Here is a 115,343-nt window from a genome sequence, read left to right as displayed (position 1 = left end):
GGCGAAGGCGGCAGTCAAACTAATCCAACTGAAGGTGAAGGCGGTAGCCAAACTAACCCGACCGAAGGTGAGGGCGGTAGCCAAACTAACCCAACTGAAGGTGAGGGCGGTAGCCAAACTAACCCAACCGAAGGCGAAGGCGGCAGTCAAACTAACCCAACTGAAGGTGAGGGCGGTAGCCAAACTAACCCAACTGAAGGCGAAGGCGGCAGTCAAACTAACCCAACTGAAGGTGAGGGCGGTAGCCAAACTAACCCAACTGAAGGTGAGGGCGGTAGCCAAACTAACCCAACTGAAGGTGAGGGTGGTAGCCAAACTAACCCGACCGAAGGTGAGGGTGGTAGCCAAACTAACCCAACTGAAGGTGAGGGTGGTAGCCAAACTACCGATCGTATTTTCAAACACGATGAAACCGGCGTAACAGTTGAGGTAACTGAGGGTGCTGAGACAGCAATTCGTTTGACAGTAACTCCTAAGACAGAAGTTCCAGAAACATTGACAGACAAAGATGTTGATATCTATGATTTGGAATTGGTAGATGACCAAGATAGACATATTGATACTGAATTTACTGCTAAGGTTAAACTTCCAGTGAATCCAGATAAAGTTGTTTCACGTGTGCTCTTCCTTCCAGAGGGTCAACCTGTTGAAGAAATTGAATTTGACACTGAAACTATCGACAGCAGGCCTTATGTCACATTTACAGCGACACACTTCAGTGACTATGCTATTGTTTACAATAATGTAGTTGGTGATGTGGTTCCTGGTGGTTTCTATGAATGGTTCATCCAAAATGTTGGTGATCAAGATAGTGATGATGACATTGATGAGCTTGATGTTCAATCTTGGCTCAAGGGTGAAAAAGGTGAGCAAGGTGAGCGTGGTGAGACAGGTCCAGCAGGTCCAAAAGGTGATACAGGTGATCCTGGTCAAGATGGAGCTAAGGGTGACCAAGGTCTTGTAGGTCCTCGTGGTCCTCAAGGTCCAGCAGGTCCAAAAGGTGAAACCGGGGCGCAAGGTCCAGCGGGACCAAAAGGTGATACAGGTGAAACTGGAGCACAAGGCCCAGCGGGACCAAAAGGTGACAGAGGTGAAACTGGAGCACAAGGTCCAGCGGGACCAAAAGGCGACACAGGTGAAACTGGAGCACAAGGCCCAGCGGGACCAAAAGGCGATACAGGTGAAACTGGAGCACAAGGCCCAGCGGGACCAAAAGGTGACAGAGGTGAAACCGGAGCACAAGGCCCAGCGGGACCAAAAGGTGACAGAGGTGAAACCGGAGCACAAGGCCCAGCGGGACCAAAAGGCGACAGAGGCGAAACTGGAGCACAAGGCCCAGCGGGACCAAAAGGCGACAGAGGCGAAACCGGAGCACAAGGCCCAGCGGGACCAAAAGGCGACACAGGCGAAACCGGAGCACAAGGCCCAGCGGGACCAAAAGGCGACAGAGGCGAAACTGGAGCACAAGGCCCAGCGGGACCAAAAGGCGACACAGGTGAAACCGGAGCACAAGGCCCAGCGGGACCAAAAGGTGACACAGGTGAAACCGGAGCACAAGGCCCAGCGGGACCAAAAGGTGACAGAGGTGAAACCGGAGCACAAGGCCCAGCGGGACCAAAAGGCGACAGAGGCGAAACCGGAGCACAAGGTCCAGCGGGACCAAAAGGTGACAGAGGCGAAACCGGAGCCCAAGGCCCAGCGGGACCAAAAGGTGACAGAGGCGAAACCGGTCCACAAGGCCCAGTTGGTCCACGTGGCCCACAAGGTCCGAAAGGGAACAAGGGCGATCGTGGTTTGCAAGGACCGAAGGGCGATAAGGGTGATACTGGAGCCCAAGGACCAAAAGGTGACCGTGGTCCAGTAGGTCCTAAGGGTGAAACCACTGTTCTTTATCAGCCAGTTGTCCTCGTGGATCCATCCACAAATGTAAGCGTTACCCTTTCAGAAGGTGAAACAAACCGAGCAGTTGCGCTCCGTGTTGTTCATAAGGAGACTAACGCTACTACAACACCTGTCATTCTTTCAAATGTTGATTACGATCTCTTTGATATTGAATTGGTTGACGATACGGGTGCTATTGTTGAAAATACAATGCCAACGGTTGTTCGCTTGCCAATCGATCCAGGTAAGGAAGTAGTACGTGTAGTCTACTTACCAAACTCTGCTGCAGAAGAATCTCTTGCATTTAGAGAAGTAGCGAATGGTGAAGGCAAGGAAGTTGAATTTGTTGCAAATCACTTCAGTGAGTATGGTATTGTTTACAAGGAAGTGACGACTTCAGAAACTACCGAAGTAGAAACTTCCGGTACAGGAATTACCGATACTGCTAACACAAGCGTTGCTGAAACAGGAACTAATGATACTGCTAACACAAGTGCTGCTGAAACAGGAACTACTGACACTGCTAACGCAAGCATTTCCGAAGCAGATGCTACTGTTGAAGAAGCAGTGACTGAAGAAATCATTACTGCTAAAGGCGAAGGCGTGAAGGCTCCAGCTCTACCAGCTCTTGACTTGTCAGCAATCAAGGCTAGTCATGCTCCGGCAGTCGCAGCCGCAAGTGCTAAGAAAGAAACTCTCCCAAATACAGGTGTGAGCGACAGTCTTGCCTTAACTGCCCTCGGCTTGCTTGGTCTAGCAGTGGCTGGAAAACTGGCACAACGCAAAAAGTACTAAGAAGGATAAACTCCTAACTAAGTTTGGCCTTTCTATATAATCGAGTAGGTAGACACTTGTCTACCTACTTTTTTGGGCTCTTTGTCAACTATAGTGAGTAGAAGTCTGTTACAATATTTTTGTTTACTATTAGTACTAGGCATCAAGATTCAGGCGTAACTGGTGCTTGGCACTACTCGTCAACGAAGTAATAAAAGAAAAACTAAAAGACCCTAACATCTAGAGGGAGCGGGAGAGACATCCATGATGGCTCCGTCCACACTCACAGAATAATGAAAACGAACATAAAGTCCTCACTAGTTGTATAATCTTCGTGAGGCTTTTGTGGTTGACGAGTTAAAGATGTTATAGTCGAATGAATCGGTTTCCACGTTAAGGAACTGAGGCAATTTTGTCATGTTCTTATTCAAGGTGAATATATCATTATTTCTTTATATCAAGCGATAAAATATGTTGCAAACGCTTACTTTTTTTGTTAATATATTGTAAAAGACTATATTAAAATAAAGTGTGAAGGAGTGTAATTAAAACAAGGAAGATAGTCAAAAAAAGTTTTATTATATGGAATTTAGAAAAGGAGTTTATTAATGAATAGATTAAATCGTAAATACCAGTATTCTATCCGGAAGACTACTTTTGGTGTTGGTTCGGTAGTTGTAGGGGTTATGTTAGCGGGTATGTTACACGCTCCATCTGTCCTGGCGAATACAATTTCTGACCAGACGACTACAAACTTGGCTAATCAAAATTCAAACGAAGTGTCTGTTGAAGAGAATACAGGTGAACTTGCTACAGACAATGTATCTACTGATAATTTGACTGTTGAACGTGAGCCGGAATTTGCTGTTGCAGAGGGAAATGATAATGCACAGGTAGAGACGACCGAAGTGCGAGTGCCAGTAGATTTGACCTACAATGGTGCAAAATCAAATGAAACTGGTCATCCAGCATCGGCTGCTTATGATGACAACGAGAAAACCTATTGGACTTCTGATCCAGTTGCAGCTAATCATAATACAGCTGAAAACCCACAGCATCTGATTACAAAATTAGTGGAACCAGCCATGGTTTCCCGTATCGAGTACACACCAAGACAGGCTCCAGGTGCTAGTGATGTAACAGGAAATATTGATCAATTGAGTATTTTCCACAGTCTGAATGGTGTTGAATGGGAATTGGCAAATCCAACGAGTGTTGATAATAGTCGAGGAACGGTTAATTCAGATAAATCAGTATCATTTGTGAAAAATCAAATGACAAAAATGATCAATATTACACCAGTAAATGCTCAGTACTTCAAGTTAGTAGCAAGTAGGACTCAGCACTGGGAGGAAGCTAATCGTAATAAGATGGTTACTGCTGCGGACTTTATTCCACGTGGTACAAAACAAGTTCCGACGAATGAGCTTGTTGGCATTGCTTCTGCAACTGCAACTAGTTTTAATCCAAATGATGGAGGAGAGCGACCTGCTTCAGCCGCAATAGATGGGAATGCGAATACGTATTGGGTAAGTGCTTCGGATCAGAATAACAGTCTGGAGTCAAGCCGTCAACAGCTTACTGTCACATTGAATGAACCAGCAATTGTTAGTGTTGTAGAATATCTTCCGAGACAAAATGGTGGATCAGCAGTTGGAAATATTATTTCTGGATATATTGAATACCGTGAGTCAGATGACACAAATGAAGAGTGGAAACGTGTTCGACTTGTGGGTGAACCAGCTAATAATGTATTTACCCTAGGAACTTCCGTTCATAGAAAAGATATTCAGTTTGAAGAAGTAATCGCTAAACAATTGCGTTTGACAGCTCTTGAGACACATCATTGGCAAACAGAAAATCGTAACAAGATTGTGGCTGTTGGTGAATTTAAACCAATCGCCTATAAGATTCCAGATCTTGTAGAAGAAGATCGACCTTCGACAGAAACACCAGTTCCAGTACCACCTACTGGTGATAGACCAGCGCCGGATACTACAACTCCAACTAATCCAGTGGTACAACCGGATACCCCACCAACGACGCCAGTGGTGACACCTACGCCAGTGCCGGATACTACAACCCCGACACAACCGGAACAACCAGGAGAATCAAACCCTGTAGTTGAACCAGAAACACCAACGGTTGTTAGTACCGAGAATATTCGTGTAGAAAATCAAGAAATTTCTCTTCAAAATGACTATATCAGTCGTAAGATGGTTGTTAAGGATGGCAGACTACGTACGGTTTCTATCTCTAATAAATTGACAACAGAAGAGGATGATATCCAATTCTTAGAAGATTCCAAAGAATTTGTCATTCAGTTTAAGCCAACAGCAACCGACACAGAGCAGCCACCAACTCGTCCTGGTTATGTTGCAGAGGCTGAGGATCGTAATAGATGGACTGCAACTACAAATTCATCAGCTAATGCTGGAGTAGAAGGACCAGTTTCACTTGCTCTTGATGGCAACTTAACTACAAGATGGCATAGCAATTATAGTGGTGGTGGAGCGAACAGTATCGGTAGAACAAATCAGTTACCGGCTCATGTTGAGTTTAGTTTCCCAGAAGCTAAAAACATTCGTACCTTTATTTATGTTCCTCGTCAAGACGGTGCAGATAATGGTGTCATTAAGGATTATAAGTTATATATCAAACAAGGTGCTGATACTGAATATACTGAAATTATTTCAAGTACAATTTCTACTAATCCTAAACAGACTCAGTATATTGATCTTGGTTCGTTAAAAGAAAATGTAACCGCTATCAAGTTTGAGGCACGAAGTGCTCATAATAATCAGCCTTTTGCTGCTGCGGCAGAATTCGATGTTTCTAGTGATACAGCTGAAGTGATTCGAGCACGTCAAGCTGAGCGTGAGGCACAATATCTTCGAGATTTAGAAGCATTTCGTTCTCGCACTCAAATCTCTCTTGACAAATTGACATTAGCTGAGAATGGTATTCAAAAGGTTGTTACAGATGTAGATCAAACCGTTACATATACCTTCCAACCGTATACATACAAAAATGTACCAGTTACCATCAAGTATGTAATGAACTTGAGAAATGATGCCAAGTTTACGCAAAGTCATTTGCTGATTTCGGTGCCAGAAGAGCATCGTTCTAGCTTGGCTATTGATACCATTGATTTGCAAAGCTTTAAACTTCCTGCAAATCAGGCTTACGAAGAGTTCTCTAACCAAGCGCCTATTGCAGAAATGGCAAACTTTGATGGTTTCCATGCTGGACTTGGACAACCTGTTTATATGGGCAGTTTCTATACAGGTTCCGAATTCCCAATTGCTTGGAACTCAGTAGAAGCTACGACCAAGCAGTTATTCTCACGCTATTATTCTGGTAAAACTTTAGCAGAACTTAGCTTGGATGAAAATGGAAACTACCATACATGGAATACAGTTGTTGGTGTAGCACGTTCGAATGAATACAGTGTACTTCAACAAGATTTCTATGACTATATTGCTGAGATTGGTACTAAGACCTATTTCCGTAAACAGTACAACTCTTGGTATGACTTGATGAAGAATATTACAGCTGATAATATCAAGTCTAGCTTTAATGAAATTGACCGTGGTTTCACAAATGGTGGAATCTCACCGCTTGATTCCTTTGTAGTGGATGATGGTTGGCAAAATGTTAGCTCAGTTTGGGACTTCAATAATAAGTTCCCTAATAAGCTCTACGATTCAAGTAAACAGGTTCAACGCTTTGGATCTGACTTTGGTCTCTGGATGGGCCCTCGTGGTGGTTATGGAACTGAAGGGACTATGGCTAACCATCTAGTGTCAACGGGACAAGGTTCAAGAACTCCTGCTGGGGATGTCTACATTGGTGATAAGCGTTATGTTGATGCCTTGAAGGAATTGTTTGAAAACTATGGTCAAGAATTCGACATCAACTATTGGAAACTGGACGGTATGCTCCGTTATCCACAAAATACTACGGATACCAATGGTAACTATATCGGTGGCGGTTATAAGAATATGTATTCTATGACGGAGGCCCATGAGCGTTGGATTGATTTGTATGAAATTATTCGCGCCAATGCTCCAACCCGTGATGATGCATGGATTAACTTGACATCCTACATTCCACCATCACCATGGTTCTTGCAGTGGGTTAACTCTATCTGGATGCAAAATACTGCTGACGTAGATTATCAAGATGGGGTGAAACGCGCGCCAAATGATCAGTTAGACTTTGGTAATGATGCCAATGAGGCACTTTCATATCGTGATGATTCCTATGAAAAACTCATCCGCAATCGTAAATGGCAGATCCCATTCTCAAATATTTACAACCATGACCCAGTTTATGGTGCGACAGCCCATTCAAGCAAGAAGATGAGTCCGATGGGACCAGCACGTGGTCAAATCAATTTCTCTACTGAGGACTTCAGAACATATCTATACATGCTTGGTACTCGTGGTACAGGATTCTGGGAATTCTACTACAGCCCAAGTATGTTGGATGATGCTAAGTGGCAAGTCAACGGTGAGGCTGTGAAATGGATTGAGTCTAATTTTGAGACTCTCCGTAATTCAGTATTCCATGGTGGACAACCACGTGAAGGTGAAGTGTACGGATATTCTGCCTGGGATGCGGACAATGGTATCGTATCTATCCGCAACCCGATTGATAGAGAACAAACCTATGAATTGCAATTGAACCGTATCGTTGGTATGCGTGAAGGTACAGCTAATATGTATCGTACAACTGTACTTGGTGATAAACGCCATGATACAAGTGCAGTAACCAATTATGGTGACACAGTTCGGATTACATTAAGACCATATGAGTCTGTAGTCTTCCAATACTCCAAAGTGCAGGATACTCGTCCAGCGGAGTTGTTTGAAGCTAAGGCGGTTGCAGATAATCAGATTACACTTGAATTCGACGAACGTGTTGTGATTGATGGTGCTACTTTTGAAGTAGCTGGTCATACCATTGCTTCAACTGAGTTGAATGCAAATCTTCGTACAGTTACCTTGAATCTGTCTGATCGATTGACCGATCGCGAGAAAGTCGTAGTTCGTTATAGTAATGTAAAAGATAATGCTGGTACAGCAAATATCTCATCAGGTACAGCGAATCTCACAGCCTATAGTGGTGGTATCATTCATGACATCAGTCAGGTAAACCCAAGTCAAACACTTGTAAATGATGGTATTGAGGGTAGAGGAGTCTTCTCTGTAACTGCAAAAGTATCGCTTGATCGCTTGGATCAAACGATTGCTGAACAAGAAGGCCAATGGAAACTTTCTGTTGATGCTGATGGCCGTGCTGTCTTTGAGGTGAAAGGTGAAGTCGTTAAATCAGCACCATTTACGAACTTGAGTGAAGAAGACAACGGTCGTCCAGACAAGTTGATTGCTCCGAATGAAGAGGTAACTATCACAGCAGTCCGTGTGCCAAATGGTAGCTTGCGTATTTACATCAACGGCGAGTTGCACAATAGCCATTATAATCCAGATAAGATTAATGAGGTGTTGGAACGTTCAACACTTAGTCTGGCAGCTGATGGATTTGCTGGTACTGTTAGTCGCTTTATTCTTGAGAATGGAGCACGTGATTTCGAGACAGCCAATACACTCGCTAGAGAATTGTCTCCTGTTGAAGAACTCCGTCCAGCTGATATGAATGCCGAAGGAACAAGTGCACCGTCTTATGATCCAAATGATGGCGGTCCTCGTCCAGCAGGTTCAGCAACCGATGGCAATCCAAATACATACTGGGCAAGTAGCCAGTCAGCAGATAACAGAACGACACGTCAAACCTTGACGATTGAGATGGCTAATCCAGGTACAGTTGGTGAAGTTCGTTATGTACCTCGCTTACGCAATCTTCAAGCGACAGGAGATATTCGTAAGGCCTCCTTGGAGTATAGTTTGGACGGTCAAACTTGGTCTCCAGTTAGTCTTACTGAAGGCAATGGAGATGGTACAATCGGATTTATTCCAGGTAAACCATACCATTCTATCCTATTTACTCCTGTAGAAGCTAAATATTTCCGTCTGACGGCTCATGAAACACATCATTGGAATAATGATTTACGCAATAAAATTGTTGCCGTTGCGGAGTTAACTCCAGTCGTTCTCTTTGTTCCTGAAAAAGTTGAGAGATTGACTACTGCCTACTTGAGAAATGCAATTGAACAGGCTAAGGCTCTAGATAGCGCAGCTTATACAAGTGATAGCTATGCAAAAGTTCTTGAGCTGCTCCCAAGCTCAGAAGCTGGGTTAACAGCAACTACACAAGAAGCAATTGATAGTGCGAATACGGCTTTACGTACAGCACTGGCTCAATTAGTTCCAGTTGGGGAAGCTAGCTCTAGAACCTTGACAGATGCTGCAACCGGTGTTCGTTTAGAGTTACAGGCTAATGAACTAGATTCTATTATCGGTCTGCGTGTTACACATAAAGAAGGCACTGAAAATGTCCCAGTGGCTCTGGCAGATAAAGACTATGATTTGTTTGATATCGTTCTCGTTGATGAAGCTGGACATACGGTTGCCAATACCTTACCAGTTCGTGTAAGCCTACCTGTTGATGCCGGTAAGAAAGTAGAGAAAGTCTTGTACTTGCCAACTTTAAGTGATAAGGTAGAATTACCATTTACTGAATCTGTGAGAGTGGCTGCAGACGGCAGTCCTCGTAAGGTAGTAACCTTTACTGCTAATAACTTTAGTGACTATGCTATTGTTTATAGTGATACAGCAACGACAACAACATTTATTGACTGGTTTGCTACGGAGGTAGGTGACCTTGATGGAGATAATGATGTTGATAAGGCCGACGTTCAACTTTGGTTGAAAGGTGAAAAAGGTGATAAGGGCGAAAAAGGTGACACTGGAGCGACAGGTGCTAAAGGTGATACAGGTGCAACCGGCCCAGCTGGTGTAGCAGGTCCTAAAGGCGATACCGGTGCAACTGGCCCAGCCGGAGTAGCAGGTCCTAAAGGCGATACCGGTGCAACCGGCCCAGCCGGAGTAGCAGGTCCTAAAGGGGATACTGGTGCAACTGGCCCAGCCGGAGTAGCAGGTCCAAAAGGCGATACTGGTGCAACTGGCCCAGCCGGAGTAGCAGGTCCAAAAGGCGATACTGGTGCAACTGGCCCAGCCGGTGCAGCAGGTCCTAAAGGCGATACTGGTGCAACCGGTCCAGTAGGTCCACAAGGCCCACAAGGCGATACCGGTGCAACCGGCCCAGCCGGCCCACAAGGTCCTAAAGGCGATACCGGTGCAACTGGCCCAGCCGGAGTAGCAGGTCCAAAAGGCGATACTGGTGCAACTGGCCCAGTCGGCCCACAAGGTCCACAAGGCGAACCAGGCGCAACTGGCCCAGTAGGTCCACAAGGCCCACAAGGCGAACCAGGTGCAACCGGCCCAGCCGGCCCACAAGGCCCACAAGGCGAACCAGGTGCAACCGGCCCAGTAGGTCCACAAGGCCCACAAGGTGAACCAGGTGCAACCGAACCAGTAGGTCCACAAGGCCCACAAGGCGAAACAAGCACAACTGCAACTACTCCTTTTGAGGAAGAATTGATTACTGCTAAAGGTGAGAGCCTCTTGCAACCAGCTTTGCCAGAATTTGACGGTGGTATTGTACCGAATGTAGCACCGACCGCTGAAGTACTCCCACTAGGTGTTTTACCAGAGGAAGAAATCATCACAGCCAAAGGTGAAAGTGTCAAAGCACCAGCTTTGCCTAAGCTTGATTTATCAGCTATTAAAGCCAGCCATGCTCCAGCACTAGCACGGTCAGAAGCTAAAAAAGAAGAAAAAGCTAGCCTACCAAATACTGGAGTCGAAGCAGAACTTGCCTTGACTGCCTTGGGTATGATTGGTCTCTTAGCGACCAGTCGTTTGGTTAGCCGTAGACGCTATTAAAACTACATATGGCGTTAGTGCCAAAACTTAGGATTGGTACCCTAGGTTTAAGAGTCTGAGACGATTGTTCCAGACTCTTTTTCTGTGTTGGATTGTATATATTATTTTTTTATTTTATCCTTTGTGGATTTTACATTCTACAGTCTTATAAAGCCCTTTTTCTCTAGATAGTGCACTATAGCTGGAAAAATGAGTTGTTAAATGCTATAATATGACTAGGTTTTCCGAATAAATAGATAGAGACTATTCTCAATTCTATTTATCGGAGGAAAAATTGACAAAATTTCGCCACAGTATCAGCCCCATGGCTGACATCGCAGCTAAGAAGATTTTCAGTGACCATGAGATTACTATTGACTTTATCGATACCTTTCTGGGCTTTCGTCCCAAGTCTGTTCAGATTTTGAATGGAACGATTGCTGATTTGAAGAAAGAACGGGAGGGTTATTTTAGCACCACCGTGGACATTCTAGCCAGACTGGATGATGGCACTCAGGTCATCATTGAAATTCAGGTGGTTCACCAACACAGCTTTATCAAACGGCTCTGGACCTATGCATGTCAGCACCTGGTCAAGGATTTGCCCAATGTTCGTGACAAGGTCAAACGAACCCATGACATGTACGACAAGATTTCACCAGTATATTCCATCGCCTTGGTTGCCAGCCAATATTTTGATGACAAGCACCCCATTCATTCCTTTGTCTTGATAGCTGAGGAAAATGGACAGGTTTTGGAATTGCCCTTTGGTGAGCAAGGTGAATTGAAGAAGCCCTTTGAGATGGTTATTATTGAGTTGAACAAACTCAGAGAGGGAAATCTAGCAAAGAACCAACGATTGTGGATGGAATTTTTTGCCAATCAGGAATTTAGCCAGCAACAAACTGAAGCTATCAGCAGGGCTGAACACTTGCTGGATAGGGACACATGGACAGAGGAGGAACGGAAAATGATTGATCAACTAGCCTACAGTGCCGCCAATCATTTTGGCGAATTGGAGACATCATTCATACTAGGGAGAAGACGTGGACAGGAAGAAGGTCGATTAGAGGGTCGATTAGAAGGTCAGGCAGAGATTGCCCGGCAGATGTTAGCGAAGCATTTTTCGGATGAAGTGATAATGGAACTGACAGGATTTCGTCAGGAAGATCTTGATGGTTTGAAAGAGGATTTAGATTAGATGATATCACTTGTTTATCTATCTTATCTTGATAAATAATTTCTTTCTCTTATCATCATCTACCTTTTAAAGAGTATATATTTATGAACAAATCAAATTCTTATCAGATTCACCTCCCCTCCCTCATCCCTTTCGGTTTTATTCTCTCCGACAATTGTTACATCTACCGTGAGGTCTTCATGGAGGGGCAGTTTGAGGCGGTGGTGGAGGTTGATGAGGCTGGTCAGCTGTCGTCCTATGTCTGGGATTGTGAGATGGAGGAGGTCTATACTGCCCATCTGGTGACTGCGCCAGCTGGTGCTTTTATGGGGCAGGTGCGTGAGGCTTATCAGTCCATTTTGGATCGGGTAGAGGAAGCTTGCTGTGTCGCTCTGCCATTTTCCAAAGACCAAAGCAACCGCATAGCCCGGCTCATCAAGGTGCAGTGGGGCGACCTTCCTGACTATCCTTTTGCCAAGTTGCCGACCTATGGGGCCTTTCGCCACCCTGCCAATAACAAGTGGTACGCCCTGGTCAGTCAGATTCCGAGGGACAAGCTGGATGGGAGCGGTTCTCAAGAAGAGGTGGAGATTGTTAATCTCAAGGTTGACGGTCGGGAAATAGCAGAGCTGCTGAGTCAGTCGGGCATCTTCCCTGCCTACCATATGTCAAAGAAGACTTGGGTGTCGGTCTTGCTAGATGATACGGTGGAGGACCAGACGGTGTTTGCCCTCCTTGAGAAAAGTCGCTATCTGGTAGAACCAAAATCCTACAAGGCAGAGCAAGGACCAGATTACTGGGTTATTCCAGCCAATCTCAAGGTCTATGATATTGATACCGAGTTTGCGGAAAATAAGGTAGTCTATTGGCCGCAAAAATCAACCATTCAAGCTGGGGACATCGTAGCCATCTACGTGACTGCGCCGGTACAGGCCATTCGTTATATCTGTCGAGTCTTGGGGGCGAATTTAGAAAATCACGAGGAATCAGATATTCCGACAGAAAAGAAACTCATGCAGGTAGAGTTGCTTGCTCAACTAACTGATGATGTGTTGCCGAGAGCGCGCATGATGGACTTGGGAGTCAAGGCGGTGCGTGGTCCTAGACGCTTGACAGAGGGCGTGATAGACGTGCTATCAGCCGAAGTGAAAGGTCTCCATTAAATTATCAGAATATTTAATAAAAAGACTTTACAAGTGGGTAAAAAAGAGTATAATAAGGTGTATAAATTTACGAGGAGGTAAGGTATGAAGAAAAGCTTCATTCATCAGCAAGAGGAGATTTCTTTCGTCAAAAATACATTCACTCAGTATTTGAAAGACAAACTAGAAATCGTAGAAGTGCAAGGACCGATTTTGAGTCGTGTCGGGGATGGTATGCAGGATAATTTGTCCGGTGTGGAGAATGCAGTTACCGTTAATGTGAAGCTGATACCAGATGCTACTTATGAAGTGGTTCACTCACTTGCTAAGTGGAAGCGCCATACCTTGGCTCGATTCGGTTTTAATGAGGGAGAAGGGCTCTTTGTTCACATGAAGGCTCTTCGTCCTGACGAGGATTCCTTGGATCCCATTCACTCAGTATACGTGGATCAGTGGGATTGGGAAAAGGTCATCCCTGATGGTCGTCGCAACTTGGCTTATTTGAAAGAAACTGTGGAGCAGATTTACAAGGCTATCCGTCTGACAGAGTTGGCAGTGGAGGCTCGTTATGACATTGAGTCTGTTTTGCCTAAGAAAATCACCTTTATCCACACGGAGGATTTGGTCAAGAACTTCCCAGACTTGACACCAAAAGAGCGTGAGAACGTGGTTGCCAAAGAATACGGTGCGGTTTTCCTAATCGGTATTGGTGGAGAACTGGCAGATGGGAAACCACATGATGGACGTGCCCCAGACTATGATGACTGGACAAGCCCATCAGAAGCAGGCTATAAAGGTCTCAATGGGGACATCTTGGTTTGGAACGAAGCACTTGGTTCAGCCTTTGAGTTGTCCTCAATGGGGATTCGTGTGGATGAAGAAGCGCTGAAGCGCCAGGTTGCTATTACAGGTGACGAGGACCGTTTGGAATTTGATTGGCATCGTGCCCTTTTGAATGGTCTCTTCCCGCTGTCTATCGGTGGTGGTATCGGTCAATCCCGTTTGGCCATGTTCTTGCTTCGGAAGAAACATATCGGTGAAGTGCAGTCCAGCGTTTGGCCACAAGAAGTACGCGATAATTTTGAGAACATTTTATAAGAGATTGGCTTCAATCTCTTTTCTTCTGCTTTCAATCTGCTATCTGAAAACATTTACAATGTGATTATCTGTGATTTTTGTGCCAATCTATGATATACTTTTTTAGTTAAATTAAAAAATACAGAGGATATTATGACAAAACTTAGAGAAGACATCCGTAACGTAGCCATTATTGCCCACGTTGACCACGGAAAAACAACCCTCGTTGATGAATTATTGAAACAATCTCAAACCCTTGATGAACGTACGCAGTTGGATGAGCGTGCCATGGATTCAAATGATATCGAAAAAGAGCGCGGAATCACCATCCTGGCTAAAAACACTGCCGTAGCTTATAACGGTACACGTATCAACATCATGGATACACCAGGACACGCGGACTTCGGTGGTGAGGTTGAGCGTATCATGAAAATGGTTGACGGTGTTGTCCTTGTCGTAGATGCCTACGAAGGGACTATGCCACAGACTCGTTTCGTATTGAAAAAAGCCCTTGAGCAAAACTTGACACCAATCGTTGTTGTCAACAAAATCGACAAGCCTTCTGCCCGTCCAGAAGAAGTTGTGGATGAAGTGCTTGAACTCTTCATCGAACTCGGGGCAGATGATGACCAATTGGAATTCCCTGTGGTTTATGCGTCAGCTATCAACGGTACTTCATCTTTGTCTGACAATCCAGCAGACCAAGAAGAAACAATGGCACCAATCTTTGATACCATTATCGAGCATATTCCAGCGCCAGTCGATAACTCAGATGAGCCTTTGCAGTTCCAAGTATCCCTTTTGGATTACAACGACTTCGTAGGTCGTATTGGTATCGGTCGTGTCTTCCGTGGAACTGTTAAAGTTGGTGACCAAGTTACCCTTTCTAAGCTAGATGGCACAACCAAAAACTTCCGCGTTACAAAACTCTTTGGTTTCTTTGGACTTGAGCGTAAAGAAATCCAAGAAGCAAAAGCTGGTGATTTGATTGCCGTTTCTGGTATGGAAGACATCTTTGTTGGTGAAACTGTGACTCCGACAGATGCGGTTGAGCCACTTCCAGTTCTTCGTATCGATGAGCCAACTCTTCAAATGACTTTCTTGGTGAACAACTCACCGTTTGCAGGTCGTGAAGGCAAGTGGGTGACTTCTCGTAAGATTGAAGAACGTCTTTTGGCAGAATTGCAGACAGACGTTTCTCTCCGTGTAGAAGCTACAGACTCGCCAGACAAATGGACTGTTTCAGGTCGTGGTGAATTGCACTTGTCTATCTTGATTGAAACCATGCGTCGTGAAGGCTATGAGCTTCAAGTATCACGTCCAGAAGTTATCATCAAGGAAATCGACGGCGTGAAAATGGAGCCATTCGAGCGCGTGCAAATCGATACACCAGAAGAATACCAAGGTTCTGTTATCCAATCCCTATCTGAGCGTAAGGGCGATATGTTGGATATGATTTCAACTGGTAACGGTCAAACTCGTTTGGTATTCCTTGTACCAGCGCGTGGTTTGATTGGTTACTCAACAGAATTCCTTTCAATGACTCGTGGTTACGGTATCATGAACCATACTTTCGACCAATACTTGCCTGTTGTTCAAGGTGAAATCGGTGGTCGTCACCGTGGTGCCCTTGTTTCTATCGACCAAGGTAAGGCAACGACTTACTCTATCATGCGTATCGAAGAGCGTGGTACCATCTTTGTAAACCCAGGTACGGAAGTGTACGAAGGAATGATTATTGGTGAGAACTCACGTGAAAATGACTTGACAGTTAACATCACGACTGCAAAACAAATGACCAACGTCCGTTCTGCAACCAAAGACCAAACGTCTGTAATTAAGACACCACGTATCTTGACTCTTGAAGAATCCCTTGAATTCTTGAACGATGATGAATACATGGAAGTAACGCCAGAATCTATCCGTCTTCGTAAGCAAATCTTGAACAAGGCAGAGCGTGACAAGGCAGCTAAAAAGAAAAAATTAGCGACTGAGGAATAATTTCTAGGAGAAAAAGCATGTTTTACCTCATCTTAGCGATCATGTTAGTGCTATTTTATATTTTTGTGGCACCCAAAAATGTTAGAGGGACCATTAATATTATTTTGGCTGTATTTGTGCTAGTTCTTCTTTCGATTGCTTTGGTATTTGGATTTTTAAAAATCATGCAACTTTCAACAGAAGTCTGGGTTGGGATGGTAATAGTTCTTATTGGACTTTGGGCTTTGTGGGATATTCGCTATCTAGACCGTCCTTCTAAGAGGAAATAAATAAGATTTAAAGTTTAAGGCTGGGCGAATTGTCCAGTCTTTTATTCGTGCCTCGCCTAGGTTTAAGGGAAAAAAATAGCCTGAACTAGATGTTCAGACTATTCGAATTGTTTATTCCTTATCTATTTTCTTTTCTAATTTTTCAAGTTGTCTTGCGGCAAATTCACGACCACCTAGACCGAAGGCGAGGGCGAAAGCAACAGCAAGTGCACCGAGAATGATTGTAAAGGTTGATTGAACGATATGTTGTGCAAACTTCAATTGATCGAGAGCCATGAAGACTGCAAAGACGATCATCAAGTAGCGTACAATGGTAATCACAAGAGGGCTATCCGTAACTTTTTGTAGGAAGTTAGCGACAAGGTTGCTTGCGATAATGGCCAAGATAACAATAGCGATTGCACTAATCAATGAAGGGAGATAGCCAAGCAAGGCAGATCCAACTGCATTAAACACTTCAAGGTTCAAAACTTGGATTGCTTGTATAAAGAAGAATACAATGATGATCGCGCGAACGACTTGCGTAATGATAGCTGATAATTCAAAGTTCGCTTCTTCTTTGGTAAATAGGTATTTAGAATAAGCATTGATACCAGCAGTTTCAAGGAGATTTTCCAAGAGGTTTCCAATTAACTTAGCGACAAAGCTACCAACTGCAATCAAGACAAGAGCAACCAAAACATGTGGAAGGATACCGATGACTTGATTAAGAATCGTAACGATTGGTTGAGAAATACTTGTGATACCAAGTGTTTCCAAGGCTAAGGTCAAGATTGGAATGAAGATCAATACATAGACAACAGTTGATAGGACAGAAATGATTTGTTGGCTATCAAATGGCAATTTCACTTGCCCTGTAACTTTAGTATACCATGCATCAATGTCCAAACGTTCTAGGACACCAGTCAAAAGACCTTTGATAAATTTGCAGAAGAAAGTTCCAACAAAGAGAATCAATCCAGCTGCAATCATGTTTGGAATAAAGGCAAAGAATTTCTCAAACATGCTAGAAATTGGATCTACCGTGCTACTGATATTTAAACCAGACAAAATAGATGGAAGGAAGAAAAGAATAACAAGGAAGTAAACGAGTTGTCCAAGTGTTTTGATGAGTGACTGCCCGTTATCTTCGGGCTTGATGACACCCCACTCTTGTAACTTTTGAGAAAATTGGATTTTGCTTAACCCAGATAGAGTAAACTTTCGTAATAATCCAGCCAAAGAAAAGGCGATGACTACGAGAACAAGCATCCGAATGACTCCAGGCAAAGCTGAGAGCAATGGATAGAATAAGCTGTCGATTATATTTGTCATATAATACTCCTTATAATAAAATATTTTTCGCAACTAGTCTATCATTTTTATGTGTTATCAACAAATAAAATGAATTTTGAGGCTATTCCTAGTTTTTGCACTCCCTCTTGCTTGAAAAAGGTTACTGTAAAGGGTAAAATAAAGTGTTAGTATTGAATGCTGAAAGAGAATGGAATCGTAGAGTTGATTGTTCACTCGAGTATGTAGTTTCTAAAACCTGAAGGATAAGTATTATGAAAGTTATTGATCAATTTAAAAATAAAAAAGTATTAGTGCTGGGATTGGCCAAGTCGGGTGAATCAGCTGCACGCCTACTGGACAAATTGGGAGCTATTGTTACAGTTAATGATGGCAAACCCTTTGAAGAAAATCCAACGGCTCAATCTCTCTTAGAAGATGGAATCCGTGTCATTTGTGGGAGCCATCCTGTTGAATTACTAGATGAAGATTTTGCCTTTATGGTGAAAAATCCAGGAATCCGCTATGATAATCCTATGGTTGAAAAAGCTATCGGAAAAGGAATTCCAGTCTGGACTGAGGTTGAATTAGCCTATTTGATTTCAGAAGCTCCAATTGTTGGTATTACAGGATCAAATGGTAAGACAACCACGACAACCATGATCGCGGAAGTTTTGAATGCTGGACAACAGTCTGCTAAATTATGTGGTAATATTGGCTATCCAGCTTCATCAGTTGCTCAAACTGCAACTGTAGAAGATACCTTAGTCATGGAATTGTCATCTTTCCAATTGTTGGGAACAGATTCTTTCCGCCCGCATATCGCCGTTGTGACTAACCTCATTGCCAGCCATATTGATTATCATGGAACTTTTGAAGACTATGTAGCAGCAAAATGGATGATTCAGCGTCAGATGACAGCTGAGGATTTTGTGGTACTTAACTTCAACCAGAAAGAAGCTAAGGAATTGGCCGAACAGACCAAGGCAACGGTTGTTCCATTTTCAACACAGGAAGTGGTTGATGGAGCTTATTTGGCAGATGGAAAACTCTATTTCAAGGGTGAGTACATCATGGATGCTGACCAAATTGGTGTTCCAGGTTCACATAATGTTGAAAATGCCTTGGCAACAATTGTGGTTGCAAAATTGTTGGGAGTAGATAATCAAGCTATCCAAGAAAGCCTATCTGCCTTCGGTGGTGTCAAACACCGTTTGCAATATGTAGGTGAGATTAACGGCGTTTCCTTCTACAATGATAGTAAGTCTACCAATATCTTGGCGACTCAAAAAGCTCTTTCAGGCTTTGACAATAGCAAGGTCATTTTGATTGCAGGTGGCTTGGACCGTGGCAATGAATTTGATGAATTAGTCCCTGATTTGGTCGGACTAAAGAAAATGGTGATCCTTGGTCAATCAGCTCCCCGTGTTCAACGTGCAGCAGATAAGGCGGAGGTGGAAACAGTTTCAGCTTTAGATATTGCAGATGCAACAAGAAAGGCTTTTGAAATGGCAGAAGAAGGGGATATTGTTCTATTAAGTCCGGCCAATGCAAGCTGGGATATGTATGCCAATTTTGAAGTGCGTGGCGACGTCTTCTTACAGACCTTTGAGGAGTTGAAATAATCATGAAAAAAATTGTTTTTACAGGCGGAGGGACTGTTGGGCACGTGACGCTCAATCTTCTCTTGATTCCAAGATTTTTAGAAGAAGGTTGGGAAGTTCATTATATTGGTGATGGGAATGGGATTGAGCATGAACAAATTGTCAAATCAGGTCTAGATGTTCATTTCCATTCGATTGCGACCGGGAAGCTACGTCGTTATTTTTCATTCCAAAACATGCTTGATGTGTTTAAAGTTGGTTTTGGTGTTCTTCAATCCTTGGCCATTATTGCAAAAATCCGTCCGCAAGCTCTTTTTTCAAAAGGTGGATTTGTTTCAGTTCCACCAGTTATTGCATCCAAACTTCTAGGGGTACCTGTATTCATTCATGAGTCCGATTTGTCCATGGGTCTAGCCAATAAGATTGCCTATAAATTTGCGACAACCATGTATAGCACCTTTGAACAGCCAGCTGGTCTGACCAAGGTAAAACATGTTGGCGCGGTTACAAAAGTGGGGCAAGCAAATGATAAAGTTACACCAATCCAGTTGCCAGAAATTCTCAGCCACTTCGATAAAAATCTACCAACATTATTGTTTGTAGGTGGCTCAGGAGGAGCTAAGGTCTTCAATGATTTGATTAGTCAGAATAGCCTAGCTCTAACAGAGCTGTTCAATATTATCAACTTGACAGGGGATGCGAGTCTCAATCGATTAGAAAAAAATCTTTATCGTGTTGATTACGTAACAGAACTTTATCAACCCTTGATGAATGTTGCTGATGTTGTCATTACTCGTGGAGGTTCCAACACCTTGTTTGAGTTGATTGCTATGCAACAACTCCATTTGATTGTGCCTCTTGGACGCCAAGCAAGTCGTGGAGACCAGATTGAGAATGCTCTCTACGCAGAGAAAAAGGGATATTCTAAGCAGATTGATGAAAGTCAATTGACACTTGAGTCTTTATTAATTGAAGTAGATGATTTATTAAAAAATAGAGAGTTCTATATTCAAAATATGACTAATTCGAAGGAGATTCAATCTGTTGACAGCTTTTACCAGTTGCTTAAGGAGGATATAGGGGGCAAGTTGAATGATTGATAGGAATGAGCAAGATTCCAAGCTAGATAGAGAATCGGCTGATAGGAACCAAAAATTATCAGTAAAAAATACTAACAAGTTTTTTGAGTCATGGAGAAAGCGTCATCGAACTTTTTCTAGTCAAGAGGCTATGGTTCCTGAAGTAGAGAAAACGGTCTCACAAGAGAAAAGATTGTTTCAAGGTATAAGAGGATTTAAAAAATCAAGTCGGATAGATAAAGATATTTCTGTACTAGAACCTATTATTCCTAGAGATGTTTTCTTAAAAGCCTTGCCAATTTTGATTGTTAGTAGTTTTCTGCTATTCCTTTCGCTCTATTTTGTAAGTCCTTATAGTAAAATGAAACAGATTAAGGTTAATGGGAACCAACGTTTAACAGGGAAGCAAATTGAAGACTTGAGCTTAATCTCAGATAAGGATTATGCTTTGACAACTCTACTATACGCTGGTTCATATGCAAATAATATTGTAAATAGCAGTCCAACGATCAAGTCGGCTGAGATTACTTTTAATTTTCCCAATAAATTTTTAGTAAAAGTAGAAGAATTTTCAATTATTGGCTATGTTGAGGAAAATCAAAAATATTTTGCAGTCTTGGAAAGTGGAGAGATGGAAAGTCAGGAGATTGGTAGCGACGCACTCCCGCCTTCATTCCCGTTATTCAAATTGTCTGATAGGGAGTTGATAAAAAAATTGGCTGTTCAATTAGCAAAAGTCGATATTTCCGTTCGTCAAAAGGTATCTACGGTAGAACTGACTCCTAGCAAGGCAACAAGTGACTTATTAACCTTGAAAATGACAGATGAAAATACTGTGTTGGTTCCATTGAGTGAACTCGGGGAGAAGTTGCCCTATTATGAAAAAATAGCATTAGAAACGACAGTTCCTACAACGATAGATATGGAAGTAGGGGTTTATCGATATGCGACAGGAAATTGATTTTTCTGTAAAGAAATCTTAATAAAAATAACCATTAAAATATCCAATAATGGATAAAATATGGTATAATGAAAGATGACTAATTATACTAACTTTCAGAAGAAAAAATGATTAGCAATGTTGGAAGTAAGAGAGGACTGACAGAATGGCTAGAAACGGCTTTTTTACGGGATTAGATATAGGTACAAGCTCCGTTAAAGTCTTGGTTGCAGAATATATTGAAGGCGAAATGAACGTCATTGGCGTCAGCAATGTTAAAAGTGCTGGTGTAAAAGATGGAATTATTGTAAATATTGAAGTTGCCGCAGGTTCGATAAAGAAAGCGATTGAGCAGGCAGAAGAAAAATCCGGTATACGAATTGATAAAGTAAATGTTGGTTTGCCTGCAAATTTATTGCAGATTGAGCCAACTCAAGGAATGATTCCGGTGACTACAGATTCTCAAGAAATTACAGATTTGGATGTTGAGAATGTAGTAAAATCAGCTTTGACAAAAAGTATGACACCTGAACGTGAGGTAATCTCATTTATTCCAGAAGAGTTTACAGTGGATGGTTTCCAAGGTATTCGAGACCCTCGTGGAATGATGGGAATTCGTTTGGAGATGAGAGGTATGCTATATACAGGTCCTCGTACGATTCTTCACAATCTTCGTAAAACTGTAGAGCGTGCAGGAGTAGCGGTTGAAAATATCGTCATTGCTCCATTGGCATTGACACGTTCTGTTTTAAACGAAGGTGAGCGTGAATTTGGTGCAACAGTGATTGATCTTGGAGGAGGTCAAACAACCGTTGCAGTGATGCGCGGTCAAGAATTGCAATATACGAATATTTATCAAGAAGGAGGAGATTATGTAACTAAAGATATCTCTAAAGTCTTGACAACTTCAACAAGTATTGCAGAAAATCTTAAGTACAATTATGGTACTGCATACCCACAGGAAGCTAGCGATAAGGAGAAATTCAATGTTGAAGTTATTGGTGAAAATACACCAATTGAAGTATCTGAACGCTATCTTTCAGAGGTTATTGCAGCACGTCTGCGTCAGATCTTTGGGCGTGTTAAACAAGATTTAGAACGGACACGTGCTTTAGAATTACCAGGTGGTATCGTGCTTGTTGGTGGAGGGGCAGTTTTGCCAGGAATTACTGAATTGGCACAAGAGGTATTTGGAGTAGGTGTTAAACTTTTCGTACCAAATCAAATCGGTATTCGTAATCCAGCATTTGCAAGTGTAATCAGTTTGGTTGAATTTGTAGGTGAACTAGAGGACGTTGAACATATCGCTCAATATGCAGTTAATGGCGAGGTTCAATTGAGACACAAACCGGTAGAAGTTGTTCCGATTCGTCCACGAGTTTCACAGGTGATTCCAACAAGAGAGATCGTAACGGAACGCGAACCTGAGCCAGTGGAAGAAGAGACTCTTGTTTCAATTGAGGAAGAAGTCACATCTGAGAAAAAAGGGAACTTTACCGATCGTATTCGTGGTATATTCGGAAGCATGTTTGAGTAAGATAAATAAAGAAGGTGAATGAAACTATGGCATTAACATTTGACGCTGCAAAACTCGGTGCTGTCATTAAAGTAATTGGTGTCGGTGGTGGTGGCGGTAACGCTATTAACCGCATGATTGAAGAAGGTGTAGCTGGTGTTGAATTTATCGCGGCTAACACCGATGTTCAAGCTTTAAGCAATTCCAAAGCAGAAACAGTCATTCAATTGGGTCCTAAGTTGACTCGTGGTTTGGGTGCAGGAGGTCAACCTGAAGTTGGTCGAAAAGCTGCTGAAGAAAGTGAAGAGGTTTTGACGGAAGCACTGAACGGCGCAGATATGGTATTCATAACTGCAGGCATGGGTGGCGGATCTGGTACAGGAGCTGCTCCAGTCATTGCACGTATTGCAAAAAGCTTAGGTGCTTTGACAGTTGCAGTAGTGACACGTCCGTTTGGTTTTGAAGGAAATAAACGTGGCAACTTCGCAATTGAAGGTATTGAGGGGCTTCGTGAACAAGTAGATACTCTCTTGATTATTTCTAATAATAACCTACTTGAAATTGTTGATAAGAAGACACCATTATTGGAAGCCTTGAGTGAGGCAGATAATGTCCTTCGCCAAGGTGTCCAGGGAATTACAGATTTGATTACTCATCCAGGTTTGATTAACTTAGACTTTGCAGATGTGAAGACAGTTATGGAAAATAAAGGAAATGCCTTGATGGGTATTGGTATTGGTACTGGTGAAGACCGTGTGGTTGAGGCTGCTCGTAAAGCAATCTACTCACCATTACTTGAAACAACAATTGATGGAGCAGAAGATGTCATCGTCAATGTTACAGGTGGTTATGATATGACCTTGACAGAAGCAGAAGATGCATCAGAAATTGTAAATCAAGCTGCAGGTCAAGGTGTTAATATCTGGTTGGGAACTTCGATTGATGAAACAATGAAGGATGAAATCCGTGTAACAGTTGTGGCAACAGGAGTTCGTCAAGAAGGACTTCCGAAAAAGGAGAAACGTACTGAAGTAGCGACTCCACGTCCAGCACAAAGATTTGATCAACCAACACCACAAGCTTCAATTCCAACTCGTGCAATTTTACAAACAGAAACACCGAAAGTATCTGCTTTTGGTGAATGGGATTTACGCAGAGAAAACTTGATTCGTTCAAGTGATGCAGAAACTCACTCATCTGTTTCTGTTGAAAAATTTGCGATGGAACAGGATGAAGATGAATTAGATACACCACCATTCTTCCGCAATCGATAAAATGGATTTACAAAAGAATAGAGATACTGTTTTTTCAGCTGTAGAGTTGGCTACTCAAAAAGCCCAGCGTCCTAAAGAAACTGTAAATGTAATAGCTGTCACCAAATATGTTGACAGCTCTATTACTAATGACTTAATTAAGACAGGTATTACTCATATTGGTGAAAATCGTGTCGACAAATTTTTGGATAAGTTCCAAGCCTTGTCAGAGTATGAGCTCACATGGCATCTTATCGGTACGTTACAGAGACGTAAGGTCAAGGATGTCATAAACTATGTTGATTACTTTCATGCTCTAGATTCTATCAAGTTAGCTGCAGAAATCAATAAACGAGCAAATAGAACAATCAAGTGTTTCCTACAGTTAAATATTGCTGAAGAAGAAAGTAAGCACGGTTTTTCAGTTTCTGAAATTGACGATGTACTGCAGGAGTTGGTTCCGTTTGAGAAAATTGAGTTGGTTGGCATTATGACAATGGCTCCAATAGATTTAGACTCAGATGGTTTAATGGATTTATTTGGAAAAACACAGAAAATTTGTAAGGAATTAGCTGCTAGGAATCTTCCTAGAATGCCTTTTACAGAGCTTAGTATGGGAATGAGTGGGGACTTTGAAGAAGCAATTATTCAAGGGTCTACATTTGTTAGGATTGGTTCGGCTTTTTTTAAAAAATAGGAGAAACGGAAATGGCATTTAAAGATACAATAAAAAATCTGTTCAATTATTTTGAAGTTGAACAAACTGATGAAGTAGCAGAAGAAAATGAGGCATATGCGATGCCAAATGATCGTCCAGCCTTGAGAGTTACTCAACCAGCATTGTCAAACTCAAATGAAAAAGTTATCAGAACAGAGAGTAGACGAGAACAACGTCAGGAAGGTCGCCCAGAAATGCATATTCAACGTACTTTTGATAAACATGTAGATACACGTGTAGAACACAGTGAGTCTGATGTTTTGAAATCAACAATTGATATAAAATTCCCTAAGAAGTATGAAGATGCTCCAGAAATGGTCAATCTTTTGATTGATAATGCTAGCATCTTGATTGACTTCCAATATATGTCAGAGCAACAGGCTAGAAGATGTTTAGATTATCTGGATGGAGCTAGGTCTGTCTTATCAGGTAATTTAAAGAAAGTTTCTAGTACAATGTGGTTGTTGACTCCTGTTAATGTTACGGTCAATATTGAAGAATTGAGAAATGGGAACAACGGTGGACAGTCAGAATCAGGTTTTGATTTTGATATGAAACGGTAAAAAGTATGTATTTTTTACTCTTGATTCTGTTACGTGCATGCGAGATTTATTCCTATCTATTAATAGGTTATGCACTCCTGTCGTGGTTTCCTCAACTTCAAAGATCCAGTTTAGCTAGTCTCTTGAACTGGCTGGTTGCTCCCTTGGTTAATCTTGTTAGGAGATTACCTTTGCAATTTGCTGGAATTGACTGGTCCGTGACACTACTATTTATCATTTTGAATATTGGAAAGCATCTAATAGTGAACGTACTAATTAGATTTATGTAGCATCAATATGAAAAGATATTCAGGATTATTTCAACACTTTGCGCTTGAAGAGCGAGATTTCGTTGAAAAAATGATAGATCTCTGTGAACAAGTTGAAACGAGTTATTCCTACCGTTTAACTGCTTTTCTTCATCCGGGTCAGGAACAGATTGCAGAGCAAATTGCTAATTATTTTCAACTCCAGTTTTTCTCCAGCAAGGAGATTGTTCAGTCGGAATTTGCAAGAGTCATTATTGCTCCTGAGTACTATGAACTGGACATCAGAGATTTTCAAATAATAGCTTTAGAGGTGTCTTATCCAACAAAGTTTCATACCTTAACACATGCGCAAGTTTTGGGTAGTTTATTAAATCAAGTCGGAATTAGGCGAGAATATTTAGGTGATATTCTTTTTCAAGATGAAAACATTATTTTCTTTATCGATGAAAAATTAGGAGATATTTCGAAAACTAGTGTTTCGAAAATAGCAAAAGTTCCCGTTTCTCTCCAAGAACGAGACTGGACCAAGCTTTCCCTTAGTCGGCCTACGGATACCATTCCTATGGATGTCTTAGTCTCAAGTTACAGGCTTGATAAGATTGTAGCCGTAGCATTTAAGCTTTCTAGGGTAAATGCGGCAAAACTAATTTCGGCTGGTCAGGTAAAGGTTGACTATTCATCTGTTACAGAAACTAGTAAGCTACTTGATATTGGGCAATTAGTTAGTGTTAGGAAATATGGTAGAATCCGTTTGAGTGAATTTTTAGGTTTCTCTAAGCAAGGTAAATTAAAATTAAGATTAGATATTATTAAAACATAGGAGGAACAATGGCACTTACAGCATTAGAATTAAAAGATAAAACCTTTTCTACAAGATTTCGTGGTTATGACGGAGATGAGGTCGATGACTTCCTAGATATAGTGACCCGTGATTATGAAGAGTTGATTCGGAAAAATCATGAGCAAGAGGCGGAGTTGAAGAGCTTACGTGAACGCTTGCAGTATTTTGATGAAATGAAAGAATCGCTTTCCAAATCTGTTTTGCTAGCACAAGATACAGCTGAAAAAGTTAAGCAAACAGCTGAAGAACAGTCTGCTAACATTTTAAAACAAGCGGATTATGATGCGGCAGCTTTATTAAGTGAGGCTAAGGATAAGGCCAACGAAATTCTTCGTGATGCTACAGACAATGCTAAGAAGGTAGCAGTTGAAACAGAAGAATTAAAAAATAAGACTCGTATTTTCCATCAACGATTGAAATCTACTCTTGAAAGTCAATTATCATTAGTAAATTCGTCTGAGTGGGAAGAAATTCTACGTCCAACAGCAACCTATCTTCAAACGAGTGATGAAGCCTTCCGTGAAGTATTGGAAAAAGCACTTTCGGAGAATATTCATGTTGAAGAAGATAGTATGGACTATACTCGACAATTGACCTCTGAGGAAATTGCTGAGTTGACTCGCCAAGCGGCAGTTTATGAAGCAGAAAAGAATGCAGCAGGGTCTACAACAACGGAATAGTTATTTTATAGTGAAAACAAGGTCTATTATAATATTAACAGCGAGCAAGAGATGGTGGAAGCCTTGCAATCCCTTTTAATAGATGTATCCTTTCATGCAATTTTTCCTGAACGTTAAAGTAGGGAAAAACGTCTGTCCACGTTACGGATATAGAGGGATAGGGGGAAACTCTATCTAAACTAAGGTGGTACCACGAACTTTCGTCCTTACTGACGGGAGTTTTTTAATTTTTTTATGATACGATTAGAATTAGTAAATAATGAAAATTTTGACGAGGTGTTACAAGTTCAATTGGCTCCTCAAGATCAACGTCGAGTTGCTTCGGTCGAATATTCTTTGGCACAGGCATGGCTGTATAGAGAGGACGAACATCTTCTCCCTTATGCTGTCAAATCAGGACAGAAAGTCGTAGGTTTTGTATTGTTGTCAATACAAGAAGATAAGAGTTACTATGTCTGGCGCTTGTTAATTGATAAGGAGTATCAAAATCGCGGACATGGCAAAGAAGTGATTCGACAAATTCTGGTTCTGGCCAAAGAAGATTCTTCATGTCAAAAAGTTTCTGTGAATTATGTCATCGGCAATCATAAAATGCGGTACATTTTAAAAAAACTTGGCTTTCAATCCGTTGGTTTAGAAGGCCAAGAAATGAAAATGGAAATAAGTATAAAATAAAGGAGTTATGATGAAACTAAAAGAAACACTCAATTTAGGTAAGACAGCATTTCCTATGCGTGCAGGCTTACCAACACGTGAGCCAGAATGGCAAAAGGTCTGGGATGAAACAAACTTGTATGCTCGTCGCCAAGAACTCAACGCAGGCAAACCTGCCTTCCACCTCCACGATGGCCCTCCATACGCTAACGGAAATATCCACGTTGGACATGCTTTGAACAAGATTTCTAAAGATATTATCGTTCGTTCTAAGTCCATGTCTGGTTTCCGTGCTCCATTTGTACCAGGTTGGGATACGCATGGTCTTCCAATCGAGCAAGTCTTAGCAAAACAAGGTGTCAAACGTAAGGAAATGAACTTGGTTGAATACCTTGAAATGTGTCGTGATTATGCATTGAGTCAGGTGGACAAACAACGTGACGATTTCAAGCGTTTAGGAGTTTCTGCAGACTGGGAAAATCCATATATCACTTTGGCAAAAGACTACGAAGCAGCTCAAATCCGTGTCTTCGGTGCTATGGCAGACAAGGGCTATATTTACCGTGGTGCCAAGCCTGTCTACTGGTCATGGTCATCTGAATCTGCCCTTGCAGAAGCTGAAATCGAATACCATGACATTGACTCAACATCTCTTTACTATGCTAACAAGGTCAAAGATGGCAAGGGACTTTTGGATACAGATAGCTACATCGTTGTCTGGACAACCACTCCATTTACGGTAACGGCTTCTCGCGGTTTGACAATGGGAGCAGACATTGACTATGTCTTGGTTCAACCTGCTGGCTCTGACCGTAAGTATGTCTTGGCAGAAGCCTTGGTTGATAGCTTGGCAGCCAGATTCGGTTGGGAATCCTTTGAAGTGATTTCAAAACACAAGGGTGCTGCATTTGAATACATTGTGACCGAACATCCATGGGATGCTGAAGTTGATGAATTGGTTATCTTGGGTGACCATGTCACAACGGATTCTGGTACAGGTATCGTCCATACGGCTCCAGGTTTTGGTGAGGATGACTACAATGTCGGTGTCAAATATGACTTGGAGGTTGCGGTAACTGTCAATGAACGCGGTTTGATGAATGAAGCTGCGGGTCCTGATTTTGAAGGGCAATTCTATGACAAGGTTGTCCCAACGGTTAAGGAAAAATTAGGCGACTTGCTCCTTGCTAGTGAAGTGATTAATCACTCCTACCCATTTGACTGGAGAACCAAGAAACCAATCATCTGGCGTGCAGTGCCACAGTGGTTTGCCTCTGTTTCTAAATTCCGTCAGGAAATCTTGGACCAAATCGAAGCAACAACTTTCAATCCATCTTGGGGTAAAACACGTCTTTACAACATGATCCGTGACCGTGGTGACTGGGTCATCTCACGTCAGCGTGCTTGGGGTGTTCCACTTCCAATCTTCTATGCAGAAGATGGTACAGCCATCATGACCAAGGAAGTAACAGACCATGTAGCAGCTCTCTTTGAGGAACATGGTTCTATCATCTGGTGGAAATCAGAAGCAAAAGACCTCTTGCCTGCTGGTTTCACTCATCCAGGTTCACCAAATGGCGAATTTACCAAAGAAACAGACATCATGGACGTATGGTTTGACTCTGGTTCATCTTGGAATGGTGTCATGAATGCCCGTGAAAACCTTGCCTACCCAGCTGATCTCTACCTTGAAGGTTCAGACCAATACCGTGGTTGGTTTAACTCATCCTTGATTACCTCTGTTGCTGTAAATGGTCATGCGCCATATAAAGCTATCTTGTCACAAGGTTTTGTCCTTGATGGTAAGGGGATGAAGATGTCTAAATCTCTAGGGAATACAATCCTTCCAAGTGATGTTGAGAAACAGTTTGGTGCAGAAATCTTGCGTCTGTGGGTGACATCTGTGGATACTTCAAACGATGTGCGTGTGTCTATGGATATTCTTGGACAGGTTTCTGAAACCTACCGTAAAATCCGTAATACCCTTCGCTTCTTGATTGCCAACACTTCTGATTTCAATCCTGCAAGTGATGCGGTAGCTTACGAAGAGCTTCGTTCAGTTGACCAATATCTCTTGGTGAAATTCAATAAATTGGTAGCTCAAATCCGTGAAGCCTACGACAACTATGATTTCATGGCTATTTACAAATCTGTAGTAAACTTTGTAACCCTTGATTTGTCAGCCTTCTACCTCGATTTTGCCAAAGATGTCGTCTACATTGATGGTGCTAAATCACTTGCTCGTCGTCAGATGCAAACTGTCTTCTATGACATCTTGGTCAAAATTACAAAGCTCTTGACCCCAATCTTGCCACATACAGCAGAAGAAATCTGGTCATACTTGGAACACGAAGCAGAAGAGTTCGTACAATTGGCGGAAATGCCAGAGGTGGAAACCTTTGCTAATGAAGCGCAAGTCTTGGCTGACTGGGAAAACTTTATGGTCTTCCGTACAAAAGCTCAAAAAGCCTTGGAAGAAGCCCGTAATGCTAAAGTGATTGGTAAATCGCTAGAAGCACATCTGACTGCCTATGTCTCAGCTAAAACCAAGTCCTTCTTGGAGAGCTTGAATGCAGATCTTGCTCAGTTGCTCATCGTTTCAAACTTGACAGTAACCACGGAAGCAGCTCCTGAAAGTGCACTTGTGGTGGATGAAGTTGCCTTTGCAGTAGAACGTGCAGCAGGTGAAGTGTGTGATCGTTGTCGCCGTATTGATACCAGTGTAGTAAACCGCAGCTACGGTGCGACGATCTGTGACCACTGTGCAAGTGTCGTTGAGGAAAACTTTGCTGAAGCAGTAACTCAAGGTTTTGAAGCATAAGCATTCCATATTTGTTCATTAAAGTCTATCTAGCGATAGGCTTTTTTGAGTATGAAAAAAGAAGCCGATCGGCTTCTCAGACTTCAGTAATAATGGGGATAGACATTTCAATCAAACGTTCGGTGTGGATCGTTTGAATAGCAGCTTTGTCAATCGTCCGTTCATCAATCTTACGATGAAGGAAGAAATCACGGATTTTTTCGATTTCAGATTGTTGAACAGCTCGATATTTATTGCTAATTAAGAGTTCATAGTGACGGGGTGCCTGTGTGAAAATAACGTCGGTATTGCCAGCAGAATAGGTTTCTACTAGAAAGGCATCTGTATTAGCCAGTTGGCTCTGAACAAGATATGAATGACTATTCGTAGTGTTAATGATTTTCATTTGGAACCTCCTATGTCTCTTTGGCTACATTATAGCATGCATGTGGGTGTTTTGGCTAGTCATTGATTGAATTTTCTTGCAATTTCCACTGTTCAATTCCCCACTTGTGACTGCCTCGTTTGAGTTTTTCAATTGCTTCTTCGATTGGAAACCATGCGATATGATTGAAATCTTCTAAAGGTTGACCGACTTGATGATAACTAGTCACTTGATAAATATAGGCAGGGTTATGGAAATAGGTATCACGGTGGCTAGAGTAGAAGTATTCATCAGCTTGACCATAGTATTTACCTATTGTAGCAGTGAAGCCAAGTTCTTCCATTAGTTCTCGCTCCAATGCTATTAGATGATTTTCGCCTTTTTCTATTTCACCGCCAGGTAGGAACCAAGCACCATTTGGGGCCTGAACCAGAATAATATTCTTTTTGTTTTCATCAGGAATAACTGCATAGACCCCAAGGCGACTTTGGTAATCTACACCAGCCTTTTTCTCCCCAAAAATACTTATTTTATCCATATACATTCCTTTTCAAGTTGGATTTAGATGAGTATATTATATCATTTTTTTACTATTGTTTCTTATTCATAGACTTATAAATTGATATGATATTAAATAAAGCTAGTTTAAGCCCAACAGATTGAAGTTTTCTATAAGATATACTAATGAATTAGCTTCTTACGAAAATACTTGTGAAGTACAGTTCAAGCTGAGCTACACTAGTTTCTGGAAGAAATGTTGGGTAAAATAATAATGGTTTAATACTAACATATTGATATTTGAATCATTTTTGAAACGTGTTCATTTTCGCCTTTCCATAATCTACAGAATTGATTGGCTTTGCAAGTTAGATTGCCAACCTGCATCTTAGTTCCTTGTCTGAAAGCTATTTCAATCGATTATAGATTTTTTATCTTTGCTAGATGTTTGTGCTTTAATTTGAATGCTCCCCTTGCTAGTCATAACAGCGCGAAGGTCTTTTTCGCTTGGATGTTCCAAGTAAAAGTCTGTAATGGCATCTTCGATTTGATCTTGAATGGTTCTGCGTAGTGGACGAGCTCCCATTTTTGGATCGTAGCCCAAATCAACTAGTTTTTCTTTAACCTTATCTGTCACATGTAAGCTAATGCCGTTGTTAGACAAGCGTTTGTTGACATCATCAAGCATGAGGCTGACAATTTCAAGGAGATTTTCCTTGCTGAGTGGTTGGAATTCAATAATTCCATCGAAGCGGTTCATGAATTCTGGACTGAAGAAATTGCTGAGTTGGCCAAGAACAGACTGGGTGCGACCTTCCATGGCTGCTCCAAAGCCTACACTTGCTTCAACCTTACCAGTTCCAGCATTTGAAGTCATGATGATAATGGTGTCCTTGAAGCTGACTGTGCGTCCCTGTCCATCTGTCAGACGGCCGTCGTCTAGGACTTGGAGGAACATGTGCATGACATCAGGGTGAGCTTTTTCTACCTCATCCAAGAGGATGAGCGAGTAAGGATTGCGGCGGACTTTTTCAGTTAGCTGACCGGCTTCCTCGTAGCCTACATAGCCTGGAGGGGCACCGACTAGCTTGGCAACGGCGTGTTTCTCCATGTATTCGGACATATCGAAGCGAATCATACTATCTGCTGAACCGAAGAGTTCAATCGCTAGTTGCTTGGACAGCTCTGTTTTACCGACACCGGTTGGTCCGACAAAGAGGAAGGAGCCGATTGGACGGTTTGGGGCACCAAGACCAACACGGTTACGGCGAATGGCCTTGGCAATCTTGTCAACAGCTTCATCTTGACCGATAACATGGGTCTTGAGATCGCTAGCCAGGTTAATCAATTGAGATTGTTCTTTTTCTTTGAGGTCACCAACAGGGATATTGGTTTTCTGTTCAACGATGGCTTCGATTTCCTTTTCAGTAATGAGGGGAATATCTTCCTCGCTGATGGTTGCTTTTTGCATTTCCTTATACTTGGCAATCTGGTCACGGAAATAGGCAGCCTTTTCATAGTCCTCATCACGAGTTGCTTGGGCCTTACGGTTTTCGGCATCAATCAAGCGTTGGTCGATTTCTTTTGGATCGACAAAATTGAGGGTCAAGTTCATCTTAGAACCAGCTTCGTCCAGTAGGTCAATGGCCTTGTCTGGCAAGAAACGGTCTTGGATATAGCGATTTGAAAGGACAGCAGCAGCTTCAATAGCGGCGTCAGAGTATTTGACATGGTGGTAGTCCTGATACTTATTCTGGATACCCTTGAGAATGATAATGGTTTCTTCAACGCTTGGTTCTTCGACCTTTACAGGTTGCATACGGCGTTCTAAGGCTGCATCCTTCTCGATAATACGGTATTCGTTGAGGGTTGTTGCACCGACTAGCTGCATTTCGCCACGGGCAAGGGCGGGTTTGAGGATATTTCCTGCATCCATATTGCCGTCACCAGCAGAACCAGCACCAACTATCTCGTGGATTTCGTCAATAAAGAGGATAATCTCACGACGATTACGGATTTCTTCCATTAGTTTTTGCATGCGTTCTTCGAATTGGCCACGGATACCAGTCCCTTGTACAAGGCTGACAACGTCTAATCGGATGACTTCCTTACCTTGTAATTTTTGTGGTACATCGCCGTCGACAATTTTTTGAGCTAACCCTTCAACAACAGCGGTTTTACCGACACCTGGCTCACCGATGAGGACAGGGTTGTTCTTGGTACGGCGGTTGAGGATTTCGATGACACGCGTAATTTCTTGATCACGGCCAATGACAGGATCAATATCGCCTCGGCGAGCAATTTCTGTCACGTTGATTCCAAATTCTTCTAACAAACCATTTGGCTGTGGAGGTTGCTGAGGGGGTGGAGTTTGACCACCACGCCCGTTGTTGTTCCCTCCTGCTTGTGTTGGCGGAGTTTGGTCACGTTTCTTGCCAGCTGGAGTGTTTCCTGGATAGCCACCCAAGTGATTGAAAAACTCGCTGAAAGGATCCATATTGTTTGGATTGGTTAAATCACCTAAACCACGCAAGATGGCATTATTAGGGTCAGTTTTCATAATTTGGTAGCAGTTGTGGCAGAGATCTACCTGTTGTTGCTTACCATTCAGATTGGTATAGAGATGGATGGTTGCATCGTTGATTTTACAGTTATGACAGAGCATCGTTCTACCTCTTTCTTTGGAATGGACCTTTGTCAAATAGTCAATAAAGGTCAGTTATAGCTTTATTATAACAAGATTTAGGGAAAAATCAAGAAACTGCTATATTCGGAACATAATCTCTTGGATGCCTAGGAACTGACAAGAAAATGTTGAAAAATCAAGACTTTTTTTATAATATGTGGTAAAATGTTTTTATAAAAAGGATTAGGAGAAGGAATATGGAATCACATTTGGTGAGAATTATCAATCGTCTGGAAGCTATGGCTAACGATGGCGGTACATTGAAACGTAATTTTGAGCGTGAAGGTGTTGTTGTTGCAGAAGTGGCTTATAGCTATGACGAGGAAAATGGTTCAGTATTTACCTTGCGTGATGTCGCTGCTCGTGAAACCTATACGTTTGATAGCATTGACTTGATTGCGATGGAAATCTACGAATTGTTGTACTAAGAACAAGCTCGAGCACCAGTAGGTGCTTTTTTCTTACAACAAAATGAATATCTAAGCAAAACTAATTGCATAAATATTCAAATGTGGTATAATAGTTTCTAAATTGAATAGGAGGAGTGAATGAATGGATTTTTCTTTCTTGCCTGATTATTGGGCTTATTTTAATTACGGGGCTCTTGTAACCCTTATTATCGCTTTTTTCTCGGTTTTCTTTGGTAGTATTTTAGGGACACTCTTGGCCTTTGCCCAACGCAGTAGATATAAGGTTCTGGTTTGGCTTGCCAATATTTATGTCTGGATTTTCCGCGGTACTCCAATGGTAGTACAGATTATGATTGCCTTTGCCATGACCAATTTTGTGGCTCCGACCATCCAAATAGGGATTTTAGATGTAGATTTGACGCGTTTAATTCCAGGGATTATTGTTATATCTATGAACTCCGCAGCCTATGTGTCTGAAACCATCCGTGCGGGTATCAATGCTGTGCCTAAGGGGCAGTTGGAAGCAGCCTATTCATTAGGTATTCGTCCAAAACAAGCCATGCGCTACGTCATTATGCCACAGGCTATCAAGAATATTCTTCCTGCTTTGGGAAATGAGTTTGTAACCATTGTTAAGGACAGCTCGCTCCTGTCAACCATCGGTGTGATTGAGTTGTGGAATGGGGCACAGACAGTTGCGACAACGACTTATCTCACTCAAAGTCCGCTTATTTTTGCAGCCTTATATTATTTGATGATGACCAGTATTTTGACCCTAGGCATTCAAGCCCTCGAGAAAAAGTTAAATAAGGGAGGACACTAAGATGACAGAAGCAATTATTTCCATAAAAGATCTTCATAAGTATTTTGGTGAAAATGAAGTTTTAAAAGGGATTGATTTAGATATCCAGCAAGGTCAAGTGGTTGTGATTATCGGTCCTTCTGGTTCAGGAAAATCAACTTTCTTGCGTACCATGAATCTCTTAGAGGTGCCGACCAAGGGAACGGTGACTTTTGAAGGTGTTGATATTACGGATAAAGCAAATGACATTTTCAAGATGCGTGAGAAGATGGGTATGGTTTTCCAGCAGTTTAACCTTTTTCCAAATATGACCGTATTAGAAAATATTACCTTGTCACCTATTAAAACAAAAGGAATTGCTAAGGCTGAAGCTGAAGCTAAGGCCAAGGAATTGCTTGAAAAGGTTGGTTTGCCGGATAAGGCGGATGCCTATCCACAAAGCCTTTCAGGAGGTCAGCAACAGCGGATTGCCATTGCCCGTGGTTTGGCTATGGATCCAGATGTCTTGCTCTTTGATGAACCAACGTCTGCCCTTGATCCTGAAATGGTTGGTGAGGTACTTGCGGTTATGCAGGACTTGGCCAAGTCAGGTATGACCATGATCATCGTGACCCATGAAATGGGCTTCGCGCGTGAAGTGGCAGACCGTGTTATCTTTATGGATGGAGGCTACATTGTTGAAGATGGAACTCCTGAAGAAGTATTTGAACACACCAAGGAAGAACGGACCAAGGATTTCCTATCTAAAGTATTATAGACTTAACTCCGACATTGTTCGGAGTTTTTTGCTGTTTTCAGATGAATTGGGTGAGAACCTAGTCAAATCAGTGGCAAATAGGGTATAATGAAGAAAAAGTGGAGGAGATTTTAAGCAATGACAGTGATTGATGGTAAGGCCTTGGCAGTCAAAATGCAGGCAGCTCTGGCAGAAAAAACAGCTCGATTAAAAGCGGAAGAAGGCTTGGTACCAGGCTTGGTCGTTATTTTGGTGGGTGAAGATCCAGCCAGTCAGGTCTACGTCCGCAATAAAGAACGTTCAGCCCTTGCAGCTGGTTTCAAGAGTGAGGTTGTACGAGTGCCAGCTAGCATTTCTGAAGAAGAACTTTTGGAATTGATCGAGCGCTACAATCAAGATGATGCATGGCATGGGATCTTGGTACAGTTGCCACTACCAGCCCACATCAGTGAAGAGAAAGTCTTGTTAGCCATTGATCCAGACAAGGATGTGGACGGTTTCCATCCGACCAACATGGGTAAATTCTGGTCAGGTCACCCGGTCATGATTCCATCCACACCCGCAGGGATTATGGAAATGTTCAAGGAATACCAGATTGACTTAGAGAGCAAAACAGCTCTGGTTATTGGTCGTTCCAATATCGTTGGAAAACCTATGGCCCAGCTCCTTTTGGATGCCAATGCAACTGTGACCATTGCTCATTCACGCACTAAAAATCTAGCAGAGTTGGCTCGTCAGGCGGATATTTTAGTCGTTGCGATTGGTCGTGGACATTTTGTAACCAAGGAATTCGTCAAGCCAGATGCAGTAGTGATTGACGTTGGTATGAACCGTGATGATAATGGCAAATTGATTGGGGATGTCAAGTATGATGAAGTAGCAGAAGTTGCTAGCTACATCACCCCTGTTCCAGGTGGAGTTGGCCCCATGACCATTACCATGCTCATGGAGCAGACTTTTGAGGCTTGTGTCAGAAGTGGGAAATAGGTAAGTTGGCGAGGTTGGCAAGAGCTGACCTCATTTTCTTATAAGAAAATCCCCAGTCATGAAACTGGGGATAGATTTTTTATGGATTACTTATCGAGAAGGTATCGGCATGTGCCAAATCACCATAGGTATAGCCGAGGTTAAACCATTTTTTACGTTGTTCAGAAGTACCGTGGGTGAAACTATCTGGGACAGTCCGTCCGTAGGCTTCTTGTTGGAGAGTGTCATCCCCAACTGCATGGGCAGCATTCATGGCTTCATCAATATCGCCAACATCTAAGATACCCTGACCATCGACATATTTGGCCCAGGCACCAGCGTAGTAGTCAGCTTGTAATTCGAGACGAACATTGAGAGCGTTGCCTTCCTTATCGGACAACTGAGCACGTTTTTGGTGGTAGGCACCAAGGACTTCCAATTCATTTTGGACATGGTGGCCGACCTCGTGGGCGATGACATAGGCCATGGCAAAGTCACCAGCAGCCTTATACTTGCTAGATAATTCTTGATAGAAAGAAGTGTCAATATAAATCTTTCGGTCAGCTGAACAATAGAAGGGGCCGGCCTGAGCAGAACCTGTTCCACAGCCTGTTTGGGTCTGGTCTGTATAGAAAACCAGTGTTGGCGCTTGGTAGGTTAGACCATTTCTTGCAAACTCTTGTGTCCAAAAATCTTCTGTTGAGGCCAGTACCTTACTCATGAATTCCGCATCTGCGTCAGAAACACTGGTACCGCTTGTCGTAACCTGGCTAGACTGATATGGATTGGTGTTGGTTGTTGGTGAAAGTAAGCCACCTAGATTGGACATGCCACCAAAGACAAATAGGAGGACCACTAGTAGCAATTTTCCCTTCCAACCCAGACGGGAGAAGAGTAGGCTAAGTAAGAGATTTCCACCAGCTGAACCACCAGAGTAAGACGGCCCCGAGCTTCTTTGTCCCCTGCGGTCTTCAATATTGGAACTTTTTCGTAAATCATCAATTTTCATCTTAAACTCCTTAGAACCTGTTATCAAGTTCCTATTTTCTCACAAACTATTATATAGCAAATTGCAGAAAAAAACACAGGAAAGCTATTGGAAATGTTGTGTCCAGTTCTGTATAAATGTGCAATTTTTGGTATAATAGTAGGGATACAGACAGAAGGAGTGGACATGGTTGAATATTTATCGGTTAGCCATCTAACCAAGTATTTAAAATTAAAGTTTGACCGCGATCCCTATTTGGAGAAGGTCTATTTAACAGGACAAGTGTCCAATTTCCGCAAGCGTCCTAGCCATCAATATTTTTCGCTCAAGGATGACAAGGCGGTCATCCAAGCGACCATGTGGGCTGGTGTCTATAAAAATCTGGGCTTTGATCTTGAAGAGGGAATGAAAATCAATGCGGTTGGGCGTGTGCAGTTGTATGAGCCTAGCGGTTCCTATTCCATTGTCATTGAAAAAGCAGAGCCAGACGGTATTGGTGCCTTGGCAATCAAGTTTGAACAACTCAAACAAGCTCTGACTCAGGAAGGACTATTTAAGCAAGAATTCAAGCAGGAACTACCTCGGTTTACTAAGAGAATAGGGGTCATTACCAGTCCTAGTGGAGCGGTTATTCAAGATATTATTACCACGGTCAGTCGGCGTTTTCCTGGTGTGGAAATAGTCCTCTATCCGACCAAGGTGCAAGGAGATGGGGCTGCTCAAGAAGTTGTCGCCAATATCCAAAGAGCCAATGAGCGTGATGATTTGGATGTACTCATAGTTGGTCGTGGAGGTGGTTCTATTGAAGACCTGTGGGCTTTTAATGAGGAAATAGTGGTTCGGGCAATATTTGAATCCCGTATTCCTATCATTTCCAGTGTGGGTCACGAAACGGATACGACTCTGGCAGACTTTGTGGCAGACCGCAGGGCAGCCACTCCGACAGCTGCCGCAGAATTGGCGACCCCTGTGACCAAGGCAGACTTACTGGGTTATTTAAATCAGCAGGAAAATCGAGCCTATCAGGCCATGACCAATCGTTTGAAATTCCTGAGAGGTCAGCTTGAGAAAATTAGCCAATCAGTTATGTTTCGGCAGCCTGAACGCTTGTATGATGGTTATTTACAAAAATTAGACCGCTTGACCAATCAATTTCAGACACGGATGAAAGAACTCTATAGCCAGCAGAAACAGGCTAGCTTATTACTCAATCAACGCCTACAAGGCCTACAACTTGGCCGTAAAGTCGAGAGTTTTCAGGAAAGAATTATCCAGCAGGAACGGCTTTTGAAGAGCAATATGGCCAATATCTATGATAACAAGATGTCCAAGGCAGATAAGCTGATTGAGGCCTTAACCATGCTAGATACCAGTCGCATTGTGGCTCGTGGTTATGCCATGATTCGTCAAGATGGTCGGGTGATTGATAGTGTAGAAAATATACAAATGGGTGAAAACCTAACCATTCAGATGAAGGATGGTCAACTTGATGTGGAGGTAAATCATGTCCAAAAAGACAAAAACATTTGAAGAAAATTTAGCTGAATTAGAAGGAATTGTAACCAAATTGGAGCGTGGGGATGTAGCCTTGGAAGAGGCACTTGCCGAGTTTCAAAAAGGGATGGTTTTATCTAAGGATTTACAAAAGACACTTGCTGAAGCTGAAAAGACCTTGGTCAAGGTCATGCAGGCGGATGGCAGTGAAACGGAGATGGACTAATGGGAGCTAGTAAATTGCAGCTACTTGAGGAAACTATAGCAGACTTTTACCGACCTCAGATAGCTGAGCGGCTCAATCAAGCGGTTCTTTATTCGCTACAGGAAGGAGGCAAACGGATTCGGCCCATGCTCCTTTTGACGCTTTTGGACGCTTTTGGAGTGACTTTGCAAACAGCTCATTATCAGGTAGCTGCCTGTGTCGAGCTCATTCACACTGGTAGTCTCATTCATGATGATCTGCCAGCCATGGACGATGATGATTACCGTCGGGGGCGTTTGACCAACCATAAGAAATTCGACGAAGCGACAGCAATTTTAGCAGGGGACAGTTTATTTTTAGATCCTTTTGGATTTTTGGCTCAGGTAGATTTGCCAGCAGAGACCATCCTTGCTCTCGTGAGAGAGCTTTCTCAGGCATCTGGGACTTTTGGAATGGTTGCTGGTCAGGTCTTGGATATGGCAGGTGAGGGACAAAAATTATCTTTCGAACAATTACAAGCCATCCATGCCAGTAAGACTGGAAAATTATTGACCTTTCCCTTTGTAGCAGCTGGTATCATTACAGGTCAATCGGAAACGGTCATCCGACTACTGCGTCGAGTGGGAGAGCTGGTCGGTCTAGCCTTTCAGGTGAGGGATGATATTTTGGATGTGACAGCCACTTTTGAGGAAATCGGAAAAACACCGCAAAAGGATGTTTTGGCTGAGAAGTCTACCTACCCTGCCCTAATGGGACTGGAGGCCTCAAAAGTCTTTCTAGAAGATAGTTTGAATCAAGCAATCAACGAGTTAGATCAAGTGGCTCAACTAGTCCCATTTTCAAGAGAAGAAATCAAAAAAATCATAGAAAGTTTACGAATCAATGGCTAAGGAAAGAGTAGATGTATTAGCTTATAAACAGGGGCTTTTCGAGACGCGGGAGCAGGCCAAGCGAGGTGTTATGGCAGGACTGGTGGTGTCGGTCATCAATGGCGAACGCTATGATAAACCTGGCGAGAAGATTGACGAAGGAATTGAACTCAAGCTCAAGGGGGAAAAACTCAAGTATGTCAGCCGTGGTGGTCTCAAATTGGAGAAAGCCTTGCAGGTTTTCGACCTAGCGGTTGAGGGGCAAACAACGATTGATATTGGGGCTTCAACAGGCGGATTTACGGATGTGATGTTGCAGGCTGGTGCCAAGCAGGTCTATGCTGTGGATGTAGGGACCAACCAACTGGCTTGGAAATTACGTCAGGACGAACGTGTGCTCAGCATGGAACAGTACAATTTCCGCTATGCTGAGTTGGGAGATTTCGAACTTAGTCAACCAAGTTTTGCGTCCATTGACGTCAGCTTTATCTCATTGAGTCTGATTTTGCCAGCACTTCATCGTATTTTAGCGGAGGGTGGCCAGGTTGTTGCCCTTGTCAAACCCCAATTTGAGGCTGGACGTGAACAGATTGGGAAAAATGGCATTGTCAAGGATAAATCCGTTCACTTGAAAGTATTGGAAGATGTGACAAAAATGGCCGTGGAAACAGGCTTCTCAGTCAAAGCCCTTAGTTTTTCTCCTGTTCAAGGCGGTCATGGCAACACGGAATTTTTAGCTCATTTGGAGAAATCAAGCCAGCCTAGCCCGATTGAACACAGTGAAATAAGAAATATAGTCGATCAAGCACATGAGGAATTTAAAAAGGATGAATAAACGAGAACGATTAGAAGTCATTAAAGATTTGGTAGTCCGATTTCCCATTGATACTCAGGAAGAAATTGTGGAACGCTTGGAAGCTATGGGCGTTCATGCGACCCAGGCGACTGTATCTCGTGACATCAAGGAGCTAGGAATTATCAAGGTTCCGTCAGCTGACAAGGGATATGTATATGGTCTGCCTAAAGTAGGTCATTCCAAAGTGAGATTTCATAGTGTCCTAGAAGTTAATAGTATGGATAAAATGCTGAACCTTAAGCTAATTCCAGGGAGTTCAGCAGTCGTGAAGCGTCAGATTATAGAACAGTTTGAACCATATATTTTTTCAATCATTGCCGATGATGATAGTATCTTGGTGATAATAAAGGATCAACAAATGATATCTCAGTTGGAAACAATTATTAGAGGGTGGTAGGTATGTTATTAGAAGTATCTATCAAAAATTTTGCAATAATCGAGCAGGTATCACTGAATTTTGAAAAGGGAATGACCATACTTTCTGGTGAAACAGGTGCCGGCAAGTCCATTATCATCGATGCCATGAACCTGATGCTTGGAGCGCGTGCGACGACGGATGTCATTCGCCATGGAGCAGCCAAGGCTGAGATCGAGGGACTTTTTTCCTTTGAAAATAGCAGAGCTCTCGAGCAGATTTTGACTGAACAGGGAATTGAAGTAGCTGACGAACTCATTATTCGTCGGGAAATCCTGCAAAATGGCCGTTCCGTTAGTCGTGTCAATGGACAAATGGTTAATTTATCTTTCCTGAAACAGATTGGGCAATATCTTGTAGATATTCACGGCCAGCATGACCAGGAAGAATTGATGAAGTCCCAGCACCATGTCCGTTTATTAGACAGCTTTGGAGAAGACGAGTTTTGGGCTATAAAAGACCGCTATCAGACAACCTTTGATGCCTATCGTAATCTACGCAAACGAGTACTTGAAAAGCAAAAAAATGAGCAGGAACACAAGGCGCGAATTGAGATGTTGGAATACCAAATTGCTGAAATCGAAGCAGCGGATTTGAAGTCTGGCGAAGATATTCAACTCAATCAGGAACGAGATAAACTGCTCAACCACAAACAAATTGCAGATACACTGACCAATGCCTACGCTCTGTTAGACAATGAAGATTTTTCGAGTTTGAACAACCTACGTTCTGCTATGAGTGACTTGCAAAGTCTGGAAGAATTTGATCCAGACTACAAACAGCTATCATCTAGCCTGACAGAAGCCTATTATGTTGTTGAAGATGTGACCAAGCGTCTCAGCGATGTGGTGGACAATCTAGACTTTGACGGCAATCGTCTCTTGCAATTGGAAAGTCGTCTGGATTTGCTCAATACAATTACTAAAAAATATGGTGGAACTGTCGATGATGTTTTGGATTATTTTGCAAAAATCAGCGAAGAATACAATTTATTGACAGGCAATGATTTATCTGGAGATGATTTGGAAGTTCAGCTTAAGAACTTAGAGAAAGAATTGGTTGAACGAGCAGGTCAGCTCAGCCAATCACGCCATGAATTGGCTGTTGTTTTAGAAGATATTATTCGCCAAGAATTGCAAGACTTGTATATGGAGAAAGCTCGTTTCCAAGTTCGATTTACTAAAGGAAAATTTAATCGAGAAGGAAATGAAACAGTAGAATTTTACATCTCTACCAACCCAGGTGAAGACTTCAAGCCTCTGGTTAAGGTGGCTTCTGGAGGAGAATTGTCTCGCTTGATGTTGGCCATTAAGTCAGCCTTTGCCCGTAAGGAAGGCAAGACTTCCATCGTCTTTGACGAGGTAGATACAGGAGTTTCAGGCCGTGTTGCCCAGGCCATTGCCCAGAAAATTTATAAAATCGGACAATATGGTCAAGTATTGGCGATTTCTCATCTACCACAAGTCATTGCTATTGCAGATTATCAGTACTTTATAGAAAAAATATCAGATGAGCATTCAACCGTTTCTCGTGTCCGTCTCTTGACCAAAGAAGAGCGTATTGAGGAAATTGCCAAGATGTTAGCCGGTGACAAAATCACAGATGCAGCCCGTAATCAAGCAAAAGAATTAGTAGAAAAAGGTTAGGCGACTAGCCTTTTTGCTATTGCTCATATGTTTATTTTTTAGATAAAATTTGATATAATAGATGACAATATTGAAGAGAATTGAGGGATGATGATGACGAAGATTAAGATTGTGACAGATTCGAGTACTACTATTGAAGCTGAATTGGTCAAGGAATTAGGAATTACCATAGTTCCCTTATCTGTAATGGTTGATGGAGTCGTCTATTCAGATAATGACCTAACAGAAGGTGAATTTTTGAAATTGATGCGAGAATCAAAAAACTTACCAAAGACCAGTCAGCCACCTGTGGGACTTTTTGCCGAAATTTTTTCTGATCTAGCAAAAGATGGCAGTCAAATTATTGCCATTCTCTTGTCGCATGCCTTGTCAGGGACAGTAGAAGCTGCTAGACAAGGAGCAACCCTATCTGGTGCCGATGTGACTGTTGTGGATTCAAGTTTTACAGATCAGGCTGAAAAATTTCAAGTTGTGGAAGCGGCACGCTTAGCACAAGCTGGTGCCAGCAAAGAAGAAATACTTGCTGCGATTGAAAGTGTCAAAGAAAAGACGGAATTATACATTGGTGTTTCAACTTTAGAAAATTTAGTCAAAGGTGGTCGTATTGGGCGTGTTCAAGGGATGTTGAGTAGTCTGCTTAATATACGAGTTATCATGGAAATGAAGGATCACCAGTTGACTCCAATTGTAAAAGGGCGAGGAAATAAAACCTTCAAAAAATGGCTGGAAGAGTTTGCGGAGAAGTTGGCAGGTAAACAAGTAGCTGAAATAGGAATTTCCTATTCAGGAGAGGCTGATTTTGCTACTGATATAAAAAATCAGTTACAAGGCTTTGTAACAAATGAAATCTCCGTATTGGAGACAGGATCCATTATTCAAACACATACTGGTGAGGATGCCTGGGCTGTTTTGATTCGTTATGAATAATAGGAAATTGATTCGAGACTTTGTTCTCTTTTTGCTATTTACTTTAGCAGCTATCTTTATATTTCATCATATCCTACCTTCGGCTTCATCGCGTTTAACAAATCAAGAGATTCTTGTAGCTGAAAAGACAGAGTTTCACTATGTAGCTTTAGGAGATTCCCTAACAGAGGGGGTAGGGGACACAACAGGTCAAGGAGGTTTTGTTCCCCTGCTTGCCCAGTCCTTGACCAATGATTATGGTTACGAGGTAGATTATCAAAATTTTGGAATTTCTGGTAATACCAGCAATCAAATTTTGAAGCGGATGAAGGAAAAGCAAGAATTGAAGCTAGCTTTACAAGAGGCTAATTTACTGACTATTACAGTCGGAGGAAATGATCTTCGAAAGGTTATTATTAAAAATATCGCGAATCTGAAGCTTTCGACATTTGATAAACCTGCAAAAGAGTATGGAAAGAGACTGGAAAGCATTATTCAAGTTGCTCGTAAGGATAATCCTTCTCTTCCCATTTACGTAGTTGGAATTTATAATCCATTTTTTCTTAGTTTGCCAGAATTAACAGAGATGCAGGTCATTGTAGATAAATGGAATACAACAACGGAAGAAACTGTTGCAAAATATGAAAATGTTTATTTTGTTGGGATTAATGATTTGCTTTATAGAGGTTTGGAAGGAGAAGCTGGTATTAGTCAATTGAATCAATCGCAAAGTAATAACCTGCTTTTTGAGGAGGATCAATTTCATCCTAATAATACAGGTTATGAGATTATAAAAAAAGCAGTGTTGGAGAAAATGAATGAAACTGAGAAAAGTTGGAAACCTTAATTTTTGGAAATGGCTATTCTTGCTTCAACTGGCCTTGATGCTGGGTGGTGGACTAGTTCTTCTAAGTCGTTTTCAAACAAAACGAGAAGATTTGACAAAACTGGTTCCGACGAATCAGACGGATACAAAGGTAGGGACTTTCACAACTGATCGCGAACAGCTTAATCAAAGTATTGCTAACTATTTGAAAGAGTATCAAACAAAGGATTTTTCCTATCAATTATTTGTGACGAGTCAGCAGGTTGTGTTTGAAGGAAGTTATCAACTTTTTGGAGTCACACTCCCTCTATATATTTACTTTCAACCTTTCAAGATGGAAGACGGTAGTATTCTCCTACAGATATTAGAAATCTCAGCAGGCAGTTTATCTCTTCCCAAGGCAGATGTGTTAGCGTATTTACAAAAGAATTATAAGTTACCCTCTTTCGTCAAGATTGACTCCCAGGAGGCACAAGTTCAGTTACAAATTACGGATCTAGAAAATTCTCTAGGTCTGTACGGAAAAGCAAATACGATTGATTTATATAACAACCAAATAATCGTCGATATTTACAGAAAAAGACAGTAAAATAGCATTAAAAACTTGACCAATTCTTTTATTTTCGGTACTATATAGAGGTGAGTAAAATCTCAGAAAATTATTGGAGGACTTAGCAAAATGGCTAATAAACAAGATTTGATTGCAAAAGTTGCAGAAGCAACTTCATTGACTAAAAAAGATTCAGCAGCAGCAGTTGATGCAGTATTTGCAGCAGTAGCAGATTACCTAGCAGCTGGTGAAAAAGTACAATTGATCGGTTTCGGTAACTTTGAAGTTCGTGAGCGTTCAGCACGTACAGGTCGCAACCCTCAAACAGGTGCAGAAATCAAAATCGCAGCATCAAAAGTTCCAGCATTCAAAGCTGGTAAAGCTCTTAAGGATGCGGTAAAATAATTCAGCATTAAAAAGCCTATTGTATCAACGTTTCTACGTTGTGCAGTAGGCTTTTTTCTTGTTTAAGGGGCAAATAAGGGGCAAAACTTTAGTAGTTTTCCATGATATCTGCCACATTTGATTTCATTTTCTTGGTAACATGGGTATAGATTTGGATAGTTGTTTTGGCATCTGCATGCCCCACACGGTCCATAATAGCTTTTAAAGGGATATTATTCTCAGCAAGACGGCTAACAAGGGTATGACGGAAGATGTGGCTGGTTAGGTTTTTCTGTATAGGTTTCTCAAGCCGTTCATTCGCTTTTTTTAGAGCCAAGTTGAAAGAGTTAGTTTGCATCGGTACACCATTCTTGGTTGTAAAGATGTAGCCCTTATCTTTATATCGTGGGTTGGTATTTTTTTCTAGCTCATTCATAAATTCAAACTCTTGAATAATTTCCATTTCTCGCTTGGTCATGAGTGTTTCACGGTATGAAGCGACGGTCTTTGGAGTTGTTTTCTCCCCGTTGCGGTAGCCTTCAGTATGATCATAGGTTCCATGGAGTTCTAATTGCCTGGTCTCAAAATTTCGGTCTTCAGGCTCAATACAGATTAACTCTCCAATTCGACAACCGTTCAAGCTCATAAATTCCCCGGCTAACCCAATCCGGTATGTGCTAGGTCTGCGACAGAGTTCTTCAAGTAGTGGTTTTACTTTCGTCTTCCTCAAGATATTTTTCTTCAATCTTTTTCCAATCTTCCAAGGTCTTTTTGATCCGTGGCAGTTTGGCCCTTCTTGATGGATTTTCCTTGATGATGTCCAGATCGACTGCATAATCAAAAGCAAGGTTCAACATGGATTTGTTACGCTCTTTCTTGTTTCTGGAGCAATCCAGGTTGTCTAGGTAATTTTGGACGTATTTTGGGTCAATATTGACTACTTTGACGCCAATGCCGAAACTCTCTCTTATTTCTTTAATATTGCCCTTCAGAGAAGCGATAGAGGTACGTTTGATTTCTTGTTGGTAAAAATTCCACCATTGGTCGAAAAGGTCTGCAAATAGCATTTCAGAGCTTTTCAGCTTGCTGAGGATGTCCGCTATCTTTGCATCCAGTATTTTCTGAGCCTCTTTTCTGATCCGTGGAGTATTTTTCTTTATCAGGATCGAGATAGGGAGAGATATCATGATGACCCTGTGAGTTGGGCAGAGACGGAATTGAAGCAGAGGCAGCAACTTGAAAAAAATCGTGAAGAATATGATAATATTAATAGTTTGTTAGGAGAAAATGCGCCGTCATCAATTGATAAACACCAAAGGATGAGGTATAATCAAACTGAGGAATATATACAGTTGAAGTCTAATGTACGCGATGTAGAGTAGATGAAAAATTAAGAAAAAGCACCATAGATATTAATGGTGCGAAAGTTCCTAAAAAATCAAGTCCGAACAGTGTTGTTGATTTATTCAAAGAAGGTGAGTTAATCCAGCGGAGATATTTTGACAAAACTGGTTTAGCTACATTTGATATTGCTAATACAGATCATAAGTGGCTGGGTATTCATACGCTAGTCCCACATTCTCATGATTGGACTTGGTGGAGAGATAACAAAGGTATTTCTAAGAAGAAACGTTCAAAAGAAAATGATTTAACATTCGCTGAACGAATTGCAAATAAAGATTTGAAAGGAATCAGACACAATGAATAGTTTTTTTAAGTCAATTGATGATTTCAGAGAAAGCATAGAATGTGGTGAAGAGTATAACCTCAAGTTGAATGGAATAGACTACTACATTGGCTATTCAGGGGATGATAATGTAATTTCTGAACCTTTTGGTGTCAATGAGCAAAAATTTAGTAGCTTTGATGAATTGTTGGACCTTGATTTACACGGAACAACATTGAGAGAAAGCTGGATGTTGTTAACAGCATGATAATTAAAGCATTCGAGATATCGAGTACTTTTTTGTTGCTGAAAATAGAAAGGAAGTCGCTATGAGTAACAAACGTGTACAAGCTGAATAAAAATGAACGGTGAAACAGTTGCAAAAGTAGAATATACAAATGGATTAACTGAAGAACAGAGAATGAAAATAATATTTGATGTATTTTTTAGGAGTTGCTATCAGTTCTGGTTAGTGACCAAATAATGGGATATGATACAGATACAAGACGTGTCAGAAATGATAAGGAAACAGGGGCAATTGCTATTGGAGAAATAAATCCAGCTGGCGGAGTGAAAATTACAACCATGTTAAAACCAGATGAAGGGGGAGCTTGCTATGACAGAGAAGTCGCAAAAGACTTGGATAGTTGATGGATATGTATGGCTACAATGTCCTGTTTGCGGTCATGATGTCATGGACTATGATATTTGTGACACCTGTAAATGGCAAAACACTGGAGAAACAAATATTGACGGAGGTCCTAATAAAATGACTTTGGAAGAAGCAAAAAAAGCGTTTTCGGAAGGTCGGCCAATTATTTAATATGCATTCGAGAAATCGGGTGCTTTTTCTACCATTGTTTGCATCGGTACACCATAGAAATAATCATGTCAAAACGCTTGAAAAATGCTGAATTAGTTGTTAAACTGGAGTTGAATAAAACCAAAGAATGGAATAGAATTTTGGAGGGAGGGATTTAAATGATTAACTTAAATGATGATGTTTTACATGATAGAATGATGTCAATTATAGAAGTTGTAAAACAGAAAAAGTCTGACCCTGATACTATTTCCGATTTAAAGAAATTGGTTGGTTCCCAAGAGCATTTGATGGGTTTCAGTGAAGGACAATTTGCTGAGGCGGCATTGGACTTATTGGGCATCATTAATTATTCTGGGGACGATGACAAAGTCGTTGAGTTGATAACGTACCGATTTGGTGGTTTAGTCACTTAGTATTTTATTGAGGCTAGGCAAAAAGCCCAAACTCGCTTCTCAGGGTTCGTGTCAACATCTCAGTGCAGTGGTTGATTAGCAGATTTGTTCGTGTTTTACCCTCCAAATCTGACCAAATCAACTGTGCGGGGGTGGGAAGACGAACACTTTTTTACCATTCGAGTTCTTTCCCGCTCCCTTTTTTTATTGATGAAAATAGAAAGGGGGTCGCTTTGAGTAACAAACGTGTACGAGCAGAAATTAAAATGAACGGTGAAACAGTTGCAAAAGTAGAATATCCAGAGGGATTAAGTGAAGAACAAAGAATGAAAATAATGTTTGATGTATTTTTTAGCAATTGTTATCAGGTCCGATTAGCGACCAAATAATGGAATATGATACAGAAACAAGACGTGTCAGAAATGATAAGGAAACAGGGGTAATTGCTGTTGGAGAAATAAATCCAGCTGGCGGAGAGGAGTATTATCGTAACAACTATATACGAGATTTTCTTGATTGATGGGGAAGAGTACATTCACTGCCCGGTTTGCAATCGGGATGTCATGTTATTTGATGTGTGTGAATGTAATTGGGAAAACACTGGAGAAACAAATATAGACGGAGGTCCTAATAAAATGACTTTGGAAGAAGCAAAAAAAGCGTTTGTGGAAGGTCGGCCAATTATTTAATATGCATTCGAGAAATCGAGTGCTTTTTTGTTGCAAAAATAGAAAAGGGTTGCTATGAGTAACAAGCGAATCAATAAGAAATGGTCTCAGGTTGAAAGATGAGAGAATAAGGCCACCCAATTGACAGCAGAAAAATAAAAGATACAGTAGTTGAGACCGAAAACGAGACAGTCGATATCTCAAAAATAGCTATAACTACTGAAAAAATATTCACTCAAGAGGAAGTGAGTGCACCGATTGAGAAGTGTTTGGTCAAGCAAGAAAAGCCATTCTATAAGTGTCATCAAGTGATTTAAATTGCGATGGCATTTTAGATAGCGTGGGAAAACAAAAAAATCAGCCTAGGTAGACCGATTTTTAAGGAGATTTATGAAAAATTTTAGGATACACTTATAGTATATCCTAATTTTCAGATAATTCATCGGTCTTTAGACCTATTTTGATAAAAAATGAACATGTGTTATAATAGAAATCAAAAATTAGGGGGATAAAGTTATGACTATTAGGAGAGCTAGACAGTCTGATATTTCAGCATTGAATGAGTTGCTGCAAGAGATTTTACAGGTTCATCATCAGGCACGACCAGATATTTTTAAGTGTGAAGGGCAAAAATTTTCTGAGGAAGACTTAAAGGCACTTTTGGACAATCCAGCTAAGCCAATTTTTGTTTATGAAGTGGACGGTCAAGTGGTTGGCCATCTATTTTGTGAGCTTAGGACTGCGACAGGTGATGTTTTGGAACCGATCAAAACCCTGTTCATAGATGATTTGTGCGTGGCTAGTGCTGTGCGTGGTCAAAAAATCGGTGAGCAATTCTACGACTTTGCCCTTTCCTATGCCAAGGAACAAGGTTGTCACAACCTAACATTGGATGTATGGGCTGACAATTCGGGAGCCGTTCGATTTTATGAACGTTTAGGTATGAAGCCGCAAAAGTTCCGCATGGAGCAAATAATTGACTAAAAAAGAGGTTACCCCTCTTTTTTATGTTGTCTCAAAGATGATAATAGTTTTTGTGCAGTTTCTAGGTTGCTGTGTTTTTCTTTGCGCAGGAGTTGGGCCAGTTGGTCCACTTCATCTTCCTCAGCGCCAGCAAGCAGGGCCAGGGATTTTGCGTGGAGTTTCATGTGTCCCGCCTGAATGCCAGAGGTGACTAGGGCACGCAGGGCTGCAAAGTTTTGACAGAGCCCGACAGAAGCGATGATGGAGGCCAGTTGGCGGGCCTTGGGCTGGTTGAGCAGGTCAAAAGCAACTGCCACCTTGGGATTAAGCCCAATGGAACCACCGACCGAAGCAATCGGCAGGGGTAGGGTGATGGAGCCGACCAAGTGTTCCCCATCAATTGACCAAGTGGACAGGCCTTTATAATGGCCGTCACGACTAGCGAAAGCATGAGCGCCTGCCTCCACAGCCCGCCAGTCATTACCAGTCGCAATCACTACTGCATCGATACCGTTAAAAATCCCCTTGTTATGGGTCGCAGCACGATAGGGATCCACCTGGGCTAGCTTGCTAGCCAGGGCGATTTTTTGAGCGGTTTCTTGGGCAATAGCCGAGCTAGTTGCAAGGCTGGAGAGGGATAGACGGCACTGGGCAGTGACCAGAGATTCCGTTGCATAGTTAGATAGAATCCCCATCAAAGCCTGTCCATTGCTAAGTACTTCCAAATTATCCTTAATAGCTTCTAGCATATTGTTGAGAATATTGGCGCCCATGGCTTCCTGGACATCTACCTGAAGATAGACAATCAGAAACTCATCCTTACTTTCCACAGCCAGGTTACGAGCGCCACCTCCGCGTTTCACAATAGATGGATGGGCTTGATTGGCAGCTTCTAGAATACGAGCTTTTTGGTCGAGAATGGCTTGTTTTGCTCTACTATGGTCAGGAATATCAAAAAGTGCTACCTGTCCAATCATGATGCGGTTGTGGATGGTGGTGGTAAAACCGCCAGATTTAGCGATGATTTTGGCGCCGAAAGAAGCAGCGGCAACCACAGAAGGTTCTTCAGTGACCATTGGTACAGAATACATTTGTCCATCCACAAGCAGTTCAGGCAGAACAGAGAAGGGTAGGGAAAATGTTCCCAAATGATTTTCTGCCATCTTGCCTGCAATGGCCTCAGAAAGGTTTTTGTCCTTATGAAGGATATCAAGGTTTTCAGGTGACAAAGTGTTGTTTTGATGGAGGATGTCAATGCGTTCTTGACGTGATTTCTTATAGAATCCTGAGAAATGTGCCATGATTTCCTCTTTCTAATTTCTAACGAAAAGCGCCCTTGGATGAGAGCCAAAGGGCGCCGTTTTGGCTTTTATTTACGATAAATCCGTTTGTGTTTATCAACTTGGATGAGGGCGAATGGTGTTGGATCTTCTGGGAGATCAATGGACGTACCCATTTCGTCTAGGTTGATTTCTTGGAAGAAGATTTGTTCATATTCTTCCATGCTGAGTTTAGTCCGTTGGTTGAGGCTTTCTAAGCGATTTTGGTCTAATTGTTTCTGGTATCCTTCAACAAGGGAACCGCTGAAAATTTCACAGACAGCACCGCTACCATAGCTATAAAAGAGGATTTGATCCCCTGCCTCAAGCGCTCTGCTATTTTCCAAAAGGGAAAGGAGTGAGAGGAAGATGGAGCCTGTGTAGATGTTGCCGACAACCTTGTTATAGACGATGGCTTCTTGGAAGCGCTCTGTAAAGCGGTTGAGGGTTTCTTCATTTTTAGCGATGGCTTGCAAACCTTTGAGACCTTGCTTGGAGAAGGGGATGTGCAAGCACATGGCTGCAAAATCTTCAAGCGACTGACCTGTTTTTTTCTGGTAATAATCAAAGGTTGTGGTCAAGCAGTCGGTGTATTGGATTGTAGAGAAGCGACCATCAACGCGAGGGTACTTGTCATAGTTTGGTCGCCAGAAGTCATAAATGTCGCGAGTCTGGCAAACATTGTCATTATTGAGGACCATGATGCGTGGGTTAGCAGTGACCAACATGGCAACTGCGCCAGCACCTTGAGTTGGCTCACCACCTGACTCTAATCCATACTTGGCGATATCACTTGCGATGACCAGGACTTTTGAATCAGGAAATTGAGCGATGTGGCTCTTGGCTAAACTGAGTCCAGCTGTAGCTCCGTAGCAGGCTTCCTTCATCTCGATGGAGCGAGCAAAGGGCTGGATGCCTAATAAACCATGAATAGATACAGCAGCGGCCTTACTCTGGTCTACGCTTGACTCAGTTCCGACGATGACCATGTCAATGGTCTGTTTGTCTTCTTCTGTCAAGATAGCTGCAGCAGCTTGAGCGCCGAGTGAGACAATGTCTTGTGTGACGGGTGCAACAGCCATCTCTGACTGGAGAAGTCCGATTTTGTATTTATTGGGGTCAATGTTGCGGGCTAGGGCTAAATCAGCCAAATCTAAAACATAATCGGGTGCCGCAAAACCGATTTTATCAATACCGATGTTCATACTTTATCCTTTGTTTACAAATGATTAGTTGCTATTTTTTTGTGCATTGGAAACGACAAGGGAGATACCCTGACCGCCTCCGATACAGAGGGCACAGAGGCCCAGCTCTTTGTTTTGTTTGTTGAGTTCATGGATGAGGCTAACCAAGATTCGACTGCCACTGGCTCCGATTGGGTGACCGAGAGCGATAGCGCCGCCGTTGACATTGACCTTGGCAGGGTCGGCTCCTAATTGTTCGACAACTGGTATAGACTGGGCTGCGAATGCCTCGTTTAGTTCAAATAAATCAATATCTTCTACAGTTTTACCAATCTTTTGAAGCGCCTTTTTACTTGCAGTAACTGGTCCCATTCCCATGAGGGCAGGATCTAGACCGCTTGTAGCATAACTTTCGATATAGGCCAGTGGTGTGAGGTTTAGCTCTTTAGCCTTTTCATCAGACATGAGAACGAGGACTGCACAGCCATCATTGATACCAGAAGCATTGGCAGCTGTAACTGTTCCATCTTTTTTGAAAGAAGGCCGTAAGGTCGCTAATTTTTCAAGTGGGGTCAAACGAGGATATTCATCTTGGGCAAAGATGATTTCACCCTTCCGATTTTTTAGCTTAATAGGAACAATCTCATCTGCGAAGCGAGCTTCCGCAATGGCCTTGGCAGCTTTTTCTTGACTAGCGTATGCAAAGGCATCCTGAGCTTCACGGCTGATTTGATAGCGTTCAGCCACATTTTCTGCTGTAATGCCCATGTGATAGTCGTTGAAAGCATCTGTCAAACCATCAGTTAACATGGAATCTTCTAAAGTAATATGGCCAAACCTACTTCCAAATCGGCTGGATTTAGAGAGGTAGGCAGCTTGGCTCATGATTTCAATGCCTCCAGCAACAACTACATCATTGTCGCCTAGCATGATGGACTGGGCAGCCAGGAGGACTGATTTTAGTCCAGAGCCACAAACCTTATTGACACAGTAGGCTGAGGTTGTTTCTGGAAGTCCAGCCTTGAGAGCAATCTGGCGAGCAATATTTTGTCCGTGACCAGCTGAAAGGACATTGCCAAAAATAACTTCGTCGATAAGGTTAGCTGGTATGTGATTTTTTTGTAGGGCTGCTTCAAGGACCTGAGCCCCTAAATCAGCAATATGTATATCTTTTAGGCTACCTCCGAAACTGCCAATGGCAGAACGATAGGCAGACACGATAGCTACTTTTTTCATGATAACTCCTATAGTGGTATCGTATTGAACTGTCGTGTTCAGCTTTACCATTATACCATTAATTTGTATTTTTTCATAAGAAGAAAGATAGGTCTTGGGACCGAATTTACATGAAAGGAAAATGAAAGCGAAAACAAATTATGGAAATGCTAGCATTTTTTTACCTTTTCGTGTAAAATAGAGAAGTATATGAGGGAAACCTCAAAAGAAAAGGAGAATCCAAATAATGGTAAAATTGGTTTTTGCTCGCCACGGTGAGTCTGAATGGAACAAAGCTAACCTTTTCACTGGTTGGGCTGACGTTGATTTGTCTGAAAAAGGTACACAACAAGCGATTGATGCTGGTAAATTAATCAAAGAAGCTGGTATCGAATTTGACCTTGCTTTCACTTCAGTATTGAAACGTGCAATCAAGACAACAAACTTGGCTCTTGAAGCTGCAGATCAATTGTGGGTACCAGTTGAAAAATCATGGCGTTTGAACGAGCGTCACTATGGTGGTTTGACAGGTAAAGATAAGGCTGAAGCTGCTGCACAATTCGGTGATGAGCAAGTTCACATCTGGCGTCGTTCATACGATGTATTGCCACCAGAAATGGCAAAAGACGATGAGCATTCAGCACATACTGACCGTCGTTACGCACACCTTGACAGCTCTGTAATTCCAGATGCTGAAAACTTGAAAGTAACGCTTGAGCGTGCCCTTCCGTTCTGGGAAGATAAAATTGCTCCAGCTTTGAAAGACGGCAAAAACGTATTCGTAGGTGCACATGGTAACTCAATCCGTGCCCTTGTAAAACACATCAAAGGCTTGTCTGATGACGAAATCATGGATGTGGAAATTCCAAACTTCCCACCACTTGTTTTCGAATTGGATGAAAACTTGAACATTGTGAAAGAGTACTACTTGGAAGCATAATTTACTAACACCTGAGCTTGCTCAGGTGTTTTTGTTATGTGACTTTTAGTCCGTCACGCTCCGTAAGGTGCGTGACAAATAAACCACCCGCTATGCGGGTGCGCGACGAAGGTTATACCAAAAAAACTCCAAACGCGATACAATAAAGGTGTTCAAGCCTATTGTAAAGCGAAAGGAGGAGAAAAATTATCCAGTGGATGATTTTTGCCGAAACCTAAAAATTTAAGAGTTGAGGGGCGCAAAAGGCACATAGTTTATCACATACAAAGTGGCTGTGTTCTACCACATTGTCTTCACCCCTAAGTATAGACGAAAAATTATCTATAATCAATATCGAAGTAGTCTTGGAGAGATATTTCGACGATTGTGTAGTTATAAAGGTGTTGAAATTATCGAAGGTCATCTGATGCCAGACCATGTTCACATGTTAGTCAGTATTCCTCCAAGGTTAAGTGTATCAAGTTTTATGGGCTATTTAAAAGGCAAGAGTGCTCTTATGATGTTTGATAAACACGCCAATCTCTCTATAAATTTGGCAATAGTCATTTCTGGGTAGAGAGCTTCAACAATTTTGGGAATTGTTGAAGAGTGTAAGTTGGACTTAATGAAGCCACAATTAAGAAATATATACAAGAATAACGAAATTATCCAGTGGATGATTTCTTCACGAGCTTAAAATCTAGAAAGCGAGCTAAACATGATATAGCACTTGATTCTTGAGTGTAAAAGAGTATGAAGATCCCTTTAGGGATAATGGCAAGTAGTACGAATGCCTCTTTAAGAGGCTAGTGATGAGTCAAAAGCAGTGAGGCTTGAACAAAGTGAAAGCCAGCGTCTTTAGGCGATGGCTGGTGATGTTGGCTTATAGCCCTTGTTCAAACCACCCGTTTGACGGGTGGTCATGATTTATGTAGAATGCTTATTCAAAAAACTCTTAAGAACCATGAAAACGCTTAATTAAACTATATACATATATTGATTTTTGCTTTAACTTTTAGTATAGTAGACTTGAGGAAATAATATACTTTTTTGATAAATAGAGGAGGAACAAATGAAGAAGCATTCCAAATATCTTTTTGATAAACGCTATCGATTTTCGATTCGGCGGCTAGCAGTAGGTGTGGCTTCTGTCGCAATTGGTTGTAGTCTTTTCGGCGGTCAGTCTGTTTTGGCAGAAACAGGTGCTGAAGTAGATGATACAGTCAGCAATCTTGCAACACCCGGAGATCCAGTAGGAGGATCAATTGAAAGGGAAACAGTTGAGGAAGGCAAGGGCAATTTACCAGTAGCAAACCTAGAAGGAGAAACTGGAGAAGTTGCTGAAGGAACTGAATCCATAGAAACAGATGCACCTGTTTTGTCAGAGAACTCTATAGTTGGTTCAGACAATTTTGAAAGTGATTCTGTAGTTGAACGTATGGAGTTTGCTCCTGCAACTCAGCCTGATGCGGTTAGTCCTTCTCCGACTACAGAACTGCCTAGTCATCAAGCGGACGCTAGTTTTTCAAAACCAGCTACTGCAGTTGGTGCCATCACAGGATTGACATTTGATAATGGTGTCGCGACCATTCGCTATCAAACGGGTGAACAAGCTCAGGTAAGCCTCTTTAATGACCATGTTTTCCGTTATTATATTGATAAAACTGGTGATTTCCTAGAGCATCCAGCACCAAGTCGGGAGGACCGACCTGCGACTATTACGGTGAAATCTTTGGAAGCCTATCGTCAAGACTATCAACAGGTTGGTCGGATGTTGGAGGAGGAGCATCGCTATATTCTTGAAACAGAGAAAATCTGGATTTTCTTTGACAAGGCGACTGCCCGTATGTCTGTTTTTGACCGACTTGCCAACAAATATGTTACTAAGGAAGTTTTGCCTGTTCAAATCACTCCGACTCAGACCAGTCAAGTGCTGAGCCAGGATGAAAATGAGTTCTTCTTTGGTGGAGGTATGCAAAATGGTCGCTTCAGTCACAAAGGTCAAAAGATTAACATTGTCAACGAAAACAACTGGGTTGACGGTGGGGTGACTTCTCCAAGTCCATTCTACTGGTCCACAAATGGCTACGGTGTTTTACGTAACACCTTCCAACGTGGTTTCTATGATTTTGGAACGGAACAGACAGACCAGGTTGAGACCAAGCACCTTGAAGGGCGCTTTGATGCCTATTTCTTCATCAATAGCAGTCCAACTGCCATTATCAAAGACTACCAGGAATTGACAGGAGCACCAGTTGTTTTGCCTGAATATGCTCTTTACCTGGGACACTTAAATGCCTATAACCGGGATTACTGGGTGGAAGTTGATGAGGGAACACGTGGTGCCATTAAGCTGGGGGATAAGTGGTATCGTGAGTACCAGCCACAACATTTGCCAGAAGCCGATCGGGCAAATGCAGTCAAGGAAACCTTAAATGGTGAAGGGGACAGTTACCTATTCTCAGCAAAAGCCGTTATTGATCGCTATGAAGCGCAGAATATGCCGCTTGCCTGGTTCTTGCCAAACGATGGCTATGGTGCAGGCTATGGCCAGACGGATAGTTTGGATGGCAATATTGCCAATTTGAAAAAATTTGTGGACTATGCCAAATCAAAAGGCATTCAAGTTGGTCTTTGGACTCAGTCAGACCTTGTTGATACCAATCCAAGTAAGGAAGTTGTTCTTCATCGTGATATCGATAAGGAAGTGACGGATGCAGGGATTCGGGCAATCAAGACAGACGTTGCCTGGGTTGGACCTGGCTATTCCTTTGGCTTGAATGGGGTTGACGCGGGAGCTAAGCGGATCACTAGTGGAAGCGGTGCTGAGCAGGCTCGACCATTTATCGTTTCCTTGGATGGTTGGGGTGGCACCCAGCGAAGTGCAGCCATTTGGAGTGGAGACCAGTCTGGTGGGGAATGGGAGTACATTCGTTTCCACATTCCGACCTATATTGGTTTAGGTTTGTCTGGAAATCCAAACATGGGTTCAGATATGGACGGAATCTTTGGTGGTGCCGATCCGATTATCAACGCCCGTGATTACCAATGGAAAATTTTCACCTCCATCTTGATGAACATGGATGGCTGGGGTGCGAAACCAAAAACACCATTCTCCTTTGACGATCGGACAACCGATATTAACCGTATTTCTCTCAAACAAAAATCAACCCTCATGCCTTATGCTTATTCCTTGGGTCATGAGGCGAGGGAAACAGGTAAGCCAATCGTACGTGCCATGTTTATTGAATTCCCTGACGAGGTCATCAACTATGGCAAGGATGTTCAGTATCAGTATATGTACGGGTCAAACTTGTTAGTAGCACCTGTTTATAAGAATACAGCCATGCAGGCAAATGGCGATGATATCCGCAATAACATCTATCTGCCAGGTGGAGAGGATCAGGAGTGGATTGACTGGTATTCAGGTCAAAAATACAAGGGAGGTCAGGTCTTAAATGGCTTTGCTGCTCCGCTTTGGAAAGCTCCCGTATTCGTCCGAAATGGTGCCATCATTCCAATGACTGATGCCAACAATCATCCAGGAGAAATTGACCGGACCAAACGTGTGATTCAATTCTATCCGCATGGGGATTCCAGCTTCACCCTCTATGAAGATGATGGTAAGAGCGTTGGTTACCAGGCGGGTCAATTGGCTAAAACTGAGATAAGTAGTCAGGCTGGTGATTCCAATGAAAAAGGCAGAGCAGTCTTGACGATTGGGGCAACAGAAGGTAGCTTCCCAGGATTTATCAAGGAAAAAACAACTGAGCTTCATGTCAATGTTTCAGAAGATGTAGATGCTGTGACTGTTCGCGTGGGCAATCAAGATGTGACCCTTAGACGTGTAAATAGCCTGGCAGAGTATGAAGCAGGAAGTGATGTTTTCTACTATCATGCTAACCCATTGATGGCAACTTACAATCCAAAGAGCGCAGACATTCAAAATCTTCGGGTGGAAATGAATGACCTCCTGAAAATTAAGTTGGCAGCTCGAGATGTCACTCAGGCAGCAGTTGTTGTTACGATTGACGGTTTTGTTCATCAAAATCCAGCTGCTGAAGCGCCGGCAGACTTACAAGTTCCAACAATTCCAACAGGACTTGCTGCACCAGAAGAAGGAATTTCGGCAAGCTCGATCCGCCTCCAATGGACAGGGGTAGAAGGGGCAAGTTCATACGATATATTACGAGATGGAACTCTCTTTACAGGGATTACTGGCACTAACTACACCTTTGATGATTTTGCCTATGGCAGTGAACATGGTTTCAAAATCCGTGCCGTTAATGCCAAAGGAGCATCAGCTTGGTCACAAGAATTACGAGTAGCAACCAATGAAGATCCGTGGAGCGATGCTATTGAAGGCATTCAGGCGACGACAAATATCACGCCTCAGAGTGGTCAGGGCTTAGATAAATTGTTTGATAAGCAAGTCGGTCACCAATTCCACAGCCAATGGGGTGAAGCAGTATCCTTCCCAGCGACCATTAACATGGACCTTGGTGGGACCTATGAAGTGGACCGTATTGAATACTACCCACGCAATGATAATGGTGCAAATGGTCGAATCACCAAGGCCTATTTTGAAGTCAGCGAAGATGGTGTAAACTGGACTACAGATGAATATTACTCTGTTTGGGCAAATGACAATAAGACCAAGACCTATAAATTTGCAGTTCCGCGCGTGCGCTATATTCGGATGCATATTGCAGAAGGGGTAAATAACTTTGTATCTGGTGAAGAATTACTGGTCTTCAAAAAACCAGGTAGTCGTATGTTGATTCCAGGTGATATTAGTAATGACGGACGAATTTCAGACGATGATAAGACCTCTTTCTTGAACTATACTGGCTTGCGGACGGAAGACAATGACTTTGGCTATATCAGTCATGCTGATTCAAATAAAAATGGTCTGATCGATGCTTACGATATTAGTGTGGCCGCAGTTCAGTTAGAGGGGGGCATTGCCACACCTTCTCAAAGTAATCCTGCTGGTCGGACCTACCTGACGGCTGATAAGTTAGACTTGACAGCTGGTCAAACCACTACCATCCGTTTGATGGCGGCAGATTTGGAAGCTGTCAACGCCTTGACGAGCACTGTGATGATCGATGGTAGTCAGTTTGAAGTGGTCGGTCAAGTAACAGCCAACCAAACCTTTACTAAAGAAGCTGAAAACTTCTCCTATGTCCGTACTCGTGGTAACCAGTCTAACATAGTCTTTAGCTTTGTTAACTTTGGTGACAAGCCACAATTGACAGGAAGTGGAGAAATTGGCCGCATTACCCTCAAATCCTTGGTAGCTGGTCCACTTAATTTGACCATGCAAGATGGTATTTTAGTCAGCAATGGTCTTCGAACCAAGGAAATTTCAGATTCAGCAATTCGTCAGGCGGTGAATTTCACAGCTGTTCCAACAGTACCGGGTTCGGTTCAAGCCAACCGCATAACAAGTGGTAGTGCGACCCTGACTTGGACTGGGGACAAGCAGGCCTTTGAATACCTGATTGAGCAGGAGACGGCAGATGGTTTTGTCTCAGTTGGTCAGACTGATCAGACTAGCTTTACTGTCTACAATTTGGCGCCGGAAAGCAACTACCGTTTCCGAGTGAAGGCTAAAAATACCCTTGGTACCTCTGAGGCGTCTCAAGTAGTTACTCTTACAACTCTTGTTAAGGATTCTGCAAGAAAAATTCCGATAATCCTTGCGACTACTCCGATTGCCGATCAGGAAGGAACTGGACTGACAAACTTCATCGATGGAAACGATACAACGCTTTACCATAGTTCTTGGGCAAATCGTCAAGCTGTTCCTAGTCACCTTGTTCTTGATTTAGGTCAAGAAAAAGATGTTGATCACATTCTTTATCGTCCTAGAAACAATGCTGGAAATGGTACGATTACGAGTGTGAAACTGTCCCTTAGTATTGACGGAGAAGAGTGGACAGAAGTAACGGCACCGATAGCTTGGGCAATTAATAATACGGAAAAAGTGGCTCTTCTGCCAGAAGGAAGTAAGGCTCGATATATCAAGGTTGATTTGTTAGCAAGTGTTGGTGGATTTGTATCTGGAAAAGAGATTGCGGTCTATGGACCAGCTGCTTCTCCAATTCAACCAGAAGTACCTGTTCAGCCAGAGCAACCAACTGACCCAGAAGTCCCTGTTCAGCCAGAGCAACCAACTGAGCCAGAATCCCCTGTTCAACCAGAGCAACCAACTGAGCCAGAATCCCCTGTTCAACCAGAGCAACCAACTGACCCAGAAGTCCCTGTTCAGCCAGAACAACCAACTGAGCCAGAATCCCCTGTTCAGCCAGAGCAACCAACTGACCCAGAAGTCCCTGTTCAGCCAGAACAACCAACTGAGCCAGAATCCCCTGTTCAGCCAGAACAACCAACTGAGCCAGAATCCCCGGTTCAACCGGAACAACCAACCGAGCCAACGAGTCCAGTCCAACCAGATCAACCTGTTGAGGATACCTTGAATACAGCAGATTTAACGATTGCTACTCAAACTCTTCAAGCACTCAAACAAACTGACTTGACAGAAAAAGAACTCTCAGAGATTGATGAATTGCTGGCTGGTGCAGACTTAGCACTTGAAACCAAGAGTCAGGAAGCTATTGATGAGATTCGTTTGATCATCACTGACTGGCTTGCAAATCGAGTCAAAGATAGTTCAAGTGATCAAGTTGAAGATATCAAGTCAGATAAGCCGGAGACTTCTGCTGACCAGAACACCAGTGGTGAAAGTTCAGTTTCTGAACCAGAAGAAAAGCCAGACAGTTCATCTGAAACAAAACCTGTCTACGAAGAGGTTCATACTTTAATCGATAGTCAGACAGGTCTACGAGTTGAACTTGAAAGTGGTGAAAGCAAGTCTATTACAGGCCTCAAAGTTGAGTTGCTTGAGGCTGGCGGGGTTCAAACTCCAGAAGTTTTACTTGGTCAGGACTTCGACTTATATTCTATTGAATTAGTCAATGGGGAAGATCAGGTTGTGCAACCAACTAAAGATACTTTGGTGATTCTTCCAATTGATAGTGGCAAACAAGTGGAAAAAGTGGTGTATCTGCCACAGCCATATCAGGCAGAAGAGCTTGACTTTGTTGAAACTGTTATCAAGAATGATGACGGCAGTGAACAGCCGGCAGTTGCCTTTATTGCGAAACACTTTAGTTACTACGGCCTAATCTACAAAGAAGTGAGAGCTAACGGTGGTGGCGTACAGGCTGAGGAGTTGCCAAAGGCAGACTTGCCTACTCCAGAAGTTGAAGTGATTACTGCCAAAGGTGAATCAGTAAGTTACCAACTACCAACATTGGACATTGATGCTTGGCTAAGCAAACAAGAGGTTGAGAAGAAACCAGTTGTCGAGCCGGTAAAAGCTATAACAGTAGAGAAAAAACTACCGGAAACAGGTGACACTTCTTCAGAATTAGCGATTGTTGGCTTGACAGTGCTAGGCTTACTTGGCTTTGCGGTTCGTAAACGACAATTGAGAAGCTAAAACAAATTCATTTAGTCGACTTTGGGAGGTGGGGCAGGTACCGCCTCTCAAATGTTTCGGACTTTCAGTCTGTATAATTGTGAGGTTTATGGTACAATCTTCTTATCAATCCTATCTAGAATGGTGGTGGTTCCGTCCTACCTTCTGGGTTTTTGATAGCATTATGATTAAAGGAGTCAGATTGGATGGCAAGTAAGAAAATGTTACACGCCTGCTTGCGTGTGGAGAATTTAGAAGCATCTCAAAAGTTTTATGAGGAAGCATTTGGTTTCAAGGAAACGCGTCGTAAGGATTATCCAGAACACAAGTTCACACTTGTATACTTGGCACTTGAGGGTGATGAGTTTGAAATCGAGTTGACCTATAACTATGATCACGGTCCTTATATCGTAGGAGATGGCTTTTCACACCTTGCTCTTTCTTCAGATGATTTAGAAGGAGATAATGCCAAGCACAAGGAATTGGGCTATCCAACGACAGATATCAAGGGATTGCCAGGTAGTCCAGGTCGCTACTATTTCGTGACAGATCCAGATGGTTACCGTGTCGAAGTCATTCGTGCGAATTAAGTAAATGAAAAAAGGTTGCGTAGTTGCAACCTTTTTATAGTCTTTTCGATAAGGATAGAGAGGTAGAAATCCTGATTGATGTTTTCGAGTTTCTCCTATCCCTTTAGAAGTTTAGTCTTTTTTGCGTGATCTAGCAGCTAATCCCAGACCTGAAAGACCGGACAAGAAGCCTCCTAAACCTAGGAGAATGGAGCCACTATCGCCTGTTTTTGGCAGGGATTTGGCAGTAGGTTTTGCACTGTCTTGTGATGCGACAGGACTAGTTGTTGGAGTAGAAGTGTCCACCTTTTTCTTGTCGGTTGTTGCGACTGGTTGAGCCTTGCCAGTTGTCAGGTCAGTTAAGGACGAGGCTTCTTTTGGCTGTTCAACTGGTTTGTCTGTCGGAGTTTCAACTGGCTGTTCGGCTGGCTTTTCAGCTGGTTGTTTGGTTGGAGTTTCAACTGGTTGTTCAACTGGTTTTTCAACTGGTTGCTCAACGGGTTTTTCTGTTGGTGTTTCGGCTGGCTGCTCTACTGGTTGCTCGATTGGAGTTGTAGCTGGGGTTTCAGTTGGCTGTTCTGTCGGAGTTTCAACAGGCTGGGCTGTCGAAGTTTCGGCTGGCTGGTCGACTGGCTTCTCAGCTGGTTGTTCAACTGGTTTTCTAGTCCAGTATGCCTTTACCACACCACCAATACTATCCAAGTCTTCTTTTGTCACCATGGAGACATTAGGCAGATTTGATGTGTGTCCATCTAACTCTTCCTTTGGCCACTCTTTACCGGGAAATTCCTCACTATATGGTGCCAACCTAACATATGGCCAACCTGAGTTATATCCCCGATTTGCAGCACCCCAGTATTCCCCATCAATGTAGAATTCGACCACATACGGATGAAACACTGGTTGTTCTGTTGGAGTTTCAGCTGGTTTCTCAACAGGCTGTTCGGCTGGAGTTTCAGTTGGTTTTTCAACTGGTTTCTCAACAGGCTGTTCGGCTGGAGTTTCAGTTGGTTTTTCAACTGGAGTCTCGACTGGCTGTTCCACTGGTTTATAAACAACGGTCAAGCCAAATACACCATACCCATTCTCCGTACCAACATACTTATGAATGTATGGAAGTGATACTACTGTAGTTGTTAATTTGATATCATCCCCTAATTCTGCGTAAATAGGTACATATCCACCCATGTCAACCCTGTCAATTGTTATGCTGCCACCTTCATATATCTTCACGAATTCGGTCGGACTCAGTTCATTGCCATCTTCATCTCGGTGCGAGATTTCCATTACATCCCATTTAGCCTGAGCTTCCTGAGCATAAACAACATCAGTAGTATTCAGCAGCTGCCCACCCACAGGACCAACCACACCACCCAAAACAAGGGTAGAAGTAAGGGCAAGGCCCCATTTAGCAAATTTTTTTACCTGCATTCTATTTTCCCAAGGTCTTATCGACCTTTCCTTTCTTTTTCACCTTATAATCCCCTGCTACAATAGGGTTTGTATGTGTTTTAGTTAAGGGTCGTTAACTAAAACAAGGAAAAATCAAAAAATGCCGACTTGGAAAAGCTTGAAAAGCCCGTCAAATCAGCATTTTGAATGTTTCCTATTGATAACTTTGATTGTTTTAATAGACGACCGTCTACTAAAACACATGAATTTGCTTACAGTATATCATTATGTTCTTTTTCTGTCAAAGTATTATGTGCTTTTTGACGCCGAAATGGGATATTATTTCGTTTTAAGACCTGATAGATGGTCGCTGTTGAGATATTGAGCTGCTTGACCATGTCTCGAACGGTTGTTTCTTCTGCCACATAGCTCTGAATCACTTGTTTTTCTTTTGATTTTGATATACCTTTATTGCCCAATTTTACACCACGTTCTCTGGCCTTACGCAGACCATCTTTGGTGCGGTCAGAAATGGCTTGGAGTTCCCATTCTGCCACATAGCCCAGCATGAGGCAGAAGAATCGACCTGTCAGCGAGTCTGTTTCGATTTGTTCGTGGATGGATTGCAGGCGGACCTGATGGCTGGTCAAGTCTGAGATGATAGCGGACAGATGAAGCATCTTTCTGGTTAGGCGGTCTAGCTTATAGACTACAAAACTGGTCTCTATCCCGCTTTCAGCACAGGCTTTGGCTAGCCTGATAGCTTTTTGAAGTTGTGGGCGGTCTTGATGACCTCCCGATTCCTTTTCCATGTAGAGTCTGTCACAGAAGTGTAGGGCTTCTTTTTGAACTTCTAGCCCCAGTTCTTGCCGATTGTCCCTCGAACTCACACGAGCGTAGCCAATGACGACAGCACCTTTTTCTTGGTATTGCTTGATGATTTTCTTCACATTTTTCTCCTTTTTGTAACCTGGTAGCAGGGGAGGGTTCCTAAATATATTTTAGCAAGAAACCTCTCTCGTGAAGCAATATAAAAAGATGGGGAATTCTTGTAGAGATGAAATGATATAGGTCTAATCTTTGCTTAGATTTTACTCAAAAATCCTTGACATCAACTAGTAGATGGTATAGTATAAAAAGGGAGAACATAACCCTATGTACAGTTTTTAATAAAGAGAAAAGTATTTAAGGAAATGAGTGTCTTTCAGATGATGGGTTTCACCGGTATGGTTATAGCATTTGATGTTATCGGTGCGATGCCCATTATGGATTTTCTGATAGACACAATCTAGGAGAATCTATATGAAAAAGTTTTTACTATTTTTATCCAGCTTACTGGCAGTAGGTTTATTAGCGATCAGCAGTTTTTATATTTATCAAGAGTTGCAGGAACGTGAGATAACGGAATTTGTCACTCAAAAATCAGCCGCCTTAGAAAATTTAAACAAGGCAAGTATTGAGGCGGGAAATATCGGTTCTACGCATGTTGTAGCGGCTATTCCGACAGATCAAACAGGTCAAAGAATTGTTGAGCTAGAACAAAAGATGGTTGACTTTGTTCATAAAAAGCTGGGGAAAAAGAAGCCTTCTGGTACCATTAAAGGAGTATACCTTGTTAGCAGCAAGGAAAAGAAGACTAATTTTAAGAACATAACGGCTCATGAGATTAGCAGTGAACATTACAAACTATCTTATTTGTCATTGAAGAAAAAAGAACAGGATGTAGCAGAGCCTGTTTTGTTGACGGAAGACTATCAAGTCTTTACACTTGGGACAATGGTTACCGATTTGGAGGCTTTCAAAGAACTTCTAATCCAAAAGATTGTTTCGACCAACTCCTTATCGGAAGAAGAATCGGCATCTGTTGCTGAAAAGGTAGCAACACTTGATGTGAATTCCTTACGATTTGACTATATAGACAGTCAACTGACCCTTCATTTACCAGAAGGTGAATTTGCAAGTTCGCAGGTTCAATTTCCTATAGATGAACTGTTTTCTGTTGTCAATGGTGACTACCTATCCGATCTTGACAAGGCTTCTTATGACCAGTATTATGCTCAACAAACTGTTGACAAGACAGCCTTGCGACAGGTTGCTTTGACATTTGATGACGGTCCTAGTCGAGCTACGACTCCAGTTGTTTTGGATTTATTGAAGAAGTACAATGCGAAAGCAACCTTCTTTTTACTTGGGCAAAATATAGCTGGTAATGAGGATATTCTGAAACGTATGAAAGACGAAGGGCATGAGATTGCCAATCATACTTGGAGTCATCCAAATTTGACAACGATTTCTGCCGATCAGGTGAAGCAGGAAATCGAACTAACCCAGTCAGCGATTGAAGAGGTGATTGGCTACAAACCAACCTTTATGCGTCCTCCCTATGGGGCTGTAAATGGTTCTGTTGCTGCAGCTGCGGGCTTGGCTTCTATTTATTGGAATGTAGATACGCAGGATTGGTCAAATCGTGATCCGCACCTCATTCTCTCACAGGTAAAAGCCTATACAAATCCTGGAGCAATCATTTTAATGCACGATATTCATCAGACAACAGTGGATGGTTTGGAACCAGTATTGCATTACTTGACTGAGCAACAATACTCATTGGTAACAACGACAGAATTACTGGGAGAAAATTTAAATCCAGGCTTTATATACTATGACCAGGTGTACAGTGGACCGGCCCAATAAGTGAAGAGGCTGTTGTTCATCAGTCTTGTTTCCATGCTGTTAGGTTTCCTGTAAAAATATATACAAAAAAGGTTTGAAATCATTAAATTGGTTTCGAACCTTTTTATAGTGGCAAAATAAGTTCTTCTTCGTCAGTATCCTCTCCCCCGACGGATTTGATTTCAATCAAGAGATTATGGGGCAGACAGACGGAGAGTTGACCCGGCTGGCTAATCCAGCTGGTCATAACGGCAATTTGGTCAGGGCTATTGTCTTCCTTGACTCGAATGCGTTCGCCATCAACTTCAATGATGTTGTATTGCCCATCATTGGGGTAGTAGGTTTTTTCTTGATGGGGTGTGTCCTTTGATAATTCAAATTGGTCGACCACCTCACCATTGATGCGGACATAGGCAATTGTTTTTGCCTCATTTGTATCTGTTGTCAGATGTGTGTAGGTAAAAATTGCTGGAAGAAAGGATAAAACTAGGGTGAATCCGATTAAGATATAATCAAATAATTTGAGTTGTTTGAGAATAGATTTGATTGTCATATACAGTCTATTGTATAGAAAAAAATTTGCTTTGTAAAATCTTGAATGTAGATTACTTTTTCAATTGTCCAATAAAGAGCAGGATAGCAAGGATTCCCCAAAATCCAGCTAGGAGCGGTTTGATTTGTCCAGTGAAAAATCCAATGGAGAAAGTTAGGGCAAAGCCTGCAAAGAGAAACCAGAGCAATGGTTTACGATAAAGATAGATAGCTTTTTGGACAGCATTTGCTTCTGGACTGGTAGTTTTCCGATCACTATTCAAAATTGGAAGTATAGTGAACAGTAAGATAAGGATTGGTGGGGCGTCCCCAGTCAGAAAACTGTGGATAAACAAGCCACAAATGGTCGCATAGGCGAGAACAAACAAGGAAAGGACTAATTTTGTGTTGAAGTTGTTCATCTATATTCCTCCTTTTTGAAATAAATCCGAAAAAGAATAGCGACAGCAAATCCAGCAGGAAGGATGAGGATAAGTGGTTTGACATGCCCTAACCAAATGCCTACGGAATAGGTCAAGGTCATGGCAAACAGGGCAAAGACGGCTTGGATGATAAAGTAGTGTTTTTCTTCGGCTGTTTTATAGGATTTGATGATTTGAATGGTCGGTAGCATGAGCAAGAATGAACCGCTAATCGGCTCATTGACCATGTAAGAGTAGATGAAGAGGGCAGAAAATAAACCATAAAATAGAACAAAAAATTTACAGGTTTGTTTGGGAGTGAAAGGTTTATTCATGGGCAGCTCCTTATTTTTTCTTGGTGGGTTCTGCGTCCAGTTTTTGCAGATAGGCAATGGCAGACAGGGCAATGCTAGCAAAGAGGCCCATCAGACCACCGAATAGGAGGGATTTTGTATGCAAGATTGAGGCCATTAGGGGAAGCTGGAGGCTAAAGAGGTCTGCCAGCCCAGCAAAGAGGCTAGATAGCAGGGCAACTCCCAGTCCCCAAACCAGTGGATTGAGGGGCTGTCCTTGTCTTTCCTCAGGGCTTAGTTCGTCCACGTCATATTGAGGCAGGTCAGCATGGAGGGTGCGCATATTAACGATACCAATGAGGATAATACTGAAGAAGGCAATGATCATTGGATAATAGTTGGCAACCTCCACAGGATAGCGGATAGCTAGGAAGTAGGCGACAGCATTTCCAAGAGCAAGGAAGTAGAAGTGATAGATGAAAGCATGACCACCAATAGCGTCTGCCCTGGTCCGTCGGTACTCGTCTAAAGGACCACGGATACCATAGAAGTGCCGTATCATATTTTGGATCCACTTGGGTTCTTCTTTGGAAATAGCAGAGCTGACAGGTAGTTTTTCTGCCTTTTTCATGCGTTTGCGAAGCATGATTTCAAGAGCAATGCCCGTGAAAACACCACCTAGACAGGCAGCCAGGACTTTTCGGAGGTCAAATAGGTGGTCGAGAGGGTTGAGGCCCTCCATCCAGGCACCGAAAACAACCACCCAGATGTACATAACGGTAGTGAAATAGAGCTCGAATTTGATACTTGCTCCCTTGAGTTGTTTTTGTTCCTTACTAGTCAGTTCTTCTACATCTAAACTGTCCACTTGGCTGTGGCGCATCTTGGATGCCATATACATACTGGCGGAAAGAGTGGATAGGAGTAGAGCAGTTGGGTAGCCATAGGCAACGACTTCTGGGTAGCGTTTGGATAGGGCAAGTGCCAGCAGGGTAAGAACCATGGTGCCCCAAAAGAGCAGGATAAAGCAGGTATTGCCTAGTCGGAAGGCTTCTTTTTGGCGAAATTCATCCAAGGGACCTACGATACCGTAAAATCGTTTGATCAATTTATCTTGAAAGGTTTCCTTTTTCATACGATACTCCTATTTACTTACGACGAAAAATGAGAGGTAGGTAGGCTAGTCCTAAGAAGTAGATTGCCCCAGTAATCAGCAATTGTATCCAGAATTTGGCTTGGCTGATGATATGCAAGATGTCAGCTCTGCTATTGCCCCAAAGCTGAATGAGGACAAAGAATAGGATAAAAATAAGAGTAGAGATAAGGTTTTTGTGTGTATTCTTTTTCATGGTGTTTCTCCCTGTTATTTGTTTGCGAGTATTTTCTTTTGTAACTGCTTCTTACAATAGTAGTAATGGATGAAGGTGATAGCTCCTGCAACAATTAACCGACCTAGTAGGAGGGTCGGGTCTGTTAGTTCTTCAAGAAATACAGACCATTCTTTATAGAAAGCAGGGGCAGTCGTGGAAGCCAGGAAGGCCCCGAAAAATGTGCTACGACTACTTTTTACAAGAGATTTATTGAGCTTGGTCACATCAATTTCATCCTCATAGCTTTGACTAATGCCATTTTTCAAGGCAAGGTGGGAAGCTAAGGCTTGCGTGAAACCGATGATCAGTATATTGGTTAGGGGGAGCAGAAAGCCAACTTTTTCAGGTTGTCGTAAGGCGATAAGAAGTGCAATTGTATTTCCTATTACCAGGATAGGAAATACAATCATGACAATAGTGTTACTGAAACGATAGCTTTCTTGCTGCCGCATTTCATCCATGGGACCACTAATGGAATAAAAATCCTTGGTTGCTTGATTGAGAATTTTTGTAAATATATCTTTCATGATAAACTCCTTATTGAATCCAAAAGAGGCTGTTGAGATCGGTCTGTAAAGCCTTGGCTAGGTTGATACAGAGATCTAGCGAGGGGTTGTACTTGTTGTTTTCAATCATATTGATGGTCTGCCTGGATACGCCGATGGCCTTGGCTAGATCCAACTGGGAAATACCTAGCAGTAGGCGATAATCTTTGACACGGTTCATGTGCCCTCCTTTCTGTGTCAATTATATCTGACACATAACTGTAAAAAAATGTGGGAGACCTCCCTGTTGATGTCAACTATACTTGACACTTATCTATAATGTTATTATAGACTTATCCAAAGATGTTGTCAACTATATTTGACATATTTTTTGTAAAAAGTTTGCAACAACTTTTTGTATTGTTTTGTGGTACAATAGAAAAGATATGAGCAAGGAATTTAATCACACAACTGTTCTCTTGTATGAAACAGTCGATATGTTAGACATCAAACCAAACGGAATTTATGTAGATGCCACCTTGGGTGGGGCGGGTCATAGCGAGTACCTGCTCAGTCAGTTGACAGATGGTGGGCACCTCTATGCCTTTGACCAGGATCAGACGGCCATTGACCATGCCCAAATCCGCTTGGCAGCCTACATTGAAAAAGGACAAGTCACCTTTATCAAGGACAATTTTCGCAACCTCAAGGTTCGCTTGGCAGAACTTGGTGTGACAGAAATTGATGGGATTTGTTACGATCTAGGTGTGTCCAGTCCTCAGCTGGATGAGCGAGAGCGCGGTTTTTCCTATAAACAGGATGCACCGCTTGATATGCGGATGAACCGTGATGGTCAGTTGACGGCCTATGATGTAGTCAATTCCTATGACTATCACGACTTGGTACGGATTTTCTTTAAATACGGTGAGGATAAATTTTCCAAGCAGATTGCTCGTAAGATTGAACAAGCGCGTGCGGTCAAGCCGATTGAAACAACGACTGAGTTGGCAGAGCTAATCAAATCTGCCAAGCCAGCCAAGGAACTCAAGAAGAAGGGTCACCCTGCCAAGCAGATTTTCCAAGCCATTCGGATTGAAGTCAACGATGAATTGGGAGCGGCAGACGAGTCTATCCAGCAGGCCATTGATTTATTAGCTTTGGATGGACGCATTTCCGTCATTACCTTCCATTCCTTGGAAGATCGTTTGACCAAACAACTCTTCAAAGAAGCGAGTACGATTGATGTTCCAAAAGGCTTGCCGTTTATCCCAGATGATTTGAAAGCGCCGCTTGAACTGGTCAATCGCAAGCCGATTTTGCCGAGTCAAGAGGAGTTGGAAGCCAACAACCGAGCGCATTCGGCTAAATTGCGTGTAGCTAAGAGAGTACATAAGTAGGAGAATTTCTATGGTACAAGAAAAAAGTAGAGAAGCAGCAATGCGAGTGATTGGTGAAAGATTTAAGACTTTTTCTCGTATTGAGAAAGCCTTCTATTCGAGTATTGTATTGTCAGGGTTGCTAATTGCTATCTCAACAGTATTCATTCAGGCTAGGCAATTGCAGGTGCAGTCTGAAATGGCTAGAGTCAATCAAGAAATTAATCAGAAACAGATTGAATTGAATGATGCCAAACAGGCTGCCAATGAATTGACCCGCTCTGCACGCTTGATGGAAATTGCAGAAAAATATGGCTTGACATTTAATAATGATAATATTGGAGTGGTAGAATAATGCCGATTAAGAAAAATAAGCTCCTAGAGTACGTCCTAAAAAAACGTTACATTCCATAATAAGAAAGGAGAATATCATGTACACATTAACCCTAGAGTACGTCCTAAAAAAACGTTACATTCCATCCAAAAATCGTCGAAGAGTGGGGCAAGGTCTTCTATGCTTGACGGTTTTCGTATTTTTTATCTTCTTGATAAATTTTGCTTATATCATTGGTACGGATAGCCGATTTGGTGTTGATTTATCTGAACGCGCAGCGGCTGTTCATCAGCAAGAAGTAACTGTTCAAGCTCGAAGAGGAACTATATACGATAGGACGGGAGTTCCAATTGCAGAAGATTCGACAACCTATACTGTATACGCTATCATTGATACTGAATACGTTACAGAATTTCAGGAAATTCTATATGTTGAGTCGTCTCAATTTTCAAAAGTTAGTGAAATTTTTGCAACACATTTGGGGATGGAAAAAGACTATGTCCTTCAACAGCTGAATCAACCTAAATTGAAACAGGTCTATTTTGGAACGCTTGGAAAAAATATTTCATATAGCACTATGTCTACTATTCAGGCGGAGATGGAGACGGCAGGTATTAAAGGGATTTCATTTAATGCTAGCCCTGGTAGGATGTACCCGAATGGGAATTTTGCCTCAATCTTCGTTGGACTTGCTAATTTGATTGAAAATTCGGACGGCAGCCATAGTTTACAGGGAATGAGTGGACTAGAATATTATCTCAATGATATATTGGCCGGTCAGGATGGAAAAATTATTTATGAGAAAGATAATTTAGGTCGTCTTTTACCAGGGACGGAAAAAGTTCAGGCACAAGTGGTTAATGGTCAAGATGTTTATACGACCCTATCTGCTGATTTGCAACGTTCGCTAGAAACCAACATGGATATTTTCTTTGATAAGACAAAGGGGAAATACGCCAATGCGACCTTGGTATCAGCCAAAACTGGTGAGATTTTAGCGACCACGCAACGACCAAGTTATGATGCTGATACAAAGGAAGGGCTTGGAGCAGAAGGAATGATTGAACGTTCCCTACTTTATCAAGAAGCCTATGAGCCTGGTTCGACTATAAAAGTGTTGACTTTGGCTGCAGCTATTGATAATGGAACCTTTAATCCAAATGAATATTACACAAATAGTGAGTACACGATAGCGGATGCTAGAATTAATGACTGGACCTTGAATGCTGGTGAAGAAGCGGTTACCTTGAACTTCGCCCAAGCTTTTGCCCTGTCTAGTAACGTTGGTATGACCATGTTACAACAAAAAATGGGTGATGAAGCCTGGTTAGATTACTTGGCTAAGTTTCGCTTTGGCTACCCGACTCGTTTTGGACTAGGTGGAGAAGTTTCTGGATTGGTCAATAGCGACAATATTGTTACGATTGCCATGTCCTCATTTGGACAAGGGATTTCAGCTAGTCAGGTTCAGATGTTGAGGGCCTTCTCATCAGTGGCAAATAATGGTGTCATGCTAGAGCCGAAATTTATCTCAGCTCTATATAATCCTGATGCAAATTCTGTTCGATTCTCTTCAAAGGAAGTCATGGGTAATCCTATTTCAAAAGAAGCTGCTAATGATACCCTGTCCTACATGATTTCGGTAGGTACTGACCCAATTTTTGGAACCTTATATGCAAAAGGAGCAGAACGGCCAATCCTTCATGTCGATGGATATGATATTGCTGTAAAATCAGGTACTGCTGAGATTGCAAATGAGGATGGCGGAGGATATATTCAAGGGAAATACCTCAATTCAGTTGTTGCAATGATACCCGCTGAAGATCCAGAATTTATCATGTATGTAACCTTGAGAGAGCCAGAATCCTTTACTGGAATGGAGTGGGAGGATATATTTAATCCAATACTGAAAGAAGCTATGTTATTGAAAGATAATTTAAACTTGGATAATGTTGCTCCTTCATTGCAGTTTGTGGAAAATGAAACTGAGTATAAGTTGCCAGATGTTATTGGTCAAGGCCCAGGCACAACTGCTGAGGAATTGCGTCGTTATTTAATTCAGCCAGTTATTGTAGGGAATGGTTCCAAAATAAAGAAAGTATCCGTAGATGTTGGAACAAATCTTACTTCAAACCAGCAAATTCTCTTGCTGACAGATTCAGTAGAAGATATGCCTGATTTATATGGTTTGACAAAAGAAAATATGGATATTCTTGCAGAATGGCTAGGTCTTGAAGTCACTTATGAAGGAGCAGGTTCGATGGTTGTTGAACAGAGTATTGAGTTTGGTACAAAGATCAGTAAACACAAAAAAATAACGATTACACTAGGAGAGTAAAATTAAAATGCAATTTACACTATTATCGGGATTAGTTGCTTTTTTAGCAACGGTGATTCTGATACCACGCTTTATTACTTTTTATCAAGCCAAACGCATCGAAGGGCAACAGATGCACGAGGATGTGAAACAACATCAATTTAAGGCAGGGACCCCTACAATGGGGGGAACAGTTTTTCTCGTTGTTGCTATCTTGGTTACATTTATTTTTGCTGCTAGTCTTAACATGTTAACTGGCGGTGTCTTAGCCATTCTCTTCATCCTTGCACTCTATGGATTGGTAGGTTTTTTGGATGATTTCTTAAAAATATTCAAAAAAATCAATGAAGGTCTTAACCCTAAACAAAAATTAGCCTTGCAGATTTTGGGTGGACTGGTATTCTACTTTGTTCATGTAAGAGCTGCTGGTGGTGGTGAACTCAATGTATTTGGGCACATCATCAATCTCGGTATGCTTTATTTACCCTTTGTTCTTTTCTGGTTGGTTGGTTTTTCAAATGCAGTCAACTTGACGGATGGTATAGATGGTCTGGCCTCTATTTCGGTTGTTATTAGTTTGCTTGCCTATTCAGTCATTGCTTATAAGGAGCAGAAATTTGATATTCTTCTGGTCTGTGTGACTATGATTGGTGGCTTGCTTGGATTTTTCGTCTACAATCGCAAACCAGCCAAGATTTTCATGGGTGATGTGGGGAGTTTGGCACTTGGTGGTATGTTGGCGACAATTTCCATTGCCCTTCGTCAAGAATGGACCCTCCTCCTGATCGGTCTGGTCTATGTTATTGAAACATCTTCGGTTATGATGCAGGTTTCATACTTCAAATTTACTAAAAAACGCTTTGGAGAAGGTCGTCGTATCTTCCGTATGACTCCTTTCCATCATCATTTGGAGTTGGGTGGTTTGACAGGCAAGTCAGAAAAATGGAGTGAGTGGCAAGTTGACTTCTTCCTATGGTCAGTCGGACTTGTCATGAGCCTAATTACTTTAGCGATACTTTATCTATAGAATTTCAGAAACAGCAGAAATGCTGTTTTTGTGCTATAATAGTAGGCAGTAAAATGAAGGACTTGTATTCAGTGTTAACAAATAAGTGAGGAATACTGGTTCTAAAGAGGAAACTATGAAATTTACAGATATGAAACTCAAGCCTTACATTCAGGAGGCTTTGAAAGAGATTAACTTTGTCCAGCCGACAGAGGTTCAGGAAAAATTGATTCCTGTTGTGTTGTCAGGTCGTGACTTGATTGGAGAGTCAAAAACAGGCTCAGGGAAGACCCATACTTTTTTGATTCCGATTTTCCAAAAATTAAATGAGGAATTGGACCAGGTTCAAGCAGTTATTACTGCTCCATCTCGAGAATTGGCAACCCAGATTTATCAAGCGGCTCGACAGTTGGCTAGTCATTCGGACATCGAAATTCGTGTGACCAACTATGTCGGTGGAACGGACAAGAACCGCCAGATTGACAAACTTCAAGCTGGTCAGCCACATATTGTAGTCGGGACACCGGGCCGTATTTATGACTTGGTTAAATCAGGGGACCTTGCTATCCATAAAGCTAAAACATTTGTGGTGGATGAGGCAGATATGACCTTGGACATGGGCTTTTTAGAAACAGTTGACAAGATTGCTGGTAGCCTGCCAAAAGACTTGCAATTTATGGTCTTTTCAGCCACTATTCCGCAAAAACTGCAACCGTTTTTGAAAAAGTATTTGTCTAACCCAGTCATGGAACAAATCAAGACCCAGACGGTCATTTCAGATACTATTGAAAACTGGCTGATTTCAACCAAGGGTCGAGACCGCAATGCGCAGATTTTGGAAGCAACCAAGCTCATGCAGCCTTATTTGGCTATGATTTTTGTCAACACAAAGACCCGTGCAGATGAATTGCACAGTTACTTAACTGCAAATGGTTTGCGGGTTGCAAAAATTCACGGGGACATTCCACCGCGTGAACGCAAGCGGATCATGAACCAGGTGAAAAACTTAGACTTTCAGTACATCGTAGCAACAGACTTGGCAGCGCGTGGGATTGATATCGAAGGTGTCAGCCATGTCATCAACGATGCCATTCCTCAGGACCTTTCTTTCTTTGTCCACCGTGTGGGTCGGACAGGTCGAAATGGCTTATCAGGTATTGCAATTACTCTCTATCAGCCGAGTGATGATGAGGACATTCGAGAGTTAGAAAAACTTAACATCAAATTCTTGCCAAAAGAAATGAAGAATGGTGAGTTTGTCGATACCTACGATCGTGATCGACGTGCCAACCGTGAAAAATCTCGAGAAAAACTGGACTTGGAAATGATTGGTCTGGTCAAGAAGAAAAAGAAAAAAGTCAAGCCAGGCTACAAGAAGAAAATCCAATGGGCTGTTGATGAGAAACGCCGCAAGACCAAACGTGTGGAAGCGCGTGCCAAGGGGCGTGCAGAGCGTAAGGCCAAACGCCAAACCTTCTAGGAGGCTTGGAGGAAAACTATGTTACAAAATATACTTAGTTTTTATTTGCAAGGGCTAGTGATAGCAGCAATAGTAGTGGTTCTATTTAATATTTGCTGGTTTTTGGTCCATTTGTCTAAAAAAGCTGGCACGTCTTTTCAAGAGCGACAAGATTTCCTATTTGATTTATTACTGATTAGTGTGATGACCACACCTATTATTGCTTTTGGGGTGGTAGCTATCCTATTGATGTTAAAAGCATAGAAAGAAGAATGCATGTACGATACAATTGTTATTGGAGCAGGTCCTGCAGGCATGACTGCTGCCCTCTACGCAGGACGAAGCAATCTAAAAGTAGCTCTTCTGGAACGCGGTATTTACGGTGGCCAGATGAACAATACTGCTGAAATTGAAAATTACCCAGGCTATGACCATATTTCTGGTCCAGCCTTGGCAGAAAAAATGTTTGAACCTTTGGAAAAATTCGGAGTAGATCACATTTTTGGTACCTTGGTGCGTATCGAAGAAGAAGGACCAATCAAGAAAGTCATTACAGAAGATGGTGTATTGGAAACCAAAACGGTCATTCTAGCCATGGGGGCTAAGCACCGCTTGCTGGGTGTGCCAGGTGAGGATACTTACAATAGCCGTGGTGTTTCCTACTGTGCTGTCTGTGACGGTGCCTTCTTCCGTGGACAGAAACTCTTGGTCGTAGGTGGCGGTGATTCAGCGGTAGAAGAAGCCCTTTTCTTGACACAATTTGCAGAATCCGTGACAATTGTTCACCGACGTGACCAACTCCGTGCCCAAAAAGTTATCCAAGATCGCGCCTTTGCCAATGAAAAAATCAACTTCATCTGGGATAGCGTAGTGGAAGAAATTAAGGGTGATGACTTACGGGTTCAAAGTGTCCGAATTAAAAACGTGAAAACAGAAGAAGTCAGTGAACTGGACTTCGGTGGTGTTTTTGTTTACGTTGGTTTGGATCCGATGACAGATTCTGTTGCGGATTTGGGCATTACAGATGAAGCGGGTTGGATTATCACTGATGAAAAAATGGCAACCAGCAAGCCTGGTATTTATGCCATCGGCGACATTCGCCAAAATCAACTCCGTCAGATTGCGACTGCTGTGGGAAATGGTGCAGTTGCAGGTCAGGAAGTCTATAACTACATCTCAGAATTAGCTGAATAGGGGAATTCAATGTTTCATATTTACGATATTCAGAAAAATCCAGATGGAATTTCTTTTGAGAAAACCTTGGATTTACAGGAAGAATTGCAGGCTCGCAATGGTGAAGTTTTAGGACTATCACCAGTCCATGTAGCTGGAAATGTTCGTTTTGAATCTGGTTTCTTTTTCTTGGACTATCAGATGACTTACGACATTACCTTGGCTTCCAGCCGTTCCCTGCAACCTGTCCTTTTACATGAAGTGCAAGAAGTCAATGAACTTTTTGTAGCCAATGAGGCAGTTCTCAAGGAACAGGATTTAATCGATGAAGATATGGTCTTGGTGGTAGAAGATGATCACATTGTCCTTGAGGAAAGTGTGGCGGACAATATTCTTTTAGCCATTCCAATCAAGGTTTTGACACCTGAAGAAGAAGCTGGCACTGACCTGCCTTCGGGTCAAGCTTGGGCTTTAATGACTGAGGAAGATTTTCAACAAAAAGCTCAAGAGAAAAAAGAAGCCAACAGTCCTTTTGCTCAATTGCAGGGCTTGTTTGATAGTGAAGAATAGTTTGGATGGTTAAATTATCTGAAAATTCTTGTCAACTTTCCCCTTTCGGTGTATAATGAAGGGGATACAAATTAGAGGAGTAAACAAATGACAAAAGCAAATTTTGGTGTGGTAGGGATGGCTGTTATGGGCCGCAACCTGGCACTTAACGTTGAATCACGTGGTTATTCAGTAGCGATTTACAACCGCTCTGCTGATAAAACAGAAGACGTTGTTGCAAGCAACCCAGGTAAAAACTTGGTACCAAGTTACGATGTGGAAAGCTTTGTGGCATCAATCGAAAAACCACGTCGCATCATGCTTATGGTTCAAGCGGGTCCTGGTACAGATGCAACTATTCAAGCACTCTTGCCACACTTGGATGAAGGTGACATCTTGATTGACGGTGGAAATACCTTCTATGAAGATACCATCCGTCGTTCAAAAGAATTGGCAAACTCAGGTATTAACTTCATCGGTACAGGTGTATCAGGTGGTGAAAAAGGTGCCCTTGAAGGTCCATCTATCATGCCTGGTGGTCAAAAAGAAGCTTACGAATTGGTGGCAGATGTCTTGGAAGAAATTTCAGCAAAAGCGCCAGAAGATGGAGCACCATGTGTGACTTATATCGGTCCAGATGGAGCAGGTCACTACGTAAAAATGGTACACAATGGTATCGAGTATGGTGACATGCAATTGATTGCGGAGTCTTATGACCTCATGCAACACTTACTTGGTTTGTCAGTGGATGAAATGGCTGACATCTTCACTGAGTGGAACAAAGGTGAATTGGATAGCTACTTGATTGAAATCACAGCAGATATTTTGAAACGTAAAGATGACCAAGGTCAAGATGGTCCAATTGTTGACTACATCATGGATGCCGCTGGTAACAAGGGGACTGGTAAATGGACAAGCCAATCATCACTTGACTTGGGTGTGCCATTATCATTGATTACAGAATCCGTATTTGCTCGTTATATCTCAACTTACAAAGATGAGCGTGTGGCAGCAAGCAAGGTCCTTCCAAAACCAGCACCATTTGCCTACGAAGGCGACAAGGCTGAATTGGTAGAAAAAATTCGTCAAGCATTGTATTTCTCAAAAATCATGTCTTACGCACAAGGTTTTGCACAGTTGCGTGTAGCATCTAAAGAAAACAACTGGAACTTGCCATTTGGTGAAATCGCAAAAATCTGGCGTGCAGGTTGTATTATCCGCGCTCGTTTCTTGCAAAAGATTACAGATGCATACGGACGTGACGAAGATTTGGCAAACTTGCTCTTGGATGAGTACTTCCTTGATGTAACAGCTAAATACCAACAGGCTGTTCGTGATGTGGTAACCTTGGCTGTTCAAGCAGGTGTGCCTGTGCCAACCTTCTCAGCTGCCATTACTTACTTTGACAGCTACCGTGCAGAAAACTTGCCAGCTAACTTGATCCAAGCCCAACGTGACTACTTCGGTGCTCACACATACAACCGTAAAGACAAAGAAGGTGTCTTCCACTACGATTGGTATAGCGAATCAAAATAAAAAGAATGGGCGTGTAAACGCCCTTCTTTCTAATTTATCGCTAGCTGATTTGATTGATAGAGAGAACAATGAAAGAGATAATGGCTAAGAAAATTTTGATTGCAGGAAGAGAACGCAATCTATCACACTTTGTTTCCATGGAATTACAGAAGAAGGAGTATTTGGTAGACTACGCATCGACAGGGAAAGAAGCCTTGCAGTTGGCTCATGAAACAGATTTTGATTTAATATTAATGAGTTTTCAGCTTTCGGATATGTCTAGCAAGGCTTTGTCTAGGGAATTACTGGCTATAAAACCTGCAAGTATTATTATTGTTGCTATTGATTCAGCAGATGTTGCACAGCATGGAGAAGAAGTACTTTCTTACGCTGTTTCTTATGTTGTAAAACCCTTTGTTATTAGTGAATTGGTTGAGCAGATTTCTTCCATTTTTCGTGGAAGAGATTTCATTGATACTAATTGCAAACAAGTTCACCTACACGCTGCCTACCGTGATTTAAAAATTGATTTTCAGAATCGAACCGTGACACGTGGAGAAGAGTTAATTAATTTAACTAGGCGGGAATATGACTTGCTTGCAACCTTGATGAATAGTCCAGAACCTGTTAGTCGAGAACATCTGCTTGAGCGAGTTTGGAAATATGAAGCGGCTTCTGAAACCAATGTCGTCGATGTATATATTCGTTACCTACGTGGGAAATTGGATGTAGCTGGAAAGCCATCTTACATCAAGACAGTTCGTGGTGTTGGTTATGCCATGAGAGATTAAAAGGGAGTGGGAAAGAACTCGACTAGGTCAAAAAGAGTTCGTCTTCCCACCCCCGCACAGTTGATTAGGTCAGATTTGGAGTGAAAAACACGAACAAATCTGCCAATCAACCACTGCGCTGAGATGTTGACACGAACTCTGAGTAGTGGTCCTGGGCTTTTGCCCAGTCTCCTTTTTGTATTCCTGTGATAAACTGGAAACCAATCATAAAATTTTTTGGAGATAAAATGAACAAATCATTTAAAGAAAAAGTTATTTTGATTTTGCTGGCTGGAGCAACTCTTTTGGCAGTCCTCAATTGGTCCAGTATCTATGGAGCTATTGGCGTCTTATTTGGTAGTATGAATTCACTTTTAATCGGTTCCATCATTGCCTTTATTTTAAATGTGCCTATGAAAAAAATCGAGGATCAGTTAGAGAAGGTTTCTTTCTTGAATAAATCCAAACGTTCCTTAGCTATTGTAGGCGTATTGATTGGTTTCGTTATGATTGTTACAGGTTTGGTCTTGATTGTTCTTCCAACCTTGATGTCAACGGTGTCGCAATTAGTAACAGTAAGCAGTACAGCTATTCCGAAATCAGTTAATGCCTTGACAACCTTTCTAGAAGAAAATGGTCTATTGGCAGGACAGTTGGGTGACCAGATTGCTGGAATGCTAGACCAATTAAAAAATCTAACCTTTATTTCAAATTTGGTAACGCCGGTCTTATCGGGCTTGGTTTCAAATGTCACAGGAATTTTTTCAAATACCATGACGCTTGTGATGGCCTTCTTCTTTACATTGGCAATTCTTGGAAGCAAGGAACACTTGCAATCTATGACTGGTAAATTCCTACAAGCGACATTGCCTACAAAAACTGTTCGAGTGATCAGTTATATTGGAGAGGTTATTATTGATACATACGATAAGTTCCTAATGAGCCAAATCGTAGAAGCTTGTATTATTGGTACACTTGTATTTGTGAGTTATTCTCTCTCAGGTATTCCTTATGCCAGCATGGCTGGGATTTTGTCAGGTGTCTTGTCTTTCGTACCTTACATCGGTCCATTTACCGCATGTCTTATTAGTGCCTTGTTTGTGGCGGTTCAAAATCCACTCCTGGCACTCTGGTCTATTGTCCTTTTCCAGATTCTTCAGTTAATTGAAGGGAATGTGATTTATCCGCGCGTGGTTGGTCAATCAGTTGGTCTTCCGACCTTGTTTACCCTTGCGGCAGCCTTGATTGGTGGAAATCTGTTTGGTCTACTTGGTATGGTCTTCTTTACCCCAATTTTTGCAGTTGTCTACCGCCTAGTTCGTGAATGGGTTGCCAGTCGATTGAAAAAACAGGACGAATTGTTGATAGAAAGTGAGTAATTCTCGCTTTCTTTTATTTTTGTTAATTTTATGCTATACTGAAGTGATAAAGTTAATGTAGGAGAAAGAGTATGCGTTGTCCAAAATGTCAGAGTTTGAAATCAAGTGTCATTGATAGTCGTCAGGCTGAAGATGGCAATACCATTCGTCGTCGCCGTTCCTGTGATCAATGTGGTCAGCGTTTTACTACCTATGAACGGATTGAAGAGAAGACCCTTGTGGTTGTCAAAAAAGACGGAACGCGAGAGCAGTTTTCACGGGAGAAAATCTTCAATGGGATTATTCGATCTGCTCAAAAACGTCCTGTTTCGACTGATGATATCGATGAAGTAGTCAATCGGATTGAGCAAAAAGTTCGGGCTCAAGGGGAGAGTGAAATCGAGTCGGATGTTATTGGGAATCTGGTCATGGAAGAATTGGTCGAATTAGATGAAATCACCTATGTGCGTTTTGCATCTGTTTACCGTTCCTTCAAGGATGTGGAAGAATTGGAAAATCTCCTCAAACAAATGATTTCCAAGGGTAGTAAGGTAAAAACGGGATCAAAAGATGAAGCCAAATGATCTGTTTGCCTATATAAAAACCAGTCCATTTACCCCCGATATTGTCAGTCTTAGCCAATGTTACCAGCCCATTATTGGATTTGATGCCTTGGCACTTTATTATTTTTTCTATAGTTTTGCCGATCAGGGCCAAGGTCGTTATAAATGGGCTAGCGTACTTAACCACATGGATTTTGGGATGAATCGCTTAGAGACAGCTATGGATGTCTTGACGGCCATGGGGCTCCTGCAACTGTACCGTGCAGAAGAGTTGACTGGTCTGGCTTTGCAGGCACCTTTGACTGTGAAAAGTTTTTTAGACAAGCCCTTGTATAAAAACATTCTTGCTAGAAAAATTGGTGAAACGAGTGTAGAAAATCTGTTTGTCCACCAACCAAATCGGGAACAAAATATTTCCAAAACCTTTTCTCAGGTCTTTACAATGGATGGGCAGGCTCCAGTTGTTTTTGAACCGAAACATGATTTTGACTGGTCTGCCTTCAAGGCCTTGATGGCCAAGGACAAGCTTCTTTTTCAGGATGAAGCTGAGGATATTATTGGGCTTAGTTACATAGCAGAGCAGGCAGGCTGGACCTGGTTGGAAACCTATCGGCAGGCTAAAGCAACAGCTATTGGACAGACGATCTCGACTAAACGTTTGCAGCAGTCACGCCAGTCATTGCCAACAGAAAACGCCAGTCTCACTGCCCAAGAGCAAGCTATTGTTCGTGAAGCGAAATCAAAATCCAGTCTAACCTTCCTGTCCTTTATCAAGGAGCAACGGAAGGCAGCTGTGACCGCAACAGAACGAAAATGCTTGACGGATTTGGCCAATTTGGGTCTTCTTGACGAGGTTATCAATGTCTTGGTCCTCTATACCTTTAACAAGGTGGACTCAGCCAATCTGAATGAAAAATACGCTATGAAGCTGGGCAATGATTTTTCCTACAAGGGAATTGGCAGTGCAGAGGCAGCTGTTGTCTATCTCAGGGATTTGAAAGCTGGTCAACCACAAAGTAAACCCAAGCCTGAAACCAAAACCAATGTGCCTGACTGGAGTAAGGAAGAGGTTCAGCAAGAACAAACGCAGGAAGGTCAAGCCAAGCTGGCAGCCCTTTATCGTGAATTAGAAGAAATGGAAAACAAAGGAGGTAGCTGATGAAATCAGTACAAGACAGGTTGTCGCAGGCAACCAATCCAAGTCCAAAATCTTATCAGCAACTCTATCAGGAGATAGTGAGTGATCCTGAAGTCGCTGCTTTTATCAAAAAAGAAGGTTTGACCCAGCAGGAAATCACCCTCTCCATTTCTAAGTTTTTGGAATATATCAGTCAGCGGGACCTCTTTATCAAACAGGATGAATCCTATATTGCTAAGGGATATCAACCAGTTTTGGTCATGAATGAGGGCTATGCGGATGTTTCCTATCTTGAGACAGAAGAATTGGTCGAATACCGTCGTTTGGAAGCTATCAAGAACCGTATCCAGCTTATCAATATGCCGGCAAGTTTGAAAAATGTAACTGTGGCGGATATTGATAAGAGCGATGAAAATCGTGTGGAAGTCATGCTGGCTATTGCAGATTTTGTCAAACGATTTGAGGAAAAACCAAAAGGGCTTTACATCTATGGTAATTTCGGTATTGGAAAAAGTTATTTAATGGCTTATTTAGCCAATCTCTTGTCCAAGACTCATCTTCAATCAACCACCATGCTCCACTATCCAACCTTTGTTGTCGATATAAAAAATGCCATCAAAGATGGTTCTGTCAAGGAGCGAATTGATGAAATCAAGATGGCTCAGGTCTTGGTGCTAGATGACATAGGAGCGGAGCAACATAGTCCTTGGGTACGTGACGATGTGCTGCAGGTCATTCTTCAATACCGCATGCAGGAAAATCTGCCGACCTTCTTTACCTCCAATTTCTCCTTTGATGATTTGGAGCGTCATTTCGCCTCTGGTAAGTCTGGTGATGAGACCTGGCAGGCCAAACGGGTAATGGAGCGGATTCGCTATCTGGCTCGCGATTTGCATTTGAAAGGAAAGAATCGCCGATGAATGAAACCATTGATTTGATGCTGAATCATACTTCTGTCCGTCGTTTTACGGAAGAGCCCATTGAGTCGGAACATTTGCAAGCTATTATTTCAGCTGGGTGAGCTGCGTCTAGCTGGAAGAATTTCCAGTCTTATTCTATTATTGTGGTGCAGTCGGAGGAGAAAAAACAGGCTCTCTACGATTTGGTACCTCAGCCAGCTATCTTGCAGGCCCAGGCCATTTTGGTTTTTGTGGGCGACCATAATCGTGCCAGCAAGGCAGCTCAACTACACGGGTCAGACTTTGATGCCAAGGGGACGGAGAACCTCTTGATTTCCTCAGTTGATGCGAGCCTGGCAGGGCAAAATGCCCTCTTGGCAGCAGAAAGCCTGGGTTATGGTGGGGTCTTCATCGGTATGATTCGCCATAAGGCCTTGGCAATAGCAGAGCTGTTCAATTTGCCAGATTATACCTATCCAATTTTCTGCATTGCCCTGGGTCGACCAGCCCAAAACCATCCTGTTAAACCACGTTTGGCAAGTGAAGCTATTGTCTTCCAGGAAGAATATGTGGAGCAAGGCGTGGAAGTCATCCAAGCCTACGACCAAGTCCAGACAGACTATGCAGGTGCTCGTCAGACAGAAACCTGGTCGGAGCGTTTGATTGCCCAGTTCGGACAGGCAGAGCAACCTGAAACGAGAGCAATTTTAGAAAAAAATAAACTATTGTAAGTAGAAGAGGAGGAGCTATGGCTCTACCAACTATCGCCATCGTTGGTCGTCCCAACGTTGGAAAATCAACACTTTTTAACCGTATCGCTGGTGAACGCATTTCTATCGTAGAAGACGTGGAAGGTGTGACCCGCGACCGTATTTATGCTACTGGTGAGTGGCTCAATCGCAAGTTTTCCCTAATTGATACAGGTGGTATCGATGATGTGGATGCTCCTTTCATGGAGCAAATCAAGCATCAGGCTGAGATTGCCATGGATGAAGCGGATGTTATCGTCTTTGTCGTATCAGGCAAGGAAGGTGTGACCGATGCGGATGAGTACGTATCGCGTATCTTATACAAGACCAACAAACCAGTTATTTTGGTTGTCAATAAAGTCGATAACCCAGAAATGCGTAATGACATCTACGATTTCTATTCACTCGGTCTTGGTGATCCTTATCCAGTATCTTCTGTACATGGTATCGGAACAGGGGATGTCCTGGATGCTATCATTGAAAATCTTCCGGTCCAAGAAGCAGAAGAAAATCCAGACATTATCAAGTTCAGCTTGATTGGTCGTCCCAACGTTGGTAAATCCAGTTTGATTAACGCTATTTTGGGTGAAGAGCGCGTGATTGCTTCGCCTGTTGCTGGAACGACCCGTGATGCTATTGATACGCATTTTACAGACCCAGAAGGTCAGGAGTTTACCATGATTGACACCGCAGGGATGCGCAAGTCTGGTAAGGTCTATGAAAATACGGAGAAATACTCTGTCATGCGTGCCATGCGTGCCATTGAACGCTCGGATGTTATACTCATGGTCATCAATGCAGAAGAAGGCATTCGTGAGTACGATAAACGCATCGCAGGATTTGCCCATGAAGCTGGTAAGGGAATGATTATCGTAGTCAACAAGTGGGACACGCTTGAAAAAGACAACCACACAATGAAGCAGTGGGAAGATGATATTCGTGACCAGTTCCAATACTTGTCTTACGCACCGATTATCTTTGTATCAGCCTTGACCAAGCAACGCTTGCATAAGTTGCCTGAGATGATTAAGGCCATTAGCGAAAGTCAGAATACCCGTATTCCGTCGGCTGTGCTCAACGATGTCATCATGGATGCCATTGCCATCAACCCGACACCGACTGACAAGGGCAAACGCTTGAAAATTTTCTATGCGACTCAGGTTGCGACCAAGCCACCGACCTTTGTGGTCTTTGTTAACGAAGAAGAGCTCATGCACTTCTCCTATATGCGTTTCTTGGAAAATCAAATCCGCAAGGCCTTTGTATTTGAAGGGACACCGATTCATCTGATTGCACGGAAACGGAAATAAGGCTGGGCAAAAAGTCCAGCCACGCTTCTCAGAGTTCGGGTCAACATCTCAGCGCAGTGGTTGATTGGCAGATTTGTTCGTGTTTTACACTCCCAATCTGACCTAATCAACTGTGCGGGGGTGGGAATACGAACTCTTTTAACAATTTGCGAGTTCTGTCCCACTCCCTCTTTGCAATTATTCGTAAATATGCTAGAATGGGCTTGGAGGTGTTGGTATGGTAGCGTTTCCGATTTGGCGTTCTTTTTTGATATTGCTTTCTTTTTCATCATTTTTTCTTGTATTTTATGAAGATAGTCAGTATAAACCTTTTGGCTTTCGTTATTGGCTGGGGCTGGTGGCTTGCATCTGGCTCAATTTTGTGACTTTGGTATCCTATTTTATCGCTTTTACAGGTGGTTCGATTATGGTCTATCATCGATTTGAACAGCCTACGGTTTTGCTTTTCATCTTCTTTTTGTTATGTGCAATTGGCCTAAGCTTCCTATCTCTACATGCGATTAAAACCCTCGTCCGACGAACCAGGTATTACAGTCAGCTGAGAAAGGAAGTCTAGTATGGAGTTTTTAGGTGAACTAGTATTTGAATTTTTGACGGGTTTGGCAGATTTTGATGAAAGAAAGTATGCTCCTTTTGGCCTTCGCTACTGGCTGGGCTGGTTGGGGCTTCTAATCAACCTCTTGATGCTTGGTCTGCTTACTTTTGTACCCACAGTATTCCTTCTGATGTTTCTGGATGGAAAGGGCTGGGTTAACCTCATTTTAGCAATCCTTTTCATACCAATTCTCCTATTTTGGCTCTTAAAAACACTTGGTTTTGTGAAGAAAATGTGGTTAGTGACAAAATATTATAAAATGATTTCTAGGAACATCAGTTGATTGACTGGTGTTTTTTTGATGCCTAGGCAAGGAATTATCTCTTGAAATATGCTATAATGAAAAGATAATATTTTAGAGATTGTGCTAGGTCAAAAGAGGTATTGCTATGGGTCGCATGATGCCGGGGCGGGTTCGCCAAGAAGGAATTGATTTGTATGAGGCTGGGAAACTGACTGTTCTTCAGAGCGAGAATGGGAAGTTGGAGCTGGATATTGCTGGAGAACGTTTTGTTTACAGCGATGAGGACAGTGATTTGCAGTGTAGTTGTCACTTGTTTCAAAGCAAGGGCTACTGTCAGCATTTGGCAGCCACGGAGTATTATTTAAAAAATGATGGTGCTGGTAAAAATCTGGAGCAGGAGCGGAAAGAAGAGGGAAATCAACACAAGGAAACGGTCCGGAGGACCTATTTTGGTGGCCTCTTTTTAGATGAGATTTTGCGTCCCAAGCCAGAAATGGGCATAAAGTATCGCCTCTCTGTTGAGGGGAGCTTGTTGCCTTATGATCGTCAGATAGACTGGACCTTGAAAATTAGCCGTTTACCAGACACGCGCGCCTATATTGTAAGGGACATTGGTGCTTTTTTGCGCTTGCTCAAGACCAATGGGCATTACCAAATCGGGAAAAATTACTATGAGCAGCTAGCCTATGAAAACTTTGATGAAGCCAGTCAGGCTCTTTTAGATTTCCTTTGGACTTTAATTCCGGAGAAGGTAGGTTTAGACTCGGATATTCTCATCCATTTTGGTCGTCACTTTCGATTGCCTCAAGCCTATTTTGAAGAAGGTCTTGACTTGTTGAACCAGCTGGATGAGTTTGTCTTTACCTATGAACAGCGTTCCTATTCGTCCTTGATGGTACTGCCTTTGACAGAGGAAACTGGACTTTATCTCTTTGATGTGACAGTCCATACGCATATGATTGAAATGGTTATTCATGAAAAAGTTGTTCGTCCTCTACTTCAAGGTCGTTATCTCTTGCTCGATGGGGTTATTTATAGTGTCAATCGGATGCAGCAACAGCTGATTGGTCAGATTTCTAATTTAGTGCCTACTGAGTCTGGTTTGAGAAAAGTCCAGGTCGATTTTCAAGACCAGGACCGCTTGGCTTTGAGTTTACTAGATTTGCAGACGATTGGAAGGGTCAAGGCACCCAAACGCTTTAAAATTCATGATTTTACTCCACATTTCCATATCGATATGGAGGAAAATGGAAGTCTGTCCTTGCAGTTGGTTTTAGATTTTGATGGTCGCTTGGTCAGAAGTGAGGAAGAGCTGAGCCTCCTTCCATTTGCCAGTCATTTTCAGCACCTAGAAGCTGTCTTTCAGGCAATCAGTTTGGCTGGTTTTCGGGGCAAATACCTGGCCCAAAGACCTGCCCTTAGCCAGCAGGAAGTTTATCCTTTTTTCCGCCAGCAGTTACCACTTTTAGAGAGAATGGGGCAGGTCCGTTTATCAGAAAACCTTCAATCTCTCTTGGTTGAATCTAAACCACAGCTGGAAATTGTTCGAAATGGCTCGCTTTTGGATATTTCATTCGATTTATCTGGAATTGATCAGTCTGAAATAGATCAGGCACTGGAAGCCTTGCTCAATCAAGAGGACCATTACATCAGCCCGACCGGGAAAGTCCTTGTTTTTGATGAGGAAACCCGGAAAATCAGTCAGACCTTGCTTCAACTAAGAGCCAAGCATGGCAAGGGAGGACAGGTGCAGGTTCATGCTTTGGCAGGTTACCAATTAGCCCAGTCGCTTTCTAGCTATGATCAAGTTCGTTTTTCTAAGGATTTTCAAGAAATGGCTGGCTACCTTGCCAAGCCTGACAGTTTTCCCTTGCCTGTTTTGGATGTGAAAACTGAATTGAGAGATTACCAGCAGACTGGTATCAAATGGTTGTCTATGCTGGATCATTATGGTTTTGGAGGTATTTTGGCGGATGATATGGGACTGGGAAAGACTCTGCAAACCATCGCCTTTCTATCCAGTCGGATGACCGAGGATAGCCGGGTCTTGATTTTGGCTCCCTCAAGTTTGATTTACAACTGGTCAGATGAATGCCAGCGCTTTGCTCCGGATTTAGACGTAAGGGTTGTTCACGGAAGTAAGGAGCAGCGAGTAGACTTGATTGGTCAGGGGCATCAAATTTTGGTAACATCCTACCCATCCTTTAGGCAGGATATTGATCTCTACAAACAAGAAAAGTTTGATTACCTGATTTTAGATGAGGCTCAGGTCATGAAAAATGCCCAATCTAAAATCGCTCAGCTACTGAGAGAATTTGAGGTTGGGAATTGTTTCGCTCTTTCAGGTACACCGATTGAAAATCATTTGACGGAATTGTGGTCTATTTTCCAAATTGTACTTCCAGGTTTATTGCCTAATAAACAGGCCTTTAGCAAGTTAAGTACTAAAGAGATTGCTCGAACCATCCAACCCTTTGTCCTCAGACGACATAAGGAAGATGTTCTGCAGGAGTTGCCTGATTTGACAGAAGTCAATGTACTCAATGAATTGACTGATGAGCAGAAAACTATCTATCTGGCCCAACTCCAACAAATGCAGTCTAAAATTGCCGGTGCTGATGATGCCCAAATCAACCGAAGCAAGATTGAAATTCTATCAGGGATTACGCGATTACGCCAAATTTGTGACACACCTAGTCTCTTCATGGATGATTTCAGGGGAGAAAGTGGTAAGCTCAATAGTCTGAAAGAACTGCTTCTGCAACTGAAAGAAGGAGAGCATAGGGTCCTGATTTTCTCCCAATTTAGACAGATGCTGGAGCAGATTGAAGAGCAATTAAAAGAAATTGGTTTAACTTCTTATACCTTGACAGGCTCCACCCCTGCTAATCAACGCCAGGAAATGACCCAGGCCTTCAATGCGGGTAGCCGGGATGCCTTTCTCATTTCCTTGAAAGCAGGAGGGGTTGGTCTGAACTTGACCGGTGCGGATACAGTTATCCTTGTTGACCTCTGGTGGAACCCGGCTGTGGAAGCCCAGGCTATTAGTCGTGCCCACCGAATGGGACAGACTGAAAAAGTAGAATGCTACCGTCTGATTACCAGAGGAACCATTGAAGAAAAAATCCAAGCCCTCCAGGAAAATAAGAAAAATCTAGTCAAAACGGTTCTTGACGGAAATGAAAGTCGTACAAACTTGACGGTTGAGGATATTCGTGCTATTTTGGGGATAGAGTAAATCTAAATAAACTGTAAACGTATTGCATTAGGCAAAGACGGACCAAATATGGTATAATAAGGATTCGAAAGGATAACTTATGATGAGACAAGAGAAGAGATTTCCGCTAGTCGCAGATGATGAAGTATTAGTTGGTGACAACCCCAAGATGAATTTGTATGATGAGCAGGACTTGATTAGCAATATCAAGGGGACTTATCATGAAAAAGATTTTAGTTTGACTCTTGACAACAAGCGGGACACAAGTGACGGTCAGGTTCGAAAAACAATAGAGAGAGTGTTGCCAAATCAAGAAAAAAGTCTATCTCGTCATTCCCGCAAAGAAAGATTGCAACAATTTAAAAATTTGAGCCCTTCTAGCAAAAAAACGCAGGGGCAACTAGCTCGAGAGCGTGCTAGGGAGGATTTGAAGAAAAAGAAATCCGCAACTTATCTGAAGGAAGAGAAACTTGGTCAATCAAAAGTTACTCTCACTAAGACAAGTGAAAAAGGAAAGGTGGGGCAATTAAGTCGCTTGGCGGATAAATTGCGTCAGACGGACTATATTTTGGCTGATCTCCCCGCTGTGTATTCCTTGAAGAAAGAAGATCGAGAGCAAGGGAAGACCATTCGCAAGAATTCCTATGACTTTTTGAAGAAGAGTCAGGTTTATAATTATCCTGAGAGGCAACAAAAACAGGAACGTCGCATTGCCCAAGAATTAAATCTAACAGAAATAGAAGAGAGAACAAATGACTAAACGCTATCATTTTATTGGAATTAAGGGGTCAGGAATGAGTGCCCTAGCCCTTATGCTACATCAGATGGGACATCAAGTCCAAGGTAGTGATGTTGATAAGTATTATTTTACCCAGCGAGGACTTGAACAGGCTGGTATTTCGATCTTGCCGTTCGATGAGAACAATATCACAGCTGATGTTGAACTGATTGCAGGGAATGCTTTCCGTCCGGATAATAACATTGAAATTGCTTATGCGGACGCCCAAGGGTTTACCTATAAACGCTATCATGAATTTTTAGGTGAATTTATGAAAGGATTTACCAGCCTTGGTGTAGCTGGTGCTCATGGAAAGACTTCAACGACAGGTCTTTTGGCACATGTTATGCGCAATATTACCGATACCTCATTCTTGATTGGTGACGGGACTGGTCGTGGTTCAGCCAATGCTCAGTATTTTGTCTTTGAGTCGGATGAATATGAGCGTCATTTTGCTCCTTACTATCCAGAATATAGTATCATTACAAATATTGATTTTGACCATCCTGATTATTTCACCAGTTTAGAGGATGTCTTCAATGCTTTTGACGATTATGCAAAACAAGTCAAAAAAGGCCTCTTTGTCTATGGTGAAGATGAGCAATTGCGTCGCATTACTGCCGAAGCGCCTATATATTATTACGGTACCGGAGAAAACAATGACTTTGTAGCCTATGATTTGCAACCTTCAACAAATGGTTCGCAATTTAAAGTGCGCCACAAGGAAGAGTACCTGGGGGAATTTCAAATTCCAACCTTTGGCAAACATAATGTAATGAATGCGACGGCTGTCATTGCTAACCTCTATATTGCTGGTTTTGATTTGGATTTGGTTGCGGAACATTTGAAGACATTTGCAGGTGTGAAACGCCGCTTTACTGAGAAAATTGTAAACGACGCGATTATTATTGATGACTTTGCCCATCATCCAACAGAAATTATTGCAACAATAGATGCAGCTCGTCAGAAATATCCTAGTAAGGAACTAGTTGCCATCTTCCAACCCCATACCTTTACCCGTACTATTGCACTCTTAGATGAGTTTGCTACTGCCTTAAATGGAGCGGATGCTGTATATTTAGCACAAATTTATGGATCGGCTCGTGAGACAGATAATGGACAGGTTAAGATAGAAGATTTAGCGGCAAAAATCAATAAAAAAGGTGGTTTAATTACAGTTGAAAACACTTCACCACTGTTAGACCACGACAATGCAGTCTATGTTTTCATGGGAGCTGGAGATATTCAGTCTTATGAATATTCATTTGAAAGATTGCTGTCAAATTTGACAAATAATGTACAATAATATAGAAAAACGGAGGCCCAAGGCCCCTGTTTTTCCGCTATATAAGGGAGAAAATATGGAAATACGTTTTGCCCAACCAAAGGATTTAGAAGAGATTAGTAGACTAGAACAGGCTAATTTTTCCAAGGAAGAACAAATTTCTGAGGATGTTCTAAAGACTTATGTAAATGTTTTTAAGGGAACTAGTTTAGTAATGGAGGAAGGAGATGAAGTTGTGGGGGTTGTCCTAGCCTGTCCCTCAATCTTGCCAACTGTTACGGATGACATTTTTTTCGTAAAGAATGAATGTCAGAAAGAGGCTGACTATTTAGCTATTGCTAGTTTATCTGTAGCAGAAGCTTACAAGGGTCAAGGGATTGGTACATTGCTATTGGCTGCCTTAAAAGAAGTAGCTACTTATCAAGGAAGAAAAGGAATTGCCCTAACTTGTAAAGAATATTTGGTCAACTATTATGAAGCTAATCAATTTGAAGATATGGGGCATTCTCAATCTCAGTTTGGCAATCAAACTTGGGTTGATATGCTCTGGTTAGCCTAATTTCTATAATAGAATGAGAAAATTAAAATAGTGTTTGATTGGCGGAATCTTAAAAGAATAAGTAAAATAAGGAAGTTCTTGCATTTATTATTTCTTTGAGATATAATGTATAGTAACTGTGTGAAAGGAGCTTGAGTGTGAGCAAAGATACGAATGAAAATAGCACGCAGCCTTCGAGTTTTCGTGATCAAATCCTTCGTGATTTAGAAGAACTGAAAGTAAAACGACTAGCGGAGCAGTCCGACGATGTTGAGTTGGATGCTAGAAATGAAGTAATCGAGGAGCTACAACCTGTTAAGGATGAGCGAGAGGTTGTGAAGATTGATGAGATGGCTTTTCCTCGTTCATATGTACAAGAAAGTGGACAGGAAACAGAAGAAGTTAAAGTTCATTTTGAAAGTACAGCCCCCCCACTTGCAGAAGAAAAGTTAGCAGATAGCAATATGATTGTAGGTCAAACCTACACTCAAGAAACGGTTGAACGTAATATTGCAGCTTTAAGAAATATTATCTCAGAAAATCAATTGGATCTACCTTCTGAAGAGTTAGCCATACCTACACCTCAAGCAAGTACAGAGGTTTCGGAAACCAATCCTTTAGAAGATACCTTCCTTGAATTTCCTAAGGAAGATGTCTCAGCTGTTACTGGGGATACTGAGATTATTTCACTATCTGAAACAGTGACAGTTGCTTCAGCAGCTTCAACGGCTCAAGAAGTGGCGAAGAAGGAAACTGAACAACCAGTTGCTAAACAGAGAAGTCGAAGTGCAAGCCAAAAAATTAATAAGCAAAAGAGACAGAAACGAGACAAGACTGCGAAACGAATTGTTTCGGTAATCATGTCTCTACTTATTATTGTTATGCTTGTTACTGGGATTGCAGGTTTCTTCTGGGTTAAATCCAATCTGGAACCAGTCAATGCCAAAGCAACAGAAGTGGTTCAATTGGAAATTCCATCTGGCTCAACGACCTCGGATATTGGTAGAATTCTAGCAGAAAACGAGCTAATCAAGAATGCTACGGTCTTTAGCTACTATGCTAAATTAAAGAGCTACAACAATTTCCAAAGTGGCTTCTACAACCTGAAACAGAGCATGTCTGTTGATGAAATTGCTAAAGCCTTGCAGGAAAGTGGTACACCAGCACCAGAAACAGAGCCTCTTGGAAAAATCTTGATTGTTGAAGGCTATACCTTGAAGCAGATTTCAACAGCAATTACTCAAAATTATCAAGAGGATGGAGCTACAACGCCGTTTTCATCTGAAGAATTTATGAGTCTTGTTACAAACGCTGATTTCATTAACCGTATGGTTGCTGCTTATCCAAAATTGTTTGCAAGTCTACCGACACCGGATAGTGGAGTAGTCTATCAGCTTGAGGGTTACTTGTTCCCGGCAGTCTATGATTATACTGAGGAAACAACGTTAGAAGGACTTGTTGAGCAAATGATTGCAGCAATGGATGCTCGTTTGCAACCTTATTATGAAACTATTGCTGCGAAAAACTTGACAGTAAATGAAGTATTGACACTCGCTTCTTTAGTTGAAAAAGAAGGTTCGACTGATGAGGATCGTCGCAATATTGCAAGTGTCTTCTTCAACCGTATCAATGCTGGTATGCCGTTACAATCAAACATTGCAATTCTATACGCTCAAGGTAAATTGGGTGAAAAGACTACACTAGCAGAAGATGCTGGAATTGATACCAATATTGAGTCGCCGTACAACATCTATTGGAAGACAGGTTTGATGCCTGGTCCAGTTGACAGCCCAAGTGTATCTGCAATTGATGCAGTTGTGAATGCAAGTACAACAGATTATTTATACTTTGTTGCTGACGTAACAACCGGAACAGTTTACTTCGCTAAAACAATTGAAGAACATGACCAAAACGTTGCAAAATATGTTAATGCACACTTAGAATAAATTAGAACTTTTTTCAAAATTATGTGGTTTTCCACATAATTTTGTTTTCATAAACATAAAATAGAAAAGGAATTATCATGGCAGAAAAAACCTATCCAATGACTTTGGAAGAAAAAGAAAAACTTGAAAAAGAATTGGAGGAGCTTAAGCTTGTCCGGCGTCCAGAAATTGTAGAACGTATTAAAATTGCACGTTCATATGGTGATCTCTCAGAAAACTCTGAGTATGAAGCGGCAAAAGATGAACAGGCTTTTGTAGAAGGTCAAATCTCAACAATTGAAACTAAAATCCGTTATGCTGAGATTGTCAACAGTGATGCAGTTGCTGCAGATGAAGTGGCAATCGGTAAGACTGTTACCGTCCAAGAAGTAGGTGAAACGGAAGAGGAAGTTTACCATATCGTTGGTGCTGCAGGAGCAGATGCTTTTGCAAGTAAGATTTCTAACGAAAGTCCAATTGGTCATGCCTTGATTGGTAAGAAAACAGGTGATGTGGCTACCATTGAGACACCGGCTGGTAGTTATGAAGTTAAAATCTTGAAAGTTGAAAAAACAAAATAAGGTGTGGAGAGGGTCAAGTTTGACTCTCTTTTTTTGCATAAGAAAACAACCATCCAATCGGATGGTTGTTATGTTTTATCTAGACCGTTGTTTACCAGCATTGCGGTTTGATTTTTTAGAAGTTTTTTCTTCAATGATAGCCGATGCTTTTGGAGTCACATCTTTGATGTTTGATTTATATGGTTTTGGAGGATTGTTTTTAAATTCCTCCTCGACTTTTGCACGAATACGTGGTTTCAAGATAAAGTTTGTGAGTGCTTGTTGGATAAGACCGATAAGACCACCGACTACCCAATAAAGTGTAACTCCAGCAGGTGAAGACCAAGAGAACATGACAATCATGAGAGGGTTCATAATAGCAACTGTACGCATTTGTTTCTTCTGTTCTTCATCCATACCAACCTGCATCAAGAGTGATTGGATGTAATAAAGAATACCAGCAACAGCAGTGAGGATGAGGCTTGAAGAACCGAGGTCAATTCCAAGGAAGGTCGCTTCAGAAATTCCAGGAGTGAAGCGTGCTGCATAGAAAAGGGCTGTAAAGAATGGCATTTGGATAAGAAGTGGAAGACATCCCATACCGCCAAACATGCTAACGCCATATTGCTTTTGAGCTGCAAAGAACTCTTGTTGGGCAGCTAACTGTTCTTCTTGTGAGCTAGCATTTTTCATCCGCTCCTGGATTGGTCCCAAAATTGGTTTGAGGTAGTTCATCTTCTCAGATTGATAAGTTGACTTCCAAGATTGATAAATACCAAGTGGCATAATCAAAAAGCGAACGATGAGTGTTACCACGATAATGGCAAGACCAAAACCTAGTCCTTGATTTTCCGCAAAGAATTTAATTAGATTTCCCATAGGTTCAACGAGGTAGTTGTAGACCCAGCCCTCACCAGTCGGTACACCTTTTTTATCTGTAGCTACACATCCAGATAGAATTAGGAGCGAAGCCAAGGCTAAACCAGATAGTAAAATACGTTTATTCTTTTTCAAATTGATACATTCCTTTTTTTACATGATACATTCTATTTTACTTTTTTTATTATTAAACTTCAAGTTTTATCCATGACTGACCTGAAAATCATGAAAATCTGCAAAATTTGCTAGGGTTACATCCAAATAGCTAACCTTTGCCATACGGGAAGGACCTTTTCGGATTTCATGGATAAAATAGCTGAGCTTATCAGAATGCTCGGACTGAGCCAAGATGGTCACTGTTCCATCATCATTGTTCCAAACCCTGCCGTAAATATCTCCAATCTCCACAGCCAAAAATTGGACAGACCAGCGAAAACCTACTCCCTGCACTCGACCAGATGCAATCATTTTGACCTTTCTCATAAGATTCTCCTTTTGACAAGAACTTTACTTTATTATATCATTGTTGGGTAAGAAAGAAAATGAGGAAACTATGGAAATTATCCGTTCGAAATCCAATAATCTGGTCAAACAAATTAAGAAATTACAACAGAAAAAATACCGTACATCATCTTACTTGATTGAAGGCTGGCATTTATTAGAAGAAGCTGTGAAGTCAGGAGTAAGTATTGAACATGTTTTGGTCGTGGAAGAGTATGTGGACAGGGTTTCCCAGTTAGAAAAAGTAACGGTAGTCAGCCCAGAAATCATGCAAGATTTGACTGATTCTAAGTCTCCGCAAGGAGTAGTAGCCCAACTGGCTCTTCCTAGTCGGGAACTCCCTGACCTGTTAAAAGGTAAATTTTTGGTCTTAGAAGATGTGCAGGATCCAGGAAATGTCGGCACCATCATACGCACGGCTGATGCAGCAGGTTTTGATGGTGTATTTTTGACCGATAAGTCGGCTGATATTTACAATATGAAGGTCCTTCGCTCTATGCAGGGGAGTCATTTTCATCTACCTATTTATCGCTTGCCAATTGAGGATATTTTCTCTACTTTAAAAAATAATCAGGTGGAGATATTAGCGACAACCTTGTCCAGTCAATCGGTGGATTATCGACAGGTCTTGCCAAAGGCGAGTTTTGCACTTGTTATGGGCAATGAAGGTCAGGGTATTTCTGATTTTGTGTCTAAAGAGGCAGATCAATTGATTCATATCACCATGCCTGGTCAAGCGGAGAGTTTAAATGTGGCTATTGCTGCGGGAATTTTAGTCTTTAGCTTTATTTAAGCCAAGAAGCATAAACTGTGTTATAATAACAAAACGAGGTTTACATCTATGGCTGCTTATAAAAAAGATAAAGAATATATGGCTTATGTCGGTCACTTGATTGACACTAAAAAGGTGCAGAAGCTGGCAGATATTCCCCACCATTATCATTCGACTCGCTTGGAACATTCGATCAATGTTTCCTATACCAGTTACAAAATTGCCAAGAAATTTGGCTGGGATGCCAAGTCGACTGCACGAGGGGGGCTTCTGCATGATCTCTTCTTCTATGACTGGCGTGACACTAAATTTAACAAGAGTCATGCCTGGGTTCATCCACGGATTGCCAAGCGCAATGCCCAGAAATTGACTAAGCTTAACAAGGTGGAAGAAGATATTATTGTTAAGCATATGTTTGGTGCAACCTTGGCTCCGCCCCGCTATAAGGAATCATGGATTGTGACCTGCGTAGATAAATATTGGGCAGTTCGTGAATTTACCCTGCCCTTGCAATATAAATGGAAAAATCGAAAGGTCTTGCGCTTCCAATAAGACCTAAAAGGAGAACTATATGAACAACGATTCATTTATTATCAATCAGGTGGATAACACCGCTCTTAACCGTTTCTTTGGGAAAATTTACGGGGTAGTTGCCATGGGAATTGGCTTGTCAGCCCTTGTTTCCTTCCTAGCTGTTACCGTCTTCCAGCAATTGCTTTATAGTTTGCTTAGTGCAGGTTCTATTGTCATGATGTTGGTCATGTTGGGACAGATTGCATTGGTGGTTGCAGCCTCTACCATGGCTGCTAAAAACAGTCCAATGGCTCTACCAATGTTTTTAGCCTATTCTGTTACCAATGGCTTGACCATCAGCATGGTCTTGATGTTCTATACGACCGAAACGGTTGCCTTAGCTTTCTTATCTGCTGCTCTTATGTTTGCCATTATGGCAGTGATCGGTATGACGACCAAGAAAAATCTTTCAGGTATGGCCCAAGCCTTGCGTGCGGCTCTCTGGGGGATTATGATCGCAAGTTTAATCAACATTTTCCTTCGCAGTTCAGGTATTAGCTTCGCCATGTCTATCGTATCTGTTCTTGTTTTCTCAGGTTTGATTGCCTATGACAACCAACGTATCCGCAATGTCTTTGAGCAAACAGGTGGCAATGTCCAGAATGGTTGGGTTGTGTCTATGGCTCTTCAACTCTACCTTGACTTTGTCAATCTTTTCCTCAACTTGCTTCGCATTTTTGGTGCGATGAATAGAGATTAGTCATTGCCCACTCGTAAGAGTGGGTTTTCATTTTCTGAAAAGGATGTTCTGTGGTATAATAGGAAAAATATTTGATGAGGTAGAGAGATGACCAAGACACCATTTGTTAGTAAAGAAATTTTAGAAACCATTTCGGAGCAATTTCCGACTCCTTTTCATTTGTATGATGAAAAAGGCATTCGTGAGAAGGCCCGTGCCCTTAATGCAGCTTTTTCATGGAACAAAGGCTTTAAGGAATATTTTGCGGTCAAGGCAACACCGACGCCAGCCATTTTGAAAATCTTGCAAGAAGAAGGTTGTGGAGTGGACTGTGCGACAGATGTAGAGGTGCTGATGAGTGAAAAATTGGGCTTTAAGGACATCATGTTCACATCCAATGATACGCAAGCCCAAGAATTTGTCTATGCACGAAAAGTTGGGGCGACCATTAACCTCGATGCATACGAGCATATTGAGTTTTTGAAAAATGTTGCTGGTATCCCTGAAACGGTCTGCCTCCGTTACAATCCAGGTGGAGTCTTCTCGCTGGGAACGGATATTATGGACCACCCAGAAGAGTCTAAGTTTGGGATGACCAAGGAACAGTTGATGAAAGGCTACAAGGAGTTAAAAGAGCTAGGTGTCAAGGAATTTGGTATCCATGCCTTTCTAGCTTCGAATACAGTAACAAATGACTACTATCCTGTCTTAGCTCGTCAACTCTTTGAATTGGCCTTGGAAATTCGTGAGGAAACAGGTGTGACTTTGGACTTCATCAACCTATCAGGTGGGATTGGGGTCAACTATCGTCCTGAGCAAGAACCAAACGACATTGCTGTCATTGGTGAGGGTGTTCGTAAGGTTTACGAGGAAATTCTCACACCAGCTGGTATGGGACATGTTAAAATCTTTACAGAATTGGGTCGCTTTATGTTGGCGCCACACGGTCACTTGATTACCAAAGTGCTTCATCGGAAGGAAACCTATCGGACTTATATTGGTGTCGATGCATCGGCTGCCAACCTCATGCGTCCTGCCTTCTATGGCGCCTACCACCATATCACCAATATCACGCGCCCAGATGCGCCAATCGAAGTGGTGGATGTGGCAGGTTCCCTCTGTGAAAACAACGACAAGTTTGCAGTTAATCGTGAATTACCACGGGCAGAAGTAGGAGATACCTTGGTCATTCATGACAGTGGGGCCCACGGCTTCTCCATGGGCTACAACTATAATGGTCGCTTGCGTTCGTCTGAAATTCTTTTACAGGAAGATGGCACAGCTCGTATGATTCGTCGTGCTGAAACACCTGAGGATTATTTCGCAACCATTTACGGTTTTGATTTTGACAGGTAAGTCTTGGAAAAGCCTGCTGAATTTGGTATAATAGATTCATTAAGAGATTGTCGCAGGACAGTTCCGAATGAATTATTTTTAGAAGAGTCAGGAGATTGACAGATGAATATCGGTTTAGCTATTTTATTGATTGTATTGGCCTTTGCAGGCGGTGTTGCCTTGGGCATCTACTTGTCACGCAAACAAGTGGAAAACTACATTGCTGATAAGCCAGTTTTGGATGAAAATGCTTTGCGTTTGATGATGAGCCAAATGGGGCAAAAACCAAGCGAGGCAAAAGTACAACAAGTACTTCGCCAAATCAAGAGCCAACAAAAAGTGGCAAGCAAGAAAAAATAATCAAACTGGGACTGGGATATTCATTCCCAGCTCCCATTTTTTGAGTAGAAAAGAAAGGCTAGTCAGATTTTCTGGCTATTCTCAATGTTATGGATAATCGACCAATAGGTTTTTTAGATTCAGGTGTTGGGGGATTAACGGTTGCGCGTGAGTTAATGCGCCAGCTTCCCCATGAAGAAATCGTTTATATCGGAGATTCTGCACGGGCACCGTATGGACCACGTCCAGCGGAACAAATCAGAGAATATACTTGGCAGTTGGTCAATTTCCTTTTGACAAAAAATGTAAAAATGATTGTTTTTGCCTGCAATACGGCAACAGCGGTAGCCTGGGAAGAAGTCAAGGAAAAGTTGGATATTCCTGTTTTGGGTGTTATTTTACCAGGTGCTTCAGCAGCTATCAAGGCAACGCAAACTGGTAAGGTTGGTGTCTTGGGAACGGCTATGACCATTCAATCCGATATCTATCGTGAAAAAATTCAGGCCCTTTCTCCAGAAACGCAGGTAGATAGCCTAGCCTGTCCCAAGTTTGCCCCTCTGGTTGAGTCCAATAGCCACCAATCCAGTCTTGCCAAAAAAGTTGTTTATGAGACACTTCGACCACTTGTTGGGAAAGTGGACACCTTGGTTTTGGGCTGCACTCATTATCCCCTGCTTCGTCCTATCATCCAGAATGCCATGGGCAAGGATGTCAAGTTGATTGACAGTGGTGCAGAGTGTGCGCGGGATATTTCTGTTTTATTAAATTACTTTCAAATCAACCGCAGCCGAACCGAAAAGGATATTCAGCACAGATTTTACACAACAGCTAGTCCGTCAGCTTTTAAAGAAATAGCTGAAAGCTGGATGGGCATTGATATTCATGTGGAGCATGTAGAACTATGACAGACAAGATATACGAATACAGAGATGAGCATAACTGGTTTATTGGAAAGGCTAGCTTTGCCAACCTATTTGGTTCATTTGGAGAAAATGGAAGAGAGCAGGAAGTTTACCAAATTGGTCAGTTGTTTGATAAACTGATTGCAGGTAACTATGAAGATGAGAATTTCAACCAGTGTGTTAACATTGAGGTGATTAAACTTCAGTCTGAATTTGCCCTCTTTCAATTTGCCTGTGATGTTTTGAATGAGTTAAACAATCGCCAGTTCAAAGTTCTCCAACACCAAGGAGCTATTCTGGTCACAGAAGCTGACAAATTGCTCTTGGTTCATTTACCAAAGAATGGTGTGGCTATGTCTGATTTCTTCGGTCAAGATAAGGGCTTGGCAAGCGTGGGAGACACCATCTTGATTGCCACTAAAAATGAAGGTAAGACCAAGGAATTTCGCAAGTTTTTTGAGCGTTTTGGCTACCAGGTCGAGAACCTCAACAACTATCCTGACCTGCCAGATGTAGCAGAAACAGGTATGACCTTTGAGGAAAATGCACGGCTCAAGGCTGAAACCATAGCAGAGCTGACAGGCAAAATGGTCTTGGCTGATGATTCAGGTTTGAAGGTTGATGCTCTTGGTGGTTTGCCAGGAGTTTGGTCTGCCCGTTTTTCAGGACCAGATGCCACAGATGAGCTCAATAATGCCAAGCTCTTGCACGAGTTGGCCATGGTCTTCGACTTGAAAAATCGTTCGGCACAATTCCATTGTACCCTGGTTATGGCTGCTCCAAATCGTGAGAGTTTGGTGGTCGAGGCGGACTGGGAAGGCTTTATCGGTATGGAGCTTCGTGGGGAAAATGGGTTTGGATATGATCCACTTTTCCTCGTAGGTGAAACAGGCAAGACCTCGGCAGAATTGACCTTGGAAGAAAAAAATAAGATTTCCCACCGTGCACAAGCACTAGAAAAATTAGTGGAGGCATTTCCAGTATGGCAGGAGCAAGCAAAACAATCCTAGTCATGAGCGATTCTCATGGGGATAGACAGATCGTAGAAGAGATTAAAAACCATTATCTTGGCAAGGTCAATGCCATCTTTCACAATGGCGATTCAGAGCTAGATAGTCAAGACAGCTTGTGGGAGGGTATTCAAGTGGTCAATGGCAACTGCGACTACTTTGGAGGCTACCCTGACCAGCTCATTACTCAATTGGATGGTGTGACTATCGCTCAGACTCATGGTCATCTTTATGGCATTAATTACGGCTGGCAACGGTTGGACTACTGGGCCCAGGAAGTGGATGCGGACATTTGTTTGTATGGGCATTTACATGTACCAGATGCAGAGGTGCGTGGCAAGACCCTCTTCCTCAATCCAGGTTCTGTCAGCCAACCTCGTGGCTTGGTCAGAGAATGTCTTTATGCCCTTGTGACCATCTATGAAGACCGTTTTCATGTGGACTACTATAACCGCCACCATCAACTTTTCCCAGCATTGACAAAGGATATTTCACGATGATTGCACGAGAATTTGAAGCTTTTTTACTGGATCAAGAAGAAACTTTCCTGACACCAGCAGATAAATTGGCTGTTATCATTGATACCCATAATATTGACCATGCCAAGCTGTTACTCAGCCACATGACCTATTCCCGTGTGCCCGTGGTAACAGAAGATGGTCGTTTCTTCGGCACTATTGGCTTAACAGAGATTATAAAATACCAGGCTGAAAATGAGCTATCAGATGATGAATTGAATCAAGATATTTCCCTGATTGCTAAGACAGACGAGGAGACGGTTGGCTTGGATTATGATTTGACAGAAGTCATGCGAAAGCTAGTCGACCAATCTTTCCTACCCGTTTTAGGAGAAAATAGAGAATTTCTAGGTATTATTACCCGTAAATCCATCCTCAAAGCCATCAATGCACTTTTGCATAATTTTCCCTTGGCATCAAAAGAAGGCAAGAAATGAAGCAGGCTATAGGAGAGTTTATCCAGACTAAAAAGGTCAGTGTCAACAGCCAAAAGTCCTATACCTATGACCTACAGCAATTTGTGGAGTTGACCAAGGGCGACATAGATCAGCAGTCACTCTTGCTTTATCAGCAGTCCCTGCTAGACTTGAAACCTGCTGCTCAGAGAAGAAAGTTATCGGCGGTCAATCAATTTCTCTATTTTCTTTATGAAAGAGGTCACTTGGATAGGTTTTACAAGCTACAGGCTATGGCAGGACCGACTCGTGTCAAAAAGAAGCTGGAGCGTGAAGACCTATCATTACTCTTTCAAGAAAGTCCTTGGTTAGAAGGTCAGCTTATCGCACTTTTGATAGCATATTTAGGCTTGACGCCAAGTGAAATAGCAGAGCTGACCAGCCAGCAGGTCAATCTGGATTTTCAAGTCCTGACAGTTGAGAAGGGAGGAGCCAAGCGGGTGCTCACTATGTCCAAGGAATTAGTTGGCTACCTTGAAGGGCATCTGACAGGGCACTATGTCTTTGACAAGAAAGGCCAGACCTATTCTCGGCAATGGTTCTTTAATCGCTTGACCGAATTTGTCCAGTCCATCGGCAAGCCTGATTGGACTGCCCAAAAATTGCGAGAACAGTATATTCTAGCTCAAATCAGAGAAGGAAAATCCCTGGACCAAATCGCCAAGCAGTTGGGACTAAAAACAAGCATGAGTTTGGAAAAATTTAGATAATGGATATAAAATTAAAAGATTTTGAAGGACCCTTGGATCTCTTACTGCATCTGGTGTCCAAGTACCAAATGGATATCTATGAGGTTCCAATTACGGAAGTCATTGAACAATACCTGGCCTATATTGCGACCTTGCAGGCCATGCGCTTGGAGGTGGCGGGAGAGTATATGGTCATGGCCAGTCAATTGATGGTCATTAAAAGCAGGAGGCTCTTGCCAAAAGTCGTTGAACAGACAGACCCTGAGGATGACCCAGAAATGGATCTCTTGGATCAATTGGAAGAATACCGCAAGTTCAAGCTAATCAGCGAAAAACTGGGAGAACAGCATGATGAAAGGGCCAATTATTTTTCAAAACCTAAATTAGATTTGATTTATGAGGATGTCCAGCTGGCTAAAGATAAGACTGTCATCGATATTTTCCTTGCCTTTTCTAAGGTCATGGCTGAAAAACAGGCCAGCCTTCGTCAGTCACATGCAACCATTGCCCGTGATGAATATAAAATCGAAGACATGATGGACCTTGTCCGTAGTCGTTTTGAGACTAACCCTCGTATTGAACTGCGTCAGCTTTTTCAGGAGAGCCTGGATATTAATGAAGTGATTACCATTTTTCTTGCCACCTTGGAGTTGGTCAAGGTTCATGAGATTATCTTGGAACAAAAGGAAACCTTTGGAGATATTTATCTAGTAAGGAGTGAAAATGAATCGCTTAGCTGAAATCGAAGTCCTGCTCTTTGTAGCAGGTGAGGATGGCTTGAGCTTACGCAATTTGGCAGAGATGCTGGAATTGCAGCCCACAGCTGTCAGCCAGCAATTAGAAAAACTCAGTGAAAAATACATGGCTGACAAGGCATCAGGCCTTGCTCTATTAGAATCCTCCAATCGTTACAAATTGGTCACTAAAAAAGAGTATGCAAACCTTCTGCGTATCTATGCCAAAACACCGATCAATCAGACCATGTCACGAGCCCTTTTAGAAACATTGTCAATCGTTGCCTACAAGCAACCAATCACACGGATTGAAGTCGATGATATTCGCGGAGTTAATTCTAGCGGTGCCATCAGTAAATTGCAGGCTTTTGACCTCATTCGTGAGAATGGGAAGAAAGAGGTACTTGGCAGGCCCAATCTTTATGTCACAACGGATTATTTTCTGGATTACATGGGGATTAACAGTCTAGAAGAATTGCCAGATGTATCAGAACTTGACTTGGTGGAGCAAGAAACCGAGCTATTCCTAGAAAGAAATGAGTTAGAAAATGAGAATTAACAAATACATTGCCCACGCTGGTGTAGCCAGTCGTCGTAAGGCAGAAGAATTGATTAAGCAAGGTCGTGTTACCGTCAATGGTCAAGTTGTCCGTGAGTTGGCAACGACTATTAAGTCTGGAGATATTGTAGAAGTAGAAGGGCAACCAATCTATAATGAAGAGAAGGTATACTACCTCCTCAATAAACCAAGTGGAGTTATATCTAGCGTGTCAGATGACAAGGGCAGAAAGACGGTTGTTGACTTGCTGCCGACTGTAAAAGAACGGATTTATCCTGTTGGTCGTTTGGACTGGGATACGTCAGGTGTTTTGATCTTGACCAATGATGGTGATTTTACGGATGAGATGATTCACCCTCGAAATGAGATTGATAAGGTTTATTTGGCGCGTGTCAAGGGTATTGCCAATAAGGAAGTACTCCGTCCCTTGACCCGAGGTGTCGTCATTGATGGCAAGAAAACCAAGCCTGCCGTTTACGAAATTATCAAGGTAGACCCTGTTAAAAATCGCTCTGTGGTCGAGTTGACCATTCATGAAGGGCGTAATCACCAGGTTAAGAAAATGTTTGAAGCGGTTGGTCTGCAGGTGGACAAGCTTTCACGTACCCGCTTTGGAAATTTGGACCTGACTGGTTTGCGTCCAGGTGAATACCGCAAGCTTAATAAGAAAGACATCAGCAAACTGCATACTTTAGCTGTAACAAAACCGGTGAAGAAAAAATGACCAAGCTCCTTATAGGCTTAGTCAGGTTTTACCAGAAATACATTTCTCCCCTCTTTCCACCTTCCTGTCGCTATCAGCCGACTTGTTCAAGTTACATGATAGAGGCCTTACAGAAACATGGAATCAAGGGATTTTTGATGGGCTTGGCTCGAATTGGTCGCTGTCATCCCTTTGTGGAAGGTGGAGAAGATCCTGTCCCAGACAGGTTTAGCTTGAAGCGTCATATACAGAAGTAGGGAGACCTACTTTTTCTTTTGGATATTTATTCAGAATAATGGGGTTGAAATGTATGTTTATGATTTATTCATAATATCATACTAACATCATTAGCAAATAACGAATTTTCTTTAAAAGAATCTTGCATAAATATTCTAAAATGTGCTATACTAATTGAAATAATATAAAGGGGTAGAGATATGAAAAAAATGAAGAAATTTGCTCTTGCAGGGGTTAGCTTGCTTACTCTAGTGTTGTTAGCAGCTTGTCAAAGCAAAGAAAGTACAAGCTCTGTTGATTTGGCATTTGAGTCTGAAATAACTCATGAAGGTCAGGCGATTAGTGGTGGACAGTTCAAGTACGCCTTGGTAGCTTCTTCACCGTCTACAGGGATTTTGTTAGATGAACTAGCACAGACAGGTGTAGATGCACCGTTTGCCTCTATGGTTGATATTTCTATGTTTGGCTATAATGCAGACCGTAAACTAGATGATTCCGGACTTGCCAAGGCTGAATTTGATGTGGATGCCAAGACTGTCACTGTTAGTTTGACAGGCAAGGATTACAAGTGGTCAGATGGTCAGCCATTTACTATCGATGACTATATTTTCACGATTGAGCAGTTAGCTAGTCCTGATTATACAGGTGTTCGTGCTGATACAACCTACACCAATATTGTTGGTTTTGAAGAGCTACAGGCAGGAACAGCTAGTGAAATTTCTGGCGTCAAGAAAGTTGACGACTATACAGTTGTTCTGACTGTCAAAGAGATGTCGCCTTCTATGATGTACGCAGGTGGTGGAGTTCCTGAATTGGTTATGCCCAAGCATATTTTCAAGGACATCGCGGTCAAAGATTGGGAATCAAGTGACTACGCTCGTACTGCCAAAGTTGTTGGGATGGGACCTTACGAGGTTAAGGAAATTGTCAGCGGTGAATCAGTTACCTATGAGCCAAATGAATATTACTTCAAAGGCAAAGTAAAACTAGACAGTTACAAGATTGATATCGTCTCTCCAGACACCATCGTCTCTGAGATGAAAGCCGGAAACTATGATTTGGCTGAAATGCCGACAGATCAATATGAATCTTACAAAGATTTGTCAAACATTACCTTGCTAGGTAGCTTAGAAGGTATCTACAACTATATCGGCTTCAATCTTGGTAAATATGATGAAGCAAGTGGCAAAAACGTGACCAATCCAGACGCTAAGATGAACAATGTCAAATTGCGACAGGCTATGGGCTATGCCTTGGATAATGCTGCTATCGGCGAAAAATTATACAATGGCTTGTATCACCCAACCAACTCACTCATCATTTCCTTCTTTGGCGCTGTGCATGATGCTGACTTAGCAGGTTACAGCTATGACCCTGAAAAAGCTAAACAATTGCTAGATGAAGCTGGTTACAAGGATGTCGACGGTGATGGAATCCGTGAAGATGCCAATGGCAAACCGCTGAAGATCAGTGTCGCTGCTCAGAAATCAACTGAAACACAGGAAACCATGGTGCAACAATACCTGACCTGGTGGAAGGAAATTGGTTTGAATGTGGAGCTTTACACTGGAAGAACTATCGAATACAACACCTTCTATGAATCCATTGCGGCCAATGACGAGGGAATTGATGTGTACCTTGCAGCTTGGATTGCTGGTCTTGATCCGGATCCAACTTCTTTGTGGGGACCTGAAGCTATGTACAACTATACTCGATTTGTTTCTGATGAGAATACAGCTCTCTTAAACAAGATTGCTTCTGCAGAATCATTTGATGAAGCGAAGAATATTGCGAATTACAAGGCTTGGCAAGAATATGCCTTTGAGCAAGCATTTGCTATTCCAACCCTCGAACGTGAAAGCATTACTGCCGTAAACAAACGGGTTAAATACTATGACGTTTACATCGGTTCGAACAGCAAGTCAAGTCCTGAAAAGATTGAATTGACAGCTGAAAAAGGTGTTGCTGCACAATAATTCTCTGACAGAGTCCAGATGGGCTCTGTTTTTTTCAATTTTTTTGAAAAAATAAGTAAAAACACTTGATTTTCAGCATTCTTTAAGCTACAATATAAACACGATTTCATTGATTTGCCTCAAACCTGTTGTGAGGCAAGTGAATGAATCATCATTCACCATGCTGTTTGCTGAGCTTGACTCCGGGCAGTGTGGCTATTTTTTTGTCTGAATAGCCAAGATTCACGTATGAGGAAACGATGATTATGAATATTGAAGAATTACACTACACAGAAGAAACTGCTAAAAATCACATTGTCCTGTTTGAACCGCAGATTCCACAAAATACTGGAAATATTGCTCGGACTTGTGCCGCAACTAACAGCCCCCTACATATTATCAAACCGATGGGTTTTCCAATTGATGATCGCAAGATGAAGCGTGCTGGCTTGGATTACTGGGATAAGTTGGATGTTCGTTTTTATGAAAACTTGGCTTCATTTATGGACTATGCCAGCAAGCATGGTCAGGTCCATTTGGTGTCTAAGTTTGCGGACAAAACCTATTCCGAAGAGAGTTATCAGGAGGGGATTCATTTCTTCCTCTTTGGTCGTGAAGACAAGGGCTTACCAGAAGATTTTATGCGAACGCATCCAGAGAAAGCTATTCGGATTCCCATGAATGATGAGCATGTTCGTAGCCTCAATGTATCCAATACTGTCTGTATGATTGTCTACGAAGCCCTTCGTCAGCAGAATTTTGCAGGTTTGGATTTGGTCCATACTTATGAAGAGGATAAGCTAAAATAAGACTTGAAAACGACTCAAAGCCTTGCACTTGCAGGGCTTTTTTGGTATGATGAAATTGTCTTCAGGGCAGGGTGTAATTCCCGACCGGCAGTGTAAAACGTGGCTATTTTGTTTTAAGACTAGGCAGCGAATCGAAGACTATACTGAATGTATGTCGAGATGAGCTAACGCAGTATTAGAACAAAATAGACCGTTGGAAGTCTGCGAGCGAAAGCTGATGTGGTGCAATTCCACAACCGACAGTAAAGTCTGGATGGGAGAAGACGAAGTGCAGTTTGTACTGTTCTTCTAAGCTTCTTCAATTTTCACAATTGGAGGAACCTTTATGACAAACACACGAAAAATAACGATTATCGCCATTCTTTCAACCCTTTCATTTCTACTGATGTACTTGAAATTTCCCTTGATTCCAACGGCAAGTTTCTTGGAAGTAGATTTTTCACTGGTACCGATACTATTTGGTTTGCTTATCTTAGATGTAAAGTCTAGCTTTGCTATTCTCTTGATTCGGACACTCCTCAAATTGATTTTAAATAATCAAGGGGCATCAACCATCATTGGGTTACCGATGAATATCGCAGTCATGGCAATCTTTATTCTAGCCGTTTCATATTTCTGGAAAAATGACCAGACTGTCAAAAATTATCTAAAAACAGCAGCGGTAGCTACACTGGGTTCAACACTGGCCATGCTTGTCTTGAACTATGTCTATGCTGTTCCCTTATATGCAGCCTTTGCAAACTTTGATATTAAGGAAATCCTGGGTTTGACCAATTACCTACTTTTCATGGTTTTGCCATTTAATCTCTTACAAGGTATGGTCTTATCTATCATTTTTTATATATGCTATCAAGCTGCCAAACCTATTTTAAAGAAAGTTTAACCTTTTTACGGTAAACTAACCCTATGAAAAATAAACAAATCCACTTACGAAATGCGTCTTTCTTGGCTCTGGCCTTTGTTATCTTGGGCTACGTAGCCAAGTTCTACCCAAGTAGCTTAACTGGTTTTGACTTTGCTTTCCAATCTGCGATTCGCGGAAATCTGCCAAGTGGCGCGACCCAGTTCTGGACTTCCATTACAGTTTTAGGGAATACCGTTATTATTTTGGCCATTACCCTAATCTTGTCTGCTATTTTTTACTATTATAAAAAGTGGAAGATGGAAGCCTTTTTCTTACTTGCTAGTTTTGCGGCAATGGGGGTAGCATCGACAGCCCTGAAATATGTCTACCAACGCCCGCGTCCTAGTATCGAATGGTTGATTGACACGATAGGCTATTCATTCCCAAGTTGGCATACAGCCTCAACCATGATGATTGCAGGAGCAGTTGTCATTATCATCCAGCAACGCATGAAGCAAGGATTGGCTAAACGCGTTTTGCAAGTTACATTAATTGCCCTAGCAATCCTAGTTGCCATCTCTCGTGTCTATATTGGTGTTCATTATCCGACGGATATTATCGGAGGTTGGCTCCTAGCCCTGACCCTCTTGCAGGTGATGTATCCTTTTTATGACCAAAAACGCTTTGAATGGCGTTTCCAAAGTAAACAGAAATAATTGGAACCTCCCGGAAATGGGAGGTTTTTGATATATCAATATACGTTTTCTGAAAATATGAAAACAATCAATTAGAATTCGGATGAGAGGATATCCTGCTGATGTTATTATATCAAGTATTTGCTAGTTTTTTGAAAAGAATATAATTTCCAAAACATAAATCATTTTACTTGTAAATCGGGGGGGGTATGATAAGATGAGACTGAGTAGTGGTTACTACAAATAAAAAACAAGGGGTTTTCTATGTATTTCAATAGAAAAAATAGCCAACAAAAAAACTGGCGAATGATTAAGAAAGGGAAGCATTTTCTCTTTGGATGTGCCTTAGTGTTTACACTTGGTGCAACAGCCAATGTAGCAAGCGCTGAAACAATCGTCTCAGAAGTGACTACAGTTGATCAAGCACAAGATTCAACTGCAGTAAGCGAAGAAGCTGATTCTGAAGCGGCCACCTCCACAGCAGTATCAGAAGTAGCATCATCTACAACTGCAACATCAGAAGTAGCATCAGAAACTGTTGCTACATCAACAGTGGCATCTTCAGTTGTTTCTGAACTAGCTTCAACAACATCAGAAGCAGTAACTTCAGAAAACTCAGAATCTGCTTCAGTTGCAAGTTCAGAGGCAGCTTCATCAGAAACTGCAAGTTCAACAACAGTAGAAGCTGTATCAGAAGTGAGCGCAACCGTTTCAGCATCAGAAACTGCAATTGCTAACCGTACAGCTTATATCGGTTATGAAGTACAATATACAACTTCAACAGGCGAAGTTGTAGGTAAGACTGCAAATATCGTTGCAACAGATACAACAGATGCTGTCGCAACATCAACTCTTACTGTTGCAGCTACAGATGTTCCTGCAGGTTATGAATTGGCTGCAGAACAAGCTTATTCATTAACTCAACAAATTTCAGAGAACCAAATTAACATCTTGTCATTTGCTGTTGTTAAGAAATCTGAAGAAGAAGAGATTGCTGAATCTCAATTGGCAAACAAAACAGTTCTTGAGCAAGTCATTTCAGAAGCTATTGTCCTTTCAGATGAAGCTTTGCGCCAAGTCGCAACAACTCAAGCAGGTAATACTGAGCTTGAAGCAGCAGCAACTTCAACTCAAGAGACTATTGACAACGCAATTATTGTTTTAGAAGATGCATTAGCAACGCAAGAGCAAGTAGATAGCCAAGTTGAAGCAGTGAAAGCAAGTACATTGGCGCTTGCTGAAGAGATGCTCAAAGTAGATGAAGATGGGAACTTGACAGTTGCCTTGAATACTACAGGGACAGAAATATCTACTACTCGTGGATATGGAACAACTGATAACGTGATCTCAAACTATGAGGTTCGAGATGGCTATGTTTATTGGACACATCAGTTTAATAATGGTTATACAAATACGAACTATTATAACTACTTCTTCACAATTCCAAAATCTGTTGGAGCTATGGAAGATCTAGTTGTAACTCAATATAATCAAGATGGTACTGTTCGATCAACAAGTAATTCTTGGCCAGATGGAGAAGGTTCTGCAGGAGGAATCGCTCCTAACATAGGCCCAATCGGTAACGGTTATTTCGATAAAAAAGGTTTAGATGAAGGTAGAGCAAATGCACCATTATATGATAATAATAACCATATAGCTTCTGCAATTGACCGTACAGGTTTTGCTGGTTCAGATGCGATTCTTAATAATTCTCAATCCGAGTACTATGTCTTGAATTCTAATCGTCGTACTAACCGTTTGACTCGATGGGTTGTATCTTATCGTACACCTATCGTTGATGAGAATGGATCTCTTGACTATATTGCTGGAGGTTCTTCTAATATCAAAGCGGATAATAATGACGTTGTTGTTGGTACTTACGGTGCATTGTACAAAGAAGTTCCAGAATTCTATAACCAACAAAAAGTAAATAAAGGTCAGGCACAAAACCAATTAAACGACATGTTGGTTTGGCGTAACACAGAGATGACAACTCCTTACCAACTTCCTATCAAGGATAATGGTGTTGCAATCGATGAGATTTACTATGTTTTGGCGGATACAGCAGCAACAGAAAAAATCACAGTAGACAACTTGACTATCTCAAATACTGGTGTAGTAACAGGTAGTGCATCATTCACAGGAGAACCTAAGACGATCGAGGCAGTTATCAAGTCTGGTGACACTCTTGTTCAGAGTGAGCAAGCTTGGATTGTTGTCATGGATGCTCAAGGAAGCACCATTGATAAAAACGAAGGCGAAACAGTATCAAACGAAGAAATCCTCAATAAAGTCACAGTTGATTGGGGTGGATATGATAAGACTTGGGAGTATGGTGAAGCAGGCTTAACTAAAGAAGTTATCACACCAACTTTACCAACTTCAGGTCAAAACAATGTTGTCCAAGTTAAATTAACTAACGCTCAAGGGCAAGAAAAAATCGTTGATGTAATTGTAAACTGGCCAGTAACTAACCAAGCTCCAACTATTGATAGCATTGGTACAGATGGAACTCAGTTGAAGACAACCCAAGCTACAAACAAGTATCTATTTGTCTTTGGTACAACTGAGGGGACAACTGAAACTGAAACAGGAGCGACTACTACAGCCCCAGTAGCCAATAAAGACAATGCTACTGCTACAATTGCTATGTCAGATGCGGATGGTACGATTGCTAGCATTTCTTATGATGATGCTAACAGCCCAATGACAACACTTGGTAGCAACTTGACACTTGGGACAGATGGTAAATTGGAAGGTTCATTTGCCCATGCAGCGGGTGGTTCTTACACTCGACGCGTAATAGTGACAGATGATGACGGTGCAACAGCAACAAGTAATTCTTTCTACACGTATGCTTATACCGATAAAGAAGTCGATACAACTTCAATCGAAAAAGAAGAAGGTACAGCAGTTACTGAAGATGAAATCTTTGCTAAGTTGGCTATTGCAACTACAAGTGATGCTTTCCCTAACACTGGTAATAATGTTCCAACAGTGCCAGATACAGAGTACACACGTACAGTCGTTGGTTACCGTGCGGTTGGAAGCACAGATGTTAAAGAGGCAACTGTCGACACACTTCCAACAACTGGTGAGTATGAAGTAAGAGTACAAACTCGTAACATTTACGGTCAAGATATCTATAACTGGGTAACTGTGAAATTCACAGACACAACAGCCCCAGAAACCCCATCAGTAGAAGCTAATGAAGATGGTACAGTAACTGTAACACCATCACAAACAGCTGGTGATGATACTAAGACAACAGACATCACTTACACTGATGAAACAGGTACATCTCAAACAGTAACTGTTACTAAAGAAGATGATGGTACATGGTCCGTTCCAGCAGATTCAGGTGTCACTGTAGATCCTACTACAGGCGCAGTCACAATTCCAGCAGATAAAGTTCAAGATGGTTCAACAGTTTCTGCCACATCAACTGATGAAGCAGGCAACACCTCAAACCCAGCAACAGACACTGCTAAGAATAATCCAGACACAACAGCACCAGAAGTACCATCAGTAGTAGCTAACGAAGATGGCTCAGTCACTGTAACTCCATCAACCACAGCAGGTGATGATACTAAGACCGTTGACATCACTTACACTGATGAAAATGGAACAGAACAAACAGTAACTGTTACTAAAGAAGATGATGGTACATGGTCCGTTCCAGCAGATTCAGGTGTCACTGTAGATCCTACTACAGGTGCAGTGACTATCCCAGCTGATAAAGTTCAAGACGGCTCAACTGTCTCTGCCACATCAACTGATGAAGCAGGCAACACATCAAGCCCAGCAACAGACACAGCTAAGGATAACCCAGATACCACAGCACCAGAAGTACCATCAGTAGTAGCTAACGAAGATGGCACAGTAACTGTAACTCCATCAACCACAGCAGGTGATGATACTAAGACCGTTGACATCACATACACTGATGAAAATGGCACACCTCAAACGGTAACCGTAACCAAAGGTGAAGATGGCAACTGGTCCGTTCCAGCAGATTCAGGTGTCACTGTAGATCCTACTACAGGCGCAGTCACAATTCCAGCAGATAAAGTTCAAGATGGTTCAACAGTTTCTGCCACATCAACTGATGAAGCAGGCAACAC

At 42.1% G+C, this 115,343-nt stretch carries 104 protein-coding genes, 3 pseudogenes, 1 riboswitch and 1 other annotated feature (1 of these 109 running past the window's edge); of the genes and pseudogenes, 87 read left to right on the top strand and 20 right to left on the bottom strand.

The features are described 5' to 3' along the window. From NF418_RS10540 to NF418_RS01570, 7 genes are all read left to right on the top strand, one after another. A protein-coding gene (locus NF418_RS10540; RefSeq protein WP_306172645.1) for a discoidin domain-containing protein crosses the window boundary here: on the top strand, positions 1-2,676 show its final stretch. It extends 2,871 nt beyond the left edge of the window; the window shows 2,676 of its 5,547 coding nt (coding positions 2,872-5,547); the start codon falls outside the window, past its left edge; it ends in the stop codon at positions 2,674-2,676. Positions 2,677-3,263: 587 nt separating this feature from the next. After that, positions 3,264-10,565 carry a discoidin domain-containing protein gene (locus NF418_RS01605; protein ID WP_306172644.1) on the top strand — a complete coding sequence of 2,434 codons (7,302 nt, stop codon included), beginning with the start codon at positions 3,264-3,266 and terminating at the stop codon, positions 10,563-10,565. Between the two features lie 274 nt (positions 10,566-10,839). After that, complete coding sequence (locus NF418_RS01590) at positions 10,840-11,745, top strand: Rpn family recombination-promoting nuclease/putative transposase (RefSeq protein WP_256778163.1); 906 nt, start codon at positions 10,840-10,842, stop codon at positions 11,743-11,745. Between the two features lie 83 nt (positions 11,746-11,828). Next, positions 11,829-12,887: an MmcQ/YjbR family DNA-binding protein gene (locus NF418_RS01585; protein ID WP_256778162.1), complete on the top strand. Its 1,059-nt coding sequence runs from the start codon at positions 11,829-11,831 to the stop codon at positions 12,885-12,887. Positions 12,888-12,971: 84 nt separating this feature from the next. Then, entirely contained in the window at positions 12,972-13,964 is a 993-nt protein-coding gene (gene asnA / locus NF418_RS01580; RefSeq protein WP_014637558.1) for an aspartate--ammonia ligase, read from the top strand. Between the two features lie 132 nt (positions 13,965-14,096). Next, positions 14,097-15,944, top strand: a complete 1,848-nt coding sequence (gene typA / locus NF418_RS01575) for a translational GTPase TypA (protein WP_105117491.1) — start codon at positions 14,097-14,099, stop codon at positions 15,942-15,944. Between the two features lie 17 nt (positions 15,945-15,961). Further along, entirely contained in the window at positions 15,962-16,213 is a 252-nt protein-coding gene (locus NF418_RS01570; protein WP_256778161.1) for a DUF3165 family protein, read from the top strand. Positions 16,214-16,324: 111 nt separating this feature from the next. On the opposite strand, the gene NF418_RS01565 is transcribed toward NF418_RS01570, so the two are convergent. Further along, positions 16,325-17,527 (bottom strand): mechanosensitive ion channel, encoded by a 1,203-nt coding sequence (locus NF418_RS01565; protein ID WP_256778160.1) that lies wholly within the window; start codon positions 17,525-17,527, stop codon positions 16,325-16,327. Positions 17,528-17,760: 233 nt separating this feature from the next. Here NF418_RS01565 and murD point away from each other — a divergent pair, with 233 nt between their 5' ends. The 12 genes from murD to ileS all read left to right on the top strand — a co-directional run bounded on the left by murD (position 17,761) and on the right by ileS (position 30,402). After that, a complete protein-coding gene (gene murD, locus NF418_RS01560; protein WP_256778159.1) occupies positions 17,761-19,110 on the top strand; it encodes a UDP-N-acetylmuramoyl-L-alanine--D-glutamate ligase in 1,350 nt (449 codons plus the stop codon). Positions 19,111-19,112: 2 nt separating this feature from the next. Then, on the top strand, positions 19,113-20,189 hold the full coding sequence (locus tag NF418_RS01555; protein WP_256778158.1) for a UDP-N-acetylglucosamine--N-acetylmuramyl-(pentapeptide) pyrophosphoryl-undecaprenol N-acetylglucosamine transferase: 1,077 nt from the start codon (positions 19,113-19,115) through the stop codon (positions 20,187-20,189). Then, positions 20,182-21,129, top strand: coding sequence for a cell division protein FtsQ/DivIB (locus NF418_RS01550; RefSeq protein WP_256778157.1), 948 nt, complete (start codon positions 20,182-20,184; stop codon positions 21,127-21,129). Before NF418_RS01555 ends, NF418_RS01550 begins: the two co-directional genes overlap by 8 nt. 145 nt (positions 21,130-21,274) lie before the next feature. Then, positions 21,275-22,645 carry a cell division protein FtsA gene (gene ftsA, locus NF418_RS01545; RefSeq protein ID WP_256778156.1) on the top strand — a complete coding sequence of 457 codons (1,371 nt, stop codon included), beginning with the start codon at positions 21,275-21,277 and terminating at the stop codon, positions 22,643-22,645. Between the two features lie 26 nt (positions 22,646-22,671). After that, complete coding sequence (gene ftsZ / locus NF418_RS01540) at positions 22,672-23,898, top strand: cell division protein FtsZ (RefSeq protein WP_256778155.1); 1,227 nt, start codon at positions 22,672-22,674, stop codon at positions 23,896-23,898. 1 nt (position 23,899) lies between these two features. Next, positions 23,900-24,574, top strand: a complete 675-nt coding sequence (locus tag NF418_RS01535; protein WP_256778154.1) for a YggS family pyridoxal phosphate-dependent enzyme — start codon at positions 23,900-23,902, stop codon at positions 24,572-24,574. An 11-nt stretch (positions 24,575-24,585) separates the two neighbouring features. Then, positions 24,586-25,158, top strand: a complete 573-nt coding sequence (gene sepF, locus NF418_RS01530; protein ID WP_172053325.1) for a cell division protein SepF — start codon at positions 24,586-24,588, stop codon at positions 25,156-25,158. A gap of 5 nt (positions 25,159-25,163) precedes the next feature. Next, positions 25,164-25,427, top strand: a complete 264-nt coding sequence (locus tag NF418_RS01525) for a YggT family protein (protein ID WP_256778153.1) — start codon at positions 25,164-25,166, stop codon at positions 25,425-25,427. 7 nt (positions 25,428-25,434) lie between these two features. Continuing rightward, on the top strand, positions 25,435-26,226 hold the full coding sequence (locus NF418_RS01520) for a YlmH family RNA-binding protein (RefSeq protein WP_256778152.1): 792 nt from the start codon (positions 25,435-25,437) through the stop codon (positions 26,224-26,226). An 8-nt stretch (positions 26,227-26,234) separates the two neighbouring features. Next, positions 26,235-26,927, top strand: coding sequence for a DivIVA domain-containing protein (locus NF418_RS01515; protein WP_256778151.1), 693 nt, complete (start codon positions 26,235-26,237; stop codon positions 26,925-26,927). Further along, positions 26,925-27,138 (top strand) — a binding site (T-box leader). It overlaps the preceding gene by 3 nt. Before the next feature lie 23 nt (positions 27,139-27,161). Further along, positions 27,162-27,602 (top strand): GNAT family N-acetyltransferase, encoded by a 441-nt coding sequence (locus NF418_RS01510; protein WP_256778150.1) that lies wholly within the window; start codon positions 27,162-27,164, stop codon positions 27,600-27,602. 10 nt (positions 27,603-27,612) lie between these two features. Next, positions 27,613-30,402 carry an isoleucine--tRNA ligase gene (gene ileS / locus NF418_RS01505; protein WP_256778149.1) on the top strand — a complete coding sequence of 930 codons (2,790 nt, stop codon included), beginning with the start codon at positions 27,613-27,615 and terminating at the stop codon, positions 30,400-30,402. Between the two features lie 76 nt (positions 30,403-30,478). Here ileS and NF418_RS01500 read toward each other — a convergent pair whose 3' ends face one another. The 3 genes from NF418_RS01500 to NF418_RS01490 form a co-directional block, all read right to left on the bottom strand. Then, the gene (locus NF418_RS01500) at positions 30,479-30,787 is read right to left on the bottom strand and encodes a DUF1827 family protein (RefSeq protein WP_256778148.1); all 309 of its coding nucleotides are present in this window, start codon (positions 30,785-30,787) and stop codon (positions 30,479-30,481) included. A gap of 55 nt (positions 30,788-30,842) precedes the next feature. Then, on the bottom strand, positions 30,843-31,304 hold the full coding sequence (locus NF418_RS01495) for an NUDIX hydrolase (RefSeq protein ID WP_256778147.1): 462 nt from the start codon (positions 31,302-31,304) through the stop codon (positions 30,843-30,845). Positions 31,305-31,676: 372 nt separating this feature from the next. Further along, positions 31,677-33,929: an ATP-dependent Clp protease ATP-binding subunit gene (locus NF418_RS01490; protein ID WP_256778145.1), complete on the bottom strand. Its 2,253-nt coding sequence runs from the start codon at positions 33,927-33,929 to the stop codon at positions 31,677-31,679. Positions 33,930-34,147: 218 nt separating this feature from the next. Here NF418_RS01490 and NF418_RS01485 point away from each other — a divergent pair, with 218 nt between their 5' ends. The 4 genes from NF418_RS01485 to NF418_RS01470 all read left to right on the top strand — a co-directional run bounded on the left by NF418_RS01485 (position 34,148) and on the right by NF418_RS01470 (position 36,885). Beyond that, entirely contained in the window at positions 34,148-34,378 is a 231-nt protein-coding gene (locus tag NF418_RS01485) for a DUF1797 family protein (RefSeq protein WP_024532454.1), read from the top strand. Between the two features lie 124 nt (positions 34,379-34,502). Then, complete coding sequence (locus NF418_RS01480) at positions 34,503-35,183, top strand: amino acid ABC transporter permease (protein WP_256778143.1); 681 nt, start codon at positions 34,503-34,505, stop codon at positions 35,181-35,183. A gap of 1 nt (position 35,184) precedes the next feature. Continuing rightward, a complete protein-coding gene (locus NF418_RS01475; RefSeq protein WP_256778142.1) occupies positions 35,185-35,919 on the top strand; it encodes an amino acid ABC transporter ATP-binding protein in 735 nt (244 codons plus the stop codon). 117 nt (positions 35,920-36,036) lie between these two features. Next, positions 36,037-36,885 (top strand): bifunctional methylenetetrahydrofolate dehydrogenase/methenyltetrahydrofolate cyclohydrolase, encoded by an 849-nt coding sequence (locus NF418_RS01470; protein ID WP_256778140.1) that lies wholly within the window; start codon positions 36,037-36,039, stop codon positions 36,883-36,885. Between the two features lie 79 nt (positions 36,886-36,964). Here NF418_RS01470 and ypfJ read toward each other — a convergent pair whose 3' ends face one another. Beyond that, positions 36,965-37,873 (bottom strand): KPN_02809 family neutral zinc metallopeptidase, encoded by a 909-nt coding sequence (gene ypfJ, locus NF418_RS01465; protein ID WP_256778138.1) that lies wholly within the window; start codon positions 37,871-37,873, stop codon positions 36,965-36,967. A 165-nt stretch (positions 37,874-38,038) separates the two neighbouring features. Here ypfJ and xseA point away from each other — a divergent pair, with 165 nt between their 5' ends. From xseA to NF418_RS01415, 10 genes are all read left to right on the top strand, one after another. Continuing rightward, entirely contained in the window at positions 38,039-39,382 is a 1,344-nt protein-coding gene (gene xseA / locus NF418_RS01460) for an exodeoxyribonuclease VII large subunit (protein WP_256778136.1), read from the top strand. Further along, positions 39,357-39,572 carry an exodeoxyribonuclease VII small subunit gene (locus NF418_RS01455; RefSeq protein ID WP_172019911.1) on the top strand — a complete coding sequence of 72 codons (216 nt, stop codon included), beginning with the start codon at positions 39,357-39,359 and terminating at the stop codon, positions 39,570-39,572. The genes xseA and NF418_RS01455 overlap by 26 nt, the downstream gene beginning before the upstream one ends. Continuing rightward, positions 39,572-40,441 (top strand): polyprenyl synthetase family protein, encoded by an 870-nt coding sequence (locus NF418_RS01450; RefSeq protein WP_256778133.1) that lies wholly within the window; start codon positions 39,572-39,574, stop codon positions 40,439-40,441. Before NF418_RS01455 ends, NF418_RS01450 begins: the two co-directional genes overlap by 1 nt. Beyond that, positions 40,434-41,255: a TlyA family RNA methyltransferase gene (locus NF418_RS01445; RefSeq protein WP_256778131.1), complete on the top strand. Its 822-nt coding sequence runs from the start codon at positions 40,434-40,436 to the stop codon at positions 41,253-41,255. The genes NF418_RS01450 and NF418_RS01445 overlap by 8 nt, the downstream gene beginning before the upstream one ends. Beyond that, entirely contained in the window at positions 41,248-41,673 is a 426-nt protein-coding gene (locus NF418_RS01440; protein WP_172000417.1) for an arginine repressor, read from the top strand. Before NF418_RS01445 ends, NF418_RS01440 begins: the two co-directional genes overlap by 8 nt. Positions 41,674-41,675: 2 nt before the next feature. Next, positions 41,676-43,337, top strand: coding sequence for a DNA repair protein RecN (gene recN / locus NF418_RS01435; RefSeq protein WP_256778126.1), 1,662 nt, complete (start codon positions 41,676-41,678; stop codon positions 43,335-43,337). Positions 43,338-43,430: 93 nt separating this feature from the next. After that, complete coding sequence (locus NF418_RS01430; protein ID WP_256778213.1) at positions 43,431-44,264, top strand: DegV family protein; 834 nt, start codon at positions 43,431-43,433, stop codon at positions 44,262-44,264. Beyond that, positions 44,257-45,090 (top strand): SGNH/GDSL hydrolase family protein, encoded by an 834-nt coding sequence (locus tag NF418_RS01425; RefSeq protein WP_256778124.1) that lies wholly within the window; start codon positions 44,257-44,259, stop codon positions 45,088-45,090. Before NF418_RS01430 ends, NF418_RS01425 begins: the two co-directional genes overlap by 8 nt. Beyond that, on the top strand, positions 45,062-45,658 hold the full coding sequence (locus NF418_RS01420) for a YpmS family protein (protein WP_256778122.1): 597 nt from the start codon (positions 45,062-45,064) through the stop codon (positions 45,656-45,658). Before NF418_RS01425 ends, NF418_RS01420 begins: the two co-directional genes overlap by 29 nt. A gap of 90 nt (positions 45,659-45,748) precedes the next feature. Then, positions 45,749-46,024, top strand: a complete 276-nt coding sequence (locus NF418_RS01415; protein ID WP_105106668.1) for an HU family DNA-binding protein — start codon at positions 45,749-45,751, stop codon at positions 46,022-46,024. A gap of 88 nt (positions 46,025-46,112) precedes the next feature. On the opposite strand, the pseudogene NF418_RS01410 reads toward NF418_RS01415, so the two are convergent. Next, positions 46,113-47,139 (bottom strand): annotated as a pseudogene (locus NF418_RS01410) (tyrosine-type recombinase/integrase); the annotation flags it as partial. 564 nt (positions 47,140-47,703) lie between these two features. Here NF418_RS01410 and NF418_RS01405 point away from each other — a divergent pair. The 7 genes from NF418_RS01405 to NF418_RS01380 all read left to right on the top strand — a co-directional run bounded on the left by NF418_RS01405 (position 47,704) and on the right by NF418_RS01380 (position 50,536). After that, complete coding sequence (locus NF418_RS01405; RefSeq protein ID WP_105144417.1) at positions 47,704-47,937, top strand: hypothetical protein; 234 nt, start codon at positions 47,704-47,706, stop codon at positions 47,935-47,937. 215 nt (positions 47,938-48,152) lie between these two features. Then, positions 48,153-48,320 (top strand): hypothetical protein, encoded by a 168-nt coding sequence (locus NF418_RS01400; protein ID WP_161497479.1) that lies wholly within the window; start codon positions 48,153-48,155, stop codon positions 48,318-48,320. After that, positions 48,286-48,492, top strand: a complete 207-nt coding sequence (locus NF418_RS01395; RefSeq protein ID WP_256778116.1) for a CPCC family cysteine-rich protein — start codon at positions 48,286-48,288, stop codon at positions 48,490-48,492. Before NF418_RS01400 ends, NF418_RS01395 begins: the two co-directional genes overlap by 35 nt. Before the next feature lie 158 nt (positions 48,493-48,650). Next, positions 48,651-48,905, top strand: a complete 255-nt coding sequence (locus NF418_RS01390; protein ID WP_222328451.1) for a hypothetical protein — start codon at positions 48,651-48,653, stop codon at positions 48,903-48,905. A 212-nt stretch (positions 48,906-49,117) separates the two neighbouring features. Further along, positions 49,118-49,273: a hypothetical protein gene (locus NF418_RS01385; RefSeq protein ID WP_161497480.1), complete on the top strand. Its 156-nt coding sequence runs from the start codon at positions 49,118-49,120 to the stop codon at positions 49,271-49,273. A 96-nt stretch (positions 49,274-49,369) separates the two neighbouring features. Then, positions 49,370-49,573 carry a hypothetical protein gene (locus NF418_RS10640; protein ID WP_373325941.1) on the top strand — a complete coding sequence of 68 codons (204 nt, stop codon included), beginning with the start codon at positions 49,370-49,372 and terminating at the stop codon, positions 49,571-49,573. Positions 49,574-50,068: 495 nt separating this feature from the next. Further along, positions 50,069-50,536 carry a GNAT family N-acetyltransferase gene (locus NF418_RS01380; protein WP_256778112.1) on the top strand — a complete coding sequence of 156 codons (468 nt, stop codon included), beginning with the start codon at positions 50,069-50,071 and terminating at the stop codon, positions 50,534-50,536. 8 nt (positions 50,537-50,544) lie between these two features. Here NF418_RS01380 and NF418_RS01375 read toward each other — a convergent pair whose 3' ends face one another. The 3 genes from NF418_RS01375 to NF418_RS01365 form a co-directional block, all read right to left on the bottom strand. Continuing rightward, positions 50,545-51,816, bottom strand: a complete 1,272-nt coding sequence (locus NF418_RS01375) for a hydroxymethylglutaryl-CoA reductase, degradative (RefSeq protein ID WP_256778110.1) — start codon at positions 51,814-51,816, stop codon at positions 50,545-50,547. Between the two features lie 68 nt (positions 51,817-51,884). Further along, entirely contained in the window at positions 51,885-53,039 is a 1,155-nt protein-coding gene (locus NF418_RS01370) for a hydroxymethylglutaryl-CoA synthase (RefSeq protein ID WP_256778108.1), read from the bottom strand. Positions 53,040-53,063: 24 nt separating this feature from the next. Beyond that, positions 53,064-54,254 (bottom strand): acetyl-CoA C-acetyltransferase, encoded by a 1,191-nt coding sequence (locus tag NF418_RS01365; protein ID WP_256778106.1) that lies wholly within the window; start codon positions 54,252-54,254, stop codon positions 53,064-53,066. 226 nt (positions 54,255-54,480) lie between these two features. Between NF418_RS01365 and NF418_RS01360 the strand changes: the two genes are divergently transcribed. From NF418_RS01360 to gloA, 4 genes and pseudogenes are all read left to right on the top strand, one after another. Beyond that, positions 54,481-55,173 carry a phosphoglycerate mutase gene (locus tag NF418_RS01360; protein ID WP_256778104.1) on the top strand — a complete coding sequence of 231 codons (693 nt, stop codon included), beginning with the start codon at positions 54,481-54,483 and terminating at the stop codon, positions 55,171-55,173. Positions 55,174-55,445: 272 nt separating this feature from the next. Continuing rightward, a pseudogene (gene tnpA, locus NF418_RS01355) lies at positions 55,446-55,937 on the top strand (IS200/IS605 family transposase). A gap of 287 nt (positions 55,938-56,224) precedes the next feature. Then, positions 56,225-62,662, top strand: coding sequence for a discoidin domain-containing protein (locus NF418_RS01350; protein WP_256778102.1), 6,438 nt, complete (start codon positions 56,225-56,227; stop codon positions 62,660-62,662). Positions 62,663-62,847: 185 nt separating this feature from the next. Further along, positions 62,848-63,231 carry a lactoylglutathione lyase gene (gene gloA, locus NF418_RS01345; protein ID WP_105109861.1) on the top strand — a complete coding sequence of 128 codons (384 nt, stop codon included), beginning with the start codon at positions 62,848-62,850 and terminating at the stop codon, positions 63,229-63,231. Between the two features lie 111 nt (positions 63,232-63,342). Here gloA and NF418_RS01340 read toward each other — a convergent pair whose 3' ends face one another. Together NF418_RS01340 and NF418_RS01335 are read right to left on the bottom strand one after the other, a co-directional pair. After that, positions 63,343-64,641, bottom strand: coding sequence for an LPXTG cell wall anchor domain-containing protein (locus tag NF418_RS01340; protein WP_256778099.1), 1,299 nt, complete (start codon positions 64,639-64,641; stop codon positions 63,343-63,345). A 233-nt stretch (positions 64,642-64,874) separates the two neighbouring features. After that, positions 64,875-65,552: a recombinase family protein gene (locus tag NF418_RS01335; protein WP_256778098.1), complete on the bottom strand. Its 678-nt coding sequence runs from the start codon at positions 65,550-65,552 to the stop codon at positions 64,875-64,877. A gap of 352 nt (positions 65,553-65,904) precedes the next feature. Here NF418_RS01335 and NF418_RS01330 point away from each other — a divergent pair, with 352 nt between their 5' ends. Next, positions 65,905-67,293, top strand: a complete 1,389-nt coding sequence (locus NF418_RS01330) for a polysaccharide deacetylase family protein (protein WP_256778097.1) — start codon at positions 65,905-65,907, stop codon at positions 67,291-67,293. Between the two features lie 103 nt (positions 67,294-67,396). On the opposite strand, the gene NF418_RS01325 is transcribed toward NF418_RS01330, so the two are convergent. The 7 genes from NF418_RS01325 to NF418_RS01295 are packed head-to-tail and all read right to left on the bottom strand — an operon-like array spanning position 67,397 to position 70,614. After that, on the bottom strand, positions 67,397-67,825 hold the full coding sequence (locus NF418_RS01325; RefSeq protein ID WP_256778096.1) for a NusG domain II-containing protein: 429 nt from the start codon (positions 67,823-67,825) through the stop codon (positions 67,397-67,399). Between the two features lie 52 nt (positions 67,826-67,877). After that, entirely contained in the window at positions 67,878-68,225 is a 348-nt protein-coding gene (locus NF418_RS01320) for a hypothetical protein (protein WP_105206884.1), read from the bottom strand. After that, positions 68,222-68,560, bottom strand: coding sequence for an MFS transporter (locus NF418_RS01315; RefSeq protein ID WP_256778095.1), 339 nt, complete (start codon positions 68,558-68,560; stop codon positions 68,222-68,224). The genes NF418_RS01320 and NF418_RS01315 overlap by 4 nt, the downstream gene beginning before the upstream one ends. A gap of 10 nt (positions 68,561-68,570) precedes the next feature. Continuing rightward, positions 68,571-69,653, bottom strand: a complete 1,083-nt coding sequence (locus NF418_RS01310) for a DUF3278 domain-containing protein (protein ID WP_256778094.1) — start codon at positions 69,651-69,653, stop codon at positions 68,571-68,573. A 13-nt stretch (positions 69,654-69,666) separates the two neighbouring features. Next, a complete protein-coding gene (locus NF418_RS01305; RefSeq protein ID WP_256778093.1) occupies positions 69,667-69,867 on the bottom strand; it encodes a hypothetical protein in 201 nt (66 codons plus the stop codon). A gap of 14 nt (positions 69,868-69,881) precedes the next feature. Continuing rightward, positions 69,882-70,415: a DUF3278 domain-containing protein gene (locus NF418_RS01300; RefSeq protein WP_053864332.1), complete on the bottom strand. Its 534-nt coding sequence runs from the start codon at positions 70,413-70,415 to the stop codon at positions 69,882-69,884. Between the two features lie 10 nt (positions 70,416-70,425). Beyond that, on the bottom strand, positions 70,426-70,614 hold the full coding sequence (locus tag NF418_RS01295; protein WP_256778092.1) for a helix-turn-helix transcriptional regulator: 189 nt from the start codon (positions 70,612-70,614) through the stop codon (positions 70,426-70,428). 205 nt (positions 70,615-70,819) lie between these two features. Between NF418_RS01295 and rsmH the strand changes: the two genes are divergently transcribed. From rsmH to greA, 23 genes and pseudogenes are all read left to right on the top strand, one after another. After that, positions 70,820-71,770, top strand: a complete 951-nt coding sequence (gene rsmH / locus NF418_RS01290; RefSeq protein WP_256778091.1) for a 16S rRNA (cytosine(1402)-N(4))-methyltransferase RsmH — start codon at positions 70,820-70,822, stop codon at positions 71,768-71,770. 10 nt (positions 71,771-71,780) lie between these two features. Then, positions 71,781-72,104: a cell division protein FtsL gene (gene ftsL / locus NF418_RS01285; RefSeq protein WP_105109850.1), complete on the top strand. Its 324-nt coding sequence runs from the start codon at positions 71,781-71,783 to the stop codon at positions 72,102-72,104. Positions 72,105-72,180: 76 nt separating this feature from the next. Then, on the top strand, positions 72,181-74,421 hold the full coding sequence (gene pbp2x, locus NF418_RS01280) for a penicillin-binding protein PBP2X (RefSeq protein ID WP_256778089.1): 2,241 nt from the start codon (positions 72,181-72,183) through the stop codon (positions 74,419-74,421). A 7-nt stretch (positions 74,422-74,428) separates the two neighbouring features. After that, the gene (gene mraY, locus NF418_RS01275; protein WP_256778088.1) at positions 74,429-75,427 is read left to right on the top strand and encodes a phospho-N-acetylmuramoyl-pentapeptide-transferase; all 999 of its coding nucleotides are present in this window, start codon (positions 74,429-74,431) and stop codon (positions 75,425-75,427) included. A 115-nt stretch (positions 75,428-75,542) separates the two neighbouring features. Continuing rightward, on the top strand, positions 75,543-76,886 hold the full coding sequence (locus NF418_RS01270; protein ID WP_256778087.1) for a DEAD/DEAH box helicase: 1,344 nt from the start codon (positions 75,543-75,545) through the stop codon (positions 76,884-76,886). A gap of 18 nt (positions 76,887-76,904) precedes the next feature. Further along, positions 76,905-77,129: a DUF4059 family protein gene (locus NF418_RS01265; protein ID WP_256778086.1), complete on the top strand. Its 225-nt coding sequence runs from the start codon at positions 76,905-76,907 to the stop codon at positions 77,127-77,129. Between the two features lie 12 nt (positions 77,130-77,141). Next, positions 77,142-78,059 (top strand): thioredoxin-disulfide reductase, encoded by a 918-nt coding sequence (trxB, locus tag NF418_RS01260; protein ID WP_256778085.1) that lies wholly within the window; start codon positions 77,142-77,144, stop codon positions 78,057-78,059. A gap of 9 nt (positions 78,060-78,068) precedes the next feature. After that, positions 78,069-78,608: a YceD family protein gene (locus tag NF418_RS01255; RefSeq protein ID WP_256778084.1), complete on the top strand. Its 540-nt coding sequence runs from the start codon at positions 78,069-78,071 to the stop codon at positions 78,606-78,608. An 87-nt stretch (positions 78,609-78,695) separates the two neighbouring features. Then, complete coding sequence (gndA, locus tag NF418_RS01250; RefSeq protein ID WP_172028260.1) at positions 78,696-80,123, top strand: NADP-dependent phosphogluconate dehydrogenase; 1,428 nt, start codon at positions 78,696-78,698, stop codon at positions 80,121-80,123. 80 nt (positions 80,124-80,203) lie between these two features. After that, on the top strand, positions 80,204-80,893 hold the full coding sequence (locus NF418_RS01245; protein ID WP_256778083.1) for a response regulator transcription factor: 690 nt from the start codon (positions 80,204-80,206) through the stop codon (positions 80,891-80,893). Between the two features lie 227 nt (positions 80,894-81,120). Next, positions 81,121-82,251 (top strand): AI-2E family transporter, encoded by a 1,131-nt coding sequence (locus tag NF418_RS01240; protein WP_256778082.1) that lies wholly within the window; start codon positions 81,121-81,123, stop codon positions 82,249-82,251. 71 nt (positions 82,252-82,322) lie between these two features. Further along, complete coding sequence (gene nrdR, locus NF418_RS01235; protein ID WP_105107285.1) at positions 82,323-82,814, top strand: transcriptional regulator NrdR; 492 nt, start codon at positions 82,323-82,325, stop codon at positions 82,812-82,814. Continuing rightward, positions 82,801-83,952, top strand: coding sequence for a replication initiation/membrane attachment protein (locus NF418_RS01230; protein WP_105109839.1), 1,152 nt, complete (start codon positions 82,801-82,803; stop codon positions 83,950-83,952). The genes nrdR and NF418_RS01230 overlap by 14 nt, the downstream gene beginning before the upstream one ends. Further along, positions 83,952-84,851, top strand: a complete 900-nt coding sequence (dnaI, locus tag NF418_RS01225; RefSeq protein WP_256778081.1) for a primosomal protein DnaI — start codon at positions 83,952-83,954, stop codon at positions 84,849-84,851. The genes NF418_RS01230 and dnaI overlap by 1 nt, the downstream gene beginning before the upstream one ends. Next, positions 84,848-85,561 (top strand): annotated as a pseudogene (locus NF418_RS01220) (NADPH-dependent oxidoreductase). The gene dnaI and the pseudogene NF418_RS01220 overlap by 4 nt, the downstream one beginning before the upstream one ends. 17 nt (positions 85,562-85,578) lie before the next feature. After that, on the top strand, positions 85,579-86,889 hold the full coding sequence (gene der, locus NF418_RS01215; RefSeq protein WP_044684118.1) for a ribosome biogenesis GTPase Der: 1,311 nt from the start codon (positions 85,579-85,581) through the stop codon (positions 86,887-86,889). Positions 86,890-87,446: 557 nt separating this feature from the next. Beyond that, positions 87,447-87,767, top strand: a complete 321-nt coding sequence (locus tag NF418_RS01210) for a hypothetical protein (protein ID WP_256778080.1) — start codon at positions 87,447-87,449, stop codon at positions 87,765-87,767. Positions 87,768-87,873: 106 nt separating this feature from the next. Beyond that, complete coding sequence (locus tag NF418_RS01205; protein WP_256778079.1) at positions 87,874-90,966, top strand: SNF2-related protein; 3,093 nt, start codon at positions 87,874-87,876, stop codon at positions 90,964-90,966. A gap of 79 nt (positions 90,967-91,045) precedes the next feature. Continuing rightward, a complete protein-coding gene (locus NF418_RS01200) occupies positions 91,046-91,705 on the top strand; it encodes a hypothetical protein (RefSeq protein ID WP_256778078.1) in 660 nt (219 codons plus the stop codon). Next, complete coding sequence (gene murC / locus NF418_RS01195; RefSeq protein ID WP_256778077.1) at positions 91,698-93,029, top strand: UDP-N-acetylmuramate--L-alanine ligase; 1,332 nt, start codon at positions 91,698-91,700, stop codon at positions 93,027-93,029. Before NF418_RS01200 ends, murC begins: the two co-directional genes overlap by 8 nt. A gap of 55 nt (positions 93,030-93,084) precedes the next feature. After that, the gene (locus NF418_RS01190) at positions 93,085-93,567 is read left to right on the top strand and encodes a GNAT family N-acetyltransferase (protein ID WP_256778076.1); all 483 of its coding nucleotides are present in this window, start codon (positions 93,085-93,087) and stop codon (positions 93,565-93,567) included. A 137-nt stretch (positions 93,568-93,704) separates the two neighbouring features. Next, positions 93,705-95,492: an endolytic transglycosylase MltG gene (gene mltG / locus NF418_RS01185; RefSeq protein ID WP_256778075.1), complete on the top strand. Its 1,788-nt coding sequence runs from the start codon at positions 93,705-93,707 to the stop codon at positions 95,490-95,492. A gap of 77 nt (positions 95,493-95,569) precedes the next feature. Then, positions 95,570-96,052 (top strand): transcription elongation factor GreA, encoded by a 483-nt coding sequence (gene greA / locus NF418_RS01180; RefSeq protein WP_105109828.1) that lies wholly within the window; start codon positions 95,570-95,572, stop codon positions 96,050-96,052. A gap of 75 nt (positions 96,053-96,127) precedes the next feature. Here the strand turns inward: greA and yidC are convergent, their stop codons facing one another. Beyond that, entirely contained in the window at positions 96,128-97,045 is a 918-nt protein-coding gene (gene yidC / locus NF418_RS01175; RefSeq protein WP_256778074.1) for a membrane protein insertase YidC, read from the bottom strand. Between the two features lie 66 nt (positions 97,046-97,111). Next, positions 97,112-97,393 (bottom strand): acylphosphatase, encoded by a 282-nt coding sequence (locus tag NF418_RS01170; RefSeq protein ID WP_256778073.1) that lies wholly within the window; start codon positions 97,391-97,393, stop codon positions 97,112-97,114. A gap of 70 nt (positions 97,394-97,463) precedes the next feature. Here NF418_RS01170 and NF418_RS01165 point away from each other — a divergent pair, with 70 nt between their 5' ends. The 19 genes from NF418_RS01165 to NF418_RS01075 all read left to right on the top strand — a co-directional run. Beyond that, entirely contained in the window at positions 97,464-98,204 is a 741-nt protein-coding gene (locus NF418_RS01165; RefSeq protein WP_256778072.1) for a TrmH family RNA methyltransferase, read from the top strand. 48 nt (positions 98,205-98,252) lie between these two features. Next, a complete protein-coding gene (locus tag NF418_RS01160; RefSeq protein WP_256778071.1) occupies positions 98,253-98,735 on the top strand; it encodes an HD domain-containing protein in 483 nt (160 codons plus the stop codon). Positions 98,736-98,754: 19 nt separating this feature from the next. Next, entirely contained in the window at positions 98,755-99,456 is a 702-nt protein-coding gene (locus NF418_RS01155; protein ID WP_256778070.1) for a Bax inhibitor-1/YccA family protein, read from the top strand. 87 nt (positions 99,457-99,543) lie between these two features. Further along, positions 99,544-100,791: a diaminopimelate decarboxylase gene (locus NF418_RS01150; protein WP_256778068.1), complete on the top strand. Its 1,248-nt coding sequence runs from the start codon at positions 99,544-99,546 to the stop codon at positions 100,789-100,791. Between the two features lie 102 nt (positions 100,792-100,893). Next, complete coding sequence (locus NF418_RS01145; protein WP_024402640.1) at positions 100,894-101,130, top strand: YneF family protein; 237 nt, start codon at positions 100,894-100,896, stop codon at positions 101,128-101,130. Positions 101,131-101,219: 89 nt separating this feature from the next. Then, on the top strand, positions 101,220-102,014 hold the full coding sequence (gene racE / locus NF418_RS01140; RefSeq protein WP_105144257.1) for a glutamate racemase: 795 nt from the start codon (positions 101,220-101,222) through the stop codon (positions 102,012-102,014). Further along, entirely contained in the window at positions 102,011-103,021 is a 1,011-nt protein-coding gene (locus NF418_RS01135; RefSeq protein ID WP_172003195.1) for a nucleoside-triphosphate diphosphatase, read from the top strand. The genes racE and NF418_RS01135 overlap by 4 nt, the downstream gene beginning before the upstream one ends. Continuing rightward, positions 102,994-103,521: a metallophosphoesterase gene (locus tag NF418_RS01130; RefSeq protein WP_105108132.1), complete on the top strand. Its 528-nt coding sequence runs from the start codon at positions 102,994-102,996 to the stop codon at positions 103,519-103,521. The genes NF418_RS01135 and NF418_RS01130 overlap by 28 nt, the downstream gene beginning before the upstream one ends. After that, positions 103,518-103,976, top strand: coding sequence for a cyclic-di-AMP-binding protein CbpB (gene cbpB, locus NF418_RS01125; RefSeq protein ID WP_172084549.1), 459 nt, complete (start codon positions 103,518-103,520; stop codon positions 103,974-103,976). Before NF418_RS01130 ends, cbpB begins: the two co-directional genes overlap by 4 nt. Next, the gene (gene xerD / locus NF418_RS01120; RefSeq protein WP_256778067.1) at positions 103,973-104,704 is read left to right on the top strand and encodes a site-specific tyrosine recombinase XerD; all 732 of its coding nucleotides are present in this window, start codon (positions 103,973-103,975) and stop codon (positions 104,702-104,704) included. Before cbpB ends, xerD begins: the two co-directional genes overlap by 4 nt. Then, a complete protein-coding gene (locus NF418_RS01115; RefSeq protein WP_256778066.1) occupies positions 104,704-105,423 on the top strand; it encodes a segregation/condensation protein A in 720 nt (239 codons plus the stop codon). The genes xerD and NF418_RS01115 overlap by 1 nt, the downstream gene beginning before the upstream one ends. Next, on the top strand, positions 105,407-105,976 hold the full coding sequence (gene scpB, locus NF418_RS01110; RefSeq protein ID WP_256778065.1) for an SMC-Scp complex subunit ScpB: 570 nt from the start codon (positions 105,407-105,409) through the stop codon (positions 105,974-105,976). Before NF418_RS01115 ends, scpB begins: the two co-directional genes overlap by 17 nt. Beyond that, entirely contained in the window at positions 105,966-106,700 is a 735-nt protein-coding gene (locus NF418_RS01105; RefSeq protein WP_256778064.1) for a pseudouridine synthase, read from the top strand. Before scpB ends, NF418_RS01105 begins: the two co-directional genes overlap by 11 nt. Beyond that, a complete protein-coding gene (gene yidD, locus NF418_RS01100) occupies positions 106,697-106,936 on the top strand; it encodes a membrane protein insertion efficiency factor YidD (RefSeq protein WP_256778063.1) in 240 nt (79 codons plus the stop codon). The genes NF418_RS01105 and yidD overlap by 4 nt, the downstream gene beginning before the upstream one ends. Positions 106,937-107,116: 180 nt before the next feature. Further along, positions 107,117-108,892 carry an oligopeptide ABC transporter substrate-binding protein gene (locus tag NF418_RS01095; RefSeq protein ID WP_256778062.1) on the top strand — a complete coding sequence of 592 codons (1,776 nt, stop codon included), beginning with the start codon at positions 107,117-107,119 and terminating at the stop codon, positions 108,890-108,892. Between the two features lie 245 nt (positions 108,893-109,137). Continuing rightward, positions 109,138-109,680 (top strand): tRNA (cytidine(34)-2'-O)-methyltransferase, encoded by a 543-nt coding sequence (locus NF418_RS01090; RefSeq protein ID WP_105145115.1) that lies wholly within the window; start codon positions 109,138-109,140, stop codon positions 109,678-109,680. Positions 109,681-109,733: 53 nt separating this feature from the next. Then, positions 109,734-109,949: riboswitch (FMN riboswitch) on the top strand. A 56-nt stretch (positions 109,950-110,005) separates the two neighbouring features. Continuing rightward, on the top strand, positions 110,006-110,563 hold the full coding sequence (locus NF418_RS01085) for an ECF transporter S component (RefSeq protein WP_256778061.1): 558 nt from the start codon (positions 110,006-110,008) through the stop codon (positions 110,561-110,563). A 23-nt stretch (positions 110,564-110,586) separates the two neighbouring features. After that, a complete protein-coding gene (locus NF418_RS01080) occupies positions 110,587-111,240 on the top strand; it encodes a phosphatase PAP2 family protein (RefSeq protein ID WP_256778060.1) in 654 nt (217 codons plus the stop codon). A 243-nt stretch (positions 111,241-111,483) separates the two neighbouring features. Further along, a partial coding sequence (locus NF418_RS01075) for a KxYKxGKxW signal peptide domain-containing protein (RefSeq protein ID WP_256778059.1) occupies positions 111,484-115,343 on the top strand: 3,860 nt, incomplete at its 3' end.

This window comes from Streptococcus suis (assembly GCF_024509555.1).
Classification (GTDB): domain Bacteria; phylum Bacillota; class Bacilli; order Lactobacillales; family Streptococcaceae; genus Streptococcus; species Streptococcus suis_AD.
This window is presented reverse-complemented; position numbering and strand designations above follow the sequence as displayed.

What these genes read in the sequence shown, in the direction of transcription:
- NF418_RS01605 (WP_306172644.1), top strand. Translation starts at nt 3,264, where the DNA reads ATGAATAGATTAAATCGTAAATACCAGTATTCTATCCGGAAGACTACT.
- NF418_RS01585 (WP_256778162.1), top strand. Translation starts at nt 11,829, where the DNA reads ATGAACAAATCAAATTCTTATCAGATTCACCTCCCCTCCCTCATCCCT.
- asnA (WP_014637558.1), top strand. Translation starts at nt 12,972, where the DNA reads ATGAAGAAAAGCTTCATTCATCAGCAAGAGGAGATTTCTTTCGTCAAA.
- typA (WP_105117491.1), top strand. Translation starts at nt 14,097, where the DNA reads ATGACAAAACTTAGAGAAGACATCCGTAACGTAGCCATTATTGCCCAC.
- NF418_RS01570 (WP_256778161.1), top strand. Translation starts at nt 15,962, where the DNA reads ATGTTTTACCTCATCTTAGCGATCATGTTAGTGCTATTTTATATTTTT.
- NF418_RS01565 (WP_256778160.1), bottom strand. Translation starts at nt 17,527, where the DNA reads ATGACAAATATAATCGACAGCTTATTCTATCCATTGCTCTCAGCTTTG.
- murD (WP_256778159.1), top strand. Translation starts at nt 17,761, where the DNA reads ATGAAAGTTATTGATCAATTTAAAAATAAAAAAGTATTAGTGCTGGGA.
- NF418_RS01555 (WP_256778158.1), top strand. Translation starts at nt 19,113, where the DNA reads ATGAAAAAAATTGTTTTTACAGGCGGAGGGACTGTTGGGCACGTGACG.
- NF418_RS01550 (WP_256778157.1), top strand. Translation starts at nt 20,182, where the DNA reads ATGATTGATAGGAATGAGCAAGATTCCAAGCTAGATAGAGAATCGGCT.
- ftsA (WP_256778156.1), top strand. Translation starts at nt 21,275, where the DNA reads ATGGCTAGAAACGGCTTTTTTACGGGATTAGATATAGGTACAAGCTCC.
- ftsZ (WP_256778155.1), top strand. Translation starts at nt 22,672, where the DNA reads ATGGCATTAACATTTGACGCTGCAAAACTCGGTGCTGTCATTAAAGTA.
- NF418_RS01535 (WP_256778154.1), top strand. Translation starts at nt 23,900, where the DNA reads ATGGATTTACAAAAGAATAGAGATACTGTTTTTTCAGCTGTAGAGTTG.
- sepF (WP_172053325.1), top strand. Translation starts at nt 24,586, where the DNA reads ATGGCATTTAAAGATACAATAAAAAATCTGTTCAATTATTTTGAAGTT.
- NF418_RS01525 (WP_256778153.1), top strand. Translation starts at nt 25,164, where the DNA reads ATGTATTTTTTACTCTTGATTCTGTTACGTGCATGCGAGATTTATTCC.
- NF418_RS01520 (WP_256778152.1), top strand. Translation starts at nt 25,435, where the DNA reads ATGAAAAGATATTCAGGATTATTTCAACACTTTGCGCTTGAAGAGCGA.
- NF418_RS01515 (WP_256778151.1), top strand. Translation starts at nt 26,235, where the DNA reads ATGGCACTTACAGCATTAGAATTAAAAGATAAAACCTTTTCTACAAGA.
- NF418_RS01510 (WP_256778150.1), top strand. Translation starts at nt 27,162, where the DNA reads ATGATACGATTAGAATTAGTAAATAATGAAAATTTTGACGAGGTGTTA.
- ileS (WP_256778149.1), top strand. Translation starts at nt 27,613, where the DNA reads ATGAAACTAAAAGAAACACTCAATTTAGGTAAGACAGCATTTCCTATG.
- NF418_RS01500 (WP_256778148.1), bottom strand. Translation starts at nt 30,787, where the DNA reads ATGAAAATCATTAACACTACGAATAGTCATTCATATCTTGTTCAGAGC.
- NF418_RS01495 (WP_256778147.1), bottom strand. Translation starts at nt 31,304, where the DNA reads ATGGATAAAATAAGTATTTTTGGGGAGAAAAAGGCTGGTGTAGATTAC.
- NF418_RS01490 (WP_256778145.1), bottom strand. Translation starts at nt 33,929, where the DNA reads ATGCTCTGTCATAACTGTAAAATCAACGATGCAACCATCCATCTCTAT.
- NF418_RS01485 (WP_024532454.1), top strand. Translation starts at nt 34,148, where the DNA reads ATGGAATCACATTTGGTGAGAATTATCAATCGTCTGGAAGCTATGGCT.
- NF418_RS01480 (WP_256778143.1), top strand. Translation starts at nt 34,503, where the DNA reads ATGGATTTTTCTTTCTTGCCTGATTATTGGGCTTATTTTAATTACGGG.
- NF418_RS01475 (WP_256778142.1), top strand. Translation starts at nt 35,185, where the DNA reads ATGACAGAAGCAATTATTTCCATAAAAGATCTTCATAAGTATTTTGGT.
- NF418_RS01470 (WP_256778140.1), top strand. Translation starts at nt 36,037, where the DNA reads ATGACAGTGATTGATGGTAAGGCCTTGGCAGTCAAAATGCAGGCAGCT.
- ypfJ (WP_256778138.1), bottom strand. Translation starts at nt 37,873, where the DNA reads ATGAAAATTGATGATTTACGAAAAAGTTCCAATATTGAAGACCGCAGG.
- xseA (WP_256778136.1), top strand. Translation starts at nt 38,039, where the DNA reads ATGGTTGAATATTTATCGGTTAGCCATCTAACCAAGTATTTAAAATTA.
- NF418_RS01455 (WP_172019911.1), top strand. Translation starts at nt 39,357, where the DNA reads ATGTCCAAAAAGACAAAAACATTTGAAGAAAATTTAGCTGAATTAGAA.
- NF418_RS01450 (WP_256778133.1), top strand. Translation starts at nt 39,572, where the DNA reads ATGGGAGCTAGTAAATTGCAGCTACTTGAGGAAACTATAGCAGACTTT.
- NF418_RS01445 (WP_256778131.1), top strand. Translation starts at nt 40,434, where the DNA reads ATGGCTAAGGAAAGAGTAGATGTATTAGCTTATAAACAGGGGCTTTTC.
- NF418_RS01440 (WP_172000417.1), top strand. Translation starts at nt 41,248, where the DNA reads ATGAATAAACGAGAACGATTAGAAGTCATTAAAGATTTGGTAGTCCGA.
- recN (WP_256778126.1), top strand. Translation starts at nt 41,676, where the DNA reads ATGTTATTAGAAGTATCTATCAAAAATTTTGCAATAATCGAGCAGGTA.
- NF418_RS01430 (WP_256778213.1), top strand. Translation starts at nt 43,431, where the DNA reads ATGACGAAGATTAAGATTGTGACAGATTCGAGTACTACTATTGAAGCT.
- NF418_RS01425 (WP_256778124.1), top strand. Translation starts at nt 44,257, where the DNA reads ATGAATAATAGGAAATTGATTCGAGACTTTGTTCTCTTTTTGCTATTT.
- NF418_RS01420 (WP_256778122.1), top strand. Translation starts at nt 45,062, where the DNA reads ATGAAACTGAGAAAAGTTGGAAACCTTAATTTTTGGAAATGGCTATTC.
- NF418_RS01415 (WP_105106668.1), top strand. Translation starts at nt 45,749, where the DNA reads ATGGCTAATAAACAAGATTTGATTGCAAAAGTTGCAGAAGCAACTTCA.
- NF418_RS01405 (WP_105144417.1), top strand. Translation starts at nt 47,704, where the DNA reads ATGAATAGTTTTTTTAAGTCAATTGATGATTTCAGAGAAAGCATAGAA.
- NF418_RS01400 (WP_161497479.1), top strand. Translation starts at nt 48,153, where the DNA reads ATGGGATATGATACAGATACAAGACGTGTCAGAAATGATAAGGAAACA.
- NF418_RS01395 (WP_256778116.1), top strand. Translation starts at nt 48,286, where the DNA reads ATGACAGAGAAGTCGCAAAAGACTTGGATAGTTGATGGATATGTATGG.
- NF418_RS01390 (WP_222328451.1), top strand. Translation starts at nt 48,651, where the DNA reads ATGATTAACTTAAATGATGATGTTTTACATGATAGAATGATGTCAATT.
- NF418_RS01380 (WP_256778112.1), top strand. Translation starts at nt 50,069, where the DNA reads ATGACTATTAGGAGAGCTAGACAGTCTGATATTTCAGCATTGAATGAG.
- NF418_RS01375 (WP_256778110.1), bottom strand. Translation starts at nt 51,816, where the DNA reads ATGGCACATTTCTCAGGATTCTATAAGAAATCACGTCAAGAACGCATT.
- NF418_RS01370 (WP_256778108.1), bottom strand. Translation starts at nt 53,039, where the DNA reads ATGAACATCGGTATTGATAAAATCGGTTTTGCGGCACCCGATTATGTT.
- NF418_RS01365 (WP_256778106.1), bottom strand. Translation starts at nt 54,254, where the DNA reads ATGAAAAAAGTAGCTATCGTGTCTGCCTATCGTTCTGCCATTGGCAGT.
- NF418_RS01360 (WP_256778104.1), top strand. Translation starts at nt 54,481, where the DNA reads ATGGTAAAATTGGTTTTTGCTCGCCACGGTGAGTCTGAATGGAACAAA.
- NF418_RS01350 (WP_256778102.1), top strand. Translation starts at nt 56,225, where the DNA reads ATGAAGAAGCATTCCAAATATCTTTTTGATAAACGCTATCGATTTTCG.
- gloA (WP_105109861.1), top strand. Translation starts at nt 62,848, where the DNA reads ATGGCAAGTAAGAAAATGTTACACGCCTGCTTGCGTGTGGAGAATTTA.
- NF418_RS01340 (WP_256778099.1), bottom strand. Translation starts at nt 64,641, where the DNA reads ATGCAGGTAAAAAAATTTGCTAAATGGGGCCTTGCCCTTACTTCTACC.
- NF418_RS01330 (WP_256778097.1), top strand. Translation starts at nt 65,905, where the DNA reads ATGAAAAAGTTTTTACTATTTTTATCCAGCTTACTGGCAGTAGGTTTA.
- NF418_RS01325 (WP_256778096.1), bottom strand. Translation starts at nt 67,825, where the DNA reads ATGACAATCAAATCTATTCTCAAACAACTCAAATTATTTGATTATATC.
- NF418_RS01320 (WP_105206884.1), bottom strand. Translation starts at nt 68,225, where the DNA reads ATGAACAACTTCAACACAAAATTAGTCCTTTCCTTGTTTGTTCTCGCC.
- NF418_RS01315 (WP_256778095.1), bottom strand. Translation starts at nt 68,560, where the DNA reads ATGAATAAACCTTTCACTCCCAAACAAACCTGTAAATTTTTTGTTCTA.
- NF418_RS01310 (WP_256778094.1), bottom strand. Translation starts at nt 69,653, where the DNA reads ATGAAAAAGGAAACCTTTCAAGATAAATTGATCAAACGATTTTACGGT.
- NF418_RS01305 (WP_256778093.1), bottom strand. Translation starts at nt 69,867, where the DNA reads ATGAAAAAGAATACACACAAAAACCTTATCTCTACTCTTATTTTTATC.
- NF418_RS01300 (WP_053864332.1), bottom strand. Translation starts at nt 70,415, where the DNA reads ATGAAAGATATATTTACAAAAATTCTCAATCAAGCAACCAAGGATTTT.
- NF418_RS01295 (WP_256778092.1), bottom strand. Translation starts at nt 70,614, where the DNA reads ATGAACCGTGTCAAAGATTATCGCCTACTGCTAGGTATTTCCCAGTTG.
- rsmH (WP_256778091.1), top strand. Translation starts at nt 70,820, where the DNA reads ATGAGCAAGGAATTTAATCACACAACTGTTCTCTTGTATGAAACAGTC.
- ftsL (WP_105109850.1), top strand. Translation starts at nt 71,781, where the DNA reads ATGGTACAAGAAAAAAGTAGAGAAGCAGCAATGCGAGTGATTGGTGAA.
- pbp2x (WP_256778089.1), top strand. Translation starts at nt 72,181, where the DNA reads ATGTACACATTAACCCTAGAGTACGTCCTAAAAAAACGTTACATTCCA.
- mraY (WP_256778088.1), top strand. Translation starts at nt 74,429, where the DNA reads ATGCAATTTACACTATTATCGGGATTAGTTGCTTTTTTAGCAACGGTG.
- NF418_RS01270 (WP_256778087.1), top strand. Translation starts at nt 75,543, where the DNA reads ATGAAATTTACAGATATGAAACTCAAGCCTTACATTCAGGAGGCTTTG.
- NF418_RS01265 (WP_256778086.1), top strand. Translation starts at nt 76,905, where the DNA reads ATGTTACAAAATATACTTAGTTTTTATTTGCAAGGGCTAGTGATAGCA.
- trxB (WP_256778085.1), top strand. Translation starts at nt 77,142, where the DNA reads ATGTACGATACAATTGTTATTGGAGCAGGTCCTGCAGGCATGACTGCT.
- NF418_RS01255 (WP_256778084.1), top strand. Translation starts at nt 78,069, where the DNA reads ATGTTTCATATTTACGATATTCAGAAAAATCCAGATGGAATTTCTTTT.
- gndA (WP_172028260.1), top strand. Translation starts at nt 78,696, where the DNA reads ATGACAAAAGCAAATTTTGGTGTGGTAGGGATGGCTGTTATGGGCCGC.
- NF418_RS01245 (WP_256778083.1), top strand. Translation starts at nt 80,204, where the DNA reads ATGGCTAAGAAAATTTTGATTGCAGGAAGAGAACGCAATCTATCACAC.
- NF418_RS01240 (WP_256778082.1), top strand. Translation starts at nt 81,121, where the DNA reads ATGAACAAATCATTTAAAGAAAAAGTTATTTTGATTTTGCTGGCTGGA.
- nrdR (WP_105107285.1), top strand. Translation starts at nt 82,323, where the DNA reads ATGCGTTGTCCAAAATGTCAGAGTTTGAAATCAAGTGTCATTGATAGT.
- NF418_RS01230 (WP_105109839.1), top strand. Translation starts at nt 82,801, where the DNA reads ATGAAGCCAAATGATCTGTTTGCCTATATAAAAACCAGTCCATTTACC.
- dnaI (WP_256778081.1), top strand. Translation starts at nt 83,952, where the DNA reads ATGAAATCAGTACAAGACAGGTTGTCGCAGGCAACCAATCCAAGTCCA.
- der (WP_044684118.1), top strand. Translation starts at nt 85,579, where the DNA reads ATGGCTCTACCAACTATCGCCATCGTTGGTCGTCCCAACGTTGGAAAA.
- NF418_RS01210 (WP_256778080.1), top strand. Translation starts at nt 87,447, where the DNA reads ATGGAGTTTTTAGGTGAACTAGTATTTGAATTTTTGACGGGTTTGGCA.
- NF418_RS01205 (WP_256778079.1), top strand. Translation starts at nt 87,874, where the DNA reads ATGGGTCGCATGATGCCGGGGCGGGTTCGCCAAGAAGGAATTGATTTG.
- NF418_RS01200 (WP_256778078.1), top strand. Translation starts at nt 91,046, where the DNA reads ATGATGAGACAAGAGAAGAGATTTCCGCTAGTCGCAGATGATGAAGTA.
- murC (WP_256778077.1), top strand. Translation starts at nt 91,698, where the DNA reads ATGACTAAACGCTATCATTTTATTGGAATTAAGGGGTCAGGAATGAGT.
- NF418_RS01190 (WP_256778076.1), top strand. Translation starts at nt 93,085, where the DNA reads ATGGAAATACGTTTTGCCCAACCAAAGGATTTAGAAGAGATTAGTAGA.
- greA (WP_105109828.1), top strand. Translation starts at nt 95,570, where the DNA reads ATGGCAGAAAAAACCTATCCAATGACTTTGGAAGAAAAAGAAAAACTT.
- NF418_RS01170 (WP_256778073.1), bottom strand. Translation starts at nt 97,393, where the DNA reads ATGAGAAAGGTCAAAATGATTGCATCTGGTCGAGTGCAGGGAGTAGGT.
- NF418_RS01165 (WP_256778072.1), top strand. Translation starts at nt 97,464, where the DNA reads ATGGAAATTATCCGTTCGAAATCCAATAATCTGGTCAAACAAATTAAG.
- NF418_RS01160 (WP_256778071.1), top strand. Translation starts at nt 98,253, where the DNA reads ATGGCTGCTTATAAAAAAGATAAAGAATATATGGCTTATGTCGGTCAC.
- NF418_RS01155 (WP_256778070.1), top strand. Translation starts at nt 98,755, where the DNA reads ATGAACAACGATTCATTTATTATCAATCAGGTGGATAACACCGCTCTT.
- NF418_RS01150 (WP_256778068.1), top strand. Translation starts at nt 99,544, where the DNA reads ATGACCAAGACACCATTTGTTAGTAAAGAAATTTTAGAAACCATTTCG.
- NF418_RS01145 (WP_024402640.1), top strand. Translation starts at nt 100,894, where the DNA reads ATGAATATCGGTTTAGCTATTTTATTGATTGTATTGGCCTTTGCAGGC.
- racE (WP_105144257.1), top strand. Translation starts at nt 101,220, where the DNA reads ATGGATAATCGACCAATAGGTTTTTTAGATTCAGGTGTTGGGGGATTA.
- NF418_RS01135 (WP_172003195.1), top strand. Translation starts at nt 102,011, where the DNA reads ATGACAGACAAGATATACGAATACAGAGATGAGCATAACTGGTTTATT.
- NF418_RS01130 (WP_105108132.1), top strand. Translation starts at nt 102,994, where the DNA reads ATGGCAGGAGCAAGCAAAACAATCCTAGTCATGAGCGATTCTCATGGG.
- cbpB (WP_172084549.1), top strand. Translation starts at nt 103,518, where the DNA reads ATGATTGCACGAGAATTTGAAGCTTTTTTACTGGATCAAGAAGAAACT.
- xerD (WP_256778067.1), top strand. Translation starts at nt 103,973, where the DNA reads ATGAAGCAGGCTATAGGAGAGTTTATCCAGACTAAAAAGGTCAGTGTC.
- NF418_RS01115 (WP_256778066.1), top strand. Translation starts at nt 104,704, where the DNA reads ATGGATATAAAATTAAAAGATTTTGAAGGACCCTTGGATCTCTTACTG.
- scpB (WP_256778065.1), top strand. Translation starts at nt 105,407, where the DNA reads ATGAATCGCTTAGCTGAAATCGAAGTCCTGCTCTTTGTAGCAGGTGAG.
- NF418_RS01105 (WP_256778064.1), top strand. Translation starts at nt 105,966, where the DNA reads ATGAGAATTAACAAATACATTGCCCACGCTGGTGTAGCCAGTCGTCGT.
- yidD (WP_256778063.1), top strand. Translation starts at nt 106,697, where the DNA reads ATGACCAAGCTCCTTATAGGCTTAGTCAGGTTTTACCAGAAATACATT.
- NF418_RS01095 (WP_256778062.1), top strand. Translation starts at nt 107,117, where the DNA reads ATGAAAAAAATGAAGAAATTTGCTCTTGCAGGGGTTAGCTTGCTTACT.
- NF418_RS01090 (WP_105145115.1), top strand. Translation starts at nt 109,138, where the DNA reads ATGAATATTGAAGAATTACACTACACAGAAGAAACTGCTAAAAATCAC.
- NF418_RS01085 (WP_256778061.1), top strand. Translation starts at nt 110,006, where the DNA reads ATGACAAACACACGAAAAATAACGATTATCGCCATTCTTTCAACCCTT.
- NF418_RS01080 (WP_256778060.1), top strand. Translation starts at nt 110,587, where the DNA reads ATGAAAAATAAACAAATCCACTTACGAAATGCGTCTTTCTTGGCTCTG.